At 64.0% G+C, this 113,404-nt stretch carries 105 protein-coding genes, 1 tRNA gene and 1 riboswitch (2 of these 107 cut by a window edge); of the genes, 58 read left to right on the forward strand and 48 right to left on the reverse strand.

The window, feature by feature from the left end:
- Positions 1-575 carry the 5' portion of an SDR family oxidoreductase gene (locus J2X09_RS08005; RefSeq protein WP_204732269.1) on the reverse strand. 190 nt of this gene lie to the left of the window's left edge, so only the first 575 of its 765 coding nucleotides appear in the window; it begins with the start codon at positions 573-575; its stop codon lies off the left edge, out of view.
- Between the two features lie 189 nt (positions 576-764).
- Between J2X09_RS08005 and J2X09_RS08010 the strand changes: the two genes are divergently transcribed.
- Genes J2X09_RS08010 through J2X09_RS08045 form a run of 8 tightly spaced genes read left to right on the forward strand, consistent with a single transcriptional unit; the run spans position 765 to position 8,072 of the window.
- Positions 765-1,949: an ABC transporter substrate-binding protein gene (locus J2X09_RS08010; RefSeq protein WP_204732268.1), complete on the forward strand. Its 1,185-nt coding sequence runs from the start codon at positions 765-767 to the stop codon at positions 1,947-1,949.
- A gap of 19 nt (positions 1,950-1,968) precedes the next feature.
- A complete protein-coding gene (locus J2X09_RS08015) occupies positions 1,969-2,823 on the forward strand; it encodes a branched-chain amino acid ABC transporter permease (RefSeq protein ID WP_204732267.1) in 855 nt (284 codons plus the stop codon).
- 31 nt (positions 2,824-2,854) lie between these two features.
- On the forward strand, positions 2,855-3,799 hold the full coding sequence (locus tag J2X09_RS08020) for a branched-chain amino acid ABC transporter permease (RefSeq protein WP_310307946.1): 945 nt from the start codon (positions 2,855-2,857) through the stop codon (positions 3,797-3,799).
- Positions 3,796-4,578: an ABC transporter ATP-binding protein gene (locus tag J2X09_RS08025; protein ID WP_204732266.1), complete on the forward strand. Its 783-nt coding sequence runs from the start codon at positions 3,796-3,798 to the stop codon at positions 4,576-4,578. The genes J2X09_RS08020 and J2X09_RS08025 overlap by 4 nt, the downstream gene beginning before the upstream one ends.
- A complete protein-coding gene (locus J2X09_RS08030) occupies positions 4,571-5,278 on the forward strand; it encodes an ABC transporter ATP-binding protein (RefSeq protein ID WP_204732265.1) in 708 nt (235 codons plus the stop codon). Before J2X09_RS08025 ends, J2X09_RS08030 begins: the two co-directional genes overlap by 8 nt.
- Positions 5,275-5,880, forward strand: coding sequence for a carboxymuconolactone decarboxylase family protein (locus tag J2X09_RS08035; protein ID WP_204732264.1), 606 nt, complete (start codon positions 5,275-5,277; stop codon positions 5,878-5,880). The genes J2X09_RS08030 and J2X09_RS08035 overlap by 4 nt, the downstream gene beginning before the upstream one ends.
- Positions 5,877-6,446, forward strand: a complete 570-nt coding sequence (locus J2X09_RS08040) for a MarR family winged helix-turn-helix transcriptional regulator (RefSeq protein ID WP_204732263.1) — start codon at positions 5,877-5,879, stop codon at positions 6,444-6,446. Before J2X09_RS08035 ends, J2X09_RS08040 begins: the two co-directional genes overlap by 4 nt.
- A gap of 24 nt (positions 6,447-6,470) precedes the next feature.
- Positions 6,471-8,072 carry an AMP-binding protein gene (locus tag J2X09_RS08045; RefSeq protein WP_204732262.1) on the forward strand — a complete coding sequence of 534 codons (1,602 nt, stop codon included), beginning with the start codon at positions 6,471-6,473 and terminating at the stop codon, positions 8,070-8,072.
- 140 nt (positions 8,073-8,212) lie between these two features.
- Here J2X09_RS08045 and J2X09_RS08050 read toward each other — a convergent pair.
- A tRNA-Ala gene (locus J2X09_RS08050) sits at positions 8,213-8,288 on the reverse strand.
- 27 nt (positions 8,289-8,315) lie between these two features.
- On the reverse strand, positions 8,316-9,215 hold the full coding sequence (locus J2X09_RS08055) for an NAD(P)-dependent oxidoreductase (protein WP_204732261.1): 900 nt from the start codon (positions 9,213-9,215) through the stop codon (positions 8,316-8,318).
- Positions 9,216-9,304: 89 nt separating this feature from the next.
- Between J2X09_RS08055 and J2X09_RS08060 the strand changes: the two genes are divergently transcribed.
- Positions 9,305-10,189: an alpha/beta hydrolase gene (locus J2X09_RS08060; protein WP_204732260.1), complete on the forward strand. Its 885-nt coding sequence runs from the start codon at positions 9,305-9,307 to the stop codon at positions 10,187-10,189.
- Positions 10,190-10,494: 305 nt separating this feature from the next.
- On the opposite strand, the gene J2X09_RS08065 is transcribed toward J2X09_RS08060, so the two are convergent.
- Positions 10,495-11,472 (reverse strand): GMP reductase, encoded by a 978-nt coding sequence (locus tag J2X09_RS08065; protein WP_204732259.1) that lies wholly within the window; start codon positions 11,470-11,472, stop codon positions 10,495-10,497.
- 233 nt (positions 11,473-11,705) lie between these two features.
- Here J2X09_RS08065 and J2X09_RS08070 point away from each other — a divergent pair, with 233 nt between their 5' ends.
- From J2X09_RS08070 to J2X09_RS08080, 3 genes are all read left to right on the forward strand, one after another.
- Positions 11,706-14,132, forward strand: coding sequence for a UvrD-helicase domain-containing protein (locus J2X09_RS08070; RefSeq protein ID WP_204732258.1), 2,427 nt, complete (start codon positions 11,706-11,708; stop codon positions 14,130-14,132).
- 12 nt (positions 14,133-14,144) lie between these two features.
- Entirely contained in the window at positions 14,145-14,504 is a 360-nt protein-coding gene (gene arsC / locus J2X09_RS08075; RefSeq protein WP_204732257.1) for an arsenate reductase (glutaredoxin), read from the forward strand.
- 152 nt (positions 14,505-14,656) lie between these two features.
- Positions 14,657-16,918 (forward strand): PhoX family protein, encoded by a 2,262-nt coding sequence (locus J2X09_RS08080; RefSeq protein WP_204732256.1) that lies wholly within the window; start codon positions 14,657-14,659, stop codon positions 16,916-16,918.
- Between the two features lie 66 nt (positions 16,919-16,984).
- Here J2X09_RS08080 and J2X09_RS08085 read toward each other — a convergent pair whose 3' ends face one another.
- Positions 16,985-17,464: an Lrp/AsnC family transcriptional regulator gene (locus tag J2X09_RS08085; protein WP_204732255.1), complete on the reverse strand. Its 480-nt coding sequence runs from the start codon at positions 17,462-17,464 to the stop codon at positions 16,985-16,987.
- A 90-nt stretch (positions 17,465-17,554) separates the two neighbouring features.
- Here J2X09_RS08085 and rarD point away from each other — a divergent pair, with 90 nt between their 5' ends.
- Positions 17,555-18,466 (forward strand): EamA family transporter RarD, encoded by a 912-nt coding sequence (gene rarD / locus J2X09_RS08090; RefSeq protein WP_204732254.1) that lies wholly within the window; start codon positions 17,555-17,557, stop codon positions 18,464-18,466.
- Here the strand turns inward: rarD and J2X09_RS08095 are convergent.
- The 3 genes from J2X09_RS08095 to J2X09_RS08105 are packed head-to-tail and all read right to left on the reverse strand — an operon-like array spanning position 18,441 to position 20,580.
- On the reverse strand, positions 18,441-19,217 hold the full coding sequence (locus J2X09_RS08095; protein WP_204732253.1) for a BPSS1780 family membrane protein: 777 nt from the start codon (positions 19,215-19,217) through the stop codon (positions 18,441-18,443). The two genes, rarD and J2X09_RS08095, sit on opposite strands and share 26 nt — an antisense overlap.
- A 14-nt stretch (positions 19,218-19,231) precedes the next feature.
- Entirely contained in the window at positions 19,232-20,239 is a 1,008-nt protein-coding gene (locus J2X09_RS08100) for a homoserine kinase (protein WP_204732252.1), read from the reverse strand.
- A gap of 11 nt (positions 20,240-20,250) precedes the next feature.
- A complete protein-coding gene (locus J2X09_RS08105) occupies positions 20,251-20,580 on the reverse strand; it encodes a hypothetical protein (RefSeq protein ID WP_204732251.1) in 330 nt (109 codons plus the stop codon).
- Between the two features lie 115 nt (positions 20,581-20,695).
- Between J2X09_RS08105 and polA the strand changes: the two genes are divergently transcribed.
- The 3 genes from polA to J2X09_RS08120 all read left to right on the forward strand — a co-directional run bounded on the left by polA (position 20,696) and on the right by J2X09_RS08120 (position 25,471).
- Positions 20,696-23,524: a DNA polymerase I gene (gene polA, locus J2X09_RS08110; protein WP_204732250.1), complete on the forward strand. Its 2,829-nt coding sequence runs from the start codon at positions 20,696-20,698 to the stop codon at positions 23,522-23,524.
- A 150-nt stretch (positions 23,525-23,674) separates the two neighbouring features.
- Positions 23,675-24,574, forward strand: coding sequence for a dienelactone hydrolase family protein (locus tag J2X09_RS08115; protein ID WP_204732249.1), 900 nt, complete (start codon positions 23,675-23,677; stop codon positions 24,572-24,574).
- Positions 24,575-24,637: 63 nt separating this feature from the next.
- On the forward strand, positions 24,638-25,471 hold the full coding sequence (locus J2X09_RS08120; protein ID WP_204732248.1) for a ZIP family metal transporter: 834 nt from the start codon (positions 24,638-24,640) through the stop codon (positions 25,469-25,471).
- Between the two features lie 150 nt (positions 25,472-25,621).
- Here J2X09_RS08120 and J2X09_RS08125 read toward each other — a convergent pair whose 3' ends face one another.
- From J2X09_RS08125 to J2X09_RS08140, 4 genes are read right to left on the reverse strand one after another with little or no spacing between them, the layout of a single operon-like run.
- Positions 25,622-28,192: a PAS domain S-box protein gene (locus J2X09_RS08125; protein WP_204732247.1), complete on the reverse strand. Its 2,571-nt coding sequence runs from the start codon at positions 28,190-28,192 to the stop codon at positions 25,622-25,624.
- Positions 28,193-28,216: 24 nt separating this feature from the next.
- Positions 28,217-29,074, reverse strand: coding sequence for a sulfurtransferase (locus J2X09_RS08130; RefSeq protein WP_204732246.1), 858 nt, complete (start codon positions 29,072-29,074; stop codon positions 28,217-28,219).
- Positions 29,075-29,099: 25 nt separating this feature from the next.
- On the reverse strand, positions 29,100-29,990 hold the full coding sequence (locus tag J2X09_RS08135) for a DMT family transporter (protein ID WP_204732245.1): 891 nt from the start codon (positions 29,988-29,990) through the stop codon (positions 29,100-29,102).
- 49 nt (positions 29,991-30,039) lie between these two features.
- Positions 30,040-31,188 (reverse strand): aromatic ring-hydroxylating oxygenase subunit alpha, encoded by a 1,149-nt coding sequence (locus J2X09_RS08140; protein WP_204732244.1) that lies wholly within the window; start codon positions 31,186-31,188, stop codon positions 30,040-30,042.
- A gap of 297 nt (positions 31,189-31,485) precedes the next feature.
- Between J2X09_RS08140 and J2X09_RS08145 the strand changes: the two genes are divergently transcribed.
- The 4 genes from J2X09_RS08145 (at position 31,486) to J2X09_RS08160 (ending at position 35,877) form a co-directional block, all read left to right on the forward strand.
- Entirely contained in the window at positions 31,486-31,743 is a 258-nt protein-coding gene (locus J2X09_RS08145; protein ID WP_204732243.1) for an exodeoxyribonuclease VII small subunit, read from the forward strand.
- Positions 31,740-32,651 carry a polyprenyl synthetase family protein gene (locus tag J2X09_RS08150; RefSeq protein ID WP_374726487.1) on the forward strand — a complete coding sequence of 304 codons (912 nt, stop codon included), beginning with the start codon at positions 31,740-31,742 and terminating at the stop codon, positions 32,649-32,651. Before J2X09_RS08145 ends, J2X09_RS08150 begins: the two co-directional genes overlap by 4 nt.
- A gap of 45 nt (positions 32,652-32,696) precedes the next feature.
- The gene (gene dxs / locus J2X09_RS08155; RefSeq protein WP_204732526.1) at positions 32,697-34,595 is read left to right on the forward strand and encodes a 1-deoxy-D-xylulose-5-phosphate synthase; all 1,899 of its coding nucleotides are present in this window, start codon (positions 32,697-32,699) and stop codon (positions 34,593-34,595) included.
- Between the two features lie 202 nt (positions 34,596-34,797).
- Positions 34,798-35,877 carry a TRAP transporter substrate-binding protein gene (locus J2X09_RS08160; RefSeq protein ID WP_204732242.1) on the forward strand — a complete coding sequence of 360 codons (1,080 nt, stop codon included), beginning with the start codon at positions 34,798-34,800 and terminating at the stop codon, positions 35,875-35,877.
- Between the two features lie 79 nt (positions 35,878-35,956).
- Here the strand turns inward: J2X09_RS08160 and J2X09_RS08165 are convergent, their stop codons facing one another.
- Genes J2X09_RS08165 through J2X09_RS08175 form a run of 3 tightly spaced genes read right to left on the reverse strand, consistent with a single transcriptional unit; the run spans position 35,957 to position 38,514 of the window.
- On the reverse strand, positions 35,957-36,424 hold the full coding sequence (locus J2X09_RS08165; RefSeq protein ID WP_204732241.1) for a hypothetical protein: 468 nt from the start codon (positions 36,422-36,424) through the stop codon (positions 35,957-35,959).
- Positions 36,421-37,935 carry a TRAP transporter large permease gene (locus tag J2X09_RS08170; protein ID WP_204732240.1) on the reverse strand — a complete coding sequence of 505 codons (1,515 nt, stop codon included), beginning with the start codon at positions 37,933-37,935 and terminating at the stop codon, positions 36,421-36,423. The genes J2X09_RS08165 and J2X09_RS08170 overlap by 4 nt, the downstream gene beginning before the upstream one ends.
- A gap of 39 nt (positions 37,936-37,974) precedes the next feature.
- Complete coding sequence (locus tag J2X09_RS08175) at positions 37,975-38,514, reverse strand: TRAP transporter small permease subunit (RefSeq protein WP_204732239.1); 540 nt, start codon at positions 38,512-38,514, stop codon at positions 37,975-37,977.
- 215 nt (positions 38,515-38,729) lie between these two features.
- Here J2X09_RS08175 and dut point away from each other — a divergent pair, with 215 nt between their 5' ends.
- The gene (gene dut, locus J2X09_RS08180; protein ID WP_204732238.1) at positions 38,730-39,179 is read left to right on the forward strand and encodes a dUTP diphosphatase; all 450 of its coding nucleotides are present in this window, start codon (positions 38,730-38,732) and stop codon (positions 39,177-39,179) included.
- Between the two features lie 15 nt (positions 39,180-39,194).
- Here dut and J2X09_RS08185 read toward each other — a convergent pair whose 3' ends face one another.
- A complete protein-coding gene (locus J2X09_RS08185) occupies positions 39,195-39,746 on the reverse strand; it encodes an FKBP-type peptidyl-prolyl cis-trans isomerase (RefSeq protein WP_204732237.1) in 552 nt (183 codons plus the stop codon).
- A 14-nt stretch (positions 39,747-39,760) separates the two neighbouring features.
- On the opposite strand from J2X09_RS08185, the gene J2X09_RS08190 reads away from it, so the two are divergent.
- Both J2X09_RS08190 and J2X09_RS08195 read left to right on the forward strand, forming a co-directional pair.
- Positions 39,761-40,924, forward strand: coding sequence for a JmjC domain-containing protein (locus J2X09_RS08190; protein ID WP_204732236.1), 1,164 nt, complete (start codon positions 39,761-39,763; stop codon positions 40,922-40,924).
- Between the two features lie 32 nt (positions 40,925-40,956).
- A complete protein-coding gene (locus J2X09_RS08195) occupies positions 40,957-41,475 on the forward strand; it encodes a hypothetical protein (RefSeq protein ID WP_204732235.1) in 519 nt (172 codons plus the stop codon).
- Positions 41,476-41,538: 63 nt separating this feature from the next.
- On the opposite strand, the gene bamC is transcribed toward J2X09_RS08195, so the two are convergent.
- The 5 genes from bamC to J2X09_RS08220 all read right to left on the reverse strand — a co-directional run bounded on the left by bamC (position 41,539) and on the right by J2X09_RS08220 (position 45,616).
- The gene (gene bamC, locus J2X09_RS08200) at positions 41,539-42,675 is read right to left on the reverse strand and encodes an NlpB/DapX family lipoprotein (protein ID WP_204732234.1); all 1,137 of its coding nucleotides are present in this window, start codon (positions 42,673-42,675) and stop codon (positions 41,539-41,541) included.
- Between the two features lie 45 nt (positions 42,676-42,720).
- Positions 42,721-43,620: a 4-hydroxy-tetrahydrodipicolinate synthase gene (gene dapA / locus J2X09_RS08205; protein ID WP_204732233.1), complete on the reverse strand. Its 900-nt coding sequence runs from the start codon at positions 43,618-43,620 to the stop codon at positions 42,721-42,723.
- A 75-nt stretch (positions 43,621-43,695) separates the two neighbouring features.
- Complete coding sequence (locus J2X09_RS08210) at positions 43,696-44,250, reverse strand: class I SAM-dependent methyltransferase (RefSeq protein WP_204732232.1); 555 nt, start codon at positions 44,248-44,250, stop codon at positions 43,696-43,698.
- Positions 44,250-44,378 (reverse strand): hypothetical protein, encoded by a 129-nt coding sequence (locus J2X09_RS08215; RefSeq protein ID WP_310307954.1) that lies wholly within the window; start codon positions 44,376-44,378, stop codon positions 44,250-44,252. Before J2X09_RS08215 ends, J2X09_RS08210 begins: the two co-directional genes overlap by 1 nt.
- On the reverse strand, positions 44,375-45,616 hold the full coding sequence (locus J2X09_RS08220; RefSeq protein ID WP_204732231.1) for an MFS transporter: 1,242 nt from the start codon (positions 45,614-45,616) through the stop codon (positions 44,375-44,377). Before J2X09_RS08220 ends, J2X09_RS08215 begins: the two co-directional genes overlap by 4 nt.
- A 160-nt stretch (positions 45,617-45,776) precedes the next feature.
- Between J2X09_RS08220 and J2X09_RS08225 the strand changes: the two genes are divergently transcribed.
- The 3 genes from J2X09_RS08225 to J2X09_RS08235 all read left to right on the forward strand — a co-directional run bounded on the left by J2X09_RS08225 (position 45,777) and on the right by J2X09_RS08235 (position 51,351).
- Positions 45,777-47,747 (forward strand): DNA topoisomerase IV subunit B, encoded by a 1,971-nt coding sequence (locus J2X09_RS08225; RefSeq protein WP_204732230.1) that lies wholly within the window; start codon positions 45,777-45,779, stop codon positions 47,745-47,747.
- Between the two features lie 117 nt (positions 47,748-47,864).
- A complete protein-coding gene (parC, locus tag J2X09_RS08230) occupies positions 47,865-50,213 on the forward strand; it encodes a DNA topoisomerase IV subunit A (protein ID WP_204732229.1) in 2,349 nt (782 codons plus the stop codon).
- A 7-nt stretch (positions 50,214-50,220) separates the two neighbouring features.
- Positions 50,221-51,351 (forward strand): DNA glycosylase AlkZ-like family protein, encoded by a 1,131-nt coding sequence (locus tag J2X09_RS08235; protein ID WP_204732228.1) that lies wholly within the window; start codon positions 50,221-50,223, stop codon positions 51,349-51,351.
- On the opposite strand, the gene J2X09_RS08240 is transcribed toward J2X09_RS08235, so the two are convergent.
- From J2X09_RS08240 to J2X09_RS08315, 16 genes are all read right to left on the reverse strand, one after another.
- Complete coding sequence (locus J2X09_RS08240) at positions 51,330-51,998, reverse strand: DUF799 domain-containing protein (RefSeq protein WP_204732227.1); 669 nt, start codon at positions 51,996-51,998, stop codon at positions 51,330-51,332. The genes J2X09_RS08235 and J2X09_RS08240 overlap by 22 nt on opposite strands.
- An 8-nt stretch (positions 51,999-52,006) precedes the next feature.
- Positions 52,007-52,339: a DUF4810 domain-containing protein gene (locus J2X09_RS08245; RefSeq protein WP_310307958.1), complete on the reverse strand. Its 333-nt coding sequence runs from the start codon at positions 52,337-52,339 to the stop codon at positions 52,007-52,009.
- 32 nt (positions 52,340-52,371) lie between these two features.
- Positions 52,372-53,043, reverse strand: coding sequence for a CsgG/HfaB family protein (locus J2X09_RS08250; RefSeq protein ID WP_204732225.1), 672 nt, complete (start codon positions 53,041-53,043; stop codon positions 52,372-52,374).
- A 94-nt stretch (positions 53,044-53,137) separates the two neighbouring features.
- Complete coding sequence (locus J2X09_RS08255) at positions 53,138-53,608, reverse strand: RidA family protein (RefSeq protein ID WP_204732224.1); 471 nt, start codon at positions 53,606-53,608, stop codon at positions 53,138-53,140.
- Between the two features lie 31 nt (positions 53,609-53,639).
- The gene (locus tag J2X09_RS08260; protein WP_204732223.1) at positions 53,640-54,599 is read right to left on the reverse strand and encodes a transglutaminase family protein; all 960 of its coding nucleotides are present in this window, start codon (positions 54,597-54,599) and stop codon (positions 53,640-53,642) included.
- A gap of 66 nt (positions 54,600-54,665) precedes the next feature.
- Entirely contained in the window at positions 54,666-55,715 is a 1,050-nt protein-coding gene (gene dmpG, locus J2X09_RS08265; protein WP_204732222.1) for a 4-hydroxy-2-oxovalerate aldolase, read from the reverse strand.
- The gene (locus J2X09_RS08270) at positions 55,715-56,620 is read right to left on the reverse strand and encodes an acetaldehyde dehydrogenase (acetylating) (protein ID WP_204732221.1); all 906 of its coding nucleotides are present in this window, start codon (positions 56,618-56,620) and stop codon (positions 55,715-55,717) included. The genes dmpG and J2X09_RS08270 overlap by 1 nt, the downstream gene beginning before the upstream one ends.
- A gap of 15 nt (positions 56,621-56,635) precedes the next feature.
- Entirely contained in the window at positions 56,636-57,430 is a 795-nt protein-coding gene (dmpH, locus tag J2X09_RS08275) for a 2-oxo-3-hexenedioate decarboxylase (protein WP_204732525.1), read from the reverse strand.
- A complete protein-coding gene (locus J2X09_RS08280) occupies positions 57,430-58,227 on the reverse strand; it encodes a fumarylacetoacetate hydrolase family protein (RefSeq protein WP_204732220.1) in 798 nt (265 codons plus the stop codon). Before J2X09_RS08280 ends, dmpH begins: the two co-directional genes overlap by 1 nt.
- Positions 58,228-58,232: 5 nt before the next feature.
- Complete coding sequence (locus tag J2X09_RS08285; RefSeq protein ID WP_204732219.1) at positions 58,233-58,661, reverse strand: tautomerase family protein; 429 nt, start codon at positions 58,659-58,661, stop codon at positions 58,233-58,235.
- 8 nt (positions 58,662-58,669) lie between these two features.
- Positions 58,670-59,758 (reverse strand): ABC transporter substrate-binding protein, encoded by a 1,089-nt coding sequence (locus J2X09_RS08290; RefSeq protein ID WP_204732218.1) that lies wholly within the window; start codon positions 59,756-59,758, stop codon positions 58,670-58,672.
- A 29-nt stretch (positions 59,759-59,787) separates the two neighbouring features.
- Positions 59,788-60,624: an ABC transporter permease gene (locus J2X09_RS08295; RefSeq protein ID WP_204732217.1), complete on the reverse strand. Its 837-nt coding sequence runs from the start codon at positions 60,622-60,624 to the stop codon at positions 59,788-59,790.
- A complete protein-coding gene (locus J2X09_RS08300; RefSeq protein WP_310307961.1) occupies positions 60,621-61,448 on the reverse strand; it encodes an ABC transporter ATP-binding protein in 828 nt (275 codons plus the stop codon). The genes J2X09_RS08295 and J2X09_RS08300 overlap by 4 nt, the downstream gene beginning before the upstream one ends.
- A 21-nt stretch (positions 61,449-61,469) precedes the next feature.
- Complete coding sequence (locus tag J2X09_RS08305; protein ID WP_204732216.1) at positions 61,470-62,222, reverse strand: SDR family NAD(P)-dependent oxidoreductase; 753 nt, start codon at positions 62,220-62,222, stop codon at positions 61,470-61,472.
- On the reverse strand, positions 62,219-62,890 hold the full coding sequence (locus J2X09_RS08310) for a hypothetical protein (RefSeq protein WP_204732215.1): 672 nt from the start codon (positions 62,888-62,890) through the stop codon (positions 62,219-62,221). Before J2X09_RS08310 ends, J2X09_RS08305 begins: the two co-directional genes overlap by 4 nt.
- The gene (locus tag J2X09_RS08315) at positions 62,887-63,213 is read right to left on the reverse strand and encodes a YciI family protein (RefSeq protein WP_204732214.1); all 327 of its coding nucleotides are present in this window, start codon (positions 63,211-63,213) and stop codon (positions 62,887-62,889) included. The genes J2X09_RS08310 and J2X09_RS08315 overlap by 4 nt, the downstream gene beginning before the upstream one ends.
- A 289-nt stretch (positions 63,214-63,502) precedes the next feature.
- Here J2X09_RS08315 and J2X09_RS08320 point away from each other — a divergent pair, with 289 nt between their 5' ends.
- Positions 63,503-64,447 carry a LysR family transcriptional regulator gene (locus tag J2X09_RS08320; RefSeq protein ID WP_204732213.1) on the forward strand — a complete coding sequence of 315 codons (945 nt, stop codon included), beginning with the start codon at positions 63,503-63,505 and terminating at the stop codon, positions 64,445-64,447.
- On the opposite strand, the gene J2X09_RS08325 is transcribed toward J2X09_RS08320, so the two are convergent.
- Entirely contained in the window at positions 64,429-67,092 is a 2,664-nt protein-coding gene (locus J2X09_RS08325; protein WP_204732212.1) for a circularly permuted type 2 ATP-grasp protein, read from the reverse strand. The two genes, J2X09_RS08320 and J2X09_RS08325, sit on opposite strands and share 19 nt — an antisense overlap.
- A 35-nt stretch (positions 67,093-67,127) precedes the next feature.
- On the reverse strand, positions 67,128-70,634 hold the full coding sequence (locus tag J2X09_RS08330; RefSeq protein ID WP_204732211.1) for a transglutaminase family protein: 3,507 nt from the start codon (positions 70,632-70,634) through the stop codon (positions 67,128-67,130).
- A gap of 118 nt (positions 70,635-70,752) precedes the next feature.
- Between J2X09_RS08330 and J2X09_RS08335 the strand changes: the two genes are divergently transcribed.
- Together J2X09_RS08335 and J2X09_RS08340 are read left to right on the forward strand one after the other, a co-directional pair.
- Positions 70,753-71,526: a ComEC/Rec2 family competence protein gene (locus tag J2X09_RS08335; RefSeq protein WP_310307967.1), complete on the forward strand. Its 774-nt coding sequence runs from the start codon at positions 70,753-70,755 to the stop codon at positions 71,524-71,526.
- 587 nt (positions 71,527-72,113) lie between these two features.
- A complete protein-coding gene (locus J2X09_RS08340) occupies positions 72,114-72,533 on the forward strand; it encodes a toll/interleukin-1 receptor domain-containing protein (protein ID WP_291021236.1) in 420 nt (139 codons plus the stop codon).
- 599 nt (positions 72,534-73,132) lie between these two features.
- Here the strand turns inward: J2X09_RS08340 and J2X09_RS08345 are convergent.
- Positions 73,133-74,134: a hypothetical protein gene (locus tag J2X09_RS08345; protein WP_204732209.1), complete on the reverse strand. Its 1,002-nt coding sequence runs from the start codon at positions 74,132-74,134 to the stop codon at positions 73,133-73,135.
- Between the two features lie 333 nt (positions 74,135-74,467).
- Between J2X09_RS08345 and J2X09_RS08350 the strand changes: the two genes are divergently transcribed.
- The 9 genes from J2X09_RS08350 (at position 74,468) to istB (ending at position 85,225) form a co-directional block, all read left to right on the forward strand.
- Positions 74,468-75,040, forward strand: a complete 573-nt coding sequence (locus tag J2X09_RS08350; RefSeq protein ID WP_204732208.1) for a hypothetical protein — start codon at positions 74,468-74,470, stop codon at positions 75,038-75,040.
- Positions 75,041-75,179: 139 nt separating this feature from the next.
- Positions 75,180-76,430 (forward strand): SIR2 family protein, encoded by a 1,251-nt coding sequence (locus J2X09_RS08355; protein ID WP_204732207.1) that lies wholly within the window; start codon positions 75,180-75,182, stop codon positions 76,428-76,430.
- A complete protein-coding gene (locus J2X09_RS08360) occupies positions 76,427-78,415 on the forward strand; it encodes an ATP-binding protein (protein ID WP_204732206.1) in 1,989 nt (662 codons plus the stop codon). The genes J2X09_RS08355 and J2X09_RS08360 overlap by 4 nt, the downstream gene beginning before the upstream one ends.
- A 141-nt stretch (positions 78,416-78,556) precedes the next feature.
- Positions 78,557-79,414, forward strand: coding sequence for a sce7726 family protein (locus tag J2X09_RS08365; protein ID WP_204732205.1), 858 nt, complete (start codon positions 78,557-78,559; stop codon positions 79,412-79,414).
- A gap of 204 nt (positions 79,415-79,618) precedes the next feature.
- Positions 79,619-80,569, forward strand: coding sequence for a sce7725 family protein (locus J2X09_RS08370; protein ID WP_204732204.1), 951 nt, complete (start codon positions 79,619-79,621; stop codon positions 80,567-80,569).
- Between the two features lie 29 nt (positions 80,570-80,598).
- Positions 80,599-81,480 carry a hypothetical protein gene (locus J2X09_RS08375; protein WP_204732203.1) on the forward strand — a complete coding sequence of 294 codons (882 nt, stop codon included), beginning with the start codon at positions 80,599-80,601 and terminating at the stop codon, positions 81,478-81,480.
- A 77-nt stretch (positions 81,481-81,557) separates the two neighbouring features.
- Entirely contained in the window at positions 81,558-82,799 is a 1,242-nt protein-coding gene (locus tag J2X09_RS08380) for a HEPN/Toprim-associated domain-containing protein (protein WP_204732202.1), read from the forward strand.
- A 91-nt stretch (positions 82,800-82,890) separates the two neighbouring features.
- Positions 82,891-84,411, forward strand: coding sequence for an IS21 family transposase (gene istA, locus J2X09_RS08385; protein ID WP_204732201.1), 1,521 nt, complete (start codon positions 82,891-82,893; stop codon positions 84,409-84,411).
- Positions 84,401-85,225 carry an IS21-like element helper ATPase IstB gene (gene istB, locus J2X09_RS08390; RefSeq protein ID WP_204732200.1) on the forward strand — a complete coding sequence of 275 codons (825 nt, stop codon included), beginning with the start codon at positions 84,401-84,403 and terminating at the stop codon, positions 85,223-85,225. Before istA ends, istB begins: the two co-directional genes overlap by 11 nt.
- Positions 85,226-85,646: 421 nt before the next feature.
- Here the strand turns inward: istB and J2X09_RS08395 are convergent, their stop codons facing one another.
- Together J2X09_RS08395 and J2X09_RS08400 are read right to left on the reverse strand one after the other, a co-directional pair.
- On the reverse strand, positions 85,647-86,090 hold the full coding sequence (locus tag J2X09_RS08395; protein WP_204732199.1) for a hypothetical protein: 444 nt from the start codon (positions 86,088-86,090) through the stop codon (positions 85,647-85,649).
- Positions 86,091-86,357: 267 nt separating this feature from the next.
- Complete coding sequence (locus tag J2X09_RS08400; protein WP_204732198.1) at positions 86,358-86,903, reverse strand: HAD domain-containing protein; 546 nt, start codon at positions 86,901-86,903, stop codon at positions 86,358-86,360.
- A 121-nt stretch (positions 86,904-87,024) separates the two neighbouring features.
- On the opposite strand from J2X09_RS08400, the gene J2X09_RS08405 reads away from it, so the two are divergent.
- The 5 genes from J2X09_RS08405 (at position 87,025) to J2X09_RS08425 (ending at position 89,855) form a co-directional block, all read left to right on the forward strand.
- On the forward strand, positions 87,025-87,456 hold the full coding sequence (locus J2X09_RS08405; protein WP_204732197.1) for an HAD domain-containing protein: 432 nt from the start codon (positions 87,025-87,027) through the stop codon (positions 87,454-87,456).
- 1 nt (position 87,457) lies between these two features.
- Entirely contained in the window at positions 87,458-87,622 is a 165-nt protein-coding gene (locus J2X09_RS08410) for a hypothetical protein (protein ID WP_204732196.1), read from the forward strand.
- Positions 87,623-87,713: 91 nt separating this feature from the next.
- Positions 87,714-88,586: a translation initiation factor IF-2 N-terminal domain-containing protein gene (locus J2X09_RS08415; RefSeq protein WP_204732195.1), complete on the forward strand. Its 873-nt coding sequence runs from the start codon at positions 87,714-87,716 to the stop codon at positions 88,584-88,586.
- Positions 88,587-88,668: 82 nt separating this feature from the next.
- Positions 88,669-89,250, forward strand: coding sequence for a hypothetical protein (locus tag J2X09_RS08420; protein WP_204732194.1), 582 nt, complete (start codon positions 88,669-88,671; stop codon positions 89,248-89,250).
- Positions 89,247-89,855, forward strand: a complete 609-nt coding sequence (locus J2X09_RS08425) for an RES family NAD+ phosphorylase (RefSeq protein WP_204732193.1) — start codon at positions 89,247-89,249, stop codon at positions 89,853-89,855. Before J2X09_RS08420 ends, J2X09_RS08425 begins: the two co-directional genes overlap by 4 nt.
- Here J2X09_RS08425 and J2X09_RS08430 read toward each other — a convergent pair.
- The 4 genes from J2X09_RS08430 to J2X09_RS08445 all read right to left on the reverse strand — a co-directional run bounded on the left by J2X09_RS08430 (position 89,852) and on the right by J2X09_RS08445 (position 95,968).
- A complete protein-coding gene (locus tag J2X09_RS08430; protein ID WP_204732192.1) occupies positions 89,852-91,054 on the reverse strand; it encodes a TniQ family protein in 1,203 nt (400 codons plus the stop codon). The genes J2X09_RS08425 and J2X09_RS08430 overlap by 4 nt on opposite strands.
- 14 nt (positions 91,055-91,068) lie before the next feature.
- Complete coding sequence (locus J2X09_RS08435; RefSeq protein WP_204732191.1) at positions 91,069-92,694, reverse strand: ATP-binding protein; 1,626 nt, start codon at positions 92,692-92,694, stop codon at positions 91,069-91,071.
- Positions 92,695-92,843: 149 nt separating this feature from the next.
- Positions 92,844-95,162, reverse strand: coding sequence for a TnsB C-terminal domain-containing protein (locus tag J2X09_RS08440; protein WP_204732190.1), 2,319 nt, complete (start codon positions 95,160-95,162; stop codon positions 92,844-92,846).
- Entirely contained in the window at positions 95,159-95,968 is an 810-nt protein-coding gene (locus J2X09_RS08445; RefSeq protein ID WP_310307974.1) for a TnsA endonuclease N-terminal domain-containing protein, read from the reverse strand. Before J2X09_RS08445 ends, J2X09_RS08440 begins: the two co-directional genes overlap by 4 nt.
- 203 nt (positions 95,969-96,171) lie before the next feature.
- Between J2X09_RS08445 and J2X09_RS08450 the strand changes: the two genes are divergently transcribed.
- The 4 genes from J2X09_RS08450 to J2X09_RS08465 all read left to right on the forward strand — a co-directional run bounded on the left by J2X09_RS08450 (position 96,172) and on the right by J2X09_RS08465 (position 99,234).
- Entirely contained in the window at positions 96,172-96,501 is a 330-nt protein-coding gene (locus J2X09_RS08450; protein WP_204732188.1) for a DUF6471 domain-containing protein, read from the forward strand.
- A gap of 9 nt (positions 96,502-96,510) precedes the next feature.
- Positions 96,511-96,918 carry a hypothetical protein gene (locus J2X09_RS08455; RefSeq protein WP_204732187.1) on the forward strand — a complete coding sequence of 136 codons (408 nt, stop codon included), beginning with the start codon at positions 96,511-96,513 and terminating at the stop codon, positions 96,916-96,918.
- Positions 96,919-97,009: 91 nt separating this feature from the next.
- Positions 97,010-97,263, forward strand: a riboswitch (cobalamin riboswitch).
- Between the two features lie 141 nt (positions 97,264-97,404).
- The gene (locus J2X09_RS08460; protein WP_204732186.1) at positions 97,405-98,589 is read left to right on the forward strand and encodes an enoyl-CoA hydratase/isomerase family protein; all 1,185 of its coding nucleotides are present in this window, start codon (positions 97,405-97,407) and stop codon (positions 98,587-98,589) included.
- 81 nt (positions 98,590-98,670) lie between these two features.
- Positions 98,671-99,234: a TetR/AcrR family transcriptional regulator gene (locus tag J2X09_RS08465; protein ID WP_204732185.1), complete on the forward strand. Its 564-nt coding sequence runs from the start codon at positions 98,671-98,673 to the stop codon at positions 99,232-99,234.
- 61 nt (positions 99,235-99,295) lie between these two features.
- On the opposite strand, the gene J2X09_RS08470 is transcribed toward J2X09_RS08465, so the two are convergent.
- On the reverse strand, positions 99,296-100,477 hold the full coding sequence (locus J2X09_RS08470; RefSeq protein ID WP_204732184.1) for an isovaleryl-CoA dehydrogenase: 1,182 nt from the start codon (positions 100,475-100,477) through the stop codon (positions 99,296-99,298).
- 302 nt (positions 100,478-100,779) lie between these two features.
- Between J2X09_RS08470 and J2X09_RS08475 the strand changes: the two genes are divergently transcribed.
- From J2X09_RS08475 to J2X09_RS08525, 11 genes are all read left to right on the forward strand, one after another.
- Complete coding sequence (locus J2X09_RS08475; RefSeq protein ID WP_204732183.1) at positions 100,780-101,202, forward strand: cobalamin B12-binding domain-containing protein; 423 nt, start codon at positions 100,780-100,782, stop codon at positions 101,200-101,202.
- The gene (locus J2X09_RS08480) at positions 101,199-102,878 is read left to right on the forward strand and encodes an acyl-CoA mutase large subunit family protein (RefSeq protein ID WP_204732181.1); all 1,680 of its coding nucleotides are present in this window, start codon (positions 101,199-101,201) and stop codon (positions 102,876-102,878) included. Before J2X09_RS08475 ends, J2X09_RS08480 begins: the two co-directional genes overlap by 4 nt.
- A gap of 5 nt (positions 102,879-102,883) precedes the next feature.
- On the forward strand, positions 102,884-104,080 hold the full coding sequence (meaB, locus tag J2X09_RS08485; RefSeq protein WP_204732180.1) for a methylmalonyl Co-A mutase-associated GTPase MeaB: 1,197 nt from the start codon (positions 102,884-102,886) through the stop codon (positions 104,078-104,080).
- Positions 104,077-104,436, forward strand: coding sequence for a hypothetical protein (locus J2X09_RS08490; protein WP_204732179.1), 360 nt, complete (start codon positions 104,077-104,079; stop codon positions 104,434-104,436). Before meaB ends, J2X09_RS08490 begins: the two co-directional genes overlap by 4 nt.
- Positions 104,437-104,443: 7 nt before the next feature.
- Positions 104,444-106,390: an AMP-binding protein gene (locus J2X09_RS08495; protein WP_204732178.1), complete on the forward strand. Its 1,947-nt coding sequence runs from the start codon at positions 104,444-104,446 to the stop codon at positions 106,388-106,390.
- Positions 106,387-107,196, forward strand: a complete 810-nt coding sequence (locus tag J2X09_RS08500) for an ABC transporter ATP-binding protein (RefSeq protein ID WP_204732177.1) — start codon at positions 106,387-106,389, stop codon at positions 107,194-107,196. Before J2X09_RS08495 ends, J2X09_RS08500 begins: the two co-directional genes overlap by 4 nt.
- A gap of 15 nt (positions 107,197-107,211) precedes the next feature.
- Entirely contained in the window at positions 107,212-108,141 is a 930-nt protein-coding gene (locus J2X09_RS08505) for a branched-chain amino acid ABC transporter permease (RefSeq protein WP_204732176.1), read from the forward strand.
- A 27-nt stretch (positions 108,142-108,168) separates the two neighbouring features.
- On the forward strand, positions 108,169-109,245 hold the full coding sequence (locus J2X09_RS08510) for a branched-chain amino acid ABC transporter permease (RefSeq protein ID WP_204732175.1): 1,077 nt from the start codon (positions 108,169-108,171) through the stop codon (positions 109,243-109,245).
- Between the two features lie 76 nt (positions 109,246-109,321).
- On the forward strand, positions 109,322-110,653 hold the full coding sequence (locus tag J2X09_RS08515) for an ABC transporter substrate-binding protein (RefSeq protein WP_204732174.1): 1,332 nt from the start codon (positions 109,322-109,324) through the stop codon (positions 110,651-110,653).
- Between the two features lie 84 nt (positions 110,654-110,737).
- A complete protein-coding gene (locus J2X09_RS08520) occupies positions 110,738-111,547 on the forward strand; it encodes an ABC transporter ATP-binding protein (protein ID WP_204732173.1) in 810 nt (269 codons plus the stop codon).
- A gap of 65 nt (positions 111,548-111,612) precedes the next feature.
- Positions 111,613-112,800: a phenylacetate--CoA ligase family protein gene (locus tag J2X09_RS08525; protein WP_374726492.1), complete on the forward strand. Its 1,188-nt coding sequence runs from the start codon at positions 111,613-111,615 to the stop codon at positions 112,798-112,800.
- 486 nt (positions 112,801-113,286) lie between these two features.
- On the opposite strand, the gene J2X09_RS08530 is transcribed toward J2X09_RS08525, so the two are convergent.
- Positions 113,287-113,404: the 3' portion of a hypothetical protein gene (locus tag J2X09_RS08530; RefSeq protein WP_204732171.1), read on the reverse strand. The gene runs 86 nt beyond the window's last position; the window shows 118 of its 204 coding nt (coding positions 87-204); its start codon lies off the right edge, out of view; its stop codon occupies positions 113,287-113,289.

Here is a 113,404-nt window from a genome sequence, read left to right on the forward strand (position 1 = left end):
GCGTTGCCGATGTCGATCTGCCCGCAGGCGATGTTGTGCTCGCGGCCATCCAGCGCGATGGTCTTGGTCAGGCCCAGCACCGCGTGCTTGCTGGCGGTGTAGGGGCAACTGAACGGACGTGGCGCGTGCGCCGAGATGGACCCGTTGTTGATGATGCGGCCGCCTTGCGGCTGCTGGCGGCGCATCAGGGCGAAGGCGGCGCGCGCGCAGAGGTAGACGCCGGTCACGTTGGTATCGATCACATCCTTCCACCGGTCCACGGGCAGTTCGTCCATCGGCACGGCGGGGGCATTCACGCCGGCGTTGTTGAACAGCACGTCCAGCCGGCCATGGCGCTTCTCGATCTCGTCGAACAGGGCCTGCACGCTGTGCTCGTCGCGCACGTCGGCGGTGATCGCGCTGGCGTGTTGCCCTGCGGCCCTGGCGATCTCGGCCACGTCGTTCAAGGGTTCGATGCGTCGGCCGGTGAGCACCACGTGGTACCCGTCTTTCAGGAGGCCCAGCGCCACGGCGCGGCCGATGCCGCTGCCCGCGCCCGTGACCAGCGCGACCCTGGAAGTTGTCTCGGAAGCCATGCGAATCCTTTGCGTGATGAGGGTGGATGAAGCGAGGGCCATGGTAATCGGCGGTCTGCCAGACGCCTCCGGGAAAACCCCGGTGCTCATCTCCGCCACCACAGATATAACAACAATGTTGGTATATCTCGAAATCGGGTGTATCGACATGCGCTCGACCGCAACGGCATCACAAACAGGAGACAAGTCATGAAACGAACACTCGCATCGCGTTTGCGCCTGGCCACACTGGCGGCGGGCTGCATGCGGGGCGGCGCTTCGGCGCTGGCGCAGGACGCCTTCCGCATCGCCGGCATCGTGCCGCTGAGCGGCGCTTTCGGCATCATTGGCGAGAACATGCGCCGCGGCGCCACCATCGCCTTTGAGGAACGCAACAACCGCGTGCTCGGCAAGCCGATCGAGGTGGTGTGGGAAGACACCGAAACCTCCACCCAGGTGGCGGTGCAGAAGACCACCCGCGCACTGGCGCGGGACACGCACACCCTGTTCGGCGAGGTGAGCTCGGGTTCGACGCTGGCCATCATGAAGCTGACCGAGCAGCGCAAGGTGCCGCACATCATCACGCTGTCGGCCGACGACCGCATCACTGGCGCCGACAAGACGCGCTACGCCTTCCGCACCTCCAACACCGTGGCGATGGAGAACCGCATGATCGGCGAGTTCGCCAGGCGCCAGGCCGTGAAGAAGGTGTACGGCATCGTCTCCGACTACCAGGTGGGCCGCGACATGTGGGCTGCGCTCAAGGCCGACCTGGAAAGCAAGGGCATCACCGTTGCAGGCATCGACTTCACGCCCATCGGCACCAAGGACTACGCGATCCTGCTCGACAAGGCCATGAAGTCGGGCGCCGACGGCCTGGCGCTCATCGTGGTGGGCGGCGACGTGACGACCTCGCTCAAACAGGGCGGCGAGGTGGGGCTGCCGACCAAGATGAAGGTGATGGGCACCATGCTGATGGACGAGACGCAGGGCCAGGCCGTGGGTGGAACGGGCGCGCTCGGCGTGCACTCGACCCTGCGCTACCACTTCACGCAGGACACGCCGCGCAACAAGCGCTTCGTGGCCGCCTACCGCGCCAGGTACGGCGAGCTGCCCAGCCAGTACGCGGGCGAGGCCTACGACGGCATGAGCTGGTGGCTCGATGTGGTGGAGAGCACCGGTGTGTGGGACAAGGAGAAATGGGTCGATGCCTTCCGCACCAGCGTGCGCAACGATTCGGTGGAAGGTGTCAAGCGCATGCGCGCCTGCGACAACCAGGCCGATCAGATGGGCTTGTTCGGCACCGCGGTGGCCGGTGGCGCCGGCATGCCGGCGGTGACGATGAAGGTCACCGAGACCTTCACCTCGCAGGACCTCTTCAAGGCCTGCAACTGAGCGACGCATCGGGCCGCCCATGTCCACCTTCGTCATCGGTCTGAGCATCGGCATGCTGCTGTTCCTGCTGGCCGCAGGGCTGACGCTGATCTTCGGCATGCTGCGCATCATCAACTTCGCCCATGGCGCGCTCTACATGCTGGGCGCCTACCTGGCGTTCCAGATCGCGCTGTGGCTGGGGTTCTGGTGGGCGCTGGCGCTGGTGCCGGTGCTGCTGGCGCTGGTGGGCGTGCTGATCGAACGGCTCACGCTGCGCCCCATCTACAAGGCGCCGCACGAGTTCCAGCTGCTCATCACCTTCGGCCTGATACTGGTGCTGGAAGAGGTGGTGCGCGCCACCTGGGGCCTGAGCGGCAAGAGCATCGCGGTGCCAGGCTGGCTTTCGGGCAGCGTGTCGCTGTTCGACACCGACGTCTCGCGCTACCGGCTGTTCGTGATCTTCGTCGGCCTGCTCACCATGGCGGTGCTGCTGCTGGGCATCGAGCGCTCGCGCATCGGCCTGGTGATCCGCTCCTGCAGCACGCACCCGTTGATGGCGGCCACGCTCGGTGTGCGCGTGGACCACGTTCGCACGGCGGTGTTCGCGGTGGGTGCCGCGCTGGCAGGCCTGGGCGGTGCCATGGCTGGGCCCATGCTGCCCATTCAGCTGCAGATGGGCGGCACCATCATCCTGGACTGCTTCATCGTGGTGATCATCGGCGGTCTGGGCAACATCCGCGGCGCGGTGGTGGGTGCCTTGCTCATCGGCATGACACGCGCCTTCGGCCAGCAATACCTGCCCGACTGGATCGATACCCTGACCTATGCCGTGCTGATCGCCACGCTGCTGCTGCGTCCACAGGGCCTGTTCAGCAAGAAGGAGCGACTGGCATGAGCACCGCAGTGCAAAGCACGGAGGTATTCCTGTGAACCGTCTGGAACGACTGGACATCCGCCTGTGCCTGCTGGCCATGGCCATCCTCGTGGCGTTGCGCATCGGCACGCGCGACGAAGGCATCCTCTTGGTCGCCTGCCTGATCATGGTGTGGTCCATCTTCGCGCTGGGCTATGACCTGGTGTTCGGCACCACCGGCATCCTGTCTTTCGGACACGCGGCCTTCTTCGGCATGGGCTCCTTCGGCATGGCCTGGGCGCAGATGCACGGTGGCCTGCCGTTCAGTGCGGGCCTGGTGGCTGCCGGTCTGCTCGGTGCGCTGTGCGCTTGGGTGGTGAGCCTGATCGGCAGCCGCATCACCGGTCTGTTCTTCTCGCTGCTCACGCTCATGCTGGCCGAGCTGATGTCCATCCTCATGCTCACGCGCCTGCGTGGCCTGTCGGGTGGGGTGGACGGCCTGCCCGGTGTCGCACGGCCGGTGTGGGGCGAGGTCGATTTCTTCAACAACGCCAACTTCTTCTGGGTGGTGTTCGCGGTGTTCGTGGTGGTGGTGCTGGCCTGCTGGGTGTTGCGCCGTTCACCGCTGGGCCAGGCCTTCCAGGCGGTGCGGCAGAACCCGGTGCGCGCCGAGCAACTGGGCTTTGGCGTGCGGCCGCTGCGCCAGACGGCCATGGCCTTGTCGGGCGGGCTCTCCGGTGTGGCGGGTGGCCTGCTGGCCTCGCTGATGATGTACACCGGCCCGCAGATGCTGAACTGGAAGACCTCGGGCGATGTGCTCATCATGACCCTGCTCGGCGGCAGCGGCACCTTGCTCGGGCCCATTGTCGGTGTCGCGTTCTTCGAGGTGCTGCGCGAGGTATTGGCCGCGTACTCGGACTATTGGTACGGCCTGGTGGGCCTGGTGTTCATCCTGTGCACGCTGTTCCTGCCCCAGGGGCTGGCCGGCACCGCGCTGCACTGGTGGAGCAAGCGATGAGCGCGGCCTCCCACACCAACGCGATCGCCTGCTCGGGTGTCACGGTCGAGTTCGATGGCTTCGTGGCGCTCAATGACGTGGCGCTGGACGTGCCTGCGGGCAAGACGGTGGCGCTGATCGGCCCCAATGGCGCAGGCAAGACCACGCTGCTCAACGCGATCAGTGGTCGCGTGCCGATGAAGTCGGGCCGTGTCGAACTCTGGGGTGACGACATCACGCGCCTGCCAGTGGCGGGTCGCACGCGGCGCGGCCTGGGGCGCAGCTTCCAGATCATCAACCTCTTCCAGGAGATGACCACGTTCGAGAACCTGCGCGTGGCCGCGCAGCCGCCGCGCTTCAACCTGCAGCCGTTCTGGCGACCCGTGAACCGCTGGAGCGAGCTGGGTGACCGTGCGCGCGAAGTGGCTGCCGTCGTGGGCCTGTCCGACGTGCTCGACATGCCGGTGGCCACGCTCAGCCATGGTCGCCAGCGTGCGGTCGAGCTCGGGCTCGCGCTCATGGCCGATCCGCGCGTTCTGCTGCTCGACGAACCACTGGCCGGTGTGGGTCACAACGAGATCGCTTCCACCATGGAACTCATCGAACGCGTGCGCGAGAACCGCACCGTGCTGCTGGTGGAGCACAACATGGAAGTGGTGATGAAACTGTCGGACGAAATCGTCGTGATGATGGGGGGTGAGGTGTTGATGCGTGGCACGCCCGCCGAGGTTCGCAACGACGAACGCGTGAAGCGCGCCTACCTCGGCGATGAGGAAGGCACGGAGGCGACCCATGCTTGAACTCGCGGACGCCGACGTGTTCTACGGCAAGGCGCAGGCCCTGCATGGCATCTCCATTGCCTGCGCGCCCAACGAGGTGCTGGCGCTGGTGGGCCGCAACGGCGCAGGCAAGTCCACCACCTTGCGCGCAATGATGGGCCAGATCCCCCTGCGCCAGGGCCAGCGCACGCTGGATGGCGCGGACATCACCGGCCTTTCGCTGCCCGATTCGAGCCGGCGCAGCATCGCGCTGGTGCCCGACAGCCGCGACATCATCGGCGGCCTGAGCGCCGAGGAAAACCTGTTGCTCGCCACGCTCAGCCACCCGCCGGGCCACTGGACCATCGAGCGCGTGTACAGCCTCTTTCCGCGACTGCGCGAGCGCCGTCGCGCGCAGGGCACTTCGCTTTCGGGCGGGGAACAGCAGATGCTCGCCATTGGCCGCGCGCTGCTCACCAACCCGCGCTACCTGCTGCTGGACGAGCCCACCGAAGGTCTCGCGCCGGTCATCATCGAACAGATCGTTGCCGCCATCGAGTTCGTGAGCCGCTCCGGCGTGGCCGTGCTGCTGGTGGAGCAGAACTTCCGCGTGCCCAGGCGGGTGGCGAAGCGCTTCTGCCTGCTCGACAGCGGCCGTGTGGTGTGGAGCGGTGGCCGCGACCAGATCGACGACCGGCTGGAGGCGATGCTCTCCGGTCTGCACGAAGGAACACACGCATGAACCTGTCCGACACCGCGCGCATGGCGCCCCTGGCGGCCGACGATCCTCGCTCGCAAAACCCGCAACTCGAGGATCTGGTGAATTTTGTCGGGTACCGGCCCAACGCCTTGCTGACCATGGCGCGCAAGCCCGGCGTGCTGCCGGCGGTGCTGGGTCTGGTGCAAACCACCTTGCGCGGCGACGGGTTGATCGAACCCGGCCTGCGTTTCCTGCTGGCGGCGGAGGCGTGCCGGGGTGCACGTTGTACGTACAGCGCGGTGCATGTGGTTCACGCGGCGCAGCATGCGGGTGTGGGCTGGGTGCAGCTGGATGCGTTGCCCGATCACCGTCGCAGCGGGCACTTCAATGCGCGCGAACGCGCCGCGCTCGGCATCGCCAGCGCGGGCGCCACGCTGCCGGTGGCTGACGCGGGGCCGGCGTTCGAGGCGGCGCGACCGCATTTCTCGGACGACGAGCTGATCGAGATCGTGTCCATCGTGGCGCTGTTCGGCTGGTTCAACCGCTGGAACAGCCTGATGCGATCGACCCTGGAACCCGTGCCCGCCGAGGCGTTGCATCATGTCGGCTGGTTGAGCCGAATGATGGAAGAGACACGCCCATGAGCACCACACCCAGCGCCTCGCGCAAGAAGACCTTGCCGACACCTGCCGCCGCCCCGCGCACCCGCAAACCCCGCAGCGGCAAGTCCGCGCCCGACCTTGATGCCGAGCGCTCCGCCATGCGCACGCTGGAACTCGTGTTTTTCGTGCACCTGCAGATGGCGGACATTGCCGATCAGGTGCTGGTGGGCCACGGCCTGGGCCGGCCCCACCACCGCGTGCTGCACTTCGCCGGGCGCGTGCCTGGCATCACCGTGGGCTCGCTGATGTCGCTGCTGCGCATCAGCAACCAGGCGCTCTCGCGCACCACCAACCAGCTCACCAGCATGGGCCTGCTCGAACAGCGCTACAGCGTCGAAGACCGGCGCGTGCGGCAGAACCACCTGACCGCCGCCGGCCAGGCGCTGCTGGACTCGCTCACCCTGCGCCAGATCGAACTGATCGGTGCCGCCCAGGCCCGGCTCAACCAGGCCGAGCTGGAGGCCATGTGGAACGGCCTCTCGGTCATGGTCCGTCCCGAGGACATGGCCTGGGTCACCACGCACCCGATCGACACCACCATTCCCTGAACGATTTCCTTACACCGCACCACCATGTACAGCGAGATTCACAACCCCCGCCGCTGGCTGCTGACCGCCGCGCTCCAGGAACTGGCCACCCGCTCACCCGATGCGCCCTGGCTTACCGACAGCGAAGGCGGTTCACTCAGCTTCGGCCAGGCGCACACGAACAGCCTGCGCGCGGCCGGGTTTTTCGAGCGGCTCGGTGTGCGGCGTGGCGGCCGCGTCGGCGTGTTCATGTTCAACGGCTGCGAGTTCGCCACCGCCTGGCTCGGTCTGGGCCGGCTCGGCGCGACCACGGTGTTCCTCAACACCGAGCTGCGCGCCAGTTTCCTGCGCCACCAGCTGGTCGATTCCGCGCTGAACTGCGTCGTGGTCGATGCGGAACTGCTGGAGGCATTGACCGCCATCGCCGATGAGGTACCGGACCTGCGCACCGTGATCGTGATCGGTGCAACCCATCATCAGAAGCTGCCCGCGCGCTGGGAGGTCGTGGCCTGGCCGGATTGGACACAGCAGCCCGACTGGAGCGGCCCCGGCCCCGCGCCCGAGGACATTGCCTGCATCATGTACACCTCTGGTACCAGTGGGCCGAGCAAGGGTGTGCTCATGCCGCATGCACATTGCGCTCTGTACGGCATCGGTGCCATCAAGTGTGTGGAGTTGACCGCACGGGACCGCTACTACGTCTGCCTGCCGCTGTTCCACGCCAATGGTCTCTTCATGCAGCTGGGCGCCACGCTGCTCGCCGGCATACCCGCTTTCGTGCGCCGACGTTTCAGTGCCAGCAGCTGGCTCTCGGACATCCGCGAGCACCGCGTCACCGTGACCAATCTGCTGGGCGCCACCGCCGGTTTCATCCTGCACCAGCCACCCGGGCCACAGGACCGCGATCATTGCCTGCGTGCCGTGCTCACCGCACCCAATCTCGCGCAGCACGAAGCGCAGTTCCACGAGCGCTTCGGGGTGAAGGACATCGTCTCCGGCTTCGGCATGACCGAAGTCAACATCCCGATCTGGGGACGCATCGGGCGTTCGGTGCCGGGCGCGGCCGGCTGGACGCACGAGGAGCACTTCGAGGTGCGCATCGCCGACCCGGAAACCGACGAGACACTGCCCGCCGGGCAGATGGGCGAGATCCTCGTGCGGCCCAGGGTGCCGTTCGGCTTCATGGCGGGCTATTTCAATGCGCCCGCCAAGACCGTGGAGGCCTGGCGCAACCTCTGGTTCCACACTGGCGATGCCGGCACCATGCAGGAAGACGGCCTCGTTACCTTCGTGGACCGCATCAAGGATTGCATTCGCCGGCGCGGCGAGAACATCTCGGCCACCGAGGTGGAAGAGGTGGTGGCCGCACTCCCGGGCATCGAGGAGGTGGCCGCCTATGCCGTGCCTTCGGACGTGCCGGGCGGTGAGGACGAGGTGATGCTTGCGCTCGTGCCCAAGACAGGCGCGCAGCTGGATGGTGCGGACATCCTGCGCACCGCGAGCGCCCACTTGCCCCGATTTGCCAAGCCGCGCTTCGTGAAGTTTGTGGACGCCCTGCCCAAGACCGCCACGGGCAAGGTGCAACGCGCGGTGCTGCGAAAACAGGGCATCGAAGGCGCGCTGGACGTGCAGTCGAAGGCGGGGTGAGCCCTGCAGGGGCTTCTCCCCAGCAACTGTGCCCAAGCTTGTGGATAACGACTGGGACAAGTGCCGGGGCCTGCGCCCCGCCTGGCTTTCCACGCGTTGCTGAAAAATCAGGCAGGGGCCCTGGGAAGGTGGAAGAGGGGTGGTGGAGACGAGGAGGATCGAACTCCCGACCTTCGCATTGCGAACGCGACGCTCTCCCAGCTGAGCTACGTCCCCACGAGCGGGAAATGGTAGCAAAAGTACTCAATGCATGCCATTGCGGCGCGCAAGTTCGACGAACAGCGCGGCGTGGTCCATGTCGGCCAGGCCGTGGTCCACGCCGCTTGAGAAGAGTCGCTCGAACAGGCTGGTGATCGGCGCCTCGAAACCGATCTCGCCAGCGGTGGCCAGCGCGTTGCGCATGTCCTTGAGCTGCACGGTCATCGCGGCGCGCTTGGCGAAATCGCGTTCGACCATGCGCTGGCCATGCACCTGCAGGATGCGGCTGTCCGCGAAGCCACCGCTGATGGCCTGCCTGACCCTCGCCATGTCCGCGCCGCCTTTCTCGCACAGCAGCAGGGCTTCGGCGACCGCACCGATGGTGATGCCCACGATCATCTGGTTCGCCAGTTTGGCGAGCTGCCCCGCGCCGTGTGGGCCCACGTGCACGGCCTTGCCGAGCAGCTCGAACACGGGCAGCACGCGCTCGAAGTCGGCCGCGTCGCCGCCAGCCATGATGGCCAGCGTGCCGTTCTCGGCGCCCACGGTGCCACCCGAGACAGGGGCGTCCAGATGCCGTACGCCCTGGCGGGCCAGCCGTGTCGCGTGGTCGCGTGCCTGGCGCGGCTGGATGGAGGACATGTCCACCACCAGCGCACCAGGCTGCAGGCCGTCGATGGCGCCTTGCTGAAACAGCACGTCTTCCACCGCGCCACCGTGTTCCAGCAGGGTGATGACCACGTCCACGTTGGCGACCGCCTCGGCCGGCGTGTCGGCCACGGTGGCGCCGAAGGGCTGCAGCCTGTCGGCCTTTGCGCGCGAACGGTTCCATGCGCTGACGGTGCAACCTGCCTCGCACAGGCGCCGGGCCATGGGAAAGCCCATCATGCCGATGCCGAGCACGGCGATGCGGGTGGGCAGTGACGGGGTGGAGGCGGTGTTCACGTCGTGTGCAGGTGAGGAGAGTGAAGGAGGGCGGCATCGTGGCAATGGCGCACATCGCCGTGGCGGTACCCCATGACACAATGCGCGCGATGAAGACCCCAGCCCTGTACGACGCCGAATGGCTTGAGCGCGAGCATAACAACCGGGCGCGCGTGCCCGAGCATCCGCAACATTTCGAGCGCTGGGCACGCGATTCCGAAAAGGCGCGTGCGGGTGGACGTGCTCTGATCGATGTGCGCTACGGCCACGGTGCGGGCGAGACGCTGGACATCTTCCCCGCGCCGCGTCAGCCGGGCACGCCGCCGGCGCCGGTGCTGGTGTTCATCCACGGAGGCTGGTGGCGCAGCCTGGACAAGTCGGACCACTCGTTCATCGCACCGCCGTTCGTGCAGCGTGGCGCTTGTGTGGTGGTGCCGAACTACGCGCTGTGCCCGGCGGTGACCGTGCCCGACATCACCCTGCAGATGGTGCAGACACTGGCGTGGGTGTACCGCCACATCGGCGCACACGGTGGCGACCCGCACCGCATCACGGTGGTGGGGCATTCGGCCGGGGGCCATCTCGCGGCCATGATGCTGGCGTGCGACTGGACGCGGGTGGGCGATGACCTGCCGGTGTCTCTGGTGAAGAACGCGATGGCGATGTCGGGTCTGTTCGACCTGGAGCCGGTGATGCACACGCCGTCGGTGCAAGCGTCGCTGCACCTCACGCCGGAGCAGGTGGCGAAGGCGAGTCCCGCCCGTTTGCCCGCTCCCGCGCTGCGCGAGGGGCGGGGCGGGTTGATGGCGGTGGTGGGCGCTGAGGAGAGCAGCGAGTTCCTGCGCCAGAACCGGTTGATCCAGCAGGCGTGGGGTGAACAGGTGGTGCCGGTGTGCGAGTCCCTGAAGGGCATCAACCATTTCAGCATCGTCGATGCGTTGGCCGATCCTCGGTCGCGGTTGCACCGGTTGGTGCGGTCGTTGCTCGGCTTGTAGGGTCGTTTCCGGCGAGGACGGTCGTCGGCGACAGGGGTGGCCGGTTCCGCGGCTGTCCCCCGAACCGGCTGCGCCGGTTCTCCTCCTTTTATGCCGCTGCGCCGGCCACCCCGATCACCGACGACCTTGCTGGCGCTTGGTCTGTTGGCACGCCAATGCCGTTGTTGTTCAGGAGTGCCTGGGGCTCTGCGCAGCGAAATAAAGGAGGAGGCGGCCTCCCGCCGCCGGGGGACATTCGCGGAGCAGAGCCCCAGGTGCTCCTGAACCGCGAGGTAGTCAAACGAAATGCCTCGTTAGAGGCAATCTCACATCAAGAGATGTTCACCCGCGTTGTCCCCACCCAGGATCACGTAGTTCACCTTGCGGATGTCCATCAGCTTCGTGCCACCCGCATAGCTGATCGAGCTCTGCACGTCCTGCTCCATCTCCACCAGCGTGTTCGCCAGCGGACCCTTCACCGGTTCCAGAATGCGCTTGCCCTCGACGTGCTTGTACTCGCCCTTGTTGAAGTCGCTGGCTGAGCCGTAGTACTCCTTGAAACGCTCGCCATCCACCTCCACGGTCTTGCCTGGCGACTCCTCGTGCCCCGCGAACAGCGAGCCGATCATCACCATCGTCGCGCCGAAACGGATGCTCTTGGCAATGTCGCCGTGGCTGCGGATGCCACCATCGGCAATGATGGGCTTGGTCGCCACGCGGGCGCACCACTTGAGCGCCGACAACTGCCAGCCGCCCGTGCCGAAACCCGTCTTCAGCTTGGTGATGCACACCTTGCCCGGCCCCACGCCGACCTTCGTCGCGTCCGCACCCCAGTTTTCCAGATCAATCACCGCTTCCGGCGTGGCCACGTTGCCCGCGATCACGAACGACGCTGGCAGCTTCTCCTTCAGGTAGCGGATCATGTTCTTCACGCTGTCGGCGTGGCCGTGCGCGATGTCGATGGTGATGTACTCTGGCACCAGGCCTTCGGCCACCAGCGTGTCCACCGTGGCGTAGTCGGGCGCCTTCACGCCCAGCGAGATCGAGGCAAACACGCCGGCACCCTGCATGTCGCGCACGAACTGCACGTTGTCCAGGTCGAAACGGTGCATCACGTAGAAGTAACCGTTCTTCGCCAGCCAGGTGCAGATCTTTTCGTCCACCACCGTCTTCATGTTGGCGGGCACCACCGGCAGGCGGAACTTGCGGCCACCGAGTTCCACACCGGCGTCGCACTCGGAGCGGCTTTCCACGCGGCACTTGCGTGGCAGCAGCAGGATGTTGTCGTAGTCGAAGATTTCCATTTGAGAACCAGGCTTCAGAAAGCTGTTGTTGAACAGATGAGCGCTTGGTCTGGCCGGTTCTCCGGGCGCGAAAGCCCAAAAAGAAACCGGGCGCAAGAATCTTGGGCCCGGTGACTGATTGTAGCGACCTCAAGGAGCCCGCGTGGGGCTGCCCGTCAATCCCTTTTGTTATGAGGTGTATACGGGTCACCGTATGAGGCGCCGAGGGCAGGTCGGCTTCCTACAATCGGTGGATGCTGTTTGAAGACCCCATCGTTCCGTCCTCCTCGCCCCTCATCGCGGGCCTCAACGCCGAGCAGGCCTCTGCCGTGCTGCTGCCGGCGGAGCACGCGCTCATCCTGGCGGGCGCGGGTTCGGGCAAGACGCGGGTGCTCACCACGCGCATTGCCTGGCTGTTGCAGAGCGGTCAGGTCTCGCCCGGCGGCATTCTGGCGGTGACCTTCACCAACAAGGCTGCCAGGGAAATGATGACGCGGCTCTCGGCCATGCTGCCGATCAACGTGCGCGGCATGTGGATCGGCACCTTCCACGGGCTGTGCAACCGCTTCCTGCGCGCCCACCACAAGCTGGCCAGCCTGCCGGCCACCTTCCAGATCCTGGACACGCAGGACCAGCTATCGGCCATCAAGCGGCTGTGCAAGCAGTTCAACGTCGACGACGAGCGCTATCCGCCGAAGCAGCTCCAGTACTTCATCAGTGGCTGCAAGGAGGACGGCCAGCGTCCGCAGGACGTGGTGGCGCGCGACGAAGAGACGCGCAAGAAGATCGAGCTGTACGCGCTCTACGAGGAGCAGTGCCAGCGCGAGGGCGTGGTCGACTTCGGTGAGCTCATGTTGCGCAGCTATGAAGTGCTGCGCGACAACGACCCGGTTCGCGAGCACTACCAGCGGCGCTTCCGGCACATCCTCATCGACGAATTCCAGGACACGAACCGCCTGCAGTACGCCTGGATCAAGATGTTCAGCGCACCGCCGCTCGAAGGCTTGTCGTCCTCGGGCAACGCGGTGTTCGCAGTGGGTGACGACGACCAGAGCATTTACGCCTTCCGTGGTGCTCGCGTGGGCAACATGGCCGACTTCGTGCGCGAGTTCCAGGTGCGCCACCAGATCAAGCTGGAGCAGAACTACCGCAGCGTGAGCAACATCCTCGACTCGGCCAACCAGCTGATCAGCCACAACACGCACCGCCTCGGCAAGAACCTGCGGACCGACGCGGGTGCAGGCGAGCCGGTTCGCGTCTACGAAGCGGTGAGCGACTTCGCCGAAGCGCAGTGGATGGTGGACGAGATGAAGCAGCTCGCGCGCGAAGACGTGCCGCGCAGCGAGATGGCGGTGCTCTACCGCAGCAACGCGCAGAGCCGCGTGGTGGAGACGGCGCTGTTCAATGCCGGCATGCCCTACCGCGTGTATGGCGGCCTGCGCTTTTTCGAGCGCGCCGAGATCAAGCATGCCTTGGCCTATCTGCGCCTGCTGGAGAACCCGCACGACGACACGAGCTTTCTGCGCGTCGTCAACTTCCCGCCGCGCGGCATCGGTGCGCGCAGCATCGAACAGCTGCAGGACGTGGCGCGCGCATCGGGCTGTTCGCTTCACGATGCGGTGAGTGCCGTCACCGGCCGGGCGGGCGTGGCCATCGGTGCATTCGTCGCGAAGCTCGATGTGGTGCGCGAACAGACCGAAGGCAGCACCCTGCGCGAGATCATCGAGCTCGTGCTCGAGCACAGCGGGCTCATCGAGCACTACCGCGCCGAGCGCGAAGGGCAGGACCGGGTGGAGAACCTGGAGGAACTGGTGAACGCGGCGGAAAGCTTCGTGAGCGTGGAGGGCTTCGGCCGCGATGCAGTGGCATTGCCGGTGGACGAACTGGGCAAACCACTCACGCAAAGCCCGGCGAGCCAGGGCCTGGACCCGAACCTGCCGGTGCTGGACGAACCCCTTGCGCCCGATGCCGAGACGGGTGAAACGCTCAGCCCCCTCGCGGCCTTCCTGACACATGCCGCGCTGGAGTCGGGTGACAACCAGGCGCAGGCAGGTCAGGATGCCGTGCAACTGATGACGGTGCATGCGGCCAAGGGTCTGGAGTTCGACTGCGTGTTCATCACCGGCATGGAAGAGGGGCTCTTCCCGCACGAGAACTCCATGAGCGACCGGGAAGGCCTGGAGGAAGAGCGGCGCCTGATGTACGTGGCGATCACGCGTGCGCGCAAGCGCCTGTACCTCAGCCACTCGCAGACCCGCATGCTGCATGGCCAGACGCGCTACAACCTCAAGAGCCGCTTCTTCGACGAACTGCCCGAGGCCTGCCTGAAATGGCTCACGCCACCCCAGCCCGCCTGGGCTGCGCCCGGTGGCATGGGCGGTGGTGGCCAGTGGCAGAACGGCCGACGCGGCGGCTTTGGCGCACCGGCCGCGCTGCAGCCCGCGTGGTCGCCCGGCTTCAAGGAGCGTGGCGACCCGAAGGGGCTGGGCCAGGCCGAGCCCGAGCCTGATCGGGGCACCGAGATCCGCGCTGGCCTGACCGTGTTCCACAATAAGTTCGGGGAGGGCAAGGTACTGGCGGTGGAGGGGGCGGGTGCCGACGCGCGCGCCCAGGTCAACTTCACGCGCCACGGCACCAAATGGCTGGCCCTCAGCGTGGCCAAACTCACCCCGATCACCTGAACCCGGAATCCCATGAGCAACATCACGATCTACCACAACCCCGCCTGCGGCACCTCGCGCAACGTGCTGGCCCTGTTGCGCGAACGCGGCCTGGAGCCCGAGGTCATCGAATACCTCAAGACGCCGCCGGGCCGCGAGAAGCTCGTCCAATTGGTGGCGGCCACTGGCGGCTCTGTGCGCGACATCCTGCGCGGCAAGGCCCCGCCCTACGAGGAGCTGCGCCTGGCCGACCCGAAGTGGAGCGACGACCAGCTGCTCGACTTCATGGTCGAACACCCCATCCTCATGAACCGGCCCATCGTGGTCACGCCGCTGGGCACGCGGCTGTGCCGTCCGGTCGAGAAGGTGCTCGACATCCTGCCGGCGGTCTGAGCGGCGGGCCGCACCAGGGTGTGCGCCCGATGTGATGGTTTGATGACAACGCGCATGCCGAAGCGCGTTGCTCGGCCATTGCGACAGTCACGGGACGGTCATGTTTGAAACAGACACTGCGGGGGCTTTTTCATGCAACCCCCGGAGCCCCCATGTCGCACCACGATCCCGAAGAAAACTTCAACGAGTCCCCCAACGAGCACATCCAGCAGGTGATCGAGCGTGCCTCGATGTCCCGCCGCAACCTGATCCGCGGTGGCGTGGGTCTGGCCGCTTTGTCGAGCATTCCTTTCATGGCCGCCTGCGGTGGTGGCAGCGATGCACCGGCACCCGCGCCCGCGCCCGCTCCCGCACCACCCGCCGGCCCGTCGCTCGGCTTCACCGCCATCGACAAGAGCCTGCTTGACGACGTGGTTCTGCCCGCCGGTTACACCTACAGCGTGGTGCACGCCACCGGCGACCGGCTGGTGTCCAGCATCCCCGCCTACAGCAACACCGGTGCGGAGACCGACGAATGGACCATGCGCGTGGGCGATCACCACGACGGCATGGACCTGTACTACATCAACGCCAGCGGCCGTTACTCGGCCACCGAGACCAACCGCGCCGTGCTGGTGATGAACCACGAGAGTTCGGCCGATGCGCATTTCTTCCATCCCAATGGCCAGACTTCCGGTGGCGTGGCAGGCAAGAAGTTCAGCCAGTTCGACAGCTGGGACCTGGGCGTGCGCCCCGAGCTCGAAGTGCTCAAGGAAATCAATCACCACGGTGTTTCCGTGGCCGAGGTGGGCAAGAACAGCAGCGGTCGTTGGGAATACAAGCTGGATTCGCTCTACAACCGCCGGGTCACCGGCCAGTCGCCGATGCGCATCGCCGGCCCGGCCGCGCACCTCGCCGACATCCGCAGTTTCATGGTGACGGCGTACGACACCTCCGGCGCCACCTCGCGCGGTACGCTGAACAACTGCGGCCATGGCAAAACGCCCTGGGGCACGTACCTGGCTTGTGAAGAGAACTGGGCGGCCTACTTCTTCATGCCCACCGGTTCGACGGCCGTCGACACCAAGACCCAGACCTCGCGCCAGCGCTATGGCGTGGCGCGCGTCCCGCTCAGCGGTACCGCCACCAGCGCGGGTTCGCAGGGCTGGTCGGCCACCGCCAGTGCCGCCACCGACAACCGCTTCGGCCGCTGGAACGTGTCGGCGCCGGGCGCCACCGCCGCGCAGGACTTCCGCAATGAGCCGAACACCTTCGGCTATATCGTGGAGATCGACCCGCTGACGAACGGAACACCGGCCAAGCGTGTGGCCATGGGCCGGTTCGCCCATGAAGCTGCGGTGTGTGGTCTTCCCGTGGTGGGCCAGCCGCTGGCCTTCTACATGGGCTGCGACTCGCGCAACGAGTACATCTACAAGTTCGTCTCCACCGCGGTGTGGAGCGAGGCCGACATCGGTGGTGGATCGGCCGCGGGCGACAAGTACCTCAACGAAGGTCGTCTCTACGTTGCACGGTTCAACGACACCGGCAGCGGCGAGTGGATCGAGCTCAACATTGCCAACCCGCTGATCAGCGGCTACGCCACCTACGTGTTCGCGAACCAGGCCGATGTGCTGATCAACGCGCGCCACGCCGCCGATGCGGTGGGCGCCACCAAGATGGACCGCCCGGAGTGGGGTGCCGTGAACCCGGCCAACGGTGAGATCTACTTCACCATGACCAACAGCAACAACGCCAGCCGCCCGGTGACCGGCACCAATGCGGCCAACCCGCGTTCGTACACGGACAACGATGGCCGTGGTCAGGTCGGTGGCAACCCGAACGGTCACATCATCCGCTTCCGCGAAACCGCCGGCGCCTCCACCGCCACCACCTTCGCCTGGGACATCTTCCTGTTCGGTGCGGAAGAAGACGCGGGCGCCAGCATCAACCTCTCCGGTCTGAATGCGAAGAACGACTTCTCCTCGCCCGACGGCCTGTGGTTCAGCAAGGTCACCGGCATCTGCTGGATCCAGACCGACGACGGCGCCTACACCGACCAGAGCAACTGCATGCTGCTGGCGGCGATCCCCGGTTCCGTGGGTGACGGTGGCGCGATCACGGTGAACAACACCGTCGCCGGTGTCAGCGGCACGCAGAACACCTTCATCGGTGCCGCGTTGGGCGAAGCCCGTCTGCGCCGCTTCCTGGTGTCGCCGCGCGGCGCGGAAGTCACGGGCATCACCGAGTCGGCCGACGGCCGTGCGATCTTCGTGAACATCCAGCACCCGGGCGAGAACACGCCGGCCATCGGAACCAACCCGTCGTTCACGTTCCAGAGCCAGTGGCCTGGCAACGTGGGTTACGGCCCGGCAGGCCGTCCGCGCTCGGCCACGATCGTGATCACCCGCACTGACGGTGGCGTGATCGGCGTCTGAGGCGTCTCGCCTCGAAGAAAGAAGCCCGGCCTGGCCGGGCTTCTTTCTTGTGGACGGGCGAATCGCTCAGGACTCGGCCACGGGCACCTGCATGCCGGTCTTGAGGCGCCCCATGGTTACCAGTGTCTTGAACCGCTTCACGTTGTGGCTGTCATAGAACAGTTCGCGCGTGAGCGCGGTGTAGTGGTCCATGTCACGCACCGCGAAGATCAGCACAAAGTCGCATTCGCCCGCCACGTAGTAGCACTGCTGAACGAACGGGCAGCGCAGGAAGGACTGCGTGACCGCGTCCAGCAGATCGATGCGCTCGTTTTCAACTTGCACCTCGACCACGATGGTGAGCGGGTAGCCCAGCGCATCGGGGCGCACCTGGGCGGAAAAGCGCTCGATCACGCCGTCGTCGCTCAGGCGCTTGAGGCGGCGATTGACCGCCGCAGCGGAGAGGTGCACGCGAGCGCCCAGCTCCGCCTGGGACAGGCGGCAGTCGTCCTGCACCAGCGCCAGCAACTGGCGGTCGTAGCTGTCCAGGGGTGGGGTGGTTGCCATGATGCAAAGATGTTGCGCGGGAAGGCCTGATTATCGAATGTCAGTTCGGATGTCGTGAATAACATTCCACGCACATCCTTCCGAATGCCCATGACCGCCTCTTCCCCCACTGCCACGCGCTTCGGCGTTGCCTGCTCCGTCATCGCTTCGGCGCTGTTCGCACTCATGTACTACCAGGCCGCGCTGCTGGCGCCGCTGGGCAGCGCCGCCATCTACGGCTGGCGCATTCTCCTCACAACGCCATTCCTGGGCGCGTTTCTGCTGCTGTCGCGCCGCTGGGACGAAGTGGCCACCATCGGGCGGCGGTTGCGGGCTCGGCCGTCCCTGGGGCTGGTGTTGCTGCTGTCGTCGGCCCTGCTCGGTGTGCAGCTCTGGCTGTTCATGTGGGCACCCATCCACGGCCATGGGCTGGACGTCTCGCTGGGCTACTTCCTGCTGCCGCTCACGTTGGTGCTTACCGGGCGGCTGTGCTTTGGTGAACGGATTTCTCGCCTGCAGCTGGTGGCCTGCGCGCTGGCCGCGGTGGGCGTGGTCAACGAACTGCTGTTCGCACCCCGGGTGTCGTGGCCCGCTTTCGTGGTGGCGTTCGGCTATCCCTGCTACTTCGCGCTGCGGCGTGTGCTGCGCACCAACCACCTGGGCGGCATGTGGTTCGACATGGCGTTCAGCCTGCCGGTGGGCCTCTGGTTCATTGCCGCGCCGCTGCCGGAGGGGGTGCATGCGATGCGGCATCCCGTGCTGGGCATCCTTGTGCTGGGCATGCTCAGCGCGGTGGCGCTGGCCTTCATGATCGCGGCCAGCCAGCGCCTGACGCTGGGCCTGTTCGGGCTGCTGAGTTATGTGGAACCAGCGTTGCTGGTGGCGGTGTCGCTGCTGCTGGGCGAGCGAATTTCGCAGAGCCAGTGGCTCACCTACGGCAGCATCTGGGCCGCGATCCTGCTGCTGGTGTTCGAGGGTGCGGTGGCGATGCGGGCCGTCAGGCCGCGCGATCTTCCTGCGTGACGAAGCTGTCGCGCACCGTGAACCAGATCGAGGTGTGGAACATGGCGGCGAGCAGGAGCACCATGGGATACAGCACGATGTTGAGCAGGGCAGCGCCGCCAAGCAGCACCGCCAGCAGGTTCATCACCACGCCCGCCATCATGATCACGGCCATCCAGCCCAGGCTGTAGAGCAGCATCGCGCCCTTGTTGGCCCAGCAGGCCATCAGGCTGAAGAAAAGGCTCTTGAACGGCGAGACACCGTACCAGTGCACCAGCGCGGGCGCGTGCCAGAACGCCATGAGCACGGGCACGTACAGCACCAGCGCGACCCACAGCCCCGGGTTGTTGAACATGGCCCGCACCCGCTCGGGGGACACCTCACCTTCGGGCATCTCGATGGCGGGCACATCGGGCGCGAGCAGCGCACCGACGCCGAACACCAGCATCAGGGCCGCCGCGTACATCGCACCGAGGACGAGGATCGAACGCGTGTTTGCCGGTCCGGAACGGAAGGCGGTGACGAGCAGCGTGGGCATGGGAAAGCGGCCCTGTTCGGCCTCGCGGCTTGCGGCCATGAGGCCGAGCGTGGCCGCCGGCACAAGCGCGAGCGAAATCAGGGTGCCCAACAGCGGAATCAGCGACAGCACCGACACCGCGGCCATGAACATGAAGAACAGGCCGCCCATGGCCAGGGGCTGGCGGAAGAAGGTTTTCGCGCCGAGCTTGACCCACTGGAAACCGGTGCGGGCGGGAACGATGTGGAGTTTCATGTTGGCAGGAGAACTCAGGCGGACTGCAGTGCGTCGTCGCGCAGCAGGGCGGCCAGGGCGTGGGTGTCGCGCACGCGCGCGCGCAGCACACGCTCGAAATGGCTGGGGTCGTGCGGTTGCAGCAGAGCCGCTTCGCGCGGCAGGTGCAGGTCCCAGAGGCGGGAAATCCAGAACCGCAGGGCACCGGCACGCAGCAGGGCAGGGAGCAGGCTGCGTTCGGCGGCGGTGAGCGGGCGCACCGCCTGGTAGGCCGTGAGCAGGGCGAGCGAGCGTGGGGTGTCGAGCGAGCCGTCGTGGTCCTGGTCGTGCAGCACGCACCAGTCGTTGAGGCAGACGGCAATGTCGAAGAGGAAGGTGTCGCAGCCGGCGAAGTAGAAGTCGAAGAAGCCGGTGAGTTCGCCGTTCTCGAACATGGCGTTGTCGCGGAACAGGTCGGCGTGAACCGGACCGCGCGGCAGTGCCGCATAGGCCGGGCTTTGCGCCACATGGTTCTGGTAGGCCAGTTCCGCGCGGATCAGGTCGGCTTGCGCTGGTGTGAGAAAGGGGAGCACCACCGGCACCGTCTCGTTCCACCACGGCAGGCCGCGCAGATTGGGCTGGCTCATGGGGAAGTCGAGCCCCGCCAGGTGCATGCGCGCCAGTGTGGCGCCGACCGCCTCGCATTGCGCCACGCCGGGGGCCAGGTCGCTCTTGCCGCGCAGCCTGTCCACCACGGCGGCGGGCTTGCCCTGCACGCTCAGCAGGATTTCGCCTTTGGCATTCGCCGCGGGTGCCGGCACAGGGATGCCGCGCCCCGCCAGGAACTTCATGAGATGCAGGTAGAACGGCAACTGCTCAAAGCTCAGGCGCTCGAAAACGGTGAGCACATGCTCCAGCGTCGCGCCCTCGCGTTCGCTGGTCACGAAATAGTTGGTGTTTTCAATACCGCCCTGGATGCCCCTGAGCTCGGTGAGGTCGCCCAGGTTGAGGTCGTGGAGGAGGGCAGCGGCTTCGGCGAACGCGACTTCGGTGTATACGGCCATGTGGCGGGCGATCAGAAGTTCAGGATGCGCCAGCTGCTGCGCCCGGCGTTGCCGGTGCGCCTGCCACCCGTCTCGCCCGCGCCCGTGTTGCCGTTGTCGGGCTGGATCTGGTAGGCCGGTGCGCCGTTCTTGGGCTGCACCTCGATGCTCTGCGTCTGGCCGCCCACGCGCAGTTCGTCGATGCGGGTGAGCTTGTCCTCGTGCGTGATGCGCTCGATGTTGTCTCGTGGAGAGACCGCGTCGCGCGGCGTTTCCGCCGGGGCCACCTGGGCCAGGGCAGGCAGGGCAAGGCACAGGCCCAGGGCGAGTGCGGCGGCGGGAAGGCGGCAGATCGGGTTCATGCGGCATTGTAGGCAAGGCCGGCCACCTGCGCCGCCGGAAGGGCGAAGACGGTTACCACCGGATACGGAGCGCGGACCTGCGGCGACAGGGTGCGATCTCCGCCACAATCGCCCCATGCCAGACGCCCAAAATCCAGACACTCCCGCCCGCACCCTGCTGCTGGTCGACGGTTCCAGCTACCTGTACCGTGCCTTCTTTGCCGGCGGCGAAGCAATGAGCACCACCTTGCCCGATGGCACGGTCCTGAAAACCGGTGCCATCCGCATCATGATCAACATGATGCAGAAGCTGCGCAAGGATGTGCGCGCAGACTACGCCGCCTGCGTCTTCGACGCCAAGGGCCCCACCTTCCGGGACGCGCTCTACCCCGAGTACAAGGCCAACCGCTCGCCCATGCCCGACGACCTGCGCGCCCAGATCGCGCCGATCCACGAGGTGGTGAAGCTGTTGGGCTGGAAGGTGCTGGACGTGCCCGGTGTGGAGGCCGACGATGTGATCGGCACCCTGGCCCATGTGGCGGCACAGCAAGGGATCGAGTGCATCATCTCCAGCGGCGACAAGGACCTGAGCCAGCTGGTCAATGAGCACATCACCGTGATCGACACCATGAACGACCGCCGCCGCGACATCGCGGGCGTGACGGCGGAGTTCGGCGTGCCGCCCAGCCTGATGCTGGACTACCAGACGCTGGTGGGCGATCAGGTGGACAACGTGCCGGGCGTGCCCAAGGTCGGGCCGAAGACGGCGGTGAAATGGCTGACGGAATACGGTTCGCTGGAGGCGCTGGTCGCGCGCGCGGGTGAGATCAAGGGCGCGGCCGGAGAAAATCTGCGCAACGCGCTCGACTGGCTGCCCAGGGGGCGCGAGCTCCTGACGATCAAGACCGATTGCGATCTGAAGGACCACATCGACGGCCTGCCCTCCCTGGAAGCCATTGCCATCCTGGGGCAGGACACCGAAGCGCTCAAGGTGTTTGGAGAGACCTACGGCTTCAAGGGGTTGGTGAAGTCCCTGTCGCAGCAGGACGTGCCGCCGGAGCTGATCAAGGAGCACCAGGGCAAGGCCGGCGGCAAACCCGCGGACGGCGCCCCCGGCCTGTTCGACGAACCAGACCTCAGCGGCAGTGCGCAGCGCACGACCAACCTGAAGTACGACACGATCCTGACCTGGGCAATGTTCGACGACTGGCTGGCGCGTCTACAGACGGCCGGACTGGTGGCACTGGACACGGAAACCACTTCGCTCGACGAGATGCGCGCCGAGATCGTGGGCATCAGTTTCAGCGTGATGCCTGGCGAGGCGGCCTACATCCCGCTGCGCCACACAGGGCCCGACGCGCCCGAGCAGCTGCCGCTCGACGACGTGCTGGCCAAGCTCAAACCCTGGCTGGAAGACCCGGAGAAGCTCAAACTCGGCCAGCACATCAAGTACGACCGCCACGTGTTCGCCAACCACGGTATCGAGGTGAAGGGCTATGCGCACGACACGATGCTGCAGAGCTATGTGCTGGAAGTGCACAAGCCCCACGGCCTGGCCAGCCTGGCCGAGCGCCACCTGGGCCGCCAGGGCATCAATTACGAGGACCTGTGCGGCAAGGGCGCGCACCAGATTCCCTTCGCGCAGGTCGACGTGGCGAAGGCCGCCGAGTACTCCTGCGAGGACAGCGACCAGACGCTGGATGTGCATCTGGCCCTGTGGCCCCAGCTGGAAGCCGATGAGAAGCTGCGCTTCATCTACGAACTGGAGATCGCCAGCAGCGAGGCGCTCTACCGCATCGAGCGCAACGGCGTGCTGATCGACGCACCCACGCTCAGCCGGCAGAGCAACGAACTCGGCCAGCGCATCGTGGCGCTCGAGCAGGAGGCCTACGAGATCGCCGGCCAGCCCTTCAATCTCGGCAGCCCCAAGCAGCTCGGCGAGATCTTCTTCGACAAGCTGGGCCTGCCCGTCATCAAGAAGACCGCCACGGGCGCGCGCAGCACCGACGAGGAGGTGCTGGAGAAGCTCGCGGAGGACTACCCGCTGCCGGCCAAGATCCTGGAGCACCGCAGCCTCTCCAAGCTCAAGGGCACCTACACGGACAAGCTGGCGCAGATGGCGCTGCCGCGCACGGGCCGCGTGCACACGCACTACGCGCAGGCCGTGGCCGTGACAGGACGGCTTTCCAGCAACGACCCCAATCTGCAGAACATCCCGATCCGCACACCGGAAGGACGGCGCGTGCGCGAGGCCTTCGTGGCCGCGCCGGGGAATGTGATCGCCAGTGCCGACTATTCGCAGATCGAGCTGCGCATCATGGCCCACATCAGCGAGGACGCGGCGCTGCTGCGCGCCTTCCACGATGGCCTGGACGTGCACCGCGCGACCGCTGCCGAGGTGTTCGGCCTGGAGCCCGCACAGGTCAGCAGCGAGCAACGGCGCTACGCCAAGGTGATCAACTTCGGCCTGATCTACGGCATGGGCACGTTTGGCCTGGCCAAGGCGCTGGGCATCGACAACACCGCCGCCAAGAACTACATCGCGCGCTATTTCGAGCGCTTCGAGGGCGTGAAACGCTACATGGACGAGACGCGCCAGCGGGCCAAGGAGGTGGGTTACATCGAAACGGTGTTCGGCCGCCGCCTGGTGCTGCCTGACATCAAGAACGCCAAGGGCGCGAAGCTGGCGGCGCTGGAGCGGCAGGCCATCAACGCCCCCATGCAGGGCACGGCCGCCGACCTGATCAAGCTCAGCATGGTGGCCGTGCAGACCGCGCTCGACGAGCAGCGGCGCAGCACGAAGATGATCATGCAGGTGCACGACGAACTGGTGTTCGAGGTGCCCGAGGATGAGGTGGACTGGCTGAAGTCCGAGATTCCCCACCTCATGGCCGGTGTCGCGGCACTCCGGGTTCCGCTGCTCGCCGAAGTCGGCGTCGGTCCGAACTGGGATCAGGCACATTAGGCGCCCCCGCCTTGGTGGGGCGATGTCAGCGGCCCTGCAAAGCCGGCTCCACGGCGTCTCCGAGCGTTCGCCTAGGGCCGAGAAGGTTTGAACTTCGGTCCGTTCACGAAGTCAGGTAGTTTTTCCACCCACCACAAAGGAGATGCGACGATGCTCGAAGAAAAGTACGTGCGGGATCTGGAGGCCCTGGTCCCCGGCCAGTCCACCACCGAAGGCGCCACGCGCCGCACCGCCCTCAAGGCTGCGCTGGGCGTGGGATATGCGGCCTCCGCGCTGCCCCTGATGGCGCAGACGGCCATCAAGACGCCGTCGGACGGGCTCACGGTGGGTGAGGTCATGATCGACGTCAACGGCTTCAAGATGCCGGCCTACCGCGCTGCACCGGCTGGCAAGACCGGCTTGCCGGTGGTGCTGGTGCTCTCCGAGATCTTTGGCGTTCACGAGTACATCGCCGACACGGCCCGCCGCTTCGCCAAGGCCGGTTACCTGGCGATCGCCCCGGAACTGTTCGTGCGCCAGGGCGATGCCCAGAGCTATGGCGAGATGGCCAAACTGATCTCGGAAGTCATCTCCAAGGTGCCGGACGAGCAGGTGCTGCGCGACCTGGATGCCACGGTGAAGTGGGCGGCCGCCAACGGCGGCGACGCCAGCAAGCTGGGCATCACGGGTTTTTGCTGGGGTGGTCGCCAGGTCTGGCTGTACACCGCCCACAACCCGGCGGTGAAGGCCGGCGTGGCCTGGTACGGCCGCCTGGTGGGCGATACCAGCCCGCTCAACCCCGTCCAGCCGGTGGATGTGGCCGGCAAGCTCCATGGCCCGGTGCTGGGCCTGTACGGAGCGGCCGACACCGGCATCCCTCTTGACACGGTTGATAAGATGAAAACCGCACTGGCCGCGGGCAACGCTGCGGCCAAGGCATCGACCTTCGTGGTGTACCCGGACGCGCCGCACGCCTTCCACGCCGACTACCGGCCGAGCTTCCGCAAGGAGCCCGCCGAGGATGGATGGAAGCGGGCGCTGGCCTGGTTCAAACAGCACGGTGTGGCCTGATCGGGCCACCTCCCGTTCAACGAAGGCCGCCTCCGGGCGGCCTTTTTTCGTGGCTCAAAGCAAATGACCCTGTTGGCAATCCTTCTTGGCACCATCGCGGCCGGCGTGGGCAGCGTCTGGCTCGCGGCTCTGCTGGGCATGGCGATGCTGGCGCGATACACCCAGCACATGCTCAGTCTGGCGGCCGGCGCGCTCATGGCCACGGCCTTCATGCACCTGCTGCCCGAAGCCTTCGAGAGCGCCGCCGGGGCGCATGAGCTGTTCGCCCTGCTGCTGGGTGGGCTGGTGTTCTTTTTTCTGCTGGACAAGGCGGAACTCTGGCACCACGGCCACGAACACAGTCTGGAAGAGGAAGCGCTGCTCGACCACGAGCCGCAGGACCACCATGCCCACCACAAGCACCACGGTCACGCCCATCACCACCATGGTCATGCGCACGGCCACGGGCCGCGGTCGGGTGGCTGGACCGTGTTGGCTGGTGACAGCGTGCATGCCTTCGGCGACGGCATCCTGATCGCCTCGGCCTTCATGGCCGACATGCAACTGGGCATCGTCGCTTCGCTGGCTGTGCTGGCACACGAAGTGCCGCACCACATGGGCGATCTGGTGGTGTTGCGCCACACCTCGCGCAACTCGCGCGCGGCCCTGATCAAGGTGTCGCTCGCCGGCACCGTCACGGCGCTGGGCGGTCTGGTGGGTTACTTCCTGCTGACGCAACTGCAGGACTATCTGCCGTATTTCCTCGTGGCCGCCTCCAGCAGCTTCGTCTATGTGGCGCTGGCGGACCTGATTCCGCAGCTGCAGAAACGCCTGAGCCTCTCCGCGACAGCGGCCCAGGTGGCATGGCTTCTGGTGGGTATTGCGCTCGTGACCGTGGTGAGCGGCCTGGCGCATTAGATCGAAACACCCCCCCTGCGCCGCTTTGCGGCTTCCCCCCCTCTGTGGCGCGCCTTCGGCGCTTTGAGGGGGAACGGCATCTTGGGCCGGCGGAGCCGGACCCTCGATTCCCCTGGATGAAGGCAACTCGCGGCGAGCGGGGGCAGTGCCTCAGACTGCGGGAGGTTCTCCGAACGAGAAGCAGAAGCGGGCGCCTGAGCCGGGTCGCCCTTCGCCTGTGATCTGGCCGCCGTGGCGCTCGATGATGCGCCGCACCGTGGCCAGGCCGATACCGGTGCCCTCGAATTCGCTGGGCATGTGCAGGCGCTGAAACGGCTTGAAGAGCTTGTCGGCGTAGGCCATGTCGAAGCCCACGCCGTTGTCCTTCACGAAGAACATCGTGGGTTCGCTGCCCACGGGCGGCAGGTGACCCCACTCGATCACCGACCGCTCTTTCGTGCGGCTGTACTTCAGCGCATTGGCCAGCAGGTTTTCCAGCACGATGCGCGCCAGACGCGGGTCGCAGTGCGCCGTCAGCCCGGGTGTCACGCGGATGTCGATCGATCGGCCCGGCTGCCTGATCTGCTCTTGCGCCAGGATGCCCTGCACCACGGCGCTGAGGTCGACCGACTGGCGTTCCAGCACTCCCTGGCTCACGCGGGCCAGCGCCAGCAGGTCGTCGATCAGCGAGCCCATGCGCTGGGTGGAAACCAGCACGCGGTCGAGCAACTGGCGTTCGTCGCTGCTCAGGCGTGAACCCACTTCCTCTTCCAGCAGTCGGGTGAAGCCGTCGATGGCGCGCAGCGGCGACTTGAGGTCGTGCGACACCGAGTAGGCGAACGAGTCCAGCTCGGCATTGAGCAACTGCAGGTCGGCCGTGCGTTCGCGCACGCGCTGTTCCAGCGTTTCGTTCAGGCGCTGGATTTCGCGGTCGCGGCGCAGGCGCACCAGCTCCGAGTTCGCGCGGCCGGCAAAGATGGCGATCAGGGCTTGAGTGTCTGGCCGCAGCTCCACCGGCTTGCGCCAGAGCGCGAATAGCACGCCGATGGGGGTGCCGTCGGCGTCTCGCAGTGCCTTGCCCAGGTAGGCCTGACAGCCCGATTCGATGAGGCTGGTGGCTTGCGGAAACTGCTCGGCCAGCCCGCTGGTGCAGATGAGCATGTCCTGCTGCTGGAGCGAGCGGGCACAGGGCGTGCCCTCGATGGCGAAGGTGAAGTTGGGCCGCGCCTGCCCGTTCTGCCGGATGGCCAGGCTGCGCACACGGCCGTCGTCGCGGCACTCCCCCACCACCACCATGTCCGATCCGATGGCCTCGCAAAGGTGGCGCGTGAGCGCGCTGAAGAAGGCCTCGCCGGTCTCGGCGGCCACGCCACGCGCCACGTTGAGAAGCAGCGCCTCGCGCTGCTTCTCTTCGGTGATGTTGACCGTGCAGGCCAGGATGCAGGGCTCGCCGTCAAGGTCCAGCAGTTCTGCCCAGACCCGGGCATCGACCAGGGAGCCGTCCTTGTGTCGCATGCGCGTTTCGTAGCCGTCGACATGCCCATCGCGCAGCAGCTGGGCCACGAAGGCTTCCCGGTCCTGCGGGGTCAGCCAGGCGCCGATCTGCACCGAGGTCTTGCCCTTGACTTCTTCCGGTCGCAGGCCTTGTGCGCGGTCTTCTGCGCGGTTCACTTCGATGAACTCACCATCCGACAGACGCGAGATCGTCATGTTCAGCGGGCTGAAATGGAACGCCTTGGCGAAACGCTCTTCCGACCGGCGCAGCCGCTCCATGACTTCGTTCTGGGCACTCACGTCGCTGATGCTGGTGATGATCAGCTTGTCCTCGCGGTCGTTGCCCATCTCGCTGGAGACCAGTCCGTCAAAGGTGGTGCCGTCCGCGCGCAGACCGCGGGCGGGGTATTGCTCGGCGCGCCGGTTGGCCAGAAGAGCGCTGAGGTACTCCTCACGCTTGCGGGCATCCGCCCACAGGAACGTGTCCTGCCGGCCGAGCACCTGCGACCGGGTGTAGCCGTAGCAGCGTTCGAAAGCGGGGTTGACGTCCAGGACCATTCCCGAGCGGGCCGACTGCGCGATCATCGGGCTGGGGCTGGTGTGGAAGATGCGCGCAAAGCGGTCCAGGCTGCGGTCCCGCTCCTGCTCGGTCTTCTTGCGCAGTTCGAGCTCTTCTCGCTGGCGTTCGAACGCCTCCCTGAGCTGGCGCCCACTGTGGTACACCATCACGCCCACCACGATCACGGTGGCCGAATGGGTGATCCAGACGCGCAGGCCGACCTCGAAATACGGGGTTGCGCTGAGCCAGCCATTCACTTCGGCGAACGTCAACACGCCCAGGGCGGTCACGCTGGCCACGACGGTGGAGATGAGCGCGGTGCGCCCCAGGAAGGTACCCGCACCCGCGACGGCGGCGACGAACAGGAAGCCGACCGCCGTGCGAACCGAACCGTAGGTGATGACCGACATCACCGCCGTGGACAGTGTGCCCAGCACAACGAGATGCGCCACGTACTCCACGCGGTTCCACCGCACCATGCCGTAGGCCACCACCGATACCATGACCAGGCAGGCTGCGATCCAGGCCTCGCGCTGCCCCGGGTCGGCGAAGATCATGTCGATGACCAGCACCACGAGCGCGGCCACCCCGGTCAGCAGCGCCAGCAGTTCCAGCACCCGCTTGCGCCGATCTGTCGACGCGGGTGCCAGGGGATGGGATTCGAAGGGACGGTCGGAGGGGGAGGGCATCGGCCGGGTCGCTCGTGCTGTGCGTCAGCCTTGTGCCATGGGCATGCCCGGCGTGTTGCACCACTCGCTCCAGCTGCCCGGGTAGAGCTTCGCGCGGCCCAGGCCGGCGATTTCCATGGCGATCAGGTTCGGCACGGCGCTCACGCCACTGCCGCAGTGGTGCACCACGGTGGAGGGATCTCGTCCGGCCAGCAGGCGTTCGAACTCGGCGCGCAACTCGGCCGCCGGCTTGAAGCGGCCGTCGGGCGCGGCGTTGTCGCTGAAGGGGCGGTTGAGTGCGCCAGGGATGTGTCCCGCCACCGGGTCGAGGGGTTCGGTCTCTCCCCGGAAACGTGCGCCTGCACGGGCGTCGACGAGGGTCATGGCGGGCCGCCCGATCGCAGCCGCAATCTCGGCGGTGGACACCGTGTGTACCAGCGGTTCGCGCAGCTCGAAGGCGGCTGGCGTGGGCGTGGCGCCGGGCCCGCTCTCCACGGCGCCGCCGGCGGCCTTCCAGGCGGCCAGGCCACCGTCGAGCACGGCCACAGCGTCGTGGCCGCACCACTTGAGCATCCACCACAGGCGGCCACTGGTGGCGATGGCCTGGCGGTCGAGCACGACGGCCTGCATGTGGCTGCCCAGGCCGAGCGCGCCCATTCGGGCGGCGAAGGTGGCACGTGAGGGCAGGGGATGGCGGCTGCCGCTGGCGCGGTCGGTACCCACCTTGTCGCTCAGATGGTGCTCCAGGTGCACGTGGATGGAGCCGGGGATGTGCTCGGTCTCGAACTGCACCAGGCCGGCCCCGGGGTTCATCAGTTCGTGGGTGCAGTCGAGGATGCGCAGGGGCTGGCCCCCGGCGATGAGCTGCTGCAGTTCGTGGGCGGAGATCAGGGTCGTGTGCATGCGTCCATTGTGGGGCAGTTGCTTGTCAATGCTCTTCGGCGGGCGCATTCGGCACCGTGCGCGTGCGCAGCACCGTGGCGGTAATGCCGCTGGCGATGATCAGTGCCATGCCCAGCCAGCCGACCAGGGGCAACTGGTCACCGAAGAAGACGATGCCGTAGACACCGGCGATCACGATGCCGAAGTACTGCAGGTTGGCCACCACCATGGTCGCGCCGCGTGAGTAGGCGCGCGTCATGCAGAGCTGGCCGAAGAGCGCCAGCAGGCCGATGGGCAGCAGCCACAGCGCGCTGGGCCAATGCCACGGGCTTGCCCCGGTGAACAGCATGCCCAGTCCACCCGCCAGCACCGCGCCCACGCAGAAATAGAACACCGTGCGGCTCTCCGGTTCGCCGGCCTTGGAGAGTGCGGCCACCTGGAGGTAGGCGAACGCCGCGAAGATGCCCGAGAGCAGGCCCACCAGCGCACCGACGACCTGGTCGTCGGCGAGCGTGGGGCGCAGCATCATCGCCACGCCCGCGAAACCCGCCAGGACGGTGAGGAACAGCGGGCCTTGCTGCCGGATCGGCGCATTGCGGCCCTGCATCAACACCGACCCGCCCAGCAGGAAAGCGGCGATCCACACGCTGCTCATGTAGTTGAGCGTCATGGCCGTGGCCAGGGGCAGCGCGGCGATGGCGAAAAACCAGGCGGTCAGTGAGATCGTGCCGACGATGCTGCGCCAGACATGCATCATGGGCACGCTGGTTCGCATGGACACCCCTTGCACCCTGGCGATGCCGAGCAGGAACACCATGCCCACCAGGCCGCGGTAGAAAACGATCTCGAAGCTGTTGAAGTGGCTGGACGCGAACTTGATGCACACGCCCATGGACGCGAAGAAGAACGAGGCGAGCAGCATCCACAGGGCCTGCATGGTTCAGGCTCCTGTGGTGAAAGAGTGGTGCACAGGCCGGCGGATGGCGTCAACCCTGGACGGCGTCCGCCATCTGGCGGCGGTACCACTCGTGGAAGTGCTGCATGCCGTCCTCCATCGGGCTCTGGTAGGGGCCGACTTCGTTGTCGCCACGCGCGAGCAGCGCCTTGCGGCCAGCGTCCATGCGCTCGGCGATCTCGTCGTCCTCGACGCAAGTCTCCATGTACGCTGCGCGCTGGGCCTCGACGAATTCGCGCTCGAAGGCCGCGATTTCCTCGGGGTAGTAGAACTCGACCATGTTGAGGGTCTTGTCCACGCTGACGGGGTACAGCGTCGAGACCGTGAGCACATGCGGATACCACTCCACCATGATGTGGGGGTAGTAGGTGAGCCAGATGGCACCGTGCTCGGGCATCCTGCCCTGGCGGTAGTTCATCAGTTGCTCGTGCCAGCGTTGATACACCGGGCTGCCCGCATTGCCCATGAGGTTGGCGGGGCCGACGGTCTGCACCGAGTACTCGCGCTTGAATTCCCAGCGCAGGTCTTCACACGTGACGAATCCACCCAGACCAGGATGGAACGGGGCGACGTGGTAGTCCTCCAGGTAGACCTCGATGAAAGTCTTCCAGTTGTAGTTGCACTCGTGCAACTCCACGTGGTCGAGCACCATGCCCTCGAAGTCGAGCGCCGCACGCGGTCCCATGTTCGAGAGGTCTGCCTGCACGTCGCGACCGTTGTCCTCGAAGAGGAGCCCGTTCCACTCGCGCAGCGCGTAGTTGTTGAGGTTGAGGCAGGGGTCCTGCTCGAAGTGCGGCGCCCCGAGCAGGCGTCCCGCCTGCTCGCCGTGCGTGCCACTGTAGGTCCAGCGGTGCAGGGGGCATACGATGTTGCCGCCGGCGTGCCCGGTGCGGGTCTCGCCCAGGTTGCCACGGCCCTTGAGCATCACCGCCTGGCGGTGGCGGCACACGTTGGACACGAGTTCCACGCCCTTGTCCGTGCGCACGAGCGCGCGGCCCCCGGCTTCCTGCGGCAAGGCGTGGTAGTCCCCGACATTGGGAACCGAAAGTTGGTGCCCCACATACCGGGGCCCGCGCTGGAAGAGTGTTTCCTTTTCGCGCTGGAACAGCGCCTCGCTGAAGTAGCTGGAAACCGGAAGTTGGCTTGCGGCCTGCTGCAGTTGAAGACTTAAATCAGACATGGTGGTCCTGACCTAGAGACTCCCCCTATGAAGGGGCAGGGTAAGCGCTGTGCTCGTCAGACGAATTCGCGCGGGATGGGTGGGTGGTGCGTCCCTCCGGACAGGAGCTGTCCGTAGTGAAGAAGAGTGGGAGAAAAAAAGAACGCGAATTGTACCCCGGGGGGCAATACCCCTGCCGGGCATAAAATGCCGGTTTCAAAAGGCCTTTTTCAGCACCTCTCCGGGCAGGCCGATGCCGCCCGCTCACCCGCGGCGAAGCCAGTCCGCGGTATGCAAAAAGGCCTCATACACTGAACCATGCCCACACCTCCCTCTCCCCGTGCATCCCGCGCGGCCCCACCCTCTCCTCCGCCAGCCAGCTACGAGGCGGCGCTGGAAGAACTGGAGCAACTGGTGGCTCAGCTCGATGCCGGGCAACTGCCGCTGGACCAGTTGCTCGCGCACTACCAACGGGGTGCTGAGCTGCTCGCGTTCTGCCGTTCGCGGCTGGAAGACGTGGAAAACCAGATCAAGGTGCTCGAAGGCGGCGCGCTCAAACCCTGGGACTCTGCTTGAACGCCGTGCTTTCGCTTTCCGATACCAACGATTTCGTGGCCTGGCGCCAGGCGCGGCAAGACGCCGTGGAGCGCGCGCTGGAACGCTGGGTGCCTGCCAATGCCCCTGCGGGCCTGGGCGATGCCATGCAGTATGCCGTGCTGGACGGTGGAAAACGCCTGCGCCCACTGCTGGTGCTGGCCACCAGCGAAGCCGTCGGCGGCCATGCTGCCGCGGCCATGCGGGCGGCCTGTGCGGTCGAACTGATCCACGCCTATTCGCTGGTGCACGATGACATGCCCTGCATGGACAACGACGTGCTGCGCCGGGGCAAGCCCACGGTGCACGTGCGTTTTGGACAGGCGCAGGCCCTGCTGGCGGGCGATGCACTGCAGGCCCTGGCCTTCGAGCTGCTGGTGCCTGGCGATGGCAGCATGAGCGATGCCATGAGCGCGCGCCTGTGCCGCCTGCTGGCCCTGGCGGCTGGGGCCGATGGCATGGCCGGCGGGCAGGCTGTCGACCTGGCCAGCGTGGGAGTCGCGCTCGACCAGCCCTCGCTGGAAGCCATGCACCGCCGCAAGACCGGCGCCCTGCTGCAGGCCAGCGTGACGATGGGCGCGGCCACTGGCTCGGCATCGCCGCAGACACTGGCCTTGCTCGCCGAGTACGGCGCGTGCGTGGGCCTGGCCTTCCAGGTGGTGGACGACATCCTCGATGTGACGGCCGACTCTGCCACCCTGGGCAAGACCGCCGGCAAGGACGCGGCGGCCGACAAGCCCACTTTCGTTTCCCTGATGGGTCTGGCCCAGGCGCAGGCCTATGCCGATCGCGTGCTGGCCCAGGCCCACGACACCCTTCGCCGCTCCGGCCTCGACCATGCTGACACCCTGCACGCCCTGGCCGACTGGGTGGGACGGCGTGCGTCCTGACGCCTTGAAGAGAAGTCGATTTCCATGACACAAGCGCCAACGCCCATGAGTTCCCTGCTGTCGACCATCGATTCTCCGGCCGACCTGCGGCGCCTCTCGCGCTCGCAGCTACCGCAACTGGCCGATGAACTGCGGGCCTTCCTCCTGGCCAGCGTGGCCCGCACGGGCGGCCACCTCAGCTCCAACCTCGGCACCGTGGAGCTCACGGTGGCGCTGCACCATGTCTTCAACACACCTGAAGACCGCCTGGTCTGGGACGTGGGCCACCAGACCTACCCGCACAAGATCCTCACCGGCCGGCGAGACCAGATGGGCACGTTGCGGCAGTTCGGCGGCATCAGTGGCTTCCCGCGTCGCAGCGAGAGCGAGTACGACACCTTCGGCACGGCGCACTCGTCCACCAGCATCTCGGCCGCGCTCGGCATGGCACTCGCGTCCAAGCTCAAGGGGGAAGAGCGCAAATCCATCGCCATCATCGGTGACGGTGCGATGACGGCGGGCATGGCCTTCGAGGCGCTGAACAACGCCGGGGTGGCCGATGGCCGCCTGCTGGTAGTGCTCAATGACAACGACATGTCGATCTCACCGCCCGTGGGTGCGCTCAACCGCTACCTCGCCCAGCTCATGAGCGGGCAGTTCTATGCCGCTGCCAAGAACGTGGGCAAGCAGGTGCTCAAAGGTGCCCCGCCGCTGTTCGAGCTGGCCAAGCGTTTCGAGGAACACGCCAAGGGCATGGTCGTGCCGGCGACGCTGTTCGAGAAATTCGGCTTCAACTACATCGGCCCGATCGACGGGCACGATCTGGAGTCGCTCATCCCGACGCTGGAGAACATCCGCCACCTGCTCGACACCGACAGCGGTCCGCAGTTCCTGCATGTGGTCACCAGGAAGGGCCAGGGCTACAAGCTCGCCGAGGCAGACCCCGTGGCCTACCACGGCCCGGGCACCTTCGACCCCGCGGTGGGCCTCACCAAGCCGACCACACCGCCCAGGACCACCTTCACCCAGGTGTTCGGCAAATGGCTGTGCGACATGGCCGAGGCCGATGCCCGACTGGTCGGCATCACGCCCGCGATGCGAGAGGGCTCGGGCATGGTCGAGTTCGAACGCCGGTTCCCCGATCGCTATTTCGACGTGGGCATCGCCGAGCAGCACGCCGTGACCTTCGCGGCCGGCCTGGCCTGTGAAGGGCTCAAGCCGGTGGTGGCGATCTATTCCACTTTCCTGCAGCGCGCGTACGACCAGCTCATCCACGATGTGGCGCTGCAGAACCTGCCAGTGGTGTTCGCGCTCGACCGTGCCGGGCTCGTCGGCGCCGACGGGGCCACGCATGCCGGTGCCTACGACATCGCCTACCTGCGCTGCATTCCCAACATGGCAGTGGCATGCCCGGCCGATGAAGCCGAGTGCCGGCAACTGCTCAGCACCGCCTTCGCGCAGAACCAGCCGGTGGCGGTCCGCTATCCGCGCGGTGCAGGTGCGGGTGTGGAACAGCCTGCGGGGCTCGAAGGCCTGCCTTTCGGCCGGGGCGAGCTGCGCCGCAAGGGCCGCGGTGTCGCCATCCTGGCTTTCGGCACCTTGCTCCAGCCCTCGCTGGTGGCCGGCGAGAAGCTGGGGGCCAGCGTGGCCAACATGCGCTGGGTCAAGCCGCTCGACGCCGAGCTGCTGTTCGAGATGGCGCGCACGCACGACGCGCTCGTGACGGTCGAGGAGGGTTGTATCCAGGGGGGCGCGGGCGCGGCCGTGCTTGAGGCCCTGCAGGCCGAGGGCCTGACCCTGCCGGTGCTGCAGCTCGGCCTGCGGGATGAGTTCATCGAACATGGCGATCCGGCGCGGCTGCTGGCCATGGAAGGCCTGGATGCCGAGGGCATTACGCGTTCGATCCAGCAACGTTTCGGCGATCTGCTCGAGGGCGGAGCGGCAGGCCTCAAGGTCGTTGCCTGAGCGCCAGCGCCAGGCAGTGATGCACAGCTTGCGCGCGGCTGCGCAATTTGCCGCGTTGCCGGTGTGAAAGCGCCCGCTTCGAGGGAAAACCCGCAAGGAGACAGGGGGGGCGGTCTTCCTACAATCCATGTCATCCATCCCGTCGAGGCTGTGCCGTACAGCCTCCGGGGTGGCTCAAACTTTCAACGTGGAGTCAATCAAGATGGATCGTCGTTCTCTCATCAAGCACGCGGGTATCGCTGGGGTGCTTGCCGCAGGCGCAGCGCCTGCCGTTCACGCGCAGGCCGCCATCCGCTGGCGCCTGGCTTCCAGCTTCCCCAAGTCGCTGGACACCATCTTTGGTACCGCCGAGGTGTTTGCCAAGAAGGTCAGCGAAATGACCAGCGGCAAGTTCCAGATTTCCGTGCACGCAGGTGGTGAGCTGATGCCCGCCTTCGGCGTGGTCGACGGTGTGCAGACCGAAGCCGTGGAAATGGCCCACACCGCGCCTTACTACTTCTACGGCAAGGATCCGACGTTCTGCCTGGGTTGCGCCGTGCCCTTTGGCATGAACGCCCGCCAGATGACCGCCTGGATGTACCAGGGCAACGGCCTCAAGCTGATGCGCGATTTCTACGCCAAGTACAACATCATCAACCTGCCCGGCGGCAACACCGGTGCCCAGATGGGTGGCTGGTTCCGCAAGGAAATCAAGTCGGTGGCCGATCTCAAGGGCCTGAAATTCCGCACCAACCCCTTCGCGGGCAAGGTGCTGGAACCCTTTGGTGTGGTGCCGCAGTCCATTCCGGGTGCGGACCTGTATCCCGCGCTGGAAAAGGGCACGATCGATGCGCTCGAGTGGGTCGGCCCGTACGACGACCAGAAACTGGGCTTCAACAAGATTGCGCCGTTCTATTACTACCCTGGCTGGTGGGAAGGTGGCCCGCAGCTGGACTTCTACATCAACAGCAAGGCCTGGGGTGCGTTGCCTGCGGAGTACAAGGCCGTGGTGGAGGCGGCCGCTTCGCACGCCCACGTGTCCATGCTGGCCAAGTACGACGGACTCAATCCCACGGCTCTCAAGCAGATGGTGGGTTCGGGCACCAAGCTGCGACCGTTCACGCAGGACGTGATGAACGCCGCCTTCAAGTCGGCACGCCAGATCTATTCCGATCTGAGCAAGAGCAACCCCGAGTGGAAGAAAGTCTACGAAGACTACGCCAAGTTCCTGGCCGACCAGAACGCCTGGTTCCGCTTCACGGAAGGCACCTTCGACCGTTTCATGCAGCAACAGAAACTGTAAGCGTCTCCTCGGACGTTTCTGCCCCAACAAAAAGCCCGTCGGTATCGGCGGGCTTTTTTTTCTGGGGGTTTTCTTCGTATCACGCAGCGGACGCGGAGGCTGGCGAACGGGCCAGATTGCCCTGATGGTCCACCACCTGAGCGGCAAACGCCATCAGGAGTTCGGCGTCAGCCGCATGAAACCAGGTGATGCCTCCCAAGCGCCGCCGCACCAGCAGGCGGGGCGAGACGACGGCCTGCAGGGAGCGCAGGTAGACCAGCTTGAACGAAGCGACGTCTTGCGCTTTCACGCGCTTGTCCCACAGCCAGGTCTGGACTATCTCATCGCCTTCCAGGCGGGTGCGGCTGAAGACGATCCACCACGCCACCCAGGCGATGAGCACGGCGGCCAGCACCAATGTGGCCCCGCCAGCGAAAGACCACTGCGCCGTGCGGAGCTCGGGCAGCGCGCGCCATGCGTAAAAGGCCAGCGCGGCCACGAGCGCCACCGCGATCACCCGCAGGGAAAACGGGTAGGCGGGGCACTCGCGGGTGGCGGGCTCCGTCATTGTGCCGGGCGCTCGGCACCTTCGGCAGGCGCTGCGGGCGCTTCAGGCTGGTTGCCGAAGGGGTTCTCCATATTGATGTCGCTGCTGCTTTCTTCATCGGCTGGCATCTCCAGCTGCACCTTGTCGAGGTCGACTTCGACTTCCTTGTCGAGGAACACGGTCACCGTCTGAGGGAAGAAGATGACGATGGCCACGAGCAGGAGCTGCATCACCACCCAGGGAATGGCGCCCATGTAGATGTCGGCCGACTTGACCGGCTTGGTGATGCGCTTCTCCTTGAACAGGGTGTCCGCGATGCCGCGCAGGTAGAACAGCGCGAAGCCGAAGGGCGGGTGCATGAAGCTGGTCTGCATGTTCACGCACAGCAGCACGCCGAACCACACCAGGTCGATGCCCAGCTTGTGCGCCACCGGGCCGAGCAGCGGCAAGATGATGAACGCGATCTCGAAGAAGTCGAGGAAGAACGCCAGGAAGAAGATGAAGATGTTCACCACGATCAGGAAACCGACTTGGCCACCTGGCAGGTCGCTGAGCAGGTGCTCGATCCAGATCGCCCCATCGACCCCCTGGAAGACCAGCGAGAACACGCGCGAGCCGATCAGGATGAAGACCACCATGGCGGTCAGCCGCATCGTGCCGTGCATGGCGTTCCAGAGCAGCGTCCAGTTCAGGCGCTTGTGCAGGGCGGCCAGCACCAGCGAGCCCACCGCCCCCATGGCACCGGCTTCGGTCGGCGTTGCGATGGCGTGGTCCATGAAAGGCAGACCGCCCATGGAGCCGAGCACCGCGAAGATCAGGATGGCCGAGGGGATGATGCCGCGCAGGCACTTGCGCCAGAGCGCCCAGCCGTGCAGGGTGCGCGCCGATGTCGGCAGGCCCGGCACCATCTGCGGACGCACGCGGCCCAGCAGGAAGGTGTAAGCCGCGAAGATCAGCACCTGCAGGATCGCGGGGCCCCAGGCGCCCTTGTACATGTCACCCACCGAGCGACCGAGCTGGTCCGCCATGATGATCAGCACCAGCGAGGGCGGCACCAGCTGCGTGATCGTGCCCGAGGCGGCCAGCACGCCCGTGGCGTACCGCATGTTGTAGCCGTAGCGCATCATGATGGGCAGCGAGATCATCGCCATGGCGATCACCTGACCAGCCACGGTGCCCGTGATGGCACCGAGGATGAACCCCACGATGATGACCGAGTAGCCCAGGCCGCCGCGCACGGGGCCGAAGAGCTGGCCCATCGAGTCCAGCATGTCTTCGGCCAGACCGCATTTCTCGAGTACCGCCCCCATGAAGGTGAAGAATGGAATGGCGAGCAGCAGGTCGTTCGACAGGATGCCGAACATGTTGATGGGCAGGTTGGCCATGAAGTTGACCGGGAACCAGCCCATTTCGATGGCGAAGAAACCGCAGAAGAGACCCAGCGCGGCCAGTGAGAAGGCCACTGGGAAGCCGATCAGCATGATCACGATCAGCCCCGTGAACATGATCGGCGCGAAGTTTTCCATTTGCATTCTGGTACGTCCTGAGAGGTCGGTGGTTCTGCGTCGGGCTTATTGCACCGGCTTCTCGTAATGCGTGTCCATCTGGTAGATGCCACGCAGGTAGGCCACACGCTTGACGATTTCAGCGAGTCCCTGGACGAACATCGCACCGAATCCCAGAGGCAGCAGCAAAGCCGCCGGCCAGCGGATGAGGCCGCCGATGTTGCCCGACATCTCCTTGGTGACGTACATGTTCCAGAAGAACGGCCAGGTGAGCCAGGTCAGCAAACCCATCACCGGCAGCAGGAAGAACACGAGGCCGAAGAGGTCGACCCACACCGGACCTTTGCCGGGCAGGCGACCGTAGAAGATGTCCACGCGCACGTGTTCATTGAGCTTGAGGACGAGGGGGGCCCCGAGCATCACGATGGTGCCGAAGAGGTACCACTGGATCTCGAGCCAGGCGTTGGAACTGATGTCGAGACCGTAGCGGATGAAGGCGTTGCCGGCGGAAATCAGCGCCGCCAGCAAGACTGCCCACGCGGCGATCCGGGACAGGCGCTCGGCGATCCAGTCGACCGCCTGGGCCAGTTTGAGCAGGTTGGACATGGGGATTGAGAGGGATGAGGATCGGCGCGAATGCGCCCATCGGGACAGAGAAGCGATGTTAACTGCCGGGCCTGGGGAGTGGGCCGTGGGAGCGACAGAAACGGGAGCCGGAAGCCTAGTGGGTTTCCCTTACATCCCGCTGGCTCTGGGTCGTGTGTGCGACAGCGGCGACAATGCCGCCTGCCCATTTCTTACCTTTCGCCTGGAAATACCGCATGAAACTGGATGTCCGCGTCCTCGATCCCCGCATGGCCGATCAACTGCCCCGCTACGCCACGCCCGGCAGCGCCGGCCTTGATCTGCGAGCCTGTCTAGATGCGCCGCTTGTTCTGGCGCCGAATGCCTGGCAACTCGTGCCGACCGGCCTCGCGATCCATCTCGGCGACCCCGGCTACGCCGCCATGATCCTGCCGCGCTCGGGGTTGGGGCACAAGCACGGCATCGTGCTGGGCAATCTGGTCGGCCTGATCGACAGCGACTACCAGGGGCAGCTCATGGTGAGCGCCTGGAACCGCAGCGACGTGGCCTTCTCCATCGAGCCAATGGAGCGCATTGCGCAGATGGTCATCGTGCCTGTCGTGCAGGCGGAGTTCAATATCGTGGACGACTTCGCGACCGCCAGCGAGCGCGGCGCGGGGGGATACGGCTCGACCGGCCGGGGCTGAGCCGGCCTGCTGCTTTCAGTGCAGCGTGCGGGGACCGGGCGGCGTGATGCCCGGGCCTTGCAACTCATCAGGGGCGTCCACCTGCATGCGGAAAAAGCCTGTGCCCAGCGTGCCCTTGCCGACCTCGTTTTCCTCGGCTTCACGCACCGAGTGCACTTTCAGGCGGATGCGCAGCGCGATACCGGCCAGGGGATGGTTGCCGTCGAGCACCACGTGCTCAGGGTAGATATCGCTGACGAAATACAGGCGGTCCTTGGGCGCGGAAGGGTTGCTGCCGGGTGGCAGACCCTCGAAGCCCATGCCTTCCTCGAGTTCGTCGGGGAAGAGGTGGCGCGGCTCCAGGAACAGCAGGCGGTCGTCGTAGTCGCCGAAGGCGTCGGCCGGTTCAAGATGCAGCTCGATCGTGTCGCCGGCCGAATGGTTCAGCAAGGCTTCCTCGATCTTGGCCAGGAGGTCGCTGCCACCCACCAGGAACTCGACGGGCTCGTCGAGCACATCGAGCTCCTCTCCCAGCGTGTCCTTGAGGGTCCAGGTCAGCGCCACCACGCATTGTTGGTTGATTTTCATCCGACAATTGTCCCATGCCCCCTGCTTTTCCTTCCAGCCCCCCCGCTTTGTCGGCGCCCGCGCCCGATGTCCCCTGCCATCTGCTCGGTGGCCTCTCCCCGGCGCAGTTCATGCGCCGGCACTGGCAGAAGAAGCCGCTGCTCATCCGCAACGCGATACCCGGGTTCGCTCCCTTGCTCAGCCGGCAGCAGCTGTTCGGCATGGCGGCCGAAGAGGCGGTCGAATCCAGGCTCATCGTACGCAAACCCAACGGCTGGACGTTGAAGCACGGGCCGCTGGCGCGCACGCAATTGCCCCCGCTCAAGCAGGCTGGCTGGACCCTTCTGGTTCAGGGCGTGGACCAGCACCTGGACGCTGCACATGAACTTTTGCAGCGCTTCCGCTTTGTGCCCGACGCGCGGCTCGACGACCTCATGATCTCCTGGGCCAGCGACAGCGGTGGCGTGGGCCCGCACTTCGACAGCTACGATGTGTTTCTGCTGCAGGCCACGGGCCAGCGGCGCTGGCGCATCGGACGGCAGAAGGATCTTTCGCTGCAGCCGGATGTGCCGCTGAAGATCCTCAGCCACTTCGAGCCCGAGGAGGAACACCTGCTCAACCCTGGCGACATGCTCTACCTGCCGCCGCGCTGGGCGCACGATGGCGACGCGGTGGGCGCCGACTGCTCCACGTATTCCATCGGTTTTCGCGCACCGCAGCGCGGGGGCCTGGCTGGCGAACTGTTGCAGCGCATGGCCGATGAGCTCGACGACGACACGCTCTTTCGCGATCCGTCGCAACCCGCCACCGCCCATCCCGCCGCCATGCCCGCCGCTCTGGAAGCCTTCGCGGTCGACGCCTTGCAGCGCCTGCTGGCCGAGCGCCAGTCGCTCGCTTGTGCCCTGGGCGAAGTCATGACCGAACCCAAGCCGCGCATCTGGTTCGACGAGCCCGAGGTCGACTGGTTGCCTGGCGCCTTGCGGCTGGACCGGCGCACGCGCATGATGTACGACGAACGCCACATTTTCATCAATGGCGAGAGTTTTCGGGCTGGTGGCGCGGACGCGCGGCTCATGCAGGAGCTGGCTGACCGACGCAGGCTGGATGAGCGGCAGGTTCTGCGCGCCAGCGCGGGTGCGCAGGCCTTGTTGCAGGACTGGTTTGATGCCGGTTGGCTGCATCGCATGGTGCCCGGCTGATCCCGGCCCGCCTCGCCGCATCAGGAGACCGCATGTCCGAGCCTGTGGAAACCCCGCCGAACGCATCGCCCGTGTTGCCGGAGGGGCGGCTTTCCGGTCGCACGGTGTTCGTGGGACTGCTGCGCCAAGCTTTTGCCGCTGCCGCCTCGGAGGGCTGGGACCGCATCCTGCTGTGCGACCCTGACTTTGCAGACTGGCCACTCGGTGAGCGCGAGGTGATCGCTTCGCTCAACGCCTGGGCGTCACGGGGCCGCACCATCCACTTTCTGGCACGAGACTACCGCGTGCTGCGCCAGACGCACCCACGCCTGGTGCAATGGCGAACCACCTGGTCACACCTGGTGGAGGCGCTAGCCTGTGCCAGCGCTTCGGTGGACGAGCTGCCCAGCATGTTCTGGTCGCCGGCATGGACCCTGCAGCGCCTGGACCCGGTGCGCTGCACGATGGTGGCCAGCCGCGCAGCGGAGCGCAGGGTGACGATGCAGGAGCAATGGCAGCAGTGGTCGCTCAAGGCGACGCCCGCTTTCCCGGCTTCCACCCTGGGGCTGTGACGCGTTCGCCCGCCGCAATGAAAAGGCCGCCCGAGGGCGGCCTTTCTTCTGGTCAGTGTTCTGTCACTTCAGGTCGTCGGCCAGCAGTTTGGCAATGCGCTGGGCCGAGGCGGAACTGTCGGGTCGGCCCTGGCTGTCGAGCACCGCGACGGTGGTCTTGTTGTCGACACTGCGCACCGAGACGCGATAGCGCTCGGTTGCCGCTTCGGTCTTGGAGGCTCCGAACATCCGGGCAAAGAAGCCGGGGTCCTTGGCGTCCGTGACGGGCTCCACCCAGCGCACGTAGTACATGCCCTGGCTGCGGTTGCGGTCCTCGACGGTGAAGCCGGTGCGGTCCAGCGACAGGCCCACGCGGCGCCAGGCGCGATCGAAGTTGTCGTCAAACTCCACTGCAGGCGCGCCGTTCACAACGACGACTTTGGCCGCAGCCTGCACGGGCTGGCTGGCGGTCACGGCCCTGGCCTGTGCTTCCGCCACGCCGAGCTTGACCATCAGGCGGCGCAGGAATTCGGTTTCCAGCTCCACGTCGGCCGGGCGGGGTTGCCACACGGTCTGGTCCTTTTCCTTGGTGGAGTAGACCTCCACCATGCCGCGGTGGCTGATGTAGATCTCGGTACCGCCGTTGGCCGTGCGTTCGAAGCGCGTGCGGAAGCGGTCGCGTTCGCCAGTGGAATACAGGCTGTCGAACACCCGGCCGATAGTCGAGCGGATGATGTCCTGCGGAATCTTGGCACGGTTCTCGGCCCAGTCGGTCTCCATGATGCCCAGGGCTTCCTGGTCGACGTCCAGCAGGAAGCCGTTCTCCTGCCAGAAGTCGCGCACCGGGGCCCAGAGCTTGTCGGCGGGGCGGTCCACCACCAGCCAGCGCTGGGTGCCAGCGCGCTCGATGCGAACGTCGCCCACCGTGGTGGCCGCGGTGGTGGCTGCCGTGGCCTGCGCCGGCTGCGCGGTTTCGTAGCCGCTGGCCGTCACCACACCGCCCGGCACGTTGTAGCGCGAGTCGCGGCTGAGCTGGCTCAGGTCGGGTGGCACATCGAGCGTGGTGCCGCGCTTCGCGCTCTTGTAGTCGATCTTGTCTTCCTGGAGCATCGAGCAGCCCGAGACCACAAGGGCCGCGGCGGCCAGCAGGCCCAGGCGGGTCAGGAGGCCGGCACCGGAGACCGGGGTGCGCAGGGTTGGGGACAGGATTCGGTTAAACATGAATGGAGCTCTGTAGGAACGGAAAGAGGGGCGCGGCGGGCCGCGTCAGGAAAGAAGGCCGGCCTGCTTGAGCGCGCCTTCGACCACGGGCTCCAGGGCGCGCGTCATGGGCGTCATGGGCAGCCGCATGGCTTCGCTGCACAGCCCCATGCGGGCCATGGCCCACTTCAGCGGAATGGGGTTGGCTTCAACGAACAGGTTCTTGTGCACGGGCATCAGCTGGAACTGGATGGCCATGGCGCGCTTCACGTCACCGGCGACCGCTGCCACGCAGAGTTCGTGCATGAGGCGTGGGGCGATGTTGGCGGTGACGCTGATGTTGCCCTGGCCGCCGCACAGCATGAGCGCCACAGCGGTCGGGTCGTCGCCCGAGTAGACCGAGAAGCCCTTGGGCACATCGCGGATCAGCCACTGCGCACGTTCGATGTTGCCGGTGGCTTCCTTGATGCCGACGATACCGGGCACTTGCGCCAGACGCAGCACGGTGTCGTGCGCCATGTCGGCCACGGTACGGCCAGGTACGTTGTACAGCACCGTGGGAAGGTCCCCGACGGCTTCGGCAATGGCCTTGAAGTGCTGGTACTGGCCCTCTTGCGTCGGCTTGTTGTAGTAAGGCACGACCTGCAGCTGGCAGTCGGCGCCCACGCGCTGGGCGAATCGGGCGAGCTCGATGGCTTCGGCCGTGGAGTTGGCGCCGCAGCCGGCCATGATGGGCACGCGCCTGGCACCGTGGGTCTTGGCCTGTTCGACCGAGACGCGGATGATTTCGCAGTGTTCCTCGACGTTGACCGTGGGCGACTCGCCTGTGGTGCCGACCACGCCAATGCAGTCGGTGCCTTCGGTGATGTGCCAGTCGATCAGTTTGCGCAGCGTGGGGTAATCGACGCTGCCGTCTTCATGCATGGGCGTGACCAGGGCCACGATGCTGCCGGTGATGGGGTTCATAGGCTAAAGGATCAATTGGGCGCGTCCGCCATGCATCGCCCCGAAAGGGCGGGCAGCGCGCGCGAATCTTGCATTCTACCCAGTGGCATCCAGTGGATACCTGGGGGGCGGCACGGGTGTTCCGGGCCGTTTTCGTACCGCCGCCAGGCGCTGTACGAAGCGTTCAGGGCGGTCGCAGAATCCATCTTCATAGGCCACCACCTGCAGACCCCGGCTGGCCTGCAAAAGTTCGCCGGGCTGCAGCAGAAAGTCGGGCCGTGACGGTTTGCCGACGCTTTCGTTGCCAGCGGCAAAGGTCTCGTAGAGAAGCACCCCACCTTCGGCCACACTGCTCACGATGGTGGGCAACAAGGCGCGCCAGAGGTAGTTGGTGACAATCACCGCATCGAAGCGCTCACCCTCGAAAGGCCAGGGTCCGTTTTCGATATCCGCCAGCACCGCGCGGCCCAGTGGCCGCACCACCTCGACCGCTTCGGGCGAGCGGTCGACGCCAGTGACGCTGTGACCGCGCTGCGCGAACCAGTGCATGTGCCGGCCGTGGCCACACGCCACGTCAAGCACCGAACCGCCTGCGGGTACCAGGTGCGACCATCGCTGTACCCATGCCGAGGCGGTTTCCGTGCCATGCATCAGAAGCAGCTCCAGAGCTGGTCGGCCAGGCGGACCAGGAAGTCAGGCCGGTGATAGAGCGCGAACGTGGCGAGCAGGGCCGCGATCGCCACAGACCAGGCCAGTGCACGCACGGCCACGGGCCTCACGCCGCGGCTCCCACGCGTTGCGGCGCGCGCTCGATCGGCGTCTCGCGCACCGGCAGGTTGACCAGCCCGGCGAAGACACCCAGGGCGATCGAGAGGTACCAGACGATGTCGTAGCTGCCTGTCTTGTCGTACAGCACACCACCCAGCCACACGCCGAGGAAACTGCCGATCTGGTGGCTGAAGAAGATGAAACCACCCAACATGGACATGTGGGCCACACCGAAGATCTGCGCCACCACCGCGTTGGTGGGTGGCACGGTGGAGAGCCACAGCATGCCCATCACGGCGGCGAACACATACACGCTCATGGGCGACAGCGGCACCAGCAGGAAGACCGTGATGACGGCGGCTCGCGCGAAGTAGATGAACGCCAGGATGTGCCGCTTGGCCAGGCGTTGACCGAGCACCCCGGCGGCATAGGTGCCGACCACATTGAACAGGCCGATCAGGGCCAGCGCATAGCTGGCCACCTGCGGCGAGAGACCGTTGTCCTTCAGGTAGCTGGGCATGTGCACGCCAATGAACACCACCTGGAAGCCGCAGACGAAATAGCCCGCCATGAGCAGCTGGAAGCTGCGGTAGCGGAAGGCCTCGCGCAGCGCCTGTGCGATGGTCTGCTCCCGCTTCACGGGCACCCCGCTGCCAAAACCGGGTTCGCGCAGGCCCATCGCCAGTGGCACGATCAGCAGCACGACCAAGCCCAGCACCAGCAGGGCCTGCTGCCAGCCGAAATCGTTGATGAGCCAGCCTTCCACCGGCACCATGAGGAACTGGCCGAACGAGCCGGCCGCCGCGGCCACGCCCATGGCCCATGAGCGCTTTTCGGCCGGGATCTGGCGACCAATCACGCCGTAGACCACGGCATAGGTGGTGCCGGCCTGGGCCGCGCCGATCAGCACGCCGGTGGTCAGCGCGAAGGTGAGCGGCGTCGTGGTCAAGGCCATGCCGGCCAGGCCCAGGCCGTACAGCACGGCGCCACCGATCAGCACGCGCGAGGCGCCAAAGCGGTCTGCCACCATGCCGGCGAAGATGCCGAAAACACCCCAGGACAGGTTCTGCACCGCGAGCGCGAAGGCAAAGTTCTCGCGCGTCCAGCCCTGTGCCTGAGTGATGGGCTGCAGCCACAGACCAAAGCCATGGCGGATGCCCATGGACAGGGTGACGATCAAGGCGCCACAGGCCAGCACCTGCAGGGTGGACAGGCGGGGCGGATGGGCAAGGGTGGGGGTGGAAGACATCCGGGAAATGTAGCGAAGAAGGGGGCGTCCTGCGTGTCTCGGCCAGGGCTCGCTGGCTTGAAATTTTGCCCCGCCACTGATGAATCCCATGCATCGCTCCGGGTCAGGTCTGCAAAAGTCTGTATTTGCATACAGTTTTCGGGGCATACAATCCGCCCCCATGGCGACCCAAACACCCAACGAATACTCCGAAGGCTCGATCCGCGTCCTCAAGGGGCTGGAGCCGGTCAAGCAGCGGCCGGGTATGTACACCCGCACCGACAACCCGCTGCACATCATCCAGGAAGTGCTGGACAACGCGGCGGACGAGGCCCTGGCCGGGCATGGCAAGAAGATCAAGGTCACGCTGCACGCCGACCAATCCGTCAGCGTCGAGGACGACGGCCGCGGCATCCCGTTCGGCCTGCACCCCGAGGAAAAGGCGCCCGTGGTCGAGCTCGTGTTCACCCGGCTGCACGCAGGCGGCAAGTTCGACAAGGGCAAGGGTGGCGCCTACAGTTTCTCCGGCGGCCTGCACGGGGTGGGCGTGAGCGTGACCAACGCGTTGGCCACCCGCCTGGAAGTCACCAGCTTCCGCGACGGCCAGGTGGCGCGCATCGCCTTCCAGGGCGGCGACGTGGTCGAACCGCTGGTGACCAGCCCCAAGGGGGCAGACGACCGCAAGCAGGGCACCACGGTGCGCGCCTGGCCCGACGCGAAGTACTTCGAGTCCGCCGCGCTGCCCATGGGCGAGCTGACCCACCTGCTGCGCAGCAAGGCGGTGCTGATGCCCGGCGTCAGCGTGACGCTGATCAACGAGAAGACGAAGGACACGCAGACCTGGCTCTACAAGGGTGGCCTGCGCGATTACCTGCAGCAGACGCTCACGGGCGACCCGGTGATCCCCCTGTTCGAGGGTGAGGGCTTTGCCGACGGCGGGCACGACAGCTTTGCCGAAGGCGAAGGCGCGGCCTGGTGTGTCGGCTTCACCGAAGACGGCCAGCCGGTGCGCGAAAGCTATGTGAACCTGATTCCCACCAGCGCGGGCGGTACGCACGACAGCGGCCTGCGCGACGGCCTGTTCCAGGCGGTCAAGAGCTTCATCGAATTGCACGCGCTGTTGCCCAAAGGCGTGAAGCTGCTGCCCGAAGATGTGTTCGCACGCGCCAGCTACGTGCTCAGCGCCAAGGTGCTCGACCCGCAGTTCCAGGGGCAGATCAAGGAACGTCTGAATTCGCGTGATGCCGTGCGCCTGGTGGGCAGCTTCGTGCGCCCGGCGCTGGAGCTCTGGCTCAACCAGCATGTTGACTACGGGAAGAAGCTCGCCGAGCTCGCCATCAAGGCCGCGCAGTCGCGCCAGAAGGCGGGCCAGAAAGTCGAGAAGCGCAAGGGCTCCGGCGTGGCCGTGCTGCCCGGCAAGCTGACCGATTGCGAAAGCCGCGACCTGTCGCACAACGAGGTGTTCCTGGTCGAGGGCGATTCGGCCGGTGGCAGCGCCAAGATGGGCCGGGACAAGGAAAGCCAGGCCGTGCTGCCGCTGCGCGGCAAGGTGCTCAACACCTGGGAAGTCGAGCGCGACCGCCTGTTCGCCAACACCGAGATTCACGACATCGCGGTCGCCATCGGCGTGGACCCGCACGGCCCGAACGACTCGCCCGACCTCAGTGGTCTGCGTTACGGCAAGGTCTGCATCCTGTCGGACGCCGACGTCGACGGCTCGCACATCCAGGTGCTGCTGCTCACGCTGTTCTTCCGCCACTTTCCCAAGCTCATCGAGGCCGGCCGCGTGTTCGTGGCGCGTCCGCCGCTGTTCCGCGTGGACATTCCCGCGCGTGGCAAGAAACCGGCCGCGAAACAGTACGCGCTGGATGAGGGTGAGCTGCACGCCATTCTCGACAAGACCGCCAAGGACGGCGTGGCGCCCGAGAAATGCCAGATCAGCCGCTTCAAGGGCCTGGGCGAGATGAGTGCCGAACAACTCTGGGACACCACCCTCAACCCCGACACGCGCCGCCTGATGCCCGTGGTGCTCGGTGCCATCGATTTCGCTGGCACCGAAGCGCTCATCACCAAGCTCATGGGCAAGGGCGAAGCCGCCTCGCGCCGCGAGCTCATGGAGTTGCACGGCGACTCGGTGGAAATCGATATCTAGTTGAACGCCCCCCGCGCCGCTTCGCGTCAACCCTCCGGGGCGACACGTGCAGACCCGCAAAGCCGGATCTGCGTGTCCTTGACCGAATCGTCGCCTTGAATGAAGAACTGATCTGCCATGACGGAAACCCCTGAACTGCCGCTGTCCGAGCCGGACGACGGTGGCATGAACCTCGCGAACTACGCGCAGCGCGCGTACCTGGAATACGCGCTCTCTGTCGTGAAAGGCCGTGCCTTGCCCGATGTGTGCGATGGCCAGAAGCCCGTGCAGCGCCGCATCCTCTACAGCATGGACCGCATGGGCCTGGGCTTCAGCGGCCCCAACCGCAACACCGCTGCGCGCCCCGTGAAGAGCGCTCGCGTGGTCGGTGACGTGCTCGGCCGCTTCCACCCGCACGGCGACCAGGCCGCATACGACGCGCTGGTGCGCATGGCGCAGGACTTCGCGCAGCGCTACCCGTTGATCGATGGTCAGGGCAACTTCGGTTCGCGCGATGGCGACGGCGCGGCCGCCATGCGCTACACCGAGGCGCGCTTGGCGAAGATCACCACCCTGCTGCTCGACGAAATCGACGAGGGCACGGTGGATTTCGTGCCCAACTACGACGGCTCCACCGTCGAGCCGAAACAGTTGCCGGCGCGTCTGCCGTTCAACCTGCTCAACGGCGCCAGTGGCATTGCCGTGGGCCTGGCCACCGAGATCCCCAGCCACAACCTGCGCGAGGTGGCCGATGCCTGCGTCGCGCTGGTGAAGAACCCGAAGCTGGCCGACGACGAGCTGTTCGCGCTGCTGCCCGGTCCCGACTACCCGGGGGGAGGCCAGATCATCAGCCCGGCGGGTGACATTGCCGACGCCTACCGCACGGGCCGCGGCAGCCTCAAGGTGCGTGCGCGCTGGAAGATCGAGGAACTCGCGCGCGGCCAGTGGCAGCTCGTGGTGACCGAACTGCCGCCGGGTGTGAGCACGCAGCGCGTCCTGGAGGAAATCGAGGAGCTCACCAACCCCAAGGTGAAAGCTGGCAAGAAGGCGCTCACGCAGGAGCAGACGCAGCTCAAGGCCAGCGTCCTCATGGTGCTCGACGGTGTGCGCGACGAGTCGAGCAAGGATGCACCCGTGCGCCTGCTGTTCGAACCCAAGAGCAGCCGCATCGAGCAGCAGGAACTCATCACCACGCTGCTGGCGCACACCAGCCTGGAAACCTCGGCGCCGATCAACCTCACCATGGTGGGGCTGGACGGCCGGCCCACCCAGAAATCGCTGCGGCAGATGCTGGCCGAGTGGATCGAATTCCGCCAGGGCACCATCACCCGCCGCTCGCAGCACCGCCTGAACAAGGTGCTGGACCGCATCCACATTCTCGAAGGCCGGCAGCTGGTGCTGCTGAACATCGACGAGGTGATCCACATCATCCGCAACAGCGACGAGCCCAAGGCCGCGCTGATCGAGCGTTTCAGGCTGAGCGATCGCCAGGCCGAGGACATCCTGGAAATCCGGCTGCGCCAGTTGGCCAGGCTGGAAGCGATCAAGATTGAACAGGAGCTCAAGGAACTGCGCGAGGAGCAGGGCAAACTCGAAGACATCCTTGCCAACCCGGGCAGTCTCAAACGCCTGATGGTGAAAGAGATCGAGGCCGACGCGAAGACCTTCGCCGACCCGCGTCGCACGCTCATCCAGGCCGAGAAAAAGGCCGTGGCCGAGATCAAGGTGGTGGACGAACCGGTGACGGTCGTGATCTCCAGCAAGGGCTGGGTGCGCGCCCGCACCGGCCATGGCCACGAGGCAGGCAGCTTCGCGTTCAAGGCCGGCGATGGCCTGTACGGCACGTTCGAATGCCGCACGGTCGACACGCTCATCACCTTCGGCAGCAATGGCCGCGTGTACTCGGTCCCGGTGGCCAGCCTGCCCGGTGCGCGCGGCGATGGCCAGCCCATTACCACGCTGATCGATCTGGAGAGTGGCACGCAGCCGCTGCACTACTTCGCCGGCCCGGCCAACGCGGCATTGCTGCTGAGCAGCTCGGGTGGCTACGGGTTCCTCGCGACGGTCGAGAACATGGTATCGCGTCAGCGCGGTGGCAAGACCTTCCTCAACCTCGGCGAAGGCGAAACGCCTTGCGCGCCATCGCACGCGGCCTTCACGTCGAGCGGTCAGCCGCTGGCGCCGGCCACGCACGTCTGCTGCGCGTCCACCGGCGGGCGCATCCTCACCTTCGAGATCAGCGAACTCAAGATGATGGAGAAGGGGGGCCGTGGCCTGATGCTGATCGACCTCGAACCCAAGGATGCCCTCGCCGGTGCCGCGGCCTATACCCGCAGCGTGAAGATCGAAGGCATCGGGCGCGGTGGCAAGGAGCGCGAGGAAACGCTGGAGATCCGCAGCCTCAACAACGCGCGCGCGGCGCGTGCGCGCAAGGGCAAGGCGGCGGACCTGGGCTTCAAGCCCAATCGCATCACCCGGGTCGAGTGAGGCTGGCATGGCGCGCTCGCCCACGTTTGCCGAGCTGCGCCGCCACGCGATCGCCCGCAGCCTGTTCAAGCCAGTCACTTTGCCCGCGGCAGTGCGCCGCCTTGGCTTCGTGCAGGCCGACCCGATGCGCGCGCCGGCCCGTGCGCAGGACCTGATCCTCTACCAGCGCGTGCGCGACTACCGCGCGGGCGACCTAGAGCGCCGCTACGAACGGCTTGGGCTGGAGGAAGACGCGTTCGTCAACTATGGCTTCGTGCCTCGCGACATGCTGGCGCTGCTGCATCCGCGCACGCCACGCCGCCCTTGGGACGCTGACACCCAGAGCCGAGCGCGCGATGTGCTCGCCTTCGTGCAGGAGCGCGGTGTGGTGCATCCGCGCGAGGTGGGCGAAGCCTTCGTGCATCACGGCCGTGTGGCGGGCTACTGGGGCGGCGAACTCAACGCCTCCACCCGTCTGCTGGACGACATGCATCACCATGGCTGGTTGCGCGTGCGCCGCCGCGAGTCCGGCACCCGTTTCTATGAAGCCATGGCGCATGCCGCACAGGACGACAGCCCCGCAGCGCGCCTGGCACGGGCGCAAGCCTTGGTGGACATCATCGTGGCGCTGTACGCGCCCATACCTTCGCCCAGCCTCGGTTATCTGGTGACACTTCTGCGCTATGGTGCCAACCATCTCGCGGCCGAGGCACGGGCCGTGGTGAAGGTCGCACGCGAACGCTACGGGCATGCCGTGGTCGACGGTGTCACATGGTTCTGGCCGGCCGATGAAAACCCCAGCTCACGCCGTCACCAGCCCGATGAAGGGGTGCGGCTGCTGGCACCCTTCGACCCGGTGGTATGGGACCGGCGGCGCTTCGAGATGCTGTGGGGCTGGGCGTACCGCTTTGAGGCCTATGTGCCGGCACCCAGGCGCACCATGGGCCACTACGCACTGCCTGTGCTGTGGGGTGAACGCATGGTGGGCTGGGCCAACCTGCGCCTGGAGCGCGGGCAGCTCAGGCATCAGCTTGGTTTTGCTGATGGGCGGGCCGTCGTCGACCCAAATTTCAAACGGGGAGTCGACGAAGAATTGGCGCGCCTGCAGGGCTTTCTTGCTGGCTACAGAGAGTCGTCTCAGGGCGCAGCATCGGCATAGGCCGGGTGCCGGGGGCCGGGCAGCAGACCCTTGCCTGATTGCACCGACAACAGGCGTTGACTGGCAATGCCTGCAATTTCGTGGCTCTGGTCAGTCACCGAACTGATGACTTGCTGAACCACGGCGGTGATCAGCATACCCACCAAACCGTTGTTGTTGCTCTTGCCTTCCTCGCTCGACGCGCTGGCCTTGCCGTCCCACAGCAGTGTGCCCGTTCTGGTGTCCACCAGCCTGGCTTGTGCTTCCACCACGGTGGCGCTTCCCAGCACATAGTAGGTACTTCCATAGCGCTTGACATTGAGGTACAGGACTGCGTCTGCGCCGAAGATGTCGTTGAGCTTCTTCAGTTCGACGGCGTGGATGTCATCCGCTTGCGTCAAACCGTTCTGACGGAACGTTTCTTCCACCAGAGCGACAGGCAACACGTAGTACCCCGCTTCGGCCAATGGACGGCTGCTCTGCGAGAGCAGGCTGTGTGTCGCTTTGATATCGACGGATTCATTGACCGGAGGCAACACCAGGATGGAGCGGGGCCTGGCTTGTTTGAATGCGGTGTAGTCGTAGGCTTTTGGTGCCGCGCAACCGGTGAGCAGCGTGGCAATCGCCACAGTGGTCATCGAGATGAGCCGGGAGAGAGAAAGGGTCATGGCGGAGCTCACTTCTTCAACTGGGCCAACAGGCGGTTCATGAACGGCGCGGATTCTGGAAAAAGGGATTTCTCCTGTTCCAGCTGCTCGACCATTTGATCGTCTCGCCCGACCTTGGAATACAGCATGCCCAGATGGGCGTGCAGGCCGGGTGGGGGTGCAGTGCCATTCGCCTGGATTTTTTGCAGTTGCAGTTCCAGTGCGGCGATCTGCGCGTCGGCAGATTCACCCTTGAAGTGCCCGTACACCTGAGCGGGGTAGGTGTCCCATTGATAAAGGGGTTTGCTGGTGGCCATGCAGCCGCCCAACAGCAGCGTTGAGCCAAGCAGGGCCAATGCCACGGTATGTCGCATTTTTTGGACCTCCGTGTTTCTCAAGGTGCGGGGCGCCAGGCGCCGGAGTCGATGCCGGCCACCAGTTTCTCGACCGCTTCGCGGATGGCGAGATCGAGCACTTTGCCGTTGAGTGTGGCGTCGTAGCTGGCGGTACCACCAAAACCGATGACCTCACGGTTGCTCAGACTGTATTCACCCGCACCCTGCACCGAGTAAACGACTTCGGCCGTTGCGGTCTTGACGATGTTCAGGCTGACCTTGGCGTAGGCCGTCTGCGACTTGCCCTTGCCAAGAATGCCAAAGAGCTGGTGGTCGCCAACCTCCTTGCGTCCGAATTCGGTGACGTCGCCGGAGATGACATAGTCTGCGCCCTTGAGCTGCTGCGTTTGACCACTCAAGCCGGCCTCTTGCCGTGTTTCGCTCATGTTGTCGCGGTCCAGCACGTTGAAGCGGTTGGACTGCTGCAGGTGGGAGACCAGGATGGTTTTCGACTGGCTGCCCAGCCGATCCACACCGTCGGAAAAAATCCCGCGCATGTAGCTGGTGCGGTTGTCGAATTTGCCGACGGAAATAGGGGTGCGCGGGCCACTGTAGGTGGTGGTGGCGCTGGCCACCTGGGCCGTGGGCAGGCTTCTGGACGTCTCCGTGGCGCAACCGGCCAATGCCAGGATGGCGCACGCAGCAACTGTCCAGCGACGGACTTTGATCATGAAATCGCTCCCTTTGATACGAAAGGCTAGGTTAAAAAGCGGAGCGATTGGAACATGGGTTTGGGGCCGTTCCAGGCCAGCGTCGCGAGTATTCTTAGGACAGCTCTGCGATAAGTTCAATCTCTACACACGCACCCAGCGGCAGCTGCGCCACGCCGAACGCGCTGCGCGCGTGCGCACCCACGGTGGAACCGAACACCTCACCGATCAGTTCGCTGCACCCGTTGGTGACGAGGTGCTGCTCGGTGTAGGTGGCGGTGGAGTTGACGAGGCTGAGCACCTTCACGATGCGCTTGACGCCATCGAGGTCCGTGCCCGCGGCCTTGCAGGCGGCGTCCAGCGTGCCGAGCAGGTCGATCGCCACGGCGCGCGCGGCGGGCTTGGCTTCGTCGGTGGTCATCGTCAGGCCAAGCTGGCCGACCCAGGGCTTGCCGTCCTGCCGGGCGATGTGGCCGCTCAGGAAGACCAGCTTGCCGGTCTGCACGAAAGGCACGTAGGCGGCGGCGGGAACGGCCACGGGGGGCAGGGTGATGCCGAGTTGTTTCAGCTTGTCGTAAACGCTCATGGAAGGCTCCTGAAGAATGGAGCGGCTGATTCTAGCGATGGGGTTGCGCGTGCTCGGCCGCTTCGAGCTCGTCGAGTTCGTCGGGTGGTGCCACCGTCACTGCCACCGACAGCGTGTGCCGTGCACCGCTCTGGATCACGCCGCGCATGGGTGAGACGTCGGAGAAATCACGGCCCGTGGCGAGGGTGACGTAGTCCTCGCCGGGGCTGCCCCAGCCGCAGCGGTTGTTGGTGGGATCGAAATCGAACCAGGCACCCGCAGGCTCTTCGCCTGGCAGGGGTACATACACCGACACCCAGGCATGCGAGGCGTCGGCACCGATCAGGCGGGGCTTGCCTGGTGGTGGCCGCGTGAGCAGGTAGCCGCTGACGTAGCGCGCCGGCAGGCCGAGCGAGCGCAGGCAGCCCAGCATGATGTGGGCGAAGTCCTGGCAGACACCCTTGCCCTGTTCGAGGGCCTCAAGGGCCGGGGTGTTGACTTCGGTGCTGTCGGCCTCATAGGCCAGCTCGCCGTGGATGCGCTCCATCAGCGCGCGAGCCGCTTCCAGCGCAGGAAGGCCGGGTTTGAAAACCGGGCGGGCGAAGGCGGTGAAGGCGTCGTCGCGCGGCACATGGGGCGACGCGAAAAGGAACTCGCTCGCCGCGTCGAACGGTGCGTGGGCCCGGTAGCGGAAATGCTCGCGCACCTGCTCCCAGGCCATGCCGCGCCAGGGTGCGGTTTCCGGCAGCGGCTCGGGGGCGGTGGTGTCGACCAGGCTGTCGGCTTCCACCGTCAGCATGCTGTGGACGGACTGCAGCGAGAAGAAGGTGCGCTGGTTGCCGAACACGTCCGTGGTCTCGCTGCGCGCGGCGGGGTCGGGGTCGATGCGCAGTTCGTGCGACAGCACGCGCTGGGATGGCGTGTCGACCGGCCGCAGATGCACCATGTGCTGCGCCATGTCGATGGCGCCGTGGTAGCGGTAGCGGGTGCGGTGCAGGATGCGCAGGAGCATGGCGTGTTGCGTGGGGCCGGACCCGACATGTTAGTCGCTGTCCGGCCTGGCGCCTCGCGCCACGGCTCAGGCGATCAGGCCGCGCTCCCGTGCCATGGTCAGCGCCGTGTCCTCGATCATGTCTTCCTGGCCGCCGATCATCTTGCGCCGGCCGAGCTCGACCAGGATGTCCCGGGCCGGAATGCCCAGGCGGGCGGCGGCACGTTTGGCGTGCAGCAGGAAGGTGGAGTACACGCCCGCGAAACCCAGCGTGAGCGATTCGCGGTCCACGCGCACCATGTGCTCCATCATGGGCACGATCACGTCTTCGGCCAGGTCCATGAGCTTGAACAGGTCGACGCCGGTCTGGATGCCGAGCCGGTCGCAGACGGCCACGAACACCTCCATCGGCGTGTTGCCGGCACCCGCGCCCAGGCCGGCCACCGAAGCGTCGATGCGGGTGGCGCCGGCCTCGATGGCGGCGATCGAGTTGGCGATGCCCATGCCCAGGTTGTGGTGGCCGTGGAAGCCGATCTCCGTCTCGGGCCTGAGCACCTGCCGCAGCGCGCCGATGCGTTCGCGCACGTCGCCGGGCAGCATGTAGCCGGCGGAGTCGGTCACGTAGATGGTCTGTGCGCCGTACGACTCCATGAGCCGACCCTGTTCGGCGATGCCCGCCGCGTCGTTGAGGTGGGCCATCATCAGGAAGCCCGTGGTGTCCATGCCGAGCTTGCGCGCGAACGCGATGTGCTGCGGTGATGTGTCGGCCTCGGTGCAGTGCGTGGCCACGTGCACGCTGCGCGCGCCGCAGGCGTGCGCGGATTCCAGCTCGCGCATGGTGCCCAGGCCGGGAATGAGCAGGACCGAGATGCGCGCCTGCTTCAGCCTGGACGCCACCGCTTCCAGGTACTCCTCGTTGGTGTGCATCGCGAAACCATGCTGCAGCGAGTTGCCGCCCAGGCCCGCGCCATGGGTCACCTGGATCAGTGGCACGCCGGCCTCGTCGAGCCGGGTGGCGACCTCGACCATTTGCGGGATCGAAATCTGTTCGCGCTTGGCGTGCATGCCGTCGCGCAGGCACATGTCGTGCAGAACGACGCGGCGGCCGTGCAGGTGATTGTCTTGCGGGGTGCTCATCACAGGGCCTCCGTGGCGTGGGATTGCGCGAGGATCTCGTGCGCGAACTGTTCACCGGTGCGGCAGGCGGCGGCGGTCATGATGTCCAGGTTGCCCGCGTAGCGCGGCAGGTAGTCGCCGAGCCCGGCGACCTCCATGAAGACCGAGACGCGCCGCCCGTCGAACACGGGTCCGTTGACCAGGCGGTAGCCGGGCACGTACTCCTGCACGCGCACGATCATGTTCTGCACCGACTGCGTGATGCGCTTCTGGTCCGGCTCGGCGTCGGTCAGGCACTGGATGGTGTTGCGCATGATCATCGGCGGATCGGCCGGGTTGATGATGGCCAGCGCCTTGCCCCGGCGCGCGCCACCCACCTTGCAGATGGCATCGGACGTGGTATAGGTGAACTCGTCCAGGTTGGCGCGCGTGCCCGGCCCCACCGAGCGCGACGACAGGCTGGCCACGATCTCCGCGTAGTCGACCGACTGCACCGACGACACCGCATGCACGATGGGGATGGTGGCCTGGCCCGCGCAGGAGACCATGTTCACGTTGGATTCGCCACGGCGCGCCAGTTCGTGCAGGTTGACCGGTGGAATGCAGAGAGGGCCGATGGCCGCCGGGGTGAGGTCGACCATGGTCACGCCCAGGGCGTTGAGGCGACGCGAGTTCTCCGCGTGCACATAGGCCGAGGTGGCGTCGAAGGCGATCTGCACGCCATCGTCCTGCACGTGCGGCAGCAGGCCGTCGATGCCCTGGGCCGTGGTTTTCAGGCCGAACTCGCGCGCGCGCCGAAGACCTTCCGAGCCCTCGTCGATGCCGACCATCCAGACCGGCTCGAGCAGCTTGCTGCGGCGCAGCTTGTAGAGCAGGTCGGTGCCGATGTTGCCCGACCCGATCAGGGCGCATTTCACTTTCTTCATGGAGGTTCCTGGTTGCTAGACAAACTTGGCCGACACGCTGCCCAGGTGCTGGAAGCGCGCACTCACGTGGTCGCCGGCCTGCACCACCACCGCTTCGGTGATGCCGCCGCTAAGCACGACGCTGCCGGCGGGCAGCTCCTCGCCCAGTTCGGTGAGCACGGCCACAAGCATGGCCACCGCATCGGCCGGATGGCCCAGCACAGCGGCGGACGCGGCCAGCCCTTCGGCTTCGCCGTTCTTCTCGAACACCACACCGAGCGCATGCAGGTCCACATCCAGCGGCGAGCGCGGCCAGCCACCCGTGACGTAGCGGGCCGCCGAGCAGTTGTCGGCGATCACGCTGGGCATGTCGAACTTGAAGCCGGCGTAGCGCGAATCGATCACCTCCAGCGCGGGCAGCACAAAGTCGGTCGCAGCCAGCACCTGCTCGCGTGTGCAATGTGCGCCGCGCAAAGCCTGCCGCGTCACGAAGGCGATCTCGCATTCCACGCGCGGATGCACCAGGTCGTCGGTGCGGACGGCCGAGCTTTCCGGCCGTGCCATGGTGTTGGTCAGAAAGCCCACGGTGGGCGCATGCACGCCGACCTGGACCATCTTGGCGCGCGAGGTCACGCCCGCCTTCCAGCCCACGCTGCGTTCGCCACGCGCCAGCTTTCGGCGGCGCAGTTCGAGCTGCACCGCGTAGCCGTCGGCAATGTTCATGGCCGGGAACTCGTCGGTCAGCTTGGTGATCGGCTGGCTGGCCTGCTGTGCGCGGTCCACGCGCTCGGCCAGGCCGACGATCTCGCTGGAGGACAGGCTGGTCGCCATCATGCGCGTGCTCCCGAGTGAAAGCGGGCGCGGCAGCTGCCGAGCCCGCCGATAGTGCAGACGAGTTCGTCGCCGTCGGTCACCGGGACCAGGGCCGATTGCGAGCCCGACAGGATGATCTCGCCCGCCTTGAAGGGCAGGCCGAGCGCGCCCAGCGTGTTGGCCAGCCACACCACCGCATTCACCGGTGAGCCCTGCACGGCCGCGCCCGCGCTGGTGGAGAACAGCGTGCCATTCTTTTCCAGCACCATGCCGGCCAGCGCCATGTCGAAGCTGCGCGGGTGGGCCTTGGCCTGGCCCAGGATGAACACGCCGCACGACGCGTTGTCGGCCACCGTGTCCTGGATGCGGATGTCCCAGCCCTGGATGCGCGAATCCACGATCTCGAAGCAGGGGCTCACGTAGGCCGTGGCGCGCAGGACGTCGGTAGCGGTCAGGCCGGGCCCCTGCAGGTCGTGCTCCAGCACGAAGGCGAGCTCGGCCTCGGCCTTGGGCTGGATCAACCCGGAGAGGTCCACGCCTTCTTCCTCGGTGCGAAGCATGCCGGAGGTGAGCTGTCCGAAGTCGGGCTCGAACACGCCCAGGTAGTCCTGCACCGGCTTGCTGGTCACGCCGATCTTCTTGCCGACGATGGTCTCGCCCGTCTGCAGGCGGTGGCGCACCATGCTCAGCTGCACGGCGTAGGCGTCGGCCACGGTCATGTCGGGCTCGCGCAGTCGCAGAGGCGGCACGGTGGTGCGCGACATCAGGGCCTGGTGCAGCTCGAGGCCGTATCGGTTGGCGGTGGTGGTGTCCATGGGGTTCATGCCTTCGCGCTTGCGGCGGCTTCGCGCCGCTCGATTTCCTGGCCGCGCAGCACACTGGCCGGCACGCCGCCGATGCCCCAGTTGTCCGGGTGCACCGGCCAGCAGGCGCCGCGCACCAGCGCCGCGTCCACGCCCAGCACCTCGACCACGATGCGGGTGAAGCCGGCCAGCAGCTTCTGGCGCTCTTCCACCGGGCGGCCTTCGAGCGTGACGAAATGGAAGTAGGGCGCACGCGCACCGCTGTCGTTCACCAGCCGGCCGCCAATGGCCACCGCGCCGGGGCTGTGCAGGTGCGCGAACACCCGCACGCGGTCCACCGGGCTGGCGAGCGCCTCGGCGAAGAAAGTGGAACTCTCCAGCAGCAGGCGCTCGATCTGCGCCGCGCTGTACTGGTCCTCGACCAGGTGGTATTGCAGGATGGGCACATCAGCTCCTAGTTGCAGACTTCGCTGCCGGTCCAGGCGCGGGCCTTCTGCATCACCGCGTCGCGGTCGAAGCGGTTGGCCGCGGGCAGCAGGCTGCCGTCCATGAAGCTCTTCACCGGCACCAGGGTGGCGAGCGAGCCTTCTTCCTTCATCATCTTCTGGTACTTCTCGTACAGCACCTCGTCCAGGCGGCCGAAGGTGTCGTCCTTCTTGCGCTCGAAGTACGGCGACTTGAAGCGGATCTCGGCCATGCCCTTCTCGTTCGCGCTGGCCGCGTCCAGGCCAGACTTGCCGGCCGGGTTGGCGCGCCAGTACATCTCCAGCGTCTGCTGCGGGTTGGCCAGCATGAACAGGTTGGCCTTGGCCAGCGCGCGCGAGAAGCGTTCCAGCTGGTCGCGCTTGCTGGCCAGCGTCTTGTCGGAAGCGAAATAGCCGCCGTTGCCGAAATCGGCGATTTCCGGGTGGTAGAGGTAGCGGAACTTCGCGCCCGAGCGTTCCAGGCCGGCGAAGGCCGCGTCCCACAGGGCCACCGCCTGCACCTGGTTGCCGCGCAGCGCCGCCAGCGCGCTGTCGCCGATGCCCACCGGCAGGAAGGCGCTGTCCACCGGCTCCAGGCCCGCGCTGCGCAGCATTGACTTGCCCACGATCACCGTCGCGCTGCCCATGTTGGACACGCCGATCTTCCTGCCCTTGAGGTCCGCGATCGACTTGATGTCGCTGTCCACCGGCACGCCGATGAAGTAGATCAGCCGGTCGAACGCCTGATAGAAGAACTTGCCGCGGATGCCCTTGTCGTAACCCAGCAGATAGGGTTCGTAGGACACCAGTGCGATGTCGGCCTTGTCGCCCGCCACGAGTTGCGTGGCCAGTGGCGCGCCGCTGGTGTACTGCAGATCGACCTGCAGGCCTTCGTCGCGGAACAGGCAGGCCTGCTTGGCCACATAGATCGCGATTGCGTTGGTGTTGGGCGCGGGCACGCCGGCCTGCACCACCAGCTTGTCGGCCGCGTGGGCCGCGCCGAGCAGGCCGCACAGACCGATGGTGGAGAAGATGGCCCGGGCCTGTCGGGCCAGGCGGGCTTTGAGTTGGGAACGCATGGTTTTGTCTCCTTGTTGGTCGAAAAAAATCAGGCCGAAACCGCATCTGTCGGGCGTTCCCAGAACACCCAGCGACGAGCCACCCAGCGCAGCGCGAGGTTGAGCGCCACACCCATGAACGAGAGATAGAACAGCACCGAGAACACGCCGGCGACATCCACACCGGCCTGGCGCTGGATCACGAGGCTGCCCAGGCCGAGCGAGGCACCGATGAACTCGCCCACGATGGCGCCGATGACGGCGAAGATGATCCCGACCTCCAGCCCCGCGAAGAGGTAGGGCAGCATGCCGGGCAGCTGCACCTTGCAGAAGGTGGTCCAGCGGCCGGCCTTCAGTGCGCGCATGAGCAGCAGGCGGCGCGGGTCGGTGGCCTTGAGGCCGGCGATCACGTTGACCAGGATCGGGAAGAACGCGATCACCGCCGCAGTGACGATCTTGGGTTCGATGCCGAAGCCGAACCAGATGATGAAGAGCGGCGCCACCGCCACCTTGGGCACGGTCTGCAGCGCGAGCACAAAGGGATAGACCACCCGTTCGACGGTGCGCACCAGCGCCACCAGCGTGCCCAGACCCACGCCGATCACGGTGGCGAGCAGGAAACCGGCCAGCACCTCGACCAGTGTCTGCAGGAAGTGCGGAAAGATCAGGCCGGAGGTGAAGTCCTGCGCCACGCGGGCGGCGATGGCCATTGGCGAGGGCAGGATGAACTGCGGCACCTGCAGCCAGCGCACCGCCAATTCCCAGATACCGAAGCCGGCCAGGGTCACGGCGATCACCAGCAGCGTGTCGCGCGATATCCCGCTGCGCACCGGGGTCTTCTTCGCCGGTGCGGAAGGCGCACCGGCCAGGCTTTGCGAAGGGTTCATGAAGCGTCTCCGGTGACGTTGAGCAGGCCGCGCAGGTGCGACACGTAGACACCGAAGCGGTCCGATGCCATCAGCTCGATGGGGCGCGGCCGTTCGATGTCCACCTGCACGATTTCGCGCACGGTGGACGGGCGGCCGCTCATGACGAACACGCGGTTCGCGAGAAACGCCGCCTCGGCGATGGAGTGCGTCACGAACACCACGGTGGCGCCAGATTCAAGGCTGATGCGCTGCACTTCCAGGTTCATCTGCTCGCGTGTCATCGCGTCGAGCGCGCCGAAGGGCTCGTCCATCAGGATCAGCTGTGGATCGAGCATCAGCGAACGCGCGATGGCCACGCGCTGTTGCATGCCACCCGAAAGCTCGGATGGCAGCTGCTGTTCGAAACCGGCCAGGCCCACGAGCTGGATGAGTTCGCGGGCCTTGCGGGCGCGCTGCTCGCGCGGCATGCCCACCACCTCCCCGGGCAGTTCCACGTTGGCCTGCACCGTGCGCCAGGGGAACAGCACAGGGTCCTGGAACACGATGCCGAAGTCCGGGTGCGTGTCGTGCGACGGTTTGCCGAAAGTCAGCGAGCCCGAGCTGGGTCGCACCAGGCCGGCGATCATCATGAGCAGCGTGCTCTTGCCGCAGCCCGACGGGCCGAGGATGGCGATGAACTCACCCTGCCGGATGGTGGCGCTCACCGACGCCACGGCCTGCACCATGCCGCCATCGCGCGTGGGGTAGCGCTTGGCGAGCTCCTTCAGCTCCAGCGCCACCGGAGCGAGCGCGCGCAAGGGTGTCACGGCGGGGGGAGGGCTGGCCCTCATGGCTTGTCCCATGTCTGTCTCCAATGTTTTTTGTCAAGGCAGTCCGCGGCGCATGCCGCTGTCGAGGAACAGCGTCGAGCCCGCCAGTGCATCGGCTTCCGGTGCCAGCAGCAGGCTCACCGCCCAGGCCACCTGATCGAGCGTGGTCAGCGCGCCGATGGCGGATTCCCCGCGCATGGCGTCGAGCACGTCCTCGATCGATCGGCCTTCGCGGTCGGCACGGCCTTGCGCCACCTTGCGCAGGCGATCCGTGTCCATCGGGCCCGGCGCCAGCAGGTGGCTGGTGATGCCTTGCGGCCCGTGGGCCCAGTTGAGCTGGCGCACGAGGTTGGCCAGCGCGGCGTTGGCCACGCCGGCACCGGCGGTGTAGGCGGTGGGTTCGAAGCCGTAGTGGCCCCCGATCGCGACCAGGCGCGAACCGCGCGACATGCGTGGCAACACCGCACGGGCCAGCCGCGCCATGCCGCCGGCCTTGATGTTGGCCACCAGCCCGAGCGCATCGGGTGGCACGTCGGCGACGCCGCCCGCCACCGGCAGGCCTACCGAGAGCACCGCCATGACGACCGGGCCGTCGAGCGCCTGCGAGATGGCCGCGATGGCGGTGTCGCTGCCGATGTCGGCCGCGCAGGTGCGGATGCCGGGCACGCTGCGTTGCAGATCGGCCAGCGCCCCGGCGCTGCGCGCGACCGCGAGCACGTTCAGCCCCTGGCCCGCCAGCCGCGCCACCAGCACCTGACCCAGCGCCCCTGTGGCGCCGACCACCACCGCCGTCTTCGCTGCGCTCATTGCAGCTCCACGGGCTGTTCGAGAAAGCGCTGGTACTGCTGTGACTTCGGTCTGTCCTGGTCCTCGGGCAGCACGTAGCTGATGGTGGAGCGGCCGTAGTGCGTTTCGGGCACCAGCATCACGCGGACGAAGTTCATCGGGCCCTGATCCCAGGCCTTGGCATAGACGGAATCGGGGCCGCGTTCGAGCCAGGTATCACCGGGCTTGGCGGTCCACTGGTGGCCCATCGAGTCGATGAAGATCTCGCCCGTGTGTGCGCATCGAACGCCGGCCGCCGCGTGGGTGTGCGTCAGCGCCTCGCCACCGGGCGGGAAGGACACGCGGTCGCAGCGCAGCGCGTACTTCATGCCGTCCTGGAGCGCGGGCAGCGGGTAGATGCCCTTGACGTCGCTGGTGCCGCCAGGTTGCGGGCCCGTGTCGCTGTCGATGGCATCGTCCACCGCCTCCAGCTCCCAGCGCCAGCAGACACTGCCGTCCTCCAGCGATTCGAGTTCCGCGTTGATGCCGGTGTACGCGGCTTCGTCGGTGCGCAGTTCGGTCACGCTGCCGTTGGCCGTGAGGCGCAGGCGACCCTGGCGGCAGAACACCACGCGGTGCAGTTGCGGCAGCACGATGGACTGGCCGCGTTGCAGGTGGTCGTGGACGATGCGCAGTTGATAGTCTTTCATCGGGTGGTCTCCTTTTTCAGCAGGGGTTTGACGTCGTAGTGCGGCGCGATGCGGAAGTCGTGCACTTCCATGCTGGCCCACACGTTGTTGATGCGATACGGGTCGGTGTTGAACCAGTCGTCGAGCTCCTCGCGGCTCTCGAACTGCACGAAGGCGGCGGAGCCAACGGCGTTGCCCGCGGCATCGAGCAAGGCGCCGCCCATGATCAGACAGCCCCGGTGCTGGAACTCTTCCGCTCTCGCGAGGTGCAGGGGGCGCGTGGCGGCGCGGCGCTCGGGCGCCTGGGGGTCGGTGGCATCGCGCAGGTAGACGAGGAACTGCATGCTGGTGGTCTCCGTGTGTTCTTGGCTTGAAAAGGCGTGCAACGGCCCTGGCCGCCCGGAAGCGCTTCCGGTGGCAATGGCTGTGGCACGGGGGAGGGGCAGCGCCCTGGGGCGCGGCGGGCTAGGCGCAGGGCGCCCGGCTGGCAGGTCGGTGGTGGGTCATGTCTCGCTTGTCTTGTGGTTTTGTGTGGGATGCAATGTACGCAAGCCCTGTCATGCGCTCCAATACTATTTTCTGGCCGACGCGATACCGCATCGGTATTGCGCAGCCCCGAAAGGCACCTGACCCATGGACATCCGGCAGCTCAAATACTTCGTGGCCGTTGCCGAGGAGGGCAACATTGGACGCGCCGCGTTGCGCCTGCACGTGTCGCAACCGCCACTGACGCGTCAGATCCAGCAGCTCGAGGAGAAGCTCGGCACGGCGCTCTTTGTGCGCACGCCCAAGGGGGTGGAGATCACCACCGCGGGTCTGTTCTTCCTGGAGGGCGCGCGTTCCATGATCGCCCTGATGGAGCGCACGGTGGAGCGCACGCAGCGCGCGGGGCAGGGGCAGCTCGGCCGGCTGGATGTGGGCATCTTCGGCTCCGGCACGCTCGACGTGATCCCCAAGCTGCTGCAGCATTTCAGTCGCCTGTTCCCCGATGTGCGCGTGGTGCTGCACACCATGAACAAGATCGAGCAGATCGAAGCGCTGCGCCAGCGCCGCATCGAAGTCGGCTTCAACCGGCTGGTGGCCGACATGCCCGACATCGCTTCCGAACTGGTCAAGCGCGAAGAACTGCTGGCTGCGATCCGTGAAGACCACCCGCTCAACACGCGCACTCAGATCCGCCTGCAGGATCTCGCTGCCTTGCCCATGATCGTGTTTCCCAGTGGCTCGCGGCCCAACTTCATCGACTACGTCTACCAGCTGTTCAAGAACGAGGACCTGCACCCGACGGTGACGCAGGAAGTGGGCGACGCGGCCACCGGCGTGGCCCTGGTGGCCGGTGGCCTCGGGGTGTGCCTGGTGCCGGAGTCCACCACCAACCTGCGCATTCCGGGCGTGGTGTACCGACCTATTGCGCACGAGCCGAAGGTGACGGTGGACCTGAGCTGCATCTACCGCCGCAGCGAGCAGAGCCCGACGCTGCGCGCGCTGCTGGAGATCGTGCGCGGCGTGCGCAAGAAGGAATTGCTGGCGGCGCAGGCGCGCGAGGAGCAGGCGTTGCTTCAGGCTCCGAGGGACTGATTGCTCTGGTCCGCGTGACTGAAGTGGAGTCGGGTGATCTCGTCGGACAGATCGACCGCCGCGATCTCACAGCCGTCCAGCAGCGCGGCCAGATCGCTCCAGGCGCGCTGGCCATCGGCGTTGCGCTGCCAGTTGCTCAGGTCGGTCAGCACCCAGGTGTCGGGGTTGGGCAGGCCGCGCGCCAGCACGGCGTCCTGCGGCGTGGCGCTGTGTGAGAGTTTGGCCAGGCGCGAGCGCAGCGTGTGGACCACCCAGGCCAGAGAACGCGGGTTGTCGCGGTCCATCACCAGCAGGTCGATCAGCGCCACCATGTCGCGCCGCTGCTGGTACTGCGCGTGGAAGGTGATGGTGCTGTCGAACAGCGCCACCACGGCTTCGAAGCCGGCCTGGTCGTGCACGCAGCCGTGTTCGAGCGCAAGCGACAGCGCGCGTGCCAGGGTGATCAGGCGTTCGATGTGGCGACCCATGGAGAGCAGGCGCCAGCCGTCGTCGCGCACCATGCGGTCGGTCTGTGAACCGGTGATGGCGGCCAGCAGTTCGCTGGCGTTCTGCAGCGCGGCGATGGCTTCGGCTGTGGCGTATTCGGCGTCGGTGGAGAGTGCGGCGCAGTCGCGCGCGAAGCTGGCCTCGGTGCGCTCGATCAGGTTCCAGTGCTCCTGCGACAGGCGCTCGCGCACCTGCGCCGCCGCGGCCTTGAGGGCGCGCAGGTTGAAGCCCACGCTGAAGGACTGTGCGGCGAGTGCATCGCCGGCTGCTGGCGACAACGCTGCGATGAGGCTGCGCGCGAACACGCGCGCCGAGAGTGTGGCCGTGGGCACGTCGGGCAGCACCAGCGCGTTCTCGCGCGCCATGTTGGAAAGCCAGGCCATCAGGGCACGTGAATTCGGTTCTTCGCCGCCCATGTGGTTGAGCACGATCTGCGCGAGGCGCACGCTGTTCTCGGCGCGCTCGGTGTAGCGGCCCAGCCAGAACAGGTTTTCCGCGGCGCGGCTGGTCACGGGGCGCTTCTGTTGCGCCAGGCTGAGCGTGCTCGGTGCCGACTGCAGCAGGCTGGTGTGGTCCACCGGACCGTCGGTGAGCACCCAGCAGTCGGCGCTGCTGCCGCCGCGCTGCATGGCCGCGATCAGCTGGCCGCGCGGCGCCAGTCGCACCATGCCACCGGGCAGCACGCGCCAGGACAGCGGGCCATCGGCGAGGGCGAACACGCGCAGCATGGCCGAACGTGGCATCAGCCGCTCGCCGCTCCAGGTTGGTGTCTGCGACAGGGGCAACCACGACTGCACGGTGTAGTTCTCGGGGTGGCGCGCCATGCGGCCCGACCATTCGTCGAGCTCGCGCTCGCCCAGGCTCTGCCCCATCACCGTGTCCAGGCCGGAACGGGGATAGGTGGGCTTGATCACGCTGTCCTTGAGCAGCGGCAGCACTTCGCGCAGCGCCGCGTCCTCGCCGCACCACCAGGTGTCCAGCGACGGCAGGCTCAGCTCCTCGCCCAGCAGATGGCGGCTGATGGCCGGCAGGAAACCGAGCAGGGCGCTGGACTCCAGTGGCGCCGACCCCGGCGCGTTGGCCAGCAGCAGGTTGCCCGCGCGCAGCACCTGCAGCAGGCCGGGCACGCCCAGCCGCGAGTCGGAGCGCAGCTCCAGCGGGTCCAGCCACTCGTCGTCCAGCCGCTTGATGAGCGCGTGCACCGGCTCCAGGCCGCTGAGGGTTTTCAGGAAGAGGCGCTGGTCGCGCACCGTGAGGTCGCTGCCCTCGACCAGCGTGAGGCCGAGGTAGCGCGCCAGGTAGGCATGCTCGAAGTAGGTTTCGTTGTACGGCCCGGGGGTGAGCAGGGCGATGCGCGCATTCTCGCCTTCGGGCGCCATGCGCTTGATGCCATCCATCAGCGCGCGGTAGCTCGCGGCCAGGCGCTGCACCCGCATGCCGGCGAATGCCTTGGGAAACTGTCGACCGATCGCGATGCGGTTTTCCAGAAGATAGCCCAGGCCCGATGGGGCCTGCGTGCGCTGGCCGACCACCCACCAGCGACCGTCCGGCCCCTGGGCCAGGTCGAACCCCACGATGTGCAGCCAGGTGTCGCCTGGCGGCCGAACCCCCTGCATGGACCGCAGGTAGCCTGGGTGGCCCTGCACCAGTGCGGCCGGCAGCAGGGCGTGCTTGAGGAGTTCACGCTCGCCGTACAGGTCCGCCATCATGGCGTTGAGCAGGCGCGTGCGCTGCAGCACGCCGGCTTCAATCTGTGCCCAGTCCTGAGGTCCGATGAGCTTGGGGAACAGATCGAGCGACCAGGGCCGTTCGAGTCCGTTGGACGCGTCGGCGTAGACGTTGTAGGTCACGCCGTTGTCGCGGATCTGGCGCTCCAGGTTGTCCGCGCGGCGGTTCAGATCGGCAAAGCCGTCGGCACCGATGTGCTCGAAGAAGCTGGCCCAGGTGGGTGCCAGTTCCGAGGCTTCGGGGTTGCCGTCGGCGCGCAGTTCATCGCGGTGGCCGGCGTCGGCCGGCACGGACAGGGAAAGCGCCCACTCCCCGGGCGTGTCGGGGCGCAGTTGGGCGAAAAGGGATTCGATCGGTTCGGAACTCACGGCCCTAGAGTATGCCCGCGGGGGTATCGGTGGGCCGTGAGATCCCGGATCGCCGTGTTGCATCCTTCAAACAACGCTTCGGTGGAGTGGAGCGTGTGCTAGGCCCGCAGGTCCAGCGTGAACGGAAACTCGCGGCTGGGCTGGGCGGGGCCCACGTCCATCCGGCCCGGCGTGTGGCCCATCTGGAAAAAGCGCGACAGCCGGCGGCTCTCCGCCTCGTAGGCGTTGATCGGGAACGTGTCGTAGTTGCGCCCGCCCGGGTGCGCGACGTGGTACTGGCAGCCGCCCATGGAGCGTTTGAGCCAGGTGTCGACGATGTCGAACGTCAGTGGCGCATGGGCCGGAATGGAGGGGTGCAGCGCCGAAGGCGGGCTCCAGGCCTTGTAGCGCACGCCGGCCACGTATTCGCCCACGGTGCCCGTGCTCTGCAGAGGCAGTGCGCGGCCGTTGCAGGTGATCACGTGGCGGCTGTCGTTGAAGCCGCTCACGCGCACTTCCACACGTTCGAGCGACGAGTCCACGTAGCGCACGGTGCCACCGATCGCCCCTTCTTCGCCCATGACGTGCCAGGGCTCCAGCGCACTGCGGATGGTGAGTTCGATGCCGCGTGCCGTGACCTCGCCCACCAGCGGGAAGCGGAACTCGAAGTGCGGCTCGAACCAGGCCATGTCGAAGGCGTAGCCGGCATGGGCCATGTCGGTCAGCACGTCCTCGAAATCCATGCGCACGAAGGTGGGCAGCAGGAAGCGGTCGTGCAGTTCCGTGCCCCATCGCGTCAGGCGCCCGTGCCAGGGTTCCTGCCAGAAGCGCGCGATCATGGCGCGCAGCAGCAACTGCTGGGCGATGCTCATGCGCGCGTGCGGGGGCATTTCGAAGGCGCGCAGTTCCAGCAGGCCCAGGCGGCCGGTGGGGCCGTCGGGCGAATAGAGCTTGTCGATGCAGAACTCGCTGCGGTGCGTGTTGCCCGTGACGTCGATCAGGATGTTGCGCAGTGTGCGGTCCACCAGCCAGGGCGGCATGTTGTCGCCGTGGATCTCGCGGTTCTTCTCGATCTGGCCGAGCGCGATCTCCAGTTCGACCAGCTGGTCGTTGCGTGCTTCGTCCACGCGCGGTGCCTGGCTGGTCGGCCCGATGAACAGGCCGCTGAACAGGTACGACAGCGAGGGGTGGTTGTGCCAGTAGGCCAGCAGGCTGCCGAGCAGTTCGGGCTTGCGAAGGAAGGGCGAGTCCGATGGCGTGGCGCCACCCAGCACGAAGTGGTTGCCCCCACCCGTGCCGGTGTGGCGGCCATCGGTCATGAACTTCTCGGCGCACAGGCGCGTCTGGTGCGCCGCTTCATAGAGAAATTCGGTGTGCTCCACCAGTTCACGCCAGTTGTGGGCGGGATGGATGTTGACTTCGATCACGCCCGGGTCGGGGGTGACCTGCAGCATCTTCAGGCGCGGGTCGCGCGGTGGCGGGTAGCCTTCGAGCACGATGCTCATGCCGAGTTTCTCGGCCGTGGCCTCCACGGCGGCGAGCAGGTCGAGGTAGTCCTCCAGCAAGGCCATGGGCGGCATGAAGATGTAGAGGTGCTGGTTCTTGCCGCCGCCGGCCTTCTCGGCCTTGGGGCCGTTGGCGCGATGCGGGTCGCGCGCTTCCACGCACAGCGCGGTGCGTGTGAGCCAGGCGGCAGATTCGCCGCGCTGCGGGAAACGCGAGGCCAGCGCCTGCGCGGGCGCCGCCCCCGGGCCAGGCTGGCCGGGGCGCAGGCCTTCCACCGTTTCGGCGTCGGGGTCGAAGTCCATGCCCTGCATGGACACCGTGCCGCCTTCGGCAAAGCCGCCACCGATCTGGTGGGGCGACACCTGGTGTCTCACCGCCGAACCGCGCGGCAGTGGGTCGCGCGCGGAGTGCGGGTCCTGTTCGATGTGGTATGGGTAGTCGCCGGCCGACACCCAGGGCAGCGAGTCCAGCGGCAGGCGGTAGCCCATGGGCGAGTCACCCGGAATCAGGTACATGCGTTCGTCGCGGAAGAACCACGGCCCGGTGGACCACACCGTGCCCGAGATGCGCGGGTAGCTGCTCTTGCCGTTGCTGGAAAGTGCGCCATTGCGGCCCGAGGCCTGCAGCGGCAGCACGTAGCCCACGGTGGCTTCCAGCCCCTGGCCGAACACGCGGCGCAGCCGGGCGCGTTCGAGTTCGTCGTCCAGCTTGCTGTCGAACGGGTCCACATTCACCGGCAGGCGGCGCTCGCGCCAGAGGTAGTACCAGGTGTCTTCGTAGCCCGGGGTGATGTACTGGGTGGACAGGCCGAGCTTGCGCGCCAGCGCCTGTGTGAAACGGCGTGCGTCGTCGCTGGTGTAATGCGCCTCGTCGCGCTCGTCGGCGAGCAGGGCGGGGTTGTGCCAGATGGTTTCGCCATCGGCGCGCCAGAACATGGAGAGCGCCCAGCGCGGCAGTTGTTCACCCGGGTACCACTTGCCCTGGCCCATGTGAACGAAGCCACCTTCGCCATACTCCGCGCGCAACCGGCCGAGCAGCTCGGTGGCGTAGCCGCGCTTCGTCGGGCCGAGCGCGTCGGTGTTCCACTCGGGCGCATCGCGGTCGCTGGTGGCCACGTAGGTCGGCTCGCCGCCCATGGTCAGCCGCACATCGTTCTTCACCAGATCGGCGTCCACCTTCTCGCCCAGGGCCAGCACGCCGGCCCACTGGTCGTCCGTGTAGGGGGCGGTCACACGCGGCGATTCGTAGACGCGGGTCACACTCATGTGGTGGCTGAACTCCACCTCGCACTTGTCCACCCCGCCCTCGACCGGCGCGGCACTCGAGGGCTGCGGTGTGCAGGCCAGCGGCACATGGCCTTCGCCCGCGAGCAGGCCGGAGGTCGGGTCCAGGCCGATCCAGCCCGCGCCGGGCAGGAACACCTCGCACCAGGCGTGCAGGTCGGTGAAGTCCTTTTCGGGGCCGTTGGGGCCATCGACCGATTTCACGTCGGCGGTGAGCTGGATCAGGTAGCCCGAGACGAAACGCGCGGCCAGGCCCATGTGGCGCAGGATCTGCACCAGCAGCCATCCGCTGTCGCGGCAGGAGCCGCTCTTGAGCCTGAGGGTGTCTTCCGGCGTCTGTACGCCGGGTTCCATGCGGATGGTGTAGGCGATGTCGCGCTGCAGGCGCTGGTTGATTTCCACCAGGAAGTCGATCGTACGGCGTTCCTTGCGGTCCACCTCGTCCACATACTTCTTCAGCAGCGGCGTGAGCGGCGCGGTGGCCAGGTAGGGCGCGAGCTCCTGCTGCTGCGCCTCGTCGTACTTGAACGGAAAGTTCTCGGCAGACGGCTCAAGGAAGAAGTCGAACGGGTTGTAGACCGCCATTTCGACCACGAGGTCGATCGTCACCTTGAATTCGGTGGTGGGCTCGGGAAAGACCAGCCGGGCCTGGTAGTTGGCGAAGGGGTCCTGCTGCCAGTTGATGAAGTGGCCGCCCGGCTCGATGCGCTGCGAATAGGAGAGCACCTTGGTCCGGCTGTGCGGGGCGGGACGCAAGCGAACCACCTGGGGTCCCAGTTTCACGAGGCGGTCGTACCGATAATGGGTGATGTGGCTCAGGGCGACATGGATGGCCATACGAGAGACTTTCCAGGGAGGAGAAAACAATGGGTCCGCAGGCAAAGCGTTTGCCGGTGCGGCTTGCAGTCATGCTAGCAAGTCTTGCGCCACGGCAACATGACAGTTCTGACAGGCCGTGCCGCGCGGCCTGATCGTGGCCCGCGGAGGCTTCATCGCGCTGGTGGGGTGGGTCATGGGCGTGGCGCTGCAGTTGCAGCAGCCTGTGCTCTGGGCGCTGTCTTCCTACCGGGCCCTGCTGCTGGCGGGTGCCCTGGCGCTGGCGGGCATGGTCCTGACCCGGCGGTGGCTGGCCGCGATGTGCACGGCGTTGCTGGCAGGGGTGCTTATCGGGGCCGGTCTCACCGGCCTGCGAGCGGTTCACTTCGCGGCCGACGCGCTGAACCCGGCCCTGCAGGGTCAGGACATCGAGGTGACGGGGCGCATCGCTTCGCTGCCGCAGGCCAGTGCACAGGGCGAACGGTTCGATTTCGAGGTGGAGTCGGCCCGCCGGGGCGGCGGCACCGTGACCCTGCCGCCCCGCCTCCAGCTGGGCTGGTACGGCGAAAGCGGCACGGGCAGCCCGGGCCTGCGCGCGGGTGAGCGCTGGCGCTTCACCGTGCGCCTGAGAAGCCCGCACGGCAACTTCAACCCCCAGGGGTTCGACCGCGAGCGCTGGCTCTGGGAGAAAGGCATCCAGGCCACGGGCTACGTGCGCAACGGCCCGCGCGACCCGGTGCCCGAGCGGCTCGGCGCCACATGGTGGCATCCGCTGGACAGCCTGCGCCAGTCGGTGAGCGAGCGCATCGGCGAACGCGTGGCGTCCGACCCACGCAGCGCGGGCGTGCTTGCCGCGCTGGTGGTGGGGGACCAGTCCGCCATCGTGGGTTTGGGTAAAAGAGTCGTTCGCTAAGAAAGTGAGGAAAATCAACGCTCTTGCTCAAGCCCGGCCACTAGCTAGGTAATTAAGTCGTTCGCTTTCGAGAAAGACCTGTTCTGCTAACTAGGTAAAAGAGTCGTTCGCTTTCAAGCCTGAGTGCCTCTCATTGCTTGTTGCAAGGCGTATTGGGGGCGACGAGCAGTGTAGGGACCGACCGAGGGTGGCGCGTTCAATCCCCGTTTGGGCAGTCATGTTCGCGGGCAATTTTCACGAGGCGATAGCCTGGGCGGGCTGGATCTTCCGACGTAGACATATTCAAGCAACATCCACTGAGGGAGTTCTACTTGGCTCGATGCACAGCACCAGTTCGTGGACACAGTTCCGCCGCCGCAGCGGCAGCTTGTCCCGCATGCCGCTACAGAAGCAGCTACCGCTATAGCGGTTACAGCCCTTCGTATCCCACGTCGAGTGGAGGTAGCTACAGCGGTGGAAGCGGGAGTTTTGGCCGCTCTGGAGGCACCTCAAGGCCGAGATGGTCGAAGGCGGGTTCGCCCATTTCGTATACGTCGGCCCAGGTTCTCTCTCTCACCCCAATCCGTGAAACCGTTGAGACGCGGGCAGTGACGCTGCCAGATCTTCGTGACGTGTTTCTGTGCCACGCGTGGGACGACCGACAGGGGATAGCCAAGCAACTGCATGACTTGCTTGTGGTGGCTGGCGTCAAGGTGTGGTTCAGTGAAAAGGATGTGCAACTCGGCCAACCCCTGATGCGGGCGATTGACAAGGGGTTGGCAAACTCTCGAATTGGGCTCGTGTTGGTGACGCCTGCTCTGATAGCCCGGCTCCCAAACGAAGGCGTTGCTGAGAAGGAGCTTTCTGCGCTCCTGGCGGGTAACCAGCTTGTTCCCATCGTGCACAACACGACGTACGCGGCTCTACGAAACGTCAGTCCGCTGCTCGCCTCCCGAACCGGCTTGGACACTGCGGAAGACTCCATGGAAGTGGTCGCCGCCAAGATTGCCGAGCTCGTCGCCGTGTAGGTCTGGTGTTGCCTGGTAGACGGCTTACTCCTCGTCTCTTGACTTCCTTGGTCTTCGGCTGAAATCAACAGGTGAGAAGTCAACTGAGGTTGAGTGCCTGTACTCGCGCGACTTGGGCAGCGTAAAGGTCTGCCCACGTTGTTTCTCCAGCGCGAAGCTCCACCCTCTTGTGCTGAGGTGTCAGTTCTACAGCCCCTGCAAACTTCTTTAAAAACCGTCTGATTTCGGCAGACGCATGCCCAGGCAGAGTGCCCTCGTCGAAAAGCAGTATGAAGAACACAAGCGGGCCGAACACTTTTAGCCGCAACATGTACGGACGGCCCCCCTAGACCGCCCCGTAACAGATGCGAACCAAGAACGGGTTGAAGGGCTGTTCCGTGTCCACATTCTTTAGATACGGGACCGCTGCGCGCTTCGCCGGAGCTATTCGTTCCGCTCCCGCCAGATACGCAGCCACGGTGACTCTTCCACGACGCGGTCTAGCCTCGTTTCCAAGCATGTATGGGACAAGATCTTCGAACAGGTGACGATGAGCGCCATCCGTTCTGGACGAGTTAAAGGACACCTTCAAAAGCCAGCGAACCAGTAGGTCAGAAGTCTCAGCCTGGCTGTGCTTCAAGCAGAAGGCGCTTGACGTCCTCCAGGTGATTTGCGCGCCGAAGCCGCGTGTAAAGCGAAAACGCGCTCGCCACATCCCGGTGGTGTCCTGGCAACTGAGGCCACTTGCAGGGGTGGACCAGCTTGGTCCGAATCAAGTTCAGGTTCCGTCGCAGGCGGGCATCGTCGCCAGTGGCTTTGCCATGTTCCGGAAGTGCCTGGTTCTTGAGCAAGTGCTCGCGTACCTCAATGAAGGTCGAATCCAACACCTCACGGATTGGCACTGAGTTCCGGTCAAACGGCTCTGCGCGCTTGCGGAAGGCGAAGGTCTGAGTGGTGTTGTGCTCGCGTGTGTAGATGTCGTCACACGTCACCTTGAAGATGGTCATTCTTGCGACGCAAAAAATCCCGTGCACGCGCTTGCCCCGCACTGACACCTCGAACTCTCCCTCTGGCATTGTGCAGTCGAGCCGGCCATCTAGTGCGTTGCGGAACACGCTTCCCCAGGCTCGTTGGGCCGATCTACTGTGCGCCATCCAAGCAAGTCGCTGCAAGACGCTGGAGTCTCGCTTGTAGTTTTGCCGAAAGAGCGCTCTGTCGGGGAAGGTGATTTGGTTGTCCGAGTCTTCTAGGACTGGAGCGCAAAAGCACTCGACGGGGATTGGTCGGAAGAGAAGCTTCGCCAGCGGGACGTTGAAGGCGAAGAGAGCTTGCACCAGCAGTTGGCTCGGAATCCAGACGTCGCCTTTACTCGTATCAAATGTGTGTAGCGTTTGACCACCAGTTGGGAGGCTGTTCCATCTCATCAGGTCCAAGTACTGGGAGATGTCGTCGACGCCGTGCAACTTCGAGCGCAGTACCACCTTCAGACTTTCTTGGCGGTCGCTGAGAACGAAAGGCATCTCATGCACTGGCAGCGTCTTTCGAACGCCGTCGACGCTCAGAGTGTTGCAGAGGAAGGCGCCGTCGGCGGCGGTTGGTGAGAGGTGGGTGACCCAGGACACGGGGAAAAGCTCCTTTCACAGCTATAGCGCCTCCGTTTTATCTAGTCCAGTCGCCTGGAGGTAGGTGGACCGCGTAGGCGTTTCGTTCCGGCCGGGTCTGCGCCAAGGACTGGTTCCCCATGTGTTCTCGCAGCGGGAAGCCCTTGCCTGAGTCGGGCCCCCGACAGCATGCGCGTTTTGGTGATGTGTCAGATCTGGCGCTTTAGAGCGCATGTCAGTCCGCGCATTCTCTAAAACAACGCGGAGTTGAGAGCCGGTGACTACACGACAAGACGCCGTCGTGGCGCCGACAGACCATCACTTATGTACTCAGTAACCACTCAAGTCCTATCCATGCCAGAGGCTCAGCAGCGCTTCCAAGGATTCATCGACCTTCAGAAGACTCTTCCAGAGAACGAGCCCGGAACTCTGTCAGGCACTGAGGTCTGGCTCCCAGGGTGCAGCGACGCCGACCCGCATCCGCATTACGTGCTTTTCGTCCGCGCGGCCGAGTTTGAGCGCGATGCACTCGTGGCGACGTGCTCCCAGCACCTTCGACAAATCAACTGGGAGTCTGAAAACCTTGAGCACAAGCAGTCGTTCGTGCTCATGGGAGCAAAAGAGACGGGCATCTACGTCCCGCTTTGGAGTTCGGGCTGCCTGCGAATCAGCGAGCGCCAGTGCACCATCCGCGTAGTCTTTATCGGCAGTGACTGGGCTGTCGATACCAGGCACCACCTGACAGGTGAAGACCTAGACGACTACATGATTGGCTGCCAGGTGCACATGGACTCCACCGGACCGCACTACAAGCCGTGGCGCATGTACAGCGAAGAGACACTCAACGCCATGAAAGGCCTGAGCGGCAACATCGAGGTTCCAGGACGAATGGTCAGGACCTCGGTACCTGCTGCGGACCTCGGTTGATTCGGGCTTCGTGGCTGTGCCTCGACCAGCTAGTACACTTTTCCGCACATCCAGTTGGCTGCGCCAAGGCAATCTTGCGTGCGTAGATCCGTGCACGGATGAAGACGAAGCAGCAAAAGACCATGTTCAGGAGGAATGCATGCAGGTTTTGACTTCTCGCGGTGGGCGTGGCTGGAGAGCCGTTGAGGAACCAAAGCGGGACGCCAACGGACGCGAGATTCCTGACGAGGCTCTCTCTGAGATATCAAGGAACCTATCGGACTGCTTCCGCTGCAGCAATCTGGTGGTCCTCACGGGTCTCGGCACATCGTTGCATGTGAACCGCGCGCCGGCACCCTTAGACAATCCGTTGAAACGGACGCCGCTGGAAGGAAAGGCGATTGCCCCGATGATGCGCGACCTCTGGAGCGCTTGCAAGGCGATGGATGCGAAGAAGTTCGAGGAGGCGCTTAAGTTGGCACGTTACCCAGTCGGGGACAAAGGCGAGAACATCGAGTCGTTGCTCTCCTATTGCAAGCTGGCCGAAGACTTTATCGACAGCGCTGCTGAAAAGGCCATAGTTGCTAGTTTCATCAAAGTCGCAGAGGAGGTCGTCAGAGACCAAGTGCGATTCCTGAAGGTGGATGATGATGTTGGTTTGCATGCGGACTTTCTTCGAAGACTGGTCAGACGTTCAACCAGGAAGCTGCGCACCAAGGTGTTCACCACCAATTACGATCTTTGTTTTGAGTACGCGGCCCGAAAGGGCCGCTATGTCGTTGTCGATGGTTTCTCCCACACCACTCCCCAGGTCTTCGACTCTCTCTATTTCACTTACGACATCGTCCGGCGCGAAAGCAATCCTGATAGTCACGACTTCATCTCCAACGTCTTTCACCTCTACAAGCTTCACGGCTCTGTCGACTGGACACGAAACACCGACTCGGGCGAGATTGAAAAGGACCCTCACGCAAAGACCCCCTTGCTGATCTACCCCAGGAACACGAAGTACGAACTGTCGTTTGAGCAGCCCTACCTGGAGATGATGTCTGCGTTTCAGGCAGCATTGCGACAGCCGGATACCGGCTTGTTGGTGCTAGGGTTTGGGTTCAACGACAACCATCTCGCGGAACCAATTTTGTCGGCAATCAACTCGAACCTGCACATGAAGGTGGTCATCTGTGACCCCGCGCTTGCACCCAAGTCTCGAGGTGACGCTATCGAACAAGGCTCTGAGTCTTGGAATCCTCACCTGAAGAAAGTCAAGTACCTCATTGACCACGGTGACGCCCGTCTGGCAATGGTGAGTGCGACCTTCGAAGACGTCGTTCCTTTGATGCCAGACATCGCCGCTGAGACCGATCTGGAGCAGCATCTTGAGCGCATTCGCATGCTGCGAGGTGCTTCTTGAATGCACGCCTTCTCTCTACGAGTCCATTCGACCCCAGCCGCTATGTCGGCTCGGTAACGTTCATCAGCCCCGACGCCGCGAAGATAAACCTTCCACACGCGGCTGGTGTTGCGCCACGTCAGTACTCCGGCTACGCGGTCTTGGGTGGCCAGGTCGGCGAATTCGTTTTCATAGAGGGGGAAGGAGTGGCGGTGCTTGGACGCATCACCGAGGTTCGCCTCCCGGATAGCGAACGTTTGAAGGCCGAACCGGCCGCTGGGGAGAGGCCAGATGCGCACCCTATCGGCTTCGTCCAACTCCTTACTACGCTGGAGCTCTCTTCTGGCAAGGTGATTTCCGGGATTCCCGCGCACCCGCGCATCGGTCAGCACGTCTATTCAGCCCACCCGTTGCTGGTCAAGCACATCGTGGAGGGAGCCGATGCGACCTCAGAAGGTGTCGTGGAGTTGGCCACCATTCCACAAGACGCTAGCACCAAGGTCAACGTCAGTCCGGCGCACTTGTTCGGACGGCACTGTGCCGTTTTAGGGGCTACCGGTGGAGGAAAAAGCTGGACAGTTGCTCGTGTCATTCAGGAGGCTGCACGCTTGGGCGGGAAAATCATCCTGGTAGACCCTAGCGGGGAGTTTCACACCTTCACTGACGGAGTAAGGTCCGTTTTTCTAGGAGGGCAGCGCAGAGATGCTAGGGATTCGCGGACATTCGTCTCCTTCCCCTACTGGGACCTCACGGAGGCAGATCTCTTCGCCATTTTTCAGCCTAGCCCAGGCGCGCAGGTGCCTAAAATGCGTGAAGCCATTCGGAGCCTGAAGCTCAACTACGTGCTTCATGGAGATGGTGAGCCCCACGTTTACACGAAGCGTGATGCCTCGAAGCGAGATTTCAATCTAAGAGTCAACTCGAACGAAGGACTGGTAGAGGCCAAGGGCGCGAAATATCGCATCAAGTATCTCGGAAAGCAAATCTACGAAGAGTGCGTTTTTGAGAGCGGCGGGACGAGAAATGAACCGGACCACTCAGTTTGGGGGGCCTACGACGAGCGAATTCGTGGTTACTGCGATACCCTGGTCTCCAAAGTGTTCTCGATTACACGCTCGAAGGCCCTCGAGTGCCTATTCCATCCACAGGACTTTGAGCCGTTGACGGAGAAGTTGGACGAGTTCCTGGCATCGGGAGATGCTGTTCTTCGAGTCTCGCTTGAGCACTTGCCGTTTGAACACAATGCCCGTGAGCTGCTCATCAATGCAGTCGGGCGTCACCTTCTCGGGCTTGCAAGGGAGGGACGATTTCAGTCGATGCCCACCGTTGTAGTGCTTGATGAAGCCCATCAGTTCTTGAGCAAGAGCGTTGGCGGTGAGGACAACCGGGTGTATCTCGATGCCTTCGGTCTCATTGCGAAAGAAGGCCGCAAGTACGGCCTCACGACGCTACTTGCCACTCAGCGACCGCGGGACATCCCTGAAGACGTGCTGAGTCAGATGGGGATGTTCATAGTGCATCGGCTGATCAATGACCGAGACCGGGAAATTGTGGAGAAGGCATGCGGCAACTTGGATGCATCTGCTGCGGCCTTCTTGCCCACTCTCGGCCAGGGGGAGGCAATTCTGGTCGGTGTGGACTTTCCCATGCCGACGCCTATAAAGGTCACCGAGCCTCTATTTCCGCCGAAGTCAGAAGGGCCCTCGTATGCCAAGTTCTGGCGCAAAAGGCCGGTCGATGTTTCGCAGGTGGAGTCCGACCTGCCTCGTCATCGCAATCTCCACGATGCGTATGCGGAGCTCTTAGGGCTGGACGCCGAAGAGGTGGGCTCTCTTGTAGATGTTGAGCCGTTTGCGAGAGACGGCAGTCGAGGAGAGATGCTGTATAGCTATATCCTCGACTTCACAGGCTTGGCATCGCCCGAGGTCGAGGCGAAAATTCGTGCTAAGCATGGCAGCTTGAGTGTCGAAGTAGGAGCTCACTTTTTCGACGGCCTTAGATTGTGATGTTCAACAGGTAGCCCTGGTCGGTGTGCGTCCACGCGGCTGCGGCTCACTCCAGCCTGCTCGCTAGAATCCAAGTTGTCTGACCGCCAAGGTCGGGCTAAACCCCTGGATGCTATACGTTGGTGCCTTGAGCTAACCGCAATGACTCCCCTCGATCGCTCGCGTCTACTTGCCCGCATCTTCACTCGTCCTGTGCTGGAGAGTGTGGCGCGTCGCGGCTGCGCAAACGAGTTGGTCGAGAAGCTGGCCAGGCTTGAAGTTGGAGCTCCTGGTAGTCAGGGCTGCGTAGCGGACTTGTTGGATGCCGGGCTGAAAGAGCTGGGCAGAGGGTACCGGTGCGAGTACGTCTACAAGGCGGCCATTGCGAGTCGCATCGTGTTTGGCAAACACAGTCCGCGCACCGCGAGCCTTGCGATTGAACTCAACGTTGCTGGCTCCATCGTGGACGCTGCAGTCTTCAATGGCACCTCAACTGCGTACGAAATCAAGACGGAGTTCGACAGCCCGATGCGGCTGACGACGCAGACTCCAGCCTACCTTCGCGCCTTCGACAGGGTGAATCTGGTGACTCATCCTGCCGCGGCAGATAAGTACGCTGCGTTGCTAGACTCGCGCGTGGGCATTTACGTGCTCTCAAAGGACGACACGCTTTCGGAGCGTCGCCGTGCGGTCTCCGATGTCTCGCGCGTCGAACCTGCGGTCGTCTTCAGAATGCTGCGGCGAGCCGAATACATGCAGGTGGTTGCTGAGCACTTTGGTCCGCAGCCTGCCTTGCCGAACGGTCTGGTCGATGCCCACTACGCGGCTCTGTTTGGTGAGCTTACCAGCGAGCAGGCCCATCGAGCGCTGGTGGCAGCCATGCGCGCCAGAACGACGGACACTGAATCAGTGGAGTACCTCAAGGCATTGCCTCAAAGCCTTCGAGCGCTTGGCTACGCGACTCCTCTTTCTGCCCCCCAACGGCGACAGCTGCTCAATGCGCTTAGCGCCCCGGCCTGAGCAGATCCCTGAGCGTTCGTGAACTGCGTCACTTCAGACGCGCCTGCGTACACATCCGGTTTCTAAAGCTGCCTTTAGAAGCATTTTGGGTTTACAGTAAACGCGCCAGCGGAGCGGTGCTGCCTATAGCACCGCCTATAGACCAACGAGCGAGGGCGGTCGTCTTTGAGTGCGCACCAGCTCTCCAAGCAAGGAGGCTAGCGCGTGTACTTCCCCTATCTCTACGGGCGTCGTTCGGAGCTTCTCGCGCTGCGAGCGATGCTCGCTGATCACCGGTCACTCGATTCCCTCCTCCCAGTCATAGAGCCTGTGGTCAGTAAGCCAGGCGACTTGGTCAAGTGCATCGAGGCGTTTGGGAAGCAGGATGAACGCCTGGCCGTGCTGCTCAACCCAGACAAGCATGAGCTCGCGGGAGGTGGGACCCACGTCTGGCGCAAAGCAGTTGTCGCCTCCATCAAGGCCGCTGACTCGGTCTTGCCGGCATTGCGTTGCTCGCCAGGAACCACGAAGGCGCAGGTTGATGCTTTCATAGCTGAGTTTCCTGACCACGAGGTCGTTCTCGCGTACAGCAGTCCTGGACTCAATGACGCTGAGATAGCTGCCCTGGCAGGCCGGGCCGATGTGAAGTACCACCTCGTGTTGAACGGAAAGCTCAGTGCCCACAAACAGGGGCTGCTGCCCATTGGCAAGCGCGTGCTCGTTGAGGACCGTTTCAACAAGCTCGCGCGCAACGCAGACTACGGCGCTGCGGAGCTCTTCACTGACCGGCACAGCACGTACATAAAGGACAAGTGGGCTGGCTTTGGGGACTACACGTGCCTTGGAGCGGAGTTCATCCCCGGTGGCGGTGCCCCCGCGGCTGTAGCCGTTCACGCCTGCTACAAGCACAACGCAACGGAGGTCTGGGCCGCGCACTATGTCTCTGACGACACTGACAAAGACGTTGGGACCACTGCGAGCAAGTTCGTGCAGGCGGCCAAGAAGCTGGTGAAGGCCGTTAATGCTCGACCGAACCAGTTCGGCACCAACTTCGCGCTTGATGAGTTTGAGCAACACGTGAAGGCCAATCACTTTCCAGGCTTGGGAAAGAGCAAGGAGCTGCAGATCAGCCACCACCTCTGCGTGACTCTGGATGTCGTCGACGGTGTCATCTGATTCGCTGTCGGCCGATGTCGGGGCAGTGAATGAATGAGTTGAGTCGTATCGCTGACCAGTACTTCAACGCATTTGAGGGACGGCGCTTCTATCCCAAGTTCTTCTCGCTTTACTGGCTGGCCTGGCTGTTGACCTTTGTCCTGTGGATGTGGGCTTCAACGCGGTTTCTAGACCCTGTGTTGGGGGAGAGCGACCAAACCATGCTCCTGGTGTTGGTGTGCGAGGCGATGTTCTTTGTCGCGTACGCAGTCATCGACAAGAAGAAGCGACTTGCACTGCGCGCCGCTCACGGACTCCCTGAAGAAGCTCCTGGTGCAGCGGTGGATGAGGCCAAGCGAAGCTATTTGCGCAATGCCTTCGGCCGCGAAGCCAGCGAGTTCTCCGCCATAGCCCAGGAGGCGCAGACCGTGCGCGCGTCGACCGACGCTTTGAGGCCCGTCGGTGACGGCTCGCTTGAGAGCATTCTGCGGCGTGTGCACGATCCTGACCGTCGCAGCCGATTGATGAGTGTGGTGTTGGCAGCGTTGGCAATACTCGTGTCGCTTGTAGTTGTTGGTCTTGGTCCAGACGCCCCCAACGTCATCGAGGTGTTGATGTCAAAGGGATTCCAGGAGGGATTCACTTTTCTCATGGTGCTCACGGTCGTCTTGTTTGGGATGTGGCACGCGGTGAAGCTGATTTGGTTCAACGTGCTGGAGCTCTTGGCATCCTGGGGAGCGCGTATAGGGGGTGAGTCCAGCTTCAAGTCGAAGAAGATTAACTACTTGTTGCGTGACCTGGTCAGGCTTCACGCCTGGAGCTGCGACTCTGGGAGGCGTGACTTCGGCGTGAAGACGGCCATTCAGCGCGATAGTCGCTCACGCCGCTGGGCTCTCCGGCGTCACGTGCGAGTTGGGCCCAAACGGCCTTGAAGCGGTGTAGGTTTGCCATGCGAGTCGTTTCCGAACTGACCAGGCAGACAATCGCCTCCACCTGATCCGGAGCAAGCATGGGAACATTCATCGACCTGCGACTGGGCGGCCAGGAAATCTGCTCCAGCAAGAACAGCATGGGCGTCGATTACGGTGCACTGTTTCAAGAATCTGACCGTCGGCGCCTGGACGAGCTCGTTCCTGAAGAAATGAAGGATGAGCCAAAGCACGGTCTTGGAGAGTGGGCCTTTGTTCGCACTTTGAGCCACGTCCTGCCTCGTTTGGAATTGCTAGGCTACACAATTTCGGCTGCTCGCATGGAGTACGGAGACCTGGTCCGCGAGTGTTTGGATGACCTACCAGACGTCGTTCCGGATGCAGGGCCGGATGCTCTGAACCCACTGTCCTTTGACGAACTACTTGCGTTCGTCAAGGCTCACCCACTCGATTCGCTCAGTGCAAAAAATGTGTGGGATGTAGATGTGGAGGCGCAACGACGATGCCAAGGCAGGTTTTTGGACGACCCGCTTGCCAGGCGCATTCCACGGCAGGACTATGGAGATTCGTACGCAGGTTGCGAGAGAGCCTACTTTGTTGGCTTGCTCTCTGTGTTGTCTCCGTTTTATCTGCTGAGACTGCTCGCGGAGTGCCCGCAGAATCAATGCCTTGATTTGGTGTGGGCGTACGGTGATCTCGTGGACAACGGCTGGGAGGTCGAGGAGTCTTTCGTACCCGGCGCCAGGCGGCGAGAGACCATCTTGATAGCTACCGAAGGCTCTTCAGACATCCATGTGCTGAAGCACGCTTTCCATTTGCTGCGGCCAGACATCGAAGACTTTTTCCGCTTCTTCGACGTGACCGAGGGAGGCCACCCATTTTCCGGAGCGGGAAACCTCGTCAAGTTTGCTCAAGGCCTTCTGAAGATTGACGTTCAGAATCGGCTGGTCTTTCTATTTGACAACGATGCCGAAGGCAACGGAGCAGTTCAAACACTGAACAAGGCACTGCCTGCGAACATGCGCGTGAGCATGCTGCCCCAACTCGAGGAGTTCAAGTCTTTCCCCTGCCGCGGTCCGGAAGGGGCATCGTTGGCCAACATTAACCTTCGTGCTGCAGCCATCGAGTGCTATCTTGACCTTGAGAGACCGGGTCTTCCGGCTCCGGTGGTTACTTGGGTTGCCTACAAGGCCAACCAAGATGTGTACCAAGGTGCTCTCGCTAACAAAGAGACGTACGTGAGCGACTTCTGCGCTCAGTCCAAGGAGTCTCTGCAACTGGCTCACTACGACACTCGAATGTTGACGCCGACCGAAAACTGACCATCTGAAGGCGGGGATGCCGATTCAAAATTGACCAGGGTGTATCACGCGACTGCTGAATTTTTTGGCAGGAGCAATAGAGGTGATCACCATGGACATGATTGGCAAGGTCAGGCGCATGAAGATGCGCGACGGGGTTTCGATCAGCGAGATCTCGAGGAAGACGGGTTTGTCGAGGAACACCGTCAAGAAGTGGCTGAAGGCGCCAGCGGCGGTTGAGCCGCGGTACGAGCGCCCGGCCAAGGCGGGCAAGCTCTCGGCGTTCGAGGCGACGCTGGTGGCGGCGCTCAAGACGGATGCCCACCGGGCTCGAGATCAGCGGCGCACGGCTCGGGCACTGTTCGTGCAGATCCAGGCCCAAGGCTACCGGGGTGGCTACAGCGCGGTGACGGACTTTATCCGGGCATGGCGGCTGGACTCGGGCAAGGACACAACGAAGGCGTTTGTGCCGCTCAGCTTCGAGCTGGGTGAGGCGTTCCAGTTTGACTGGAGCGAGGAAGGGATCGTTGTGGGCGGGGTGTACCACCAGGCGCAGGTGGCGCACCTGAAGCTGTGCGCCTCGCGCGCGTTCTGGCTGGTGGCGTACCCCAGCCAGGGTCACGAGATGCTGTTCGATGCTCACACGCGGGCGTTTGCGGCGCTCGGTGGCGTGGCGCGCCGAGGCATTTACGACAATATGAAGACCGCCGTTGACAAGGTCAAGAAGGGCAAGGGCCGGGTGGTCAATGCCCGATTTGCTGCGATGTGCAGCCACTACCTGTTCGATGCGGACTTCTGCAACGTGGCCTCGGGCTGGGAGAAGGGAGTGGTGGAGAAAAACGTGCAGGACAGCCGGCGGCGGGTTTGGCTGGAGGCTCGCGAGCGCAAGTTCACCAGCTTTGCCGAGCTCAATGCGTGGTTGGCCGAGCGCTGCAAGGCGGTGTGGGCGGATACGCCGCACCCGGAGCACCGCGAGCTGAGCATCGCCGATGTGCTGCAGGCCGAGCGCGAGCACCTCATGGGCATGCCGGTGCCGTTTGACGGCTACGTGGAGCGCCCCGCGCGGGTCAGCAGCACCTGCCTGGTGACGGTGGCGCGCAACCGCTACTCGGTGCCCTGCGAGTGGGCCGGGCACATGGTGAGCACGCGGCTGTACCCGGGTCGGGTGGACGTGGTGGCCGCAGACGCGGTGGTGGCCAGCCACGAGCGGGTGCTCAACCGGGGGCAGACGGTGTTCGACTGGCAGCACTACATCGAGCTGGTGCAGCGCAAGCCCGGGGCGCTGAGGAACGGCGCACCGTTTGCCGACCTGCCCCGGCCACTGGCGCAACTGCGTCATGCCCTGATGCGCCACGCCGGTGGTGACCGGGTACTCTCGGAGGTGCTGGCACTGGTGCCCGCGGCCGGGCTGAATACGCTGTTGGTGGCGGTGGAACTGGTGCTCGAGCACGTCACACCCAGCGGACACATCAGCGCGGAGCACGTGCGCAACGTGCTGGCGCGCCTAAGGGATCCGCAGCGTCCGCCCCCGGCGGACACCGCCTTGGCGCTGCGCGAGGCGCCGCGAGCCGACACCCACCGCTACGACCGGCTGCGTGCCGCCGATGCTCAGGAGGCCCGCCATGCGCACTGAGATTGCAAGCGAGCTCAAGAGCCTGCGGCTGTACGGCATGGCCAGTGCCTGGGGGGATCTGCTGGGGCAAGGGGAGACGGCCGCGCTGCAGAGCGCGCGCTGGCTGTTGGAGCACCTGCTGCAGGCTGAAGGGGTGGATCGTGCGATGCGCTCGGTGTCGTACCAGATGAAGGCGGCGCGCTTCCCCATGCACCGGGATCTGGCCGGGTTCGACTTCGAGGCTTCGGCAGTGGAGCGGCCGCTGGTCAACCAACTGGCCAGCCTGACGTTCACCGACGAGGCCCATAACGTGGTGCTGATCGGTGGGCCAGGAACCGGCAAGACGCACCTGGCCAGCGCACTGGGCATTGCCGCCATCACCCAGCACGGCAAACGGGTGCGCTTCTACTCCACGGTCGATCTGGTCAATGCGCTGGAGCAGGAGAAAGCGCAAGGGCGTGCGGGGCGCATCGCTGCCAGCTTGTTGCACGTGGACCTGCTCATCCTCGATGAGCTGGGCTATCTGCCGTTCAGTCAGGCCGGCGGGGCGCTGCTGTTCCACCTGCTCAGCCGGCTGTACGAGCACACCAGCGTGATGATCACGACCAATCTGGCGTTTGCCGAGTGGTCCAACGTGTTCGGCGACGCGAAGATGACCACGGCACTGCTGGACAGGCTGACGCACCACTGCCACATCGTAGAGACAGGCAACGAGTCCTACCGGTTCCGTCACAGCTCAGCCCAGGTCAAGGCCAAAGGCAAAGCGCGCGAACAGGCCAGGGACAAGGGAAAGGTGGCTGTTCAAGAACAAGCTCCAGAGCCAGAGCCGTTCTGAGACGCCAGGCGACCAGCAAGCCGCTGCGGGCTACGCCCTTCGCGGCTTGCTGGCGGCAATCCACAACGCAGCGAGAAGGAGGTTCAAGAAGCAGCGATGACCGTATAGTTATCCACAGTCGGGCAACGAAAACCCGGCGCAGGCCCCTGGTCAAAATTCAATCGGCCCGCCTGGTCAATTTTGAATCGGCGCCAACAACTTGGGATCTATCGCACCGTCGGGAAGGATGCCTTGCGCTACGTCGTGCTAGGACTCGTCAGCGCTTGTGGACTATGGTGGGTCAACGACGCTATTGCGCTGTCGTGAGCGGCTGTGCGCCCTCGTCTCGCTGTGGGTACTCGTAGTTGAACTCGGGCCGTCGATGTGGTGAGCATGTGAAGAAGTGTTGGGATGAGCCTGGCGAGCCGAGGCGCGTAACCTCTCATGAGTTCAGTGCAAGAGCCAACTGGCGTGGAACTCCCACAGGCGGGAACGCCTGTTCACCGACAGCTTCTCGAAGCGCGCCGACTTCCATGAGCCACCTAGCATGTTCGGGGGCGACAGGGCTCGCACTTTCGAATCGCCCGTCGACGTCGTCGGCCACCTCTTCGACCTCAAAGTCACCGGCGTTGGCGTCAACCATGTGCCAAAGCCCGCGGATGGCCTCTGCCTCGAGCCGCTTGAAGTTCTCGAACATGAGCGGCGCCAGCGCGAAGAGTCGCGCGTGTTCCAGGCTCTTCACGTCTGATGCCACCACCACGCCATTGCAGTCGCGGACCTCATAGACCGTGGCGCCGTCTCGCGAGACTTCACGGACATGCCAGTGTGGGAGAAAGGGGACCAGCTCTGGCATGGTCTGAGCTTCTGCGTGCGTGGCGTCTTGCATGCTGATTTCCTGGGGGCGCATGGTTGAAGGAGGCCGGCTGCCACCTTGATCTACCGTGTAGCGCCGGTTTTTTATTCCCTCAATGCGCTACCAACGCGATGGCCCGCTAGGTCGCTTCTGGGTCTGTTGCCTCACCTCTCTCGTGCGTATCCAGGCCTGCCAATGGCGGCCAAGTCGTTGATTTGATTGATTTCACCGTTCAGAACGCAAAAACGCCTTTTGAACGGTGAATCGAGGCTGTACAGGCGGAAGGAGGCGGCTGGAGCATCAACCAAACGCACGCTGAAGTACTGCTCGGACGCTGTTTGCAGCGGCTGGCGCGCCTAGGCCGAAGCACTCATCTGTGATGAACACGTGTGAGCGCTCCAAAGGCCAACCTTCATCTACGTCATCTAGAGCGACCCACTTGGAAGGCTTGCGGCGCATCACATCTTCCAGCACCTGTTGGCCGCGAGGCTTGGCAGCAAACTCCGCCTCATCCATTTTGCTGTGGAACGTCGCGCCGACTACCCGACTACGCAGCTTGGGCGAAAGGCGTTTGGCCGTCGCGTAGACACCATATCTGCGCACCCACGCAGTGCTCAGGACCACCTGAACCTCGGGAAACGGATCTAACAACTGCTCGAGTAGCGCGACGTGTTCAAACAGTTGAAACCCGGGATGTCCATCGTATGGCCCCCTCTTGGGGTGCCACAGCACATTGTGATGATGCAGGACCCCGTCGTAGTCGAGGTAGAGGAGCGGTCCACCGTATCCGCGAGGCAACGTGGCGGCCGGGCCCGGCAGTTTCGATGGTCGGATTGCGCTCGTCATGGTCTTCGCTGCAGGAGTGGGAGGGTGACTAGCGTTCGGGCTTAAGCATGATTATACTGTATGAACGTACAGTATTTATCGCACTGCAGATTGACCTCTGAATCACGCCCGAAAGCTCCTCATGCGCCTCCTTTTTCTAGACTTCGATGGAGTCCTCCACTCAAGCCGCGCTGAGCTCGACGGCAGGTACTTCCGTTGGTTGCCAGCACTGGAGAAGCTGTTGGTGAACTTCCCCGACGTCAGGATCATCGTTCACAGCACTTGGCGTTACGACCACACCGATGACGAGCTGAGGCAGCTCTTGGGTGGACTGGGTGAGCGCTTTGTTGGCAGTGCGCCGCGGGGTCCGCGTGAGCAAGTGATTCAAATGGTTCTGCAGGCCAACAAGGGCAAGTTCACTGACTACCTGGTGGTCGATGACTCGCCTCATGAGTTTCCCGAGGGGACGCTCAAGACGTTGTTCGTTGACGGCATCCTGGGGCTTGGCTCAGCAATGAATCAAGCTGGACTTGTGACGTGGTTGGTCAATCCTGCTCTACCCAAGGAGGAGTGAGATGAACGCTCGGCTGCCGCAAACGGTACGAGAGTTCGAGGTGGCCGAGCCTCCGGTTCACTTCGAGTGGCAGAGCCGCTTTGGACTCATCGTCATCGACATCGTGGATGGTGTGGCTTACGTGAATGGCGAGCGCGTTGAGCCGGCCGTGAGTGAGGCGGGTTGAAGCGATCCAAGTTCCACTTGATGGCCGTCAGAGGCTCCTGGTGCTGGCGCTTGGTGTTGACAAACTTGACAAAGTTGAATAAATTGACGGCATGCTTACGTCGGTACACGTCGATCCCTTGCGGCCTCATCGCGAGTTGCTCGTGCGTGTCCGCGGTCGACTCACTCGCATTTTTCCGGAGTTGCCGCGAGAGCGGTTCGATGAGTCGGTAGCCATCTACACCGTCGCTGATTTCGCCGATGAGCTTGGCAAATCGCCTGACGTTGTGCTTGAGCAGTTGCGTGCGGCAGGCGTGCACAAGCAAAGTGCCCAGAGCCCGCTTCTCTATGAAGACAAGCGGCAGTTGCTTGCTTACCTGCGTGATGCGCATGGGGCAACAGGTGAGCGCAAAAAGATTACGCTGAAGAAGGGCGGTACGCGAGCTGGGCGCGGTCGCCCGTTGCTTGTAGAGAGTGAGGAGTGGCACCAAGGACTCCCCGCGTCCTCGAGTCGCCTTAACAAGGTCATTCTTGTTGGCACCATTGGTCGCCAGCCGTCCGACGAGCTGTCTGCATCCCTTCTCCTCGAGGTGTTTCGCACCTTTCATGGGCGCAATCCTGTTTGGTTCGAAGCTAGGATTCTGCGGTCATACGAGGGGCATCTGAAGGCAATTCGAGAGGCTGTGGAGGCAGACGACAAGGCTGCGACCGTTCGAGCGATCCAGCGATGCTTTGAAGGTCCTGACTCCCCGCTGACCTCAGTTGTTGCTCGTGCCGTCTTTGAACTTGTCTCTGGACAGTTCAGCAGCTTGCTGGCTGCGCAAGTCTCGATTGCATGGGAATCACAAGCTAGGCAGCGAGCCCCAAGAAAGTTGAAGACCGGACGACTGCGCGCGGATAACACCGCAGCGGCCCTCGCGGCATCGTGGCTCAAGCGATACAAGCGGCTCTTCCCGGCGAGCGCCGCCACCATTTCGCTGACCTGAACTAGGTGCCGCGCGCTGCGGCAACAGCCCTATGTCTCAACATTCTTCCAAAGCAAATTCAACTTCAGTTCAAGAGCCCACCATGCTGCTGGCCGTCACCCCATCTGCACTCGTTCGACTGGGCATACGCCTGGCCGATCTGAGCGATGTGGGAACGGCTCGCCTCAACTCGAAGGTGCAGGGCACTCCATCAGGTTCGGTCAAGGTCGTATCCCTTCCAACCACCCCGTCGAAGGCCAGTGAAGCAAATAGCACGCTCCTGACCGCGGAAGCCATGGCCGATTTGATGCACTGCAGCCGAGCCAATGTGTACGAGCGAGAGAAGAAGGGGGCACTCTTCTCCGTCCTTCCTCCTGGACGAGAAAACGGCCGCCGTTATCCCGCCTTCCAGCTGGAAGCCAGGCTCGACACTGCTCTACTGGCCGCGCTCATCTCACGCTTTCGTACTCTGCAGGTCCCGACGAACCTTCTCTGGGACTTCCTGCGCTCCGTGCAGCCATCCCTGGGAGGGCTGACCGGCGTAGAGCTGCTCATCGGGCAAGTACCGCAGCGCCCGGGGGTGGATGCGGCCGTGTTGAATGAACTGAACAAGCTCGATGTCGAAGCTCGGCAGGAGTACGTTGTCACACACGCTTTGGAGGGCCTCGCTTATGCCCTCTCATGACCGCCTCAAAGCCATCAACCATTGAGTCGTTTTGTCTTCGCGACGCCATCGTTCAGGTCCGCTGTCTGGACGCAGACGAGGAGCTTCATCGGCTGTATCGCTATCCTGGTGGAGACTTCCACCCGGCGCCACCGCAGTACCGCATGGGTCGACTGGATCCGCCACCAGGTCGAAGCGAAGAATTTGGGATGCTCTACGCCGCAGACTCTCTGCACACTGCGGCGCTAGAGTGCGGCGCTTTGTTGCTCATGCCAACGAGTCCGCCGACGTTCGCGCGCTCTGAGTTCGCAGCGGTAGACATGCCTCCGTTCAGGCATGTGGTTCTCAAAGTCCGTCAGCGCGTTCGACTTCTGGACTTCACGAACGCTGCTACGGCCATGGCTTTTGGTCTGAATACAGCCAGCCTGTTGGACCAGCTTGGCGCGTGGCGCGATGCCGCCGCCTCAGCGGTGCGCGCGCTTGAAGAGGCTGATGCCGATATGCAAATCTGCGGAATCTGCTACCGAAGCAGACGAAATCCTGCAGCTTCGAACTACGCGCTGCTTGACGGACGCTACCAGCGTGTTTTCAAGACGCAAGAGATGGAGGCTCCCGCTTGGAACTAGGTAACGTGCTGCTCGTCGGTCGCTCCACTCGAATCGGTGCGACGTCCGGTGCCGGAGACGCCGATGACGCGAGTCTTCCTTCGCTGCATCGCCGCGCGATGTCGAGCCACGACCTTAGACAACGCCGGGTACTTGTGACGGCTATGTCGAAACGCGCTCCACACACCCAACGCTTCCATCTCCTCCTGCAAGGTGAACCTCGCGGGGCTCTTGAGCCGCATGCGGATGCGCGCATCGAGCTCTGCTGCCTTGACGACATCCAGATCTCCGAGAGGTCTTCCGCGAAACCCTGTTGACTTGTGGTTCAGGGTCGCAGCGGCTGGGCGCTCAGTGCTGGCTAAGGCCGCTTGAATGATCAGGTGCTTACACGCAGCGAACGGGACGCCAGGCCTGTCTCGCAGGATGAGGTCAACCCAGGCAAGACTTGGGTCGCAACGCAGAAGTCCGCTGCTGCCGGCGAGTCCTTGGAGGTGGCCAGCGACCCACGCCCGAGCGGCGCTAGCATTTACCTGGCGGTCTTCCGCTACAAGCCCCGCACGCTCCAGCGCACAGCGATAGAAGCGCAAGGGAAGGGCGTCTGAAGCGAGCTGCACTTCGCCCGCCTGGATGCCCAGGGCCAGCCGATTGAGTTCAAGGTCGAATCTCCCTGGTCTGGCTGCGGGTAGCGTGGAGTCGACCACCTCAGGAAGCTGGTAGCTCCAGCGGCCACGGCCAGACGATGTCGTCAGCGTTGTCTCCCGAAGGCGGGTTCCGTGCCGCGCACAAAGCGTCACTCCAGGAAGATGGTGGGAGACGTGCCAGTAGGCCCAGCCATATCTGGCCTTGTCCGTCCGAACACACTTGGAACACAGCCGGCGGTAAGGCACGAAGGCCGTCGTGGACTGCAGGGCACTCAATTGAACGCCAGGTATGGCAATGCCCTGGGTCGCTGCCATTTCGAAGGCCATCCGGCGGTCCCCAGGCTGGAACGCGACCAGTGAGGGGAACACCGTAGCCTGATTGAGTAGATCTGTGGGGTCCATCCGAAAGACCTGTGCGTACGCTGCAATTTTCGACATGTGGAAGAACCCGGGCGAACCCGGGTTGACTCCAATGGCGTTGAGCAACGGCTTGATGGCGACGTCGAACTGGACGCAGGTCCTGACCAGCGCGCTGGTCAGGATCTCGTCGGGTAAGGGTCTCTGCAGAAGATAGCGCACAGCAATCTCCCGTCTCAGCCTGCCGAGCGGCTCAAGGGGCTGCTCAATGGGCTGCTCACCAGGGGCGTGCCCTGCCGGATGTCAGCATGGGCCAGCGAACCGAGCGACTCAGGTGCAATCTCGATGGGAGAAGGGCCCGCCCCCGGCGCGTCGCGACGGGCCGGCTTGTTCCTCTTGGCCGTCACCTTCTTGTCAATGAGCTCGAGCAGCTCATTTGCTTGTTGCCCTCTCGTGGTTGTGGCCGTCTTTGTCACGAGAAGAGGCTTGGGGGTCTGGGCGACTTGAATCGCACTGATTCCAAAGAGGTCAGTCAGTGCCACGAGTGACGCTTCATCACGCTTGGCCAAGCCCTCAACGATGGGCATTGCGGACCTGAACTCGCCGAGGGCTTCTTCGAGGTGCGACTCATCAATCGAATCGGCGCCAGCCCGGATGGCAGCAACCTGGGTGGACTGAAACAGCTTGACCATCAAATCCGGAACACCTTCGGTGTGCTTGAAGAAGAGTTCAGACCACTTCTTGTTGATGACTGAGCCGACCTTCGTTTCGTATGCGACAGGTTTTGGCAGCCACTGCATCGTGAAAAGGATGCTCATGAAAATGTCGAACTCCGACGGGTCGTCCTCAGATGCGGCGACATTGCTGAGCGGCTGCCAAGTGGCAGATCCGCGGCCAGCCTTTCTGCGTCCGAGCGACGCGCGTTCGGTCAGTGTGGACTCCAACTCCATCGTGCCGGTGAACATGATGGGCATGTGGCCGACGTTGGATGCGGAGATGAGCAGCTTCTTGAGCCCCGTCTCCTTTCGTTTGACGTTGGCAGAAGACAGCCGCTTGCGTGTCATGTCCAGTTCGTTGCCGATGGAGCGACTGTTTTGCGCTTCGTCCACAACAATCATGCCTACTCCCATCTTGTAGGCAGTGCGCAGCGCCTTATCGAGCAACAGTTCCGCATTTGGGCGTTGAGCTTCCATGTAGCGGATGAAGTTGCTGTGAGGCAGGAGCCTGTCGAGTTCAGTAAAAATATGGGATGCGAGCGCAAGTCTGCTTTCCCCTTCGTACGGCATCTCGATGAAGAGGAAAGGAATCTGCCATCTGCCCAGCTCCTTGTGAAAGATGACTGGCGGGAACAGGTTGCCGATGTTCTTCAGAATGAAGCTCTTCCCGGAGCCCGGCACGCCAGCGAGTGACATTGAATGCTGGCTGGCGTGATGATGGTCCCCAGGGGCAGTCAGCTCGCCCGACTGCTGCGCCGCATAAAGACGCTGAAAGTTTCGCGAGTCGGCTGCGGAACGTGGGTTGCGACTTCGGTACCCGTCGAACAGCATCATGTGAATCGACTGTGCGAGGTTGGCCACACGAGGCAGGGGTATGCAGACCTGGTTCAACGTGCCAAGGCGGACCAGCCTTTGGACGTCAGTCATAGAGCGCTCTTCGGGCGTCACTTTGAGCTGACGCATGAGCCTTTTCTGATAGTCGGAGAGCGAGAGAAGGGCAGGTAGCGCCTCTACGAAAGGATTGCCCCTCAGGGTGGGGTCGTCCTCCGTTCGGTACACCGCCTCCACGAAGGGGGCATTTGCATTCGGCTCGGGACCCTCGTCGGGGTTGAAGTCGGGGTTGGGGTTGGGGATGCCAGGAAACATGTGCTGTCGTGCGTAAAGTGGGGCCAGTCGGATATCGAGCAGTTAAAACGTCACGGGTTGACGCGCCGATCTGGCGTGGGTTAGTTGCGAAGGAACTCGCAAGAGAGCCCGGCGGGCTATGTAGTGGTGTACGTTCAAGGCGAAGGCTCCTAGCTGGCCAACCCGCGCAGGTTGGCCAAGAGGCTTGACGACGAGGTCTTCTTGACCGGCTTGGGGGGAAGCATGTCTTCGGGCGGGAAGCAGGCCATGGCCTCGGCGTCATGTCGGTCATCCCTCGGCGCGCTGTGCACAAGGTCATCGTCCACCTGCGGCTCGTCCTCGGTGAGCACGACGGGCTCCTCGACCACGGGTGGTTGGTAGCCCTGAACTGCGACGGTCGCCGCGGTCATGGACGTCATGTGGTCGTGCTCACGCACTGCCGCTTCGAGTACACGTGCCTTCTTGCCGACGGACAGCCTGGTGCCCAACGGGATGCCGCGGGATGCCTGTTTGGCGCGTTGCTCAAGCTCGCGGTCGTGTGCTTGCACATCCAGGGCCAGTCCGACGTTCAGCTCCTGGTTGATTGCTTTGCCCTTCCTCTTGCTGGTGGCAGATGCAGCCTGCAGGTGTTTGGATTCGGGCCACGACAAGCCTCTGAAGCGCACGAAACGGCTGATGAGGGAAGCCTTGTAGATTCTGTCGGGAGCCGTCTTCTCGCTGACCCAGATGTCATCGACACATGCCGGGTCGTACTGGACGATGAGTTCGGTTTCGTGACTGTGCCCTGCATATGCGGCGAGCACGTCATAGCGCGGAGCCTCGAACGAGTAGAGGAGGTCGCCGTACAACACGCCCTCTTGCTTCATCACTCCAGAGCTGATGGGCATCAGCCGCTGGCGCATGTAATCAAAGTCATGACGCGACGCCCGTCCCATGGAGTGGGCGATGTTGTGGTTCCACAAGTTGATGGGAGAGGCTTCGAACCCTTGGTAAATCAACTTAGGGTCGAGGACTGCATTCACTTTCACCGTGTGGTTGTGTTTCCTGATTCCCAGCAGGAAAGGTCTGACCATCTCGTCGAGTGAGTAACGGGCATCTTTCAGGTACTTTTTGCCACGGCGCTTCTTGACGTTTTTCTGCGGCTCGTATCCACCAAGGTGGTCCTTGATGGGCACATGAATCAATGCGATGCTGCCTTCGACACGGCCCTTTTTCCGGGGAGAAGCGCCAGGCGCAGCCGACACCTCGATCCCGCCTACCTCCACGACCACGTTGCTTTTCTCGGACGCTCCTTCGCCTTGGTCGACAAAGAACCTGTTGGGGTAGACGCAATGGGCGGGCCAGTCAGCTGCGTCGTACGGAACGCCTGCCATCTTGCACAGGGCTTCCCAGTCAGAGGAGATGCTCAGAATCGCGCGCCTGGCTCCCTCCCACGACGGTTTCCCATAGGAGAGGTAGAAACCGACGATGAGGTCAGTGCTCCTGTCGACGACAAGGTAGAGCGTGGCCTTGCCCACGATGACGCTGCGCTCGTATCGGCTGACGAGCCACAGATCGACAATCGTCGCGTCCAGTTCGTAGACATCTCCTGGACCCACGGTGTCGTCGTGGACGCTGCCGTCACTCTTTGCGATGTTGTTGCGATAGTCAGCATCCCCCACTCGCTTGGCATGACCTTCATGAACGGGCACTGCCTTCTTGATGAGGTACTTGACTTGCTCGGAACTCGGTCGCTTTCCCAGGGGAGCAAGGAGTGCACGACCATTTTTTAAGCGTATGACCTCACCTGTGGAGTCTTTCCGACCGAAGTACTTCGCCAGCACGTTCTCTTCGACGGAACGCACTGTGACGATTTCGTCCTCGAGGTACATCTGTCGAACCTCCCCAAGGAGCTTTTCCTTGAACTTTGGTGGGTAGGTGTACGGCTCGTAGTCTTCGAAGATGGGGCGCCGACCCCGCGAACGATTCCCCGCCGGCGCAAAGACAATCTGCTGTGGTCCAGTGGGCGGGTGAGCCTCAAGGACAAGCGCGCCTTGCGTGTCGGCAGTAACACGTCCACAGTTCATGAAGTCCGCCATCAGGGAGGACTTGTGGATGCCATGGCGCCAGAGTAGGCGCAATAGCTTCATGATGTAGCGGTCCGACTTTCCTGTCAGCTCGCAGTAGTGTGCGATGGCCTTGGCGCGCGTCGTGCGCTCCATGAGTTCAAGTACATTGCCGTCGAGCAGCGGTTTGATGTCAGACCAGCGGCTGTCCGCGATCTGTTGCGACTGCTGCGTCGACTGCAGTGGTCGAAAAATCTCGGGGGCGCTGGTGGCAGTCAACCTGGAAGGCGGCAGCGAGGAGAACTGGGTGATATCCCAGCCCACGGGTAGCCCTTTCGCTACATCAATAGGGAAGCCGTAGAGCTTGAACCTGGGGTTGATGTGGATGACACGGTATCTCTTGGCGTCAAGGGAGAAGACGTCGTTCAGAAAGAAGTGCCTCACGCAAGCCTCCCGCCAGGCGCTTGTGGAAGTAGAGGGGAGGAGGGGATAGGCACTCGCGACTCCATGATGTCCGCCGGAGCCATGGATATGTCCACGTTCAGCACGTCTTCGAGAATCAGCTGCTTGAGCGCGCGCAGGCTCAAGCCAAGAGGCAGGTTGTTCACCTTGTCGCTGCGTGTGCAGTACTGGTCGATGGTCTTGCGCGGACGCTTGTTGTAGAGGTCGGCGACGAGCGTGAGCTTGTGCGCCCTGAGCATCTCCGACTCGACTGGGCACTCGTTTGCACGGTTGCGCGCCACCGACAGCCACTCGATGCTGCGGATGGTGGTGCGAGGAACGGTCTTGTCGGTGAAGAGGTGGTGGGGATAGCCCAGCAGGTCGCACGCGCCCCTGACGATGGAGAGCTTCTCAAGTGTTCGCTTGTTGTTGAGCTCGGAGTGAGGCTTGGCGTCCCACGCGCAGGTGATGTCCAGGTTGTCCGGAGTGCGGGTGGTGACAAGCGCGTCGATGGTCATGACGACTGGCACCGTGGTGCTTGGATACCGGGGATGCCGAATGCCCAGGTGCTCGGCGACCGCCAGCGTGACCTCTCGGGGTAGAGGAAACTGAGACAGGTAAGCCACCAGGCCGCCTCTGTGCCGGTGCAGCAGGAACATATGCCGTTCGATGTTTGACATGACATGGACGGCGCTGCCGATGCCTGGAATCGGGATGCGGCTTTGCGTGCCACGCGATGCGAAGGACTGCGTGGTTATCCACGGCAGGTATTCGTACCCCTCGCCTTGCCCTCTGCCTTCGCGTACCAAGCTCGCGATGTAAGCTTCTGTCCACGGTAAACGTCTGCGACCCATAGTTGATCCCTTGCGCGCCTCGCCTCTTGAGTCGCTACCCACTACAGGGATCTATCGGCGGTCTGGATCAAAAATAAAGGTTTTTGCTACCAATGGGATGCAAAAACGCTTTCGCGTCTTGACGCCACAGGAAGAAGCAATTGGGCAAAGGAGGGCCGATGGCCGACAAACGTGAGGATCGCGCGCCCGATGAGTGGGATGTTCAAGCGCGCAACCTCATCAAGGGGGTGATGGCCACCCGCGGTTTTAGATTTAAAACGCTGGCTGCCCGCCTTGAGGAGCTGGGCTACCCCATCTCGGAAAAGGCCCTCGGTTTACGAGTGAACCGGGGCTCTTTCAATTTAGGTTATGCCTTGCTGCTGCTGCGGGCCATGGGCGAGACAGAGCTGAGCATCAAGCATGTTGAGCTGGGTGCGAATTGGGAGAAGACGTCCAAGGCGATGGGCTATCGGGGGCGGGACGTCGTCGTGGACGACGCAGAGGAATAGGCGGGCCTTATGAATCAAGACACCTCAAAAATGAGTTCTGAGGAGCTCCGCGCCTTGGCCACCTCGCTGATGAAACAGGCTGAGGAGCAGTCCGTGAAGGAGTTCGAGAGCACGATGAACTTCTTGGCGGACAAGCTGGTTCGCATGGGCCGCACGAAGAAGGATGCGGTCATTCACCTTTTGAAGATGATGCGCTCAGCCGAGATGGAGTCGACGCTCGCGGATCTCGTCGGAGGCACTCGGCCCCGAAGCAAGGAGCGCTCTGACCTAGACAGCCAGGGTAAGGCGCCGGAGGTCGGAGTCGCGTATCGGCTGCTGAGCGGAGAGACGTGGACGCGCAAGAGCAATATGGGCGCGACCAAGCGCGAGTTTGCTGCTCACGCGAGAGCCTCCACTTGGGAAGCGATGAAGGCGTAGCGCATCCGCGGGAATGCGATGAGTCGCTGAGTCGACGCACAGCTGGAAGGGCCGTCCTATAATTTGTGAGCCGAGTGACTTTCATGGGTCAGTTCGGCTCAGGTGAGAAGGTGCTTCGCAGTCCTTGTTGGCTACGGAGTTAAACGGGAAACAGGTGAAAGTGTCCCTTGTGACACACATTCCTGTGCTGCCCCCGCAACGGTCAGCGGATTTTGGTTCTCTTAGGCGGCGCGATAGCGACGCAGCCACTGTGCCTCGAGCATGGGAAGGCAAGAGTACCTGGCAATGTGCTTGTCGCAGTGCCGCTCCGCCAGCCCGGATACCGGCCCTCTCAACTCCTTTGGACGCTGCGGGTGAGCGTGTTCGGGGCTGAGCAAGCTGCCAATCGCATGGCAGACGTTCCACCCTTGATCGCGCCTTCCCATAGTCGTTCGCCATAGTGCCTGCGGGGACGCAGTGCGTTGGGGGAAGTCGCATGAAACAGTGGTGTGGTCCGATTCGAGCGGAAGTAGCTTCGTCGTCAGCGACGGACTCAACCATGCAGGGCGCGTCATGAAGCGGCGCTTGTCCTTGGCCAAGTGCCCATCTCCTGTCATCTTTGAGACCGCTCTAACAGCAGGCGGGCATAGCTTTGGTCGGGTCATCCTGAATGCACCTGAGCGGCACAACTTGCTCTCGCTCGACATTGTGAAGTCGATGTTGTTTCAGCTGGATCAATGGGCTGACGACGCGCGTTTTGCGGGTGTTGTGCTCGATGCATCGGGTAGCAAGACCTTTTGTCTAGGCAGTGACATAGCGTCGCTGCTCGACTTGGCGCCTGACGTGCCTGGTCAGCTCAGTCAGACCGACGCCGCGGAGTTCTTTGAGCACTTGTATCGGCTCAACCATCTGATTCACTCGTTTCCTAAGCCGATAGCATGCTGGGGGCATGGTCTGGTATCGGGCTCCGGGCTTGGCTTGCTTGCAAGCGCCACTCACCGCGTGGTGACTCCGCAGACGTGTATCTGCGTGTCCGAAGCCTTCGGTGCACGGTACCCAAACATCAGTGCGAGCTGGATCCTCTCCAGGATGCCCGGGCGAACGGGACAATTCGTAGCCCTCACGGGTGTGCCGCTCAATGCCGCCGACGCTCTCTTTGGTGGCCTTGCAGACTTCGTTGTGCCTCAATCGCGATATGACGCTGTGATGAGTGACATCGCATCCACGAATTGGAGTGGCGAAAAGGAGGCTGACAGCGCGCAATTGAGTGAGTTGCTGGAGAGCCAGAGCAGCGGATTCAAGTGGCTGCTGTCGCCCCTGCGAGTTCATTTTGACCGCATTCGTGCGGCTGTGGGGCACGACCGACTGGTTGACGCGGCGCCCCGTCTTGCGGCGCTGAGGTCACATGAAAACGCATGGTTAGCCCAGGCGGGTGAGCTGTTTTTGAAGAACTCTCCTGCCACGGTGGCTCTGGTATTCGAGATGTTGCGCAGCGCAAGATGGCTGTCTTGGGCTGACTCGATGCGGCTGGAGTGGTCGGCTTCTATGCGCAGTTGTGCGCAAAATGAAGTCACGAGCGGTGTCAAGGCGAGGGAGGCACCAGTGTGCTCACCGTCTCAGAGGAAGAACTCCTCATGCCTGCTGTCAGGCCTGGAAGACTCTCATCCTCTTGCAGATCTATCGAGCACGTAGGTAGTTCACAATACAGAAAACGAACGATCGGTTTAAATGGCGACAGTTAAATCAGCGAGGGGACCCCGTGCGGACAACCGCTTGCCCGAACTCTTGGATGCGGCAGCACGCCTGTTCGCGCGCAGCGGATACGCCGCGACCTCCATGCGCGACATCGCGACGGAGGTCAAAATGCTGCCCGGCTCTCTGTATTACCACTTTGCATCGAAAGAGGAGCTGTTGCTTGCCGTGTATCGCGCGGGCGTGCAAGAGCTTCACATTGCGACGAGTGAGGCCCTGGAGAGTGAGACGGAGCCTTGGGCCAGGTTGGAAGCACTTTGCAAGGCGCATTTGGAAACGGTGCTGCGTGATAGCGACTACGCGCATGTGCTGATTCGGGTATTGCCTGACGACGTCCCACAGGCGGCAGATCAGCTGCGAGAGCTCCGGGAGCGCTACGAAGAGGTCTTTCGAAAAGTCGTGGCGCAACTGCCTTTGCCTCAGAACTCTGACCGGCGCATGCTTCGCCTGATGCTGATTGGGGCGTTGAACTGGGCGCCTCTTTGGTTCAACCCCCAAGGGCGAGACTCTCCGCGCGCTCTTGCAAAGACCTTTGTCGGCATCTTGAAGGAGCCGGACGGAGGCAAGAAACGGGGGAGTGCTTGATTGATGTGCGACGAAGCTTGTTCGCACATCAACTCAAGTCCGCGTTCTTTGAGCTTGTAACTCAGCAAGTCTCCGCGAACAGCTCTCGGCCGATGAGCATGCGGCGGATTTCGCTCGTGCCCGCGCCGATTTCGTACAGCTTGGCATCGCGCCACAGGCGGCCCAGTGGGTATTCGTTGATGTAGCCGTTGCCGCCGTAGATCTGCACGCCTTCGCCAGCCATCCAGGTCGCCTTCTCGGCGGTCCAGAGGATGACGGAAGCACAGTCCTTGCGCACCTGGCGTACGTGCTCAGTGCCCAGCAGGTCCAGGTTCTTGGCGACGGTGTAGGCGAAGCTGCGCGCGGCCTGCAGCACGGTGTACATGTCGGCGACCTTGCCCTGGATGAGCTGGAATTCGCCGATGCTCTGGCCGAACTGCTTTCGGTCATGGATGTAGGGCACCACGTTGTCCATCACCGCCTGCATGATGCCCAGGGGGCCGCCGGTGAGCACGGCGCGCTCGTAATCAAGGCCGCTCATGAGCACCTTGGCGCCGTTGTTGAGGCCGCCCAGGATGTTCTCGGCCGGCACCTCCACGTTCTGGAACACCAGCTCGCCGGTGTGGCTGCCGCGCATGCCGAGCTTGTCGAGCTTTTGCGCGATGGAGAAGCCCTTCATGCCCTTCTCGATGAGAAAGGCGGTGACCCCGCGCGCGCCCATCTCGGGCTCGGTCTTGGCGTAGACCACCAAGGTGTCGGCGTCGGGGCCGTTGGTGATCCACATCTTGCTGCCGTTGAGCAGGTAGTAGCCCCCCTTGTCCTCGGCCTTGAGCTTCATGCTGATGACATCGGAGCCGGCGCCGGGCTCGCTCATGGCCAGCGCGCCCACGTGCTCGCCGCTGATGAGTTTGGGCAGGTACTTCTGGCGCTGCGCCTCGCTGCCGTTGCGCTTGATCTGGTTCACGCACAGGTTGGAGTGCGCGCCGTAGCTCAGGCCCACGCTCGCGCTGGCGCGGCTGAGCTCTTCCATGGCCACCATGTGCGCCAGGTAGCCCATGCCGGCGCCGCCGTAGGCCTCTGGCACGGTGATACCGAGCACGCCGAGCTCTCCCATCTTGCGCCACAGGTCCATGGGGAATTGGTCGCTGCGGTCGATCTCGGCCGCGCGTGGCGCGACCTCGGCTTGAGCGAAGTCACGAACTGCGTCACGCAATGCGTCGATGTCCTCGCCGAGCTGGAAGTTGAGACCGGGCATGTTGGTCATGGTTTTTCCGTTCTGAGTTGTTGGTGGTGCGCACAGCGCTGATTCGCCTCCGTTTGAGACGGTTTGCGAGGTCAGCCGGGGAGTACCTAGGGATATCCATAAGCCCCGTTTCTTGACCGCTCACAGGAGGTGATGCACACTATACCAAACGAGCGATTGTTTTTGTTTTGAATGCGCCAGCGCGCTAAGAGTGCATGACGCAGGGCTACTTGATAGGCCACGAAGCAATCGCTCGCGTCTGCGTAGCGCGATTCCCCACGCGCTCCTAACGAAGCATTTGGGGTTGATTCAAGGAGTCAAGCATGGTTGGGCGTCCCCCTAAGGTGATCGTCACAAAGATTGGTTTTGATGGTCACGACCGAGGCAGTCGCGTGATTGCAGCTTGCCTGCGCGACGCGGGCATGGAGGTTATCTATACGCCTCCGTGGCAAGAGATTCCCACGGTCGTCAAGCTCACGATGGAAGAGGATGCCGACGTCATCGGCATCTCTTCCTTGGCGACAGACCATCTGATCGTCCCGAAGCTTGTCGCCGCCTTGCGCGAAGCGGGGATGCATGACGTCCAGGTGATTGTCGGAGGGATTGTTCCGGCAAAGGACGAAGAGATGCTGCTCAAGAGTGGCGTTGCCCAAGTCTTTCATCCTGGCACGTCGCTGGACGACGTTGTCGTGGCAGTGCGCTCCCTTTCTGAAACCCGTCGTGCGTTGCAAGGAAAGAAATCATGAACAAGCCAGCAGACCTCCCCTTGGCAGACACGAACGCCGGCTTGGAGCAGTGGAAGAAGGAGTTCGCAGCCGGTGTGAAGGGCGATGCAACGGTCTACAACCGCTCGGGAATCGGCGTCAAGCCGCTCTATACGCCGCATGACGTGCAAAGTGCCAACAACAGCGACCTGCAGGGATACCCAGGGCAATACCCGTTTACGCGCGGCATCTATTCCACGATGTACCGAGGACGCAGTTGGTCGCAGCGGCAGCTGATTGGCTTGGGTGTTCCCGAGGACTACAACAAGCGAGTCAAAGAGATTCTTGAGCTTGGGGCCTCGGCGCTCTCATTGCTCCCATGCAATTCCGTCTTTCGCGGATACGACGCAGATGGCGTGCCGGCCGAGCTTTTGGGCACCTGTGGGACGGTCATCAACCACCTGGAGGACATGCGCGTCGCTCTTGACGGCGTGCCTATTGGTGAGCTATCGACGGCGATGAACGATCCGACGCCGTTCACTCTCTTGGCGTTCGAGCTTGCTGTTGCCAAGCGCCGTGGCGTGCCATGGACAAAAATCACAGGCACATCGAACCAGAGTGACTGCATTTCGCACTTTGTCGCGAATCACATGTTCTTCCGTCTCGCCCTTCAAGGCGCAAGGAGGGTCATCGTTGACCACATCGCGTTCGTCAACAAGCACGTGCCAGGTTGGAATCCGCTTTCAATCGTTGGGCAACACATGCAGCAAGCAGGAGCCACGCCCGCTGAGGCGATGGCATTCACGCTGAGTTCTGGCATTCAGTATGCAGAGGACTGCATCGCAGCGGGCATGGATCCTGATCAGTTCCTTCCCCGCTTCACCTTCTTCTTCGATGTGTCCATCAGCTTCTTCGAGGAAGTGGCGAAGTTTCGCGCGGGGAGGCGAATCTGGGCCAAGTTGTGCAAAGAGCGATTTGGCGCCAAAGACCCGCGCTCCTGGCGGTTCAAGTTCCATGGTCAGACGTCTGGGGTTGACCTGACGCGACAGCAGCCGCTGAACAACATTGCCCGGGTGACGGTTCAGGCCATGGGTGGCATTTTTGGTGGTCTGCAGTCGTTGCACACGGATGGCTATGACGAGGTGTTCTCCACACCTACGACAGAGGCGGCAAGAATCGCGGTCGCGACCCAGAACATCCTGCGCGAAGAAGCGCATCTCACCGATGTGATTGACCCTCTTGGTGGGTCGTACTACGTCGAGTCCCTCACGGATGAGATGGAGCAGAAGATCAACGCCATCATCTCGATGATTGACGAGGCAGGTGGCATGTACGAAGCGGTTGAGAAAGGCATCGTGCAGCGAATGATTGGTGAGTCTGCCCTTGCTTTTCAGCGTCAAGTCGATTCTGGTGAGCAGACGATTGTCGGCGTCAACTCGTATCAAGTCGAAGAGGACCCGGCTACATACCCATCACTGGAGTATCCGCAGGCTCAGAGCATGCAGTCGTACCTGGTGCGACTTGCTGAGTTCAAGAAGTCACGTTCCAGCGACGACGTGAAGAAGGCCATTGACGCGTTGGCGAAGTCGGCGAATACGCCCAAGTCCAACGTGTTCGAACACGTGGTTGCCGCGGCTGATGTCGGCGTCACGCATGGCGAGATCTGCAGCACTCTGCGAAAAGAGCTCGGTTTTGGTCATCCACTGACGGTGGTGTAAACATCGTGAGTGACTTCTCAATGCAAGCAGCTCTACAGGGTGACCGGCGATGCATCGCCCGAGCGATAAGCGCACTTGAAAACGGTGGTGTTGAGGCTCTTGACGTTCGAAAGGCCATTGCGAGCGCGCAAGGAAGAGCTCACGTCATCGGAGTGACAGGGCCACCCGGCGCAGGCAAGTCCACGCTAGTCTCCGTGATTGTCAAAGGCCTTCGACTGAGAGGAAAGACGGTAGCCGTTCTTGCTGTTGACCCTTCAAGTCCGTTCACTGGTGGTGCGATTCTGGGAGACCGCGTCCGCATGGGAGACCGGCAGTCGGACGATGGAGTCTTCATCCGGTCTCTAGCATCCCGTGGTCATCTGGGTGGCCTGTCGGTCGCAGCGGGTGACGTGATTGACTTGTTTGACGCGGCCGGCTTCGATGTTGTCATCGTTGAAACCGTGGGCGCCGGGCAGTCCGAGGTTGAGATAACCAAGTTCGCCGACACCCGCGTCGTGGTGTGTCCGCCTGGCTTGGGGGATGACGTGCAGGCCATCAAGGCGGGTGTGCTTGAGATTGCCGATGTGTTCGTGGTGACCAAGGGCGACCTGCCCGACGCGAAGAAGACCGAGTCGGAACTTCACGCCATGCTCGCATTGAGGAAGGCCGCCTCGCCGGTTCCCACGGTGCTTCGCGTTGCCGCCCCAGCAGAGGAGGGTACCGATGCTCTCGTTGCTTGGTTGGATGCTCGAAACGAAAGGGGATTGCGCCATTCCAGCGGTGGATCCAAGTCCGCCTACAACCTGGTGGCGAAGTGCATCGCCGCGGACAACCTTGCCTCACTGCTTGGCATCGAGCTGGTGTCCGCATCCGAAGGGTCTACCACCCTGCGCATGAAGGTTGAGCGAAAGCACATCAACTTCAATGGCCGATGCCATGGAGGCGCTGTTTTCGCCCTCGGTGACATGGCGCTTGGTCTGGCCTGCAACTCATATGGACAAATCACCACGCTGGTCGACGGACAACTGAGCATCTCTACGGCGGTGGAAGAGGGTGAGTGGCTTCTTGCCCATGCTTTCGAGGTGTCCAGGTCCCGAAAGATTGGGAGCTATCAGGTGAAGATCACCAGAGCACGTGACGGTGAGCACGTTGCGATGCTCCATGGGACCGTCTACGTCTTGAAAAGGTCCGTTGACACCAAGCTCGACGAGGACCTGCGATGAGCCTGCTTTCATCGGCGCCCTTGAATGGGCGCGACCGCAAACGCCTGCGAGCTCTCAAACGAGTTGCCAGAGCGAGTGCAAGTCACGACCCGGCCTCTGAGCTTCGAACCCAGGGCAAAGCCATCGCCCTGGCCTTGCTCGACCGCAGTATCAAGTTCGAGCATCGACGCCTTGCATTGCGCCGCCTTCGAGAGGCCGCAGAGCTTGGAGCGTCAATCAGCTTCGACCAATGGAACTACTGCAGAAACATCGTCAACTCGGGTAAGGACAGCTTGCTCAAGGCGGAGTTCTCCCAAGCGGTGCAGCTCGCACGCCTTGTGGATACGAGCGTTCGCGCAACTGATGGCAATAAGTAGAAGAGAAATGAGCACCACACTTCCTCGATTGTTGTTGGACGGGGCGTCAGAGCGAGCACAAGGTGCTGCGATGCGCGAGAAGGAGTACGGTATCTGGCAGACGACGACATGGTCTGCCATGGCCGAGATGGTGGAGTCGATGGCTTGCGGGTTGTATCTGGCGGGTCTGCAGCGTGGTGAACACCTCGTTGTGATTGGTGCCAACCGACCGCGTCTGTACGCCACCATGCTGGCGGCCCAATCTCTGGGCGCTATCCCCGTGCCGCTTTACCAGGACGCAGTGGCCGCCGAGTGCGTTTTCCCCATCAACAACGCCGAGGTACGCTTTTGCGTGGTGGAGAACCAGGAGCAGGTCGACAAGATGCTCGAGATCCGTGACCAATGTCCGCAGCTCTCAAACATCTACTACGACGAGCCGCGCGGCTTGCGCAACTACGACCAGCCAGGACTGTCCAGCCTGGCGGCGCTGGTTGAAGCAGGGCGGAGTCACTCGAAGGCGCATCCTCAGCTCTTCCTGGAGCAAGTGGACAAGGGCCGACCCGACGATGTGGCCGCGCTCTTCTTTACCAGCGGCACCACCGGGAATCCGAAGGGCGTGATGCACACCCACAGGTCCCTCATCAATCGTGCGGAAGCGGGAAAGCGATTTGACCGTCTCTCTGACTCCGAGGAAGTTCTCGCTTATCTGCCGCCTGCTTGGATCGGGCAAAACATCTTCTCGTTCGCCCAGTGGCTGGTAGCCGGCTACGTAGTTAACTGCCCCGAGTCGTCATCCACCGTCACTATCGACCTCAAGGAAGTCGGGCCGACCTACTACTTCGCGCCGCCGCGCGTGTTCGAAGGCCTGCTCACCAGCGTGATGATTCGCATGGAGGACGCTGGCGCCATCAAGCGCGGCATGTTCCACAGACTCATGGCGCTGGCGCGCCGGGTTGGCCCTGACCTCATGGACGGCAAGTCAATCGGATTCCTGGACCGACTTGCCTACCGCCTGGGCGACTGGTTGGTCTACGGCCCGCTGCGCAACAACCTCGGCATGAGCCGCGTGCGGGTGGCCTACACCGCCGGCGAGGCCATCGGCCCCGACCTGTTCACGTTCTACCGCTCCATCGGCATCAACCTCAAGCAACTCTACGGCTCCACCGAGACCGCCGTGTTCGTCTGCCTGCAGCCCGACAACGAGGCCCGTGCCGACACCGTGGGTGTGCCCTGCGAGGGCGTAGAAATCAAGCTGTCGGAAAGCGGTGAGATCCTGGTGAAGTCACCCGGCCTGCTCAAGGGCTACTACAAAAACGAGGCCGCCACGGCCGAGGTGCTTACGTCCGACGGCTGGTACCACACCAGCGACGCCGGCTTCATCGACGCGTCCGGGCACCTGAAAATCATCGACCGCGTGAAGGATGTTGGCCGCATCAAGGGCGGCGCGCACGACGGCGCCATGTTCGCGCCCAAGTACGTGGAGAACAAGCTGAAGTTCTTCTCGCACATCAAGGAAGCCGTGGCCTACGGCGACCAGCGCGAGCGCGTGTGTGTGATGGTCAACATCGACTTCGAGGCCGTGGGCAACTGGGCCGAGCGGCGCAACCTGCCCTATGCCGGCTACACCGACCTGGCGCAGAAGCCCGAGGTGTACGAGCTCATCAGGGACTGCGTGGAGAAGGTGAACGCCGACCTGAGCCGAGACGCCTTGCTCGCGGGCAGCCAGATCAGCCGCTTTCTGGTGCTGCACAAGGAGCTGGATGCCGACGACGGTGAGCTCACCCGCACGAACAAGGTTCGCCGCGGCTTCATTGCCGAGAAGTACGGCGTGCTGGTTGAAGCCCTGTACGGCGGCAAGACCGAGCAGTTCATTGAGACGCAGGTGAAGTTCGAGGACGGCCGCACCGGCTCGGTCAGCGCGACTCTGCAGATTCTCGACGCGAAGACGTTTGCTCCCGTGAAAGCTGCCGCATGAGCTCAAAGAAGATTGGCGACGTTGTTCTCAACGTCCAGAACATCAGCCTGCGCTTTGGCGGCGTGAAAGCGCTCACCGACATCAGCTTTGACGTGCGCGAGCACGAGGTGCGCGCCATCATCGGTCCCAACGGTGCGGGAAAGAGCTCCATGCTCAACTGCATCAACGGGGTGTACCAGCCGCAAGAGGGTTCCATCACCTTCCGGGGTCAGACCTTCAAGCACATGAACAGCCGCCAAGTGGCCGAGATGGGCATCGCCCGCACGTTCCAGAACCTGGCCTTGTTCAAGGGCATGAGCGTGATTGACAACATCATGACCGGGCGCAACCTGCGCATCAAGAGCGGGTTGCTGGCGCAGGCCTTCCGAAACCCATTCACGGGCCTGAAGGTTCTGGGCGGTGCGCAGAAGGAAGAGGAAGCGCACCGCGAGTTCGTGGAACACGTCATCGACTTCTTGGAGATCCAGGCCTACCGCAAGACGCCGGTGGGGCAACTGCCCTACGGCCTGCAAAAGCGCGTCGACCTGGGCCGCGCGCTGGCAATGGAGCCGCAGGTGCTGCTGCTGGATGAACCCATGGCCGGCATGAACCTGGAAGAGAAGCAGGACATGAGCCGCTTCATCCTGGACGTGAACGACGAGTTCGGCACCACCATCGTGCTCATTGAGCACGACATGGGCGTGGTGATGGACATCTCCGACCGCGTGGTGGTGCTCGACTACGGCAAGAAGATTGGCGATGGCACCCCCGAGGAGGTGCGCAGCAACGAGGAGGTCATCAGCGCCTACCTCGGCACCAGCCACTGAGCAGGGAGAACAACCATGGCCTTTTTTCTTGAAGCACTTCTGGGCGGCCTCATGGCCGGCATGCTCTATTCGCTGGTGGCTCTGGGCTTCGTGCTCATCTTCAAAGCCTCGGGCGTCTTCAACTTCGCGCAAGGCGCGATGGTGCTGTTCGCCGCGCTGGCGATGGCCCGCTTCGCGGAATGGGTGCCACAGTGGATAGGCATTGAGAGCCGCTTGCTGGCCAATGGGGTGGCCTTCGTGCTGGCGGGCGCGCTGATGTGGGTCGTGGCCTGGACCATCGAGCGCTTCGTGCTTCGCCACCTGGTGAACCAGGAAGGTGTGACCCTGCTCATGGCCACGCTGGGCATCACCTACTTCCTCGATGGCCTGGGCCAGACGCTCTTTGGCTCCAGCATCTACCCCATCAATGTGGGCATGCCCAAGGACCCGGTCTTCCTCCTCGAGAACACCTTCGAGGGCGGCATTCTGGTGAACTTGGAAGACGTCTACGCAGCCTGCATCGCCGCGCTGCTGGTGGCCACGCTCTCGCTGTTCTTTCAGAAGACATCCACTGGCCGGGCGCTGCGCGCGGTGGCGGATGACCACCAGGCGGCGCAGTCCATCGGCATCCCGCTCAACCGCATCTGGGTCATCGTGTGGTTTGTGGCCGGGCTCACCGCGTTGGTGGCCGGGGTTATCTGGGGCTCCAAGCTGGGCGTGCAGTTCTCGCTCACGACTCTGGCGTTGCGCGCCTTGCCAGTGGTGATTCTGGGCGGCCTCACGTCGGTGCCCGGCGCCATCATCGGCGGACTCATCATCGGTGTGGGCGAGAAGCTCTCAGAGGTCTACCTCGGTCCGTATGTGGGTGGTGGCGTTGAAATCTGGTTCGCCTATGTGCTGGCGCTCGTGTTCCTGCTGTTCCGACCGCAGGGTCTGTTCGGCGAAAAGATCATCGACCGGGTTTGACCCAGAACAAGAAAGAGAAAGCCCGCCATGTTTTATCGTGAAAACGGCCAGTTCAAGACCTCGTATCGCGCGGACCAGCAAATCTTCCCGATCGCGCAGGACCGCTGGCTCATCCTTGCCCTCATAGCCCTCGCTTTTTTCGCCGTGCCATTTCTGGCCAGCGACTACTTGCTGCGCGCCATCGTCATCCCGTTCCTGATCATGTCTCTCGCCGCGCTGGGCGTGAACATTCTGGTCGGCTACTGCGGCCAAATTTCCCTGGGCTCGGGTGCCTTCATGGCCGTCGGCGCCTACATGGCCTACAACTTCTTCGTGCGCATCCCGGGCATGCCGCTGATTCCAGCGCTGGTGCTCGGAGGACTTTGCGCGACGGTGTTCGGCGTGCTCTTTGGCCTGCCCAGCCTGCGGGTCAAGGGGCTTTACCTGGCCGTGGCCACGCTTGCTGCCCAGTTCTTCGCCGACTGGATGTTCCTGCGCGTCAAGTGGTTCACCAACTACTCCACCTCAGGATCAGTGTCCGTTAACCACCTGCAGGTTTTCGGGCTGCCCATTGAGAGCGCGGTGAGCAAGTATCTGTTCTGCTTGACGGTGCTGGTGGTGCTGGCGCTGCTGGCCAAGAACCTGGTGCGCTCGGCCATTGGACGCGAGTGGATGGCCATCCGCGACATGGACGTGGCAGCAGCGGTGATTGGTATCCGGCCGATGTACGCCAAGCTCAGCGCGTTTGCTGTGAGCAGCTTCATCATCGGGGTGGCCGGTGGGCTGTGGGCCTTCGTCTACCTGGCTGCCTGGGAGCCTGCCGCGTTCTCTGTAGACCTCTCGTTCCGCCTCTTGTTCATGGTGATTATCGGCGGCCTGGGTTCCATCATGGGTGCGTTCTTCGGCGCCGCGTTCATCGTGGTCCTCCCTATCGTGCTCAACCAGTTGCTGCCCGCTGTTGCCGGGGTCTTCCGCATGAGCATGTCGACGGCCGCTGTCTCACACATCGAACTCATGATCTTCGGCGGCTTGATTGTCTGGTTCCTCATCGTCGAGCCGCACGGCTTGGCCAAGTTGTGGTCCATCGGCAAGCAGAAGCTGCGTCTGTGGCCCTTCCCCCACTAAGCGCCACAGGGTTCATTTCGCTTTCCCCAACCTGCGAGTCCCGTCCCGTCAGCAATCAATTACCAGGAGACAAACCATGAAGCTTCGCCAACTGATTCTCGCCGTGGCCGCTGTGGCGGTCGGCGCCACGTCGCTGCTGGTTACCAGCGCCCATGCTCAGGCCAAGGAGCAATACTTTCCGTTGCTCACCTTCCGAACCGGTCCTTATGCGCCAAGCGGAGCGCCTTGGGCCAACGGATTCGTGGACTACTTCAAGCTGGTCAATCTCAAGGGTGGCATCAACGGTGTTCGCATCGCGTGGGAAGAGTGCGAGACGGGATATGCCACGGACCGTGGGGTGGAGTGCTATGAGCGGATGAAGCGCAAGAACGGCGGTGCCACCGTGTTTCAAACGATGTCCACTGGCATTACGCTCGCGCTCACTGAGCGTGGGATTGCCGACGGTGTTCCCATCTTGACGCCCGGCTACGGACTCAGCGAAAGCGCTGACGGAGAAGTGTTCAAGTGGAGCTTCCCCGTGGGAGGAAGCCACTGGGCATCGGCAGACACACAGATTCAGTATGTCGCACAGAAAGTCGGTGGCCTGGAGAAGCTCAAGGGCAAGAAAATCACCCTGCTGTATCACGATAGCCCGTACGGCAAGGAGGCGATTCCTGTGCTGACAGCGCGCGCGAAGATGCACGACTTCGAGCTCAGCGTGATTCCGGTTTCCCACCCTGGGCTGGATCAGAAGGCAGCCTGGCTTCAGATTCGTCGCAGCCGTCCCGACTTCGTGCTGCTCTGGGGCTGGGGCGTCATGAACTCAACGGCCTTGAAGGAGGCGCAATCGACGGGATTCCCGCGCAGTCAGATGGTGGGCGTGTGGCCCTCTGGATCCGACTCAGACGTCAAAGAGGTGGAAGGGGCCTCCGGATACAGCGCGGTCCTGGTGCTTCCCGGTCCTGGGTTCGACTCCAAGATTGCCCAGGAGGTGCGCGAGAAGCTTCACGCCAAGGGGCAAGGGTCTGGCCCTAAAGAAGAGGTGGGAGAAGCTCTTTATATGCGCGGGATGATGAACGCGATGATTGGTGTGGAAGGCGTGCGCCGAGCGCAGGAGAAGTTCGGAAAGGGCCAGGTCATGACGCCAGCCCAAAGCCGCTGGGGATACGAGAACCTGCAAATCGACAACCAAAGGCTTACGGAGCTGGGCCTCCTTGACGTCATGCAACCAATCTCCACTACCTGCAAAGACCACATGGGTCCATCGGCCGCGCGTGCATACACCTGGAATGGGTCGAAGTGGGAGCAAAGCTCTGATTGGCTGCACGCTGATCCGGCAGTGCTCGGCCCCTTGCTCAAGGCTGCTGCCGACAAGTACAGCACGGACAAAAAGCTCACGCGCAGAACTGCCGCTGACTGCGCATCTTGAGAACCACTCTGCCGCATAGCGAGCAGAAAACCAACTGCAGGGCCCGCGGTGCGGGCTCTGCTCTAGGCCACAGCGGGAAACACCATGAGCACACCCAAGCCCGTTCTCAACGTCAACGGCATTGAAGTCATCTACAACCACGTGATTCTGGTGCTCAAGGGCGTCTCGCTCACGGTGAGCGAAGGCCAGATTGCGGCCATCCTGGGCGGCAACGGCGCGGGCAAGACCACCACATTGCGAGCGGTCTCCAATCTGCTCAAGGGCGAGCGCGGCGAGGTCACCAAGGGAAGCATCGAACTGCGCGGGGAACGCATCGAAAACCTCTCGCCGGCCGACCTGGTGCAGCGCGGTGTGGTGCAGGTGATGGAGGGGCGCCACTGCTTCGCCCATCTGACAATTGAGGAGAACCTCATGACGGGTTCCTACACCCGCAAGAGCAAAGCCGAGATTGCCGCCAACCTTGAGAAGGTGTACGCCTACTTCCCGCGCTTGAAGACTCGGCGCACCAGCCAAGCGGCCTACACCTCTGGCGGCGAACAGCAGATGTGCGCCATCGGCCGCGCCCTCATGACCAACCCCAGCGTGATGCTGCTCGACGAGCCTTCGATGGGCCTGGCGCCGCAGATCGTCGAAGAGGTGTTCGAAATCGTGAAGGACTTGAACAAGAAGGAGGGGGTGACCTTCTTGCTTGCAGAGCAGAACACCAACATGGCGCTGCGCTACGCGGACTATGGCTACATCATGGAGAGCGGTCGCATCGTGATGGACGGCGTGGCCAGCGAGCTGCGCAACAACGAGGACGTGAAGGAGTTCTACCTCGGCATGGGCGGGGGCGAACGCAAGTCCTTTAAAGACGTCAAGAGTTACAAGCGCAGGAAGCGATGGTTGGCGTGACCGTTCAGAACGAGTTTTTTGATGCACTGGAGACACGTTCGCCGAACGAACGGGAATCCGCGCTAATGGCCGCGTTGCCGAGGCAAGTGGCGCACGCGAAGAAGGAATCGCCTGCCTTTGCCGAGCTGCTGGCTGATGTAGACGGCATCGCCGTCACTTCGCGGGCTGTGCTTGCGACTTTGCCTGTGGTCCGCAAAAAAGAGCTGCTGGAACGCCAGAAGGCGCAGCGCGCCACGGACCCTTTTGGCGGCTTCTCAGCCGTGCGCTGGGGTCCCAGAATGCGCCGGGTATACGCCAGCCCTGGCCCGATCTACGAGCCGGAAGCCAGCACGCGCGACTATTGGCGTACGGCGCGTGCGCTTTTTGCGGCGGGCTTTCGCAGCGGCGACCTGGTGCACAACTCCTTCAGTTACCACATGACGCCAGGGGCCTTCATGTACGAGTCCGGTGCGCTGGAGCTGGGCTGCACCGTGTTTCCCGCCGGCACTGGCCAAACCGAGCAGCAACTGCAGGCCATCAGTGAGCTGCGGCCGCAGGCTTACATTGGAACGCCTAGCTTCCTCCGAATCTTGGTCGAGAAGGCAGCTGACGCCAGAGTGGATGTGTCGAGCTTGCGGGTGGCCTCGGTGGCCGGCGAGGCTTGCCCACCCAGCCTGTGTGACTGGTTCGAGGAGCGCGGTGTGGCGGTCTACCAAAACTACGCCACGGCTGACCTCGGTGTGGTGGCCTACGAGACCCAGTCACGCGAGGGCCTGGTTGTCGACGAAGGCGTAATCGTTGAGATTGTGCGGCCCGGTACCGGTGAGCTCGTGCCGGATGGTGAGGTAGGCGAATTGGTGGTGACCACACTCGCCCCCGCCTATCCCCTCGTGCGATTTGGCACTGGCGACCTCTCAGCCATCCTCCCGGGTGCCTGTCCGACGGGACGCACCGGTCAGCGCATCTTGGGCTGGATGGGGCGCGCCGACCAGACCACCAAAGTCCGCGGCATGTTCGTACATCCGTCGCAGGTGGCGGATGTTGCTCGGCGCTTTCCGCAGGTGAAGAAGGCGCGGCTGGTGATTAGTGGCGAAACGGCGAACGACCAGATGTGCCTTCGCGTTGAGGCAGGCGGACTTGATGCGGGACTGCAAATGCAGATTGAGGCCGCGGTTCGAGATATCACCAAGCTGCGCGCGCAAGTTGAACTGGTGCCGCCGGGGTCGCTGCCGAACGATGGCAAGGTCATTGAAGATAGCCGCAGGTACGCCTGAATTGAACGAAGGGGCGGAAAGGTTGAGCGTGATCGCGGCAGAGGTTGCGATTTCCTTCCAACCTCTCGTTGACGCTTGTGCCGAGCAGCTCAACTGGAGGTTGCACTACTTGGCGTCACTTGCATCGCACTACTAAGCGGACAGCTTTTAGGCTCGGCCCCCGCAGGGGATGAGGCCGAGACGGTAGCTTGTGCGGCAGTTTTGCTAAAAGCCAGTGATAAATGCTGTCATGTGTCGGCTTGGGTTGTGTTTCGTCCGAATAGTTGAGTAAAGAATCACACTACTAAGCGGTACGGGAATCACACTACTGAGCGGCACACTTGCGTTCCACGCAGTGCATCGTCAGCTTCGTGCGGCACTTCAGCTAGTCTGAAATCGAGGGGGAAATGCGCGCATGCCAAGATCCGTTGCAGCTTGGGCAGCATGGTTAAGTGCCCTTGCACTGCTGGAGAGCTTGCGTGAGCAGTGTGCTGAAGCAGGCCACTCTCAGCTTTTGAGCGTGCGGATCAGGTTGAAGAGCTCCGCTTGATGCTTGGCATCGTCGAGAGCGTTGTGTGTCGGCACGTGCGTCAATCGGAATTGCTTTGACATCTTGGCTCCGGCT

Origin of the sequence: Hydrogenophaga laconesensis (assembly GCF_031457235.1) — a bacterium.
GTDB lineage: Bacteria > Pseudomonadota > Gammaproteobacteria > Burkholderiales > Burkholderiaceae_C > Hydrogenophaga > Hydrogenophaga laconesensis.

What these genes read in the sequence shown, in the direction of transcription:
- J2X09_RS08010 (WP_204732268.1), top strand. Translation starts at nt 765, where the DNA reads ATGAAACGAACACTCGCATCGCGTTTGCGCCTGGCCACACTGGCGGCG.
- J2X09_RS08015 (WP_204732267.1), top strand. Translation starts at nt 1,969, where the DNA reads ATGTCCACCTTCGTCATCGGTCTGAGCATCGGCATGCTGCTGTTCCTG.
- J2X09_RS08025 (WP_204732266.1), top strand. Translation starts at nt 3,796, where the DNA reads ATGAGCGCGGCCTCCCACACCAACGCGATCGCCTGCTCGGGTGTCACG.
- J2X09_RS08030 (WP_204732265.1), top strand. Translation starts at nt 4,571, where the DNA reads ATGCTTGAACTCGCGGACGCCGACGTGTTCTACGGCAAGGCGCAGGCC.
- J2X09_RS08035 (WP_204732264.1), top strand. Translation starts at nt 5,275, where the DNA reads ATGAACCTGTCCGACACCGCGCGCATGGCGCCCCTGGCGGCCGACGAT.
- J2X09_RS08040 (WP_204732263.1), top strand. Translation starts at nt 5,877, where the DNA reads ATGAGCACCACACCCAGCGCCTCGCGCAAGAAGACCTTGCCGACACCT.
- J2X09_RS08045 (WP_204732262.1), top strand. Translation starts at nt 6,471, where the DNA reads ATGTACAGCGAGATTCACAACCCCCGCCGCTGGCTGCTGACCGCCGCG.
- J2X09_RS08060 (WP_204732260.1), top strand. Translation starts at nt 9,305, where the DNA reads ATGAAGACCCCAGCCCTGTACGACGCCGAATGGCTTGAGCGCGAGCAT.
- J2X09_RS08065 (WP_204732259.1), bottom strand. Translation starts at nt 11,472, where the DNA reads ATGGAAATCTTCGACTACGACAACATCCTGCTGCTGCCACGCAAGTGC.
- J2X09_RS08070 (WP_204732258.1), top strand. Translation starts at nt 11,706, where the DNA reads ATGCTGTTTGAAGACCCCATCGTTCCGTCCTCCTCGCCCCTCATCGCG.
- arsC (WP_204732257.1), top strand. Translation starts at nt 14,145, where the DNA reads ATGAGCAACATCACGATCTACCACAACCCCGCCTGCGGCACCTCGCGC.
- J2X09_RS08080 (WP_204732256.1), top strand. Translation starts at nt 14,657, where the DNA reads ATGTCGCACCACGATCCCGAAGAAAACTTCAACGAGTCCCCCAACGAG.
- J2X09_RS08085 (WP_204732255.1), bottom strand. Translation starts at nt 17,464, where the DNA reads ATGGCAACCACCCCACCCCTGGACAGCTACGACCGCCAGTTGCTGGCG.
- rarD (WP_204732254.1), top strand. Translation starts at nt 17,555, where the DNA reads ATGACCGCCTCTTCCCCCACTGCCACGCGCTTCGGCGTTGCCTGCTCC.
- J2X09_RS08095 (WP_204732253.1), bottom strand. Translation starts at nt 19,217, where the DNA reads ATGAAACTCCACATCGTTCCCGCCCGCACCGGTTTCCAGTGGGTCAAG.
- J2X09_RS08100 (WP_204732252.1), bottom strand. Translation starts at nt 20,239, where the DNA reads ATGGCCGTATACACCGAAGTCGCGTTCGCCGAAGCCGCTGCCCTCCTC.
- J2X09_RS08105 (WP_204732251.1), bottom strand. Translation starts at nt 20,580, where the DNA reads ATGAACCCGATCTGCCGCCTTCCCGCCGCCGCACTCGCCCTGGGCCTG.
- polA (WP_204732250.1), top strand. Translation starts at nt 20,696, where the DNA reads ATGCCAGACGCCCAAAATCCAGACACTCCCGCCCGCACCCTGCTGCTG.
- J2X09_RS08115 (WP_204732249.1), top strand. Translation starts at nt 23,675, where the DNA reads ATGCTCGAAGAAAAGTACGTGCGGGATCTGGAGGCCCTGGTCCCCGGC.
- J2X09_RS08120 (WP_204732248.1), top strand. Translation starts at nt 24,638, where the DNA reads ATGACCCTGTTGGCAATCCTTCTTGGCACCATCGCGGCCGGCGTGGGC.
- J2X09_RS08125 (WP_204732247.1), bottom strand. Translation starts at nt 28,192, where the DNA reads ATGCCCTCCCCCTCCGACCGTCCCTTCGAATCCCATCCCCTGGCACCC.
- J2X09_RS08130 (WP_204732246.1), bottom strand. Translation starts at nt 29,074, where the DNA reads ATGCACACGACCCTGATCTCCGCCCACGAACTGCAGCAGCTCATCGCC.
- J2X09_RS08135 (WP_204732245.1), bottom strand. Translation starts at nt 29,990, where the DNA reads ATGCAGGCCCTGTGGATGCTGCTCGCCTCGTTCTTCTTCGCGTCCATG.
- J2X09_RS08140 (WP_204732244.1), bottom strand. Translation starts at nt 31,188, where the DNA reads ATGTCTGATTTAAGTCTTCAACTGCAGCAGGCCGCAAGCCAACTTCCG.
- J2X09_RS08145 (WP_204732243.1), top strand. Translation starts at nt 31,486, where the DNA reads ATGCCCACACCTCCCTCTCCCCGTGCATCCCGCGCGGCCCCACCCTCT.
- dxs (WP_204732526.1), top strand. Translation starts at nt 32,697, where the DNA reads ATGAGTTCCCTGCTGTCGACCATCGATTCTCCGGCCGACCTGCGGCGC.
- J2X09_RS08160 (WP_204732242.1), top strand. Translation starts at nt 34,798, where the DNA reads ATGGATCGTCGTTCTCTCATCAAGCACGCGGGTATCGCTGGGGTGCTT.
- J2X09_RS08165 (WP_204732241.1), bottom strand. Translation starts at nt 36,424, where the DNA reads ATGACGGAGCCCGCCACCCGCGAGTGCCCCGCCTACCCGTTTTCCCTG.
- J2X09_RS08170 (WP_204732240.1), bottom strand. Translation starts at nt 37,935, where the DNA reads ATGCAAATGGAAAACTTCGCGCCGATCATGTTCACGGGGCTGATCGTG.
- J2X09_RS08175 (WP_204732239.1), bottom strand. Translation starts at nt 38,514, where the DNA reads ATGTCCAACCTGCTCAAACTGGCCCAGGCGGTCGACTGGATCGCCGAG.
- dut (WP_204732238.1), top strand. Translation starts at nt 38,730, where the DNA reads ATGAAACTGGATGTCCGCGTCCTCGATCCCCGCATGGCCGATCAACTG.
- J2X09_RS08185 (WP_204732237.1), bottom strand. Translation starts at nt 39,746, where the DNA reads ATGAAAATCAACCAACAATGCGTGGTGGCGCTGACCTGGACCCTCAAG.
- J2X09_RS08190 (WP_204732236.1), top strand. Translation starts at nt 39,761, where the DNA reads ATGCCCCCTGCTTTTCCTTCCAGCCCCCCCGCTTTGTCGGCGCCCGCG.
- J2X09_RS08195 (WP_204732235.1), top strand. Translation starts at nt 40,957, where the DNA reads ATGTCCGAGCCTGTGGAAACCCCGCCGAACGCATCGCCCGTGTTGCCG.
- bamC (WP_204732234.1), bottom strand. Translation starts at nt 42,675, where the DNA reads ATGTTTAACCGAATCCTGTCCCCAACCCTGCGCACCCCGGTCTCCGGT.
- dapA (WP_204732233.1), bottom strand. Translation starts at nt 43,620, where the DNA reads ATGAACCCCATCACCGGCAGCATCGTGGCCCTGGTCACGCCCATGCAT.
- J2X09_RS08210 (WP_204732232.1), bottom strand. Translation starts at nt 44,250, where the DNA reads ATGCATGGCACGGAAACCGCCTCGGCATGGGTACAGCGATGGTCGCAC.
- J2X09_RS08220 (WP_204732231.1), bottom strand. Translation starts at nt 45,616, where the DNA reads ATGTCTTCCACCCCCACCCTTGCCCATCCGCCCCGCCTGTCCACCCTG.
- J2X09_RS08225 (WP_204732230.1), top strand. Translation starts at nt 45,777, where the DNA reads ATGGCGACCCAAACACCCAACGAATACTCCGAAGGCTCGATCCGCGTC.
- parC (WP_204732229.1), top strand. Translation starts at nt 47,865, where the DNA reads ATGACGGAAACCCCTGAACTGCCGCTGTCCGAGCCGGACGACGGTGGC.
- J2X09_RS08235 (WP_204732228.1), top strand. Translation starts at nt 50,221, where the DNA reads ATGGCGCGCTCGCCCACGTTTGCCGAGCTGCGCCGCCACGCGATCGCC.
- J2X09_RS08240 (WP_204732227.1), bottom strand. Translation starts at nt 51,998, where the DNA reads ATGACCCTTTCTCTCTCCCGGCTCATCTCGATGACCACTGTGGCGATT.
- J2X09_RS08250 (WP_204732225.1), bottom strand. Translation starts at nt 53,043, where the DNA reads ATGATCAAAGTCCGTCGCTGGACAGTTGCTGCGTGCGCCATCCTGGCA.
- J2X09_RS08255 (WP_204732224.1), bottom strand. Translation starts at nt 53,608, where the DNA reads ATGAGCGTTTACGACAAGCTGAAACAACTCGGCATCACCCTGCCCCCC.
- J2X09_RS08260 (WP_204732223.1), bottom strand. Translation starts at nt 54,599, where the DNA reads ATGCTCCTGCGCATCCTGCACCGCACCCGCTACCGCTACCACGGCGCC.
- dmpG (WP_204732222.1), bottom strand. Translation starts at nt 55,715, where the DNA reads ATGAGCACCCCGCAAGACAATCACCTGCACGGCCGCCGCGTCGTTCTG.
- J2X09_RS08270 (WP_204732221.1), bottom strand. Translation starts at nt 56,620, where the DNA reads ATGAAGAAAGTGAAATGCGCCCTGATCGGGTCGGGCAACATCGGCACC.
- dmpH (WP_204732525.1), bottom strand. Translation starts at nt 57,430, where the DNA reads ATGGCGACCAGCCTGTCCTCCAGCGAGATCGTCGGCCTGGCCGAGCGC.
- J2X09_RS08280 (WP_204732220.1), bottom strand. Translation starts at nt 58,227, where the DNA reads ATGGACACCACCACCGCCAACCGATACGGCCTCGAGCTGCACCAGGCC.
- J2X09_RS08290 (WP_204732218.1), bottom strand. Translation starts at nt 59,758, where the DNA reads ATGCGTTCCCAACTCAAAGCCCGCCTGGCCCGACAGGCCCGGGCCATC.
- J2X09_RS08295 (WP_204732217.1), bottom strand. Translation starts at nt 60,624, where the DNA reads ATGAACCCTTCGCAAAGCCTGGCCGGTGCGCCTTCCGCACCGGCGAAG.
- J2X09_RS08300 (WP_310307961.1), bottom strand. Translation starts at nt 61,448, where the DNA reads ATGGGACAAGCCATGAGGGCCAGCCCTCCCCCCGCCGTGACACCCTTG.
- J2X09_RS08305 (WP_204732216.1), bottom strand. Translation starts at nt 62,222, where the DNA reads ATGAGCGCAGCGAAGACGGCGGTGGTGGTCGGCGCCACAGGGGCGCTG.
- J2X09_RS08310 (WP_204732215.1), bottom strand. Translation starts at nt 62,890, where the DNA reads ATGAAAGACTATCAACTGCGCATCGTCCACGACCACCTGCAACGCGGC.
- J2X09_RS08315 (WP_204732214.1), bottom strand. Translation starts at nt 63,213, where the DNA reads ATGCAGTTCCTCGTCTACCTGCGCGATGCCACCGACCCCCAGGCGCCC.
- J2X09_RS08320 (WP_204732213.1), top strand. Translation starts at nt 63,503, where the DNA reads ATGGACATCCGGCAGCTCAAATACTTCGTGGCCGTTGCCGAGGAGGGC.
- J2X09_RS08325 (WP_204732212.1), bottom strand. Translation starts at nt 67,092, where the DNA reads ATGCAACACGGCGATCCGGGATCTCACGGCCCACCGATACCCCCGCGG.
- J2X09_RS08330 (WP_204732211.1), bottom strand. Translation starts at nt 70,634, where the DNA reads ATGGCCATCCATGTCGCCCTGAGCCACATCACCCATTATCGGTACGAC.
- J2X09_RS08350 (WP_204732208.1), top strand. Translation starts at nt 74,468, where the DNA reads ATGCCAGAGGCTCAGCAGCGCTTCCAAGGATTCATCGACCTTCAGAAG.
- J2X09_RS08355 (WP_204732207.1), top strand. Translation starts at nt 75,180, where the DNA reads ATGCAGGTTTTGACTTCTCGCGGTGGGCGTGGCTGGAGAGCCGTTGAG.
- J2X09_RS08365 (WP_204732205.1), top strand. Translation starts at nt 78,557, where the DNA reads ATGACTCCCCTCGATCGCTCGCGTCTACTTGCCCGCATCTTCACTCGT.
- J2X09_RS08375 (WP_204732203.1), top strand. Translation starts at nt 80,599, where the DNA reads ATGAATGAGTTGAGTCGTATCGCTGACCAGTACTTCAACGCATTTGAG.
- J2X09_RS08380 (WP_204732202.1), top strand. Translation starts at nt 81,558, where the DNA reads ATGGGAACATTCATCGACCTGCGACTGGGCGGCCAGGAAATCTGCTCC.
- istA (WP_204732201.1), top strand. Translation starts at nt 82,891, where the DNA reads ATGGACATGATTGGCAAGGTCAGGCGCATGAAGATGCGCGACGGGGTT.
- istB (WP_204732200.1), top strand. Translation starts at nt 84,401, where the DNA reads ATGCGCACTGAGATTGCAAGCGAGCTCAAGAGCCTGCGGCTGTACGGC.
- J2X09_RS08395 (WP_204732199.1), bottom strand. Translation starts at nt 86,090, where the DNA reads ATGCAAGACGCCACGCACGCAGAAGCTCAGACCATGCCAGAGCTGGTC.
- J2X09_RS08400 (WP_204732198.1), bottom strand. Translation starts at nt 86,903, where the DNA reads ATGACGAGCGCAATCCGACCATCGAAACTGCCGGGCCCGGCCGCCACG.
- J2X09_RS08405 (WP_204732197.1), top strand. Translation starts at nt 87,025, where the DNA reads ATGCGCCTCCTTTTTCTAGACTTCGATGGAGTCCTCCACTCAAGCCGC.
- J2X09_RS08410 (WP_204732196.1), top strand. Translation starts at nt 87,458, where the DNA reads ATGAACGCTCGGCTGCCGCAAACGGTACGAGAGTTCGAGGTGGCCGAG.
- J2X09_RS08415 (WP_204732195.1), top strand. Translation starts at nt 87,714, where the DNA reads ATGCTTACGTCGGTACACGTCGATCCCTTGCGGCCTCATCGCGAGTTG.
- J2X09_RS08420 (WP_204732194.1), top strand. Translation starts at nt 88,669, where the DNA reads ATGCTGCTGGCCGTCACCCCATCTGCACTCGTTCGACTGGGCATACGC.
- J2X09_RS08425 (WP_204732193.1), top strand. Translation starts at nt 89,247, where the DNA reads ATGACCGCCTCAAAGCCATCAACCATTGAGTCGTTTTGTCTTCGCGAC.
- J2X09_RS08435 (WP_204732191.1), bottom strand. Translation starts at nt 92,694, where the DNA reads ATGTTTCCTGGCATCCCCAACCCCAACCCCGACTTCAACCCCGACGAG.
- J2X09_RS08450 (WP_204732188.1), top strand. Translation starts at nt 96,172, where the DNA reads ATGGCCGACAAACGTGAGGATCGCGCGCCCGATGAGTGGGATGTTCAA.
- J2X09_RS08455 (WP_204732187.1), top strand. Translation starts at nt 96,511, where the DNA reads ATGAATCAAGACACCTCAAAAATGAGTTCTGAGGAGCTCCGCGCCTTG.
- J2X09_RS08470 (WP_204732184.1), bottom strand. Translation starts at nt 100,477, where the DNA reads ATGACCAACATGCCCGGTCTCAACTTCCAGCTCGGCGAGGACATCGAC.
- J2X09_RS08475 (WP_204732183.1), top strand. Translation starts at nt 100,780, where the DNA reads ATGGTTGGGCGTCCCCCTAAGGTGATCGTCACAAAGATTGGTTTTGAT.
- J2X09_RS08480 (WP_204732181.1), top strand. Translation starts at nt 101,199, where the DNA reads ATGAACAAGCCAGCAGACCTCCCCTTGGCAGACACGAACGCCGGCTTG.
- J2X09_RS08490 (WP_204732179.1), top strand. Translation starts at nt 104,077, where the DNA reads ATGAGCCTGCTTTCATCGGCGCCCTTGAATGGGCGCGACCGCAAACGC.
- J2X09_RS08495 (WP_204732178.1), top strand. Translation starts at nt 104,444, where the DNA reads ATGAGCACCACACTTCCTCGATTGTTGTTGGACGGGGCGTCAGAGCGA.
- J2X09_RS08500 (WP_204732177.1), top strand. Translation starts at nt 106,387, where the DNA reads ATGAGCTCAAAGAAGATTGGCGACGTTGTTCTCAACGTCCAGAACATC.
- J2X09_RS08505 (WP_204732176.1), top strand. Translation starts at nt 107,212, where the DNA reads ATGGCCTTTTTTCTTGAAGCACTTCTGGGCGGCCTCATGGCCGGCATG.
- J2X09_RS08510 (WP_204732175.1), top strand. Translation starts at nt 108,169, where the DNA reads ATGTTTTATCGTGAAAACGGCCAGTTCAAGACCTCGTATCGCGCGGAC.
- J2X09_RS08515 (WP_204732174.1), top strand. Translation starts at nt 109,322, where the DNA reads ATGAAGCTTCGCCAACTGATTCTCGCCGTGGCCGCTGTGGCGGTCGGC.
- J2X09_RS08520 (WP_204732173.1), top strand. Translation starts at nt 110,738, where the DNA reads ATGAGCACACCCAAGCCCGTTCTCAACGTCAACGGCATTGAAGTCATC.
- J2X09_RS08525 (WP_374726492.1), top strand. Translation starts at nt 111,613, where the DNA reads ATGGCCGCGTTGCCGAGGCAAGTGGCGCACGCGAAGAAGGAATCGCCT.